This window comes from Mesorhizobium dulcispinae, from assembly GCF_033977345.1.
In the GTDB taxonomy this organism is placed as follows: Bacteria; Pseudomonadota; Alphaproteobacteria; order Rhizobiales; family Rhizobiaceae; genus Mesorhizobium; species Mesorhizobium dulcispinae.
In genome coordinates, this window is record NZ_JAVIIY010000003.1 from 57134 (window position 1) to 169922 (window position 112789).

112 protein-coding genes and 1 pseudogene (2 of these 113 cut by a window edge) are annotated in these 112789 nt (G+C 64.5%); 70 read left to right on the plus strand and 43 right to left on the minus strand.

Annotated features, from left to right (window positions below):
- The 9 genes from RFN30_RS08175 to RFN30_RS08215 all read right to left on the minus strand — a co-directional run.
- Positions 1-1265: the beginning of an AAA family ATPase gene (locus tag RFN30_RS08175; protein ID WP_320261595.1), read on the minus strand. 1822 nt of this gene lie to the left of the window's left edge; only the first 1265 of its 3087 coding nucleotides appear in the window; it begins with the start codon at positions 1263-1265; the stop codon falls past the left edge of the window.
- Positions 1262-1963, minus strand: a complete 702-nt coding sequence (locus RFN30_RS08180; protein WP_320261596.1) for an ABC-three component system middle component 1 — start codon at positions 1961-1963, stop codon at positions 1262-1264. Before RFN30_RS08180 ends, RFN30_RS08175 begins: the two co-directional genes overlap by 4 nt.
- On the minus strand, positions 1963-4473 hold the full coding sequence (locus RFN30_RS08185) for an ABC-three component system protein (protein ID WP_320261597.1): 2511 nt from the start codon (positions 4471-4473) through the stop codon (positions 1963-1965). Before RFN30_RS08185 ends, RFN30_RS08180 begins: the two co-directional genes overlap by 1 nt.
- Positions 4474-5373: 900 nt before the next feature.
- Complete coding sequence (locus RFN30_RS08190; RefSeq protein WP_320261598.1) at positions 5374-5793, minus strand: Ohr family peroxiredoxin; 420 nt, start codon at positions 5791-5793, stop codon at positions 5374-5376.
- A gap of 39 nt (positions 5794-5832) precedes the next feature.
- Positions 5833-6870 carry an alpha/beta fold hydrolase gene (locus tag RFN30_RS08195; protein WP_320262065.1) on the minus strand — a complete coding sequence of 346 codons (1038 nt, stop codon included), beginning with the start codon at positions 6868-6870 and terminating at the stop codon, positions 5833-5835.
- 43 nt (positions 6871-6913) lie between these two features.
- Entirely contained in the window at positions 6914-8032 is a 1119-nt protein-coding gene (locus RFN30_RS08200) for a redoxin domain-containing protein (protein WP_320261599.1), read from the minus strand.
- A 70-nt stretch (positions 8033-8102) separates the two neighbouring features.
- The gene (locus tag RFN30_RS08205) at positions 8103-8774 is read right to left on the minus strand and encodes a VOC family protein (protein ID WP_320261600.1); all 672 of its coding nucleotides are present in this window, start codon (positions 8772-8774) and stop codon (positions 8103-8105) included.
- Between the two features lie 277 nt (positions 8775-9051).
- Complete coding sequence (locus RFN30_RS08210) at positions 9052-9450, minus strand: DUF6130 family protein (RefSeq protein WP_320261601.1); 399 nt, start codon at positions 9448-9450, stop codon at positions 9052-9054.
- 86 nt (positions 9451-9536) lie between these two features.
- On the minus strand, positions 9537-10898 hold the full coding sequence (locus RFN30_RS08215) for an epoxide hydrolase family protein (RefSeq protein ID WP_320261602.1): 1362 nt from the start codon (positions 10896-10898) through the stop codon (positions 9537-9539).
- 222 nt (positions 10899-11120) lie between these two features.
- On the opposite strand from RFN30_RS08215, the gene RFN30_RS08220 reads away from it, so the two are divergent.
- A complete protein-coding gene (locus tag RFN30_RS08220; RefSeq protein ID WP_320261603.1) occupies positions 11121-13976 on the plus strand; it encodes an ATP-binding protein in 2856 nt (951 codons plus the stop codon).
- Between the two features lie 769 nt (positions 13977-14745).
- On the opposite strand, the gene RFN30_RS08225 is transcribed toward RFN30_RS08220, so the two are convergent.
- From RFN30_RS08225 to RFN30_RS08235, 3 genes are read right to left on the minus strand one after another with little or no spacing between them, the layout of a single operon-like run.
- Positions 14746-15246 carry an acetylxylan esterase gene (locus tag RFN30_RS08225; RefSeq protein ID WP_320261604.1) on the minus strand — a complete coding sequence of 167 codons (501 nt, stop codon included), beginning with the start codon at positions 15244-15246 and terminating at the stop codon, positions 14746-14748.
- A 40-nt stretch (positions 15247-15286) separates the two neighbouring features.
- Positions 15287-16531 (minus strand): ATP-binding protein, encoded by a 1245-nt coding sequence (locus RFN30_RS08230; protein WP_320261605.1) that lies wholly within the window; start codon positions 16529-16531, stop codon positions 15287-15289.
- Positions 16528-17253 (minus strand): response regulator, encoded by a 726-nt coding sequence (locus RFN30_RS08235; RefSeq protein WP_287098643.1) that lies wholly within the window; start codon positions 17251-17253, stop codon positions 16528-16530. Before RFN30_RS08235 ends, RFN30_RS08230 begins: the two co-directional genes overlap by 4 nt.
- A gap of 212 nt (positions 17254-17465) precedes the next feature.
- Between RFN30_RS08235 and RFN30_RS08240 the strand changes: the two genes are divergently transcribed.
- The 7 genes from RFN30_RS08240 (at position 17466) to RFN30_RS08270 (ending at position 28672) form a co-directional block, all read left to right on the plus strand.
- The gene (locus RFN30_RS08240; protein ID WP_320261606.1) at positions 17466-18179 is read left to right on the plus strand and encodes a hypothetical protein; all 714 of its coding nucleotides are present in this window, start codon (positions 17466-17468) and stop codon (positions 18177-18179) included.
- 87 nt (positions 18180-18266) lie between these two features.
- Complete coding sequence (locus tag RFN30_RS08245; protein WP_320261607.1) at positions 18267-18461, plus strand: hypothetical protein; 195 nt, start codon at positions 18267-18269, stop codon at positions 18459-18461.
- Positions 18454-19593: an efflux RND transporter periplasmic adaptor subunit gene (locus RFN30_RS08250; protein ID WP_320261608.1), complete on the plus strand. Its 1140-nt coding sequence runs from the start codon at positions 18454-18456 to the stop codon at positions 19591-19593. Before RFN30_RS08245 ends, RFN30_RS08250 begins: the two co-directional genes overlap by 8 nt.
- Positions 19590-22736, plus strand: a complete 3147-nt coding sequence (locus RFN30_RS08255) for an efflux RND transporter permease subunit (RefSeq protein WP_320261609.1) — start codon at positions 19590-19592, stop codon at positions 22734-22736. Before RFN30_RS08250 ends, RFN30_RS08255 begins: the two co-directional genes overlap by 4 nt.
- Positions 22720-24012, plus strand: coding sequence for an efflux RND transporter periplasmic adaptor subunit (locus tag RFN30_RS08260; protein ID WP_320261610.1), 1293 nt, complete (start codon positions 22720-22722; stop codon positions 24010-24012). Before RFN30_RS08255 ends, RFN30_RS08260 begins: the two co-directional genes overlap by 17 nt.
- Positions 24013-24016: 4 nt before the next feature.
- On the plus strand, positions 24017-27160 hold the full coding sequence (locus tag RFN30_RS08265) for an efflux RND transporter permease subunit (protein WP_320261611.1): 3144 nt from the start codon (positions 24017-24019) through the stop codon (positions 27158-27160).
- Positions 27161-27172: 12 nt separating this feature from the next.
- On the plus strand, positions 27173-28672 hold the full coding sequence (locus tag RFN30_RS08270; RefSeq protein ID WP_320261612.1) for an efflux transporter outer membrane subunit: 1500 nt from the start codon (positions 27173-27175) through the stop codon (positions 28670-28672).
- A 630-nt stretch (positions 28673-29302) separates the two neighbouring features.
- Here RFN30_RS08270 and RFN30_RS08275 read toward each other — a convergent pair.
- The 3 genes from RFN30_RS08275 to RFN30_RS08285 form a co-directional block, all read right to left on the minus strand.
- Positions 29303-29437, minus strand: a complete 135-nt coding sequence (locus RFN30_RS08275; protein ID WP_320261613.1) for a hypothetical protein — start codon at positions 29435-29437, stop codon at positions 29303-29305.
- 691 nt (positions 29438-30128) lie between these two features.
- Positions 30129-31190, minus strand: coding sequence for a maleylacetate reductase (locus RFN30_RS08280; RefSeq protein WP_320261614.1), 1062 nt, complete (start codon positions 31188-31190; stop codon positions 30129-30131).
- 110 nt (positions 31191-31300) lie between these two features.
- Complete coding sequence (locus RFN30_RS08285) at positions 31301-32341, minus strand: proline racemase family protein (protein WP_320261615.1); 1041 nt, start codon at positions 32339-32341, stop codon at positions 31301-31303.
- A 95-nt stretch (positions 32342-32436) separates the two neighbouring features.
- Here RFN30_RS08285 and RFN30_RS08290 point away from each other — a divergent pair, with 95 nt between their 5' ends.
- Positions 32437-33396, plus strand: coding sequence for a dihydrodipicolinate synthase family protein (locus tag RFN30_RS08290; protein ID WP_320261616.1), 960 nt, complete (start codon positions 32437-32439; stop codon positions 33394-33396).
- A gap of 75 nt (positions 33397-33471) precedes the next feature.
- Here the strand turns inward: RFN30_RS08290 and RFN30_RS08295 are convergent, their stop codons facing one another.
- Positions 33472-34650, minus strand: a complete 1179-nt coding sequence (locus RFN30_RS08295) for an SGNH/GDSL hydrolase family protein (RefSeq protein WP_320261617.1) — start codon at positions 34648-34650, stop codon at positions 33472-33474.
- 170 nt (positions 34651-34820) lie between these two features.
- Between RFN30_RS08295 and RFN30_RS08300 the strand changes: the two genes are divergently transcribed.
- The 5 genes from RFN30_RS08300 (at position 34821) to RFN30_RS08320 (ending at position 40187) form a co-directional block, all read left to right on the plus strand.
- On the plus strand, positions 34821-35573 hold the full coding sequence (locus RFN30_RS08300; RefSeq protein WP_347349918.1) for an ABC transporter permease: 753 nt from the start codon (positions 34821-34823) through the stop codon (positions 35571-35573).
- A 174-nt stretch (positions 35574-35747) separates the two neighbouring features.
- Positions 35748-36632: a helix-turn-helix domain-containing protein gene (locus RFN30_RS08305; RefSeq protein WP_320261619.1), complete on the plus strand. Its 885-nt coding sequence runs from the start codon at positions 35748-35750 to the stop codon at positions 36630-36632.
- Between the two features lie 64 nt (positions 36633-36696).
- On the plus strand, positions 36697-38304 hold the full coding sequence (locus RFN30_RS08310) for an FGGY-family carbohydrate kinase (protein WP_320261620.1): 1608 nt from the start codon (positions 36697-36699) through the stop codon (positions 38302-38304).
- 141 nt (positions 38305-38445) lie between these two features.
- On the plus strand, positions 38446-38826 hold the full coding sequence (locus tag RFN30_RS08315; RefSeq protein WP_320261621.1) for a hypothetical protein: 381 nt from the start codon (positions 38446-38448) through the stop codon (positions 38824-38826).
- 170 nt (positions 38827-38996) lie between these two features.
- A complete protein-coding gene (locus RFN30_RS08320) occupies positions 38997-40187 on the plus strand; it encodes an NADH-quinone oxidoreductase subunit D (RefSeq protein ID WP_320261622.1) in 1191 nt (396 codons plus the stop codon).
- Between the two features lie 220 nt (positions 40188-40407).
- Here RFN30_RS08320 and RFN30_RS08325 read toward each other — a convergent pair whose 3' ends face one another.
- On the minus strand, positions 40408-40842 hold the full coding sequence (locus tag RFN30_RS08325; RefSeq protein WP_320261623.1) for a hypothetical protein: 435 nt from the start codon (positions 40840-40842) through the stop codon (positions 40408-40410).
- 317 nt (positions 40843-41159) lie between these two features.
- On the opposite strand from RFN30_RS08325, the gene RFN30_RS08330 reads away from it, so the two are divergent.
- Positions 41160-41342 (plus strand): hypothetical protein, encoded by a 183-nt coding sequence (locus RFN30_RS08330; RefSeq protein WP_320261624.1) that lies wholly within the window; start codon positions 41160-41162, stop codon positions 41340-41342.
- 43 nt (positions 41343-41385) lie between these two features.
- Here RFN30_RS08330 and RFN30_RS08335 read toward each other — a convergent pair whose 3' ends face one another.
- A complete protein-coding gene (locus tag RFN30_RS08335; RefSeq protein WP_320261625.1) occupies positions 41386-42045 on the minus strand; it encodes a class I SAM-dependent methyltransferase in 660 nt (219 codons plus the stop codon).
- Positions 42046-42274: 229 nt separating this feature from the next.
- Here RFN30_RS08335 and RFN30_RS08340 point away from each other — a divergent pair, with 229 nt between their 5' ends.
- The gene (locus tag RFN30_RS08340; RefSeq protein WP_320261626.1) at positions 42275-42901 is read left to right on the plus strand and encodes a TetR/AcrR family transcriptional regulator; all 627 of its coding nucleotides are present in this window, start codon (positions 42275-42277) and stop codon (positions 42899-42901) included.
- A 27-nt stretch (positions 42902-42928) separates the two neighbouring features.
- On the opposite strand, the gene RFN30_RS08345 is transcribed toward RFN30_RS08340, so the two are convergent.
- Entirely contained in the window at positions 42929-44113 is a 1185-nt protein-coding gene (locus RFN30_RS08345; protein ID WP_320261627.1) for a Gfo/Idh/MocA family protein, read from the minus strand.
- Between the two features lie 497 nt (positions 44114-44610).
- Between RFN30_RS08345 and RFN30_RS08350 the strand changes: the two genes are divergently transcribed.
- The 9 genes from RFN30_RS08350 (at position 44611) to RFN30_RS08390 (ending at position 54498) form a co-directional block, all read left to right on the plus strand.
- Positions 44611-45510: a MurR/RpiR family transcriptional regulator gene (locus RFN30_RS08350; RefSeq protein ID WP_320261628.1), complete on the plus strand. Its 900-nt coding sequence runs from the start codon at positions 44611-44613 to the stop codon at positions 45508-45510.
- 66 nt (positions 45511-45576) lie between these two features.
- Entirely contained in the window at positions 45577-46359 is a 783-nt protein-coding gene (locus tag RFN30_RS08355) for an SDR family oxidoreductase (RefSeq protein WP_320261629.1), read from the plus strand.
- Positions 46356-47885, plus strand: coding sequence for a mannitol dehydrogenase family protein (locus RFN30_RS08360; protein ID WP_320261630.1), 1530 nt, complete (start codon positions 46356-46358; stop codon positions 47883-47885). Before RFN30_RS08355 ends, RFN30_RS08360 begins: the two co-directional genes overlap by 4 nt.
- An 18-nt stretch (positions 47886-47903) precedes the next feature.
- Positions 47904-48815 carry a sugar phosphate isomerase/epimerase family protein gene (locus RFN30_RS08365; RefSeq protein WP_320261631.1) on the plus strand — a complete coding sequence of 304 codons (912 nt, stop codon included), beginning with the start codon at positions 47904-47906 and terminating at the stop codon, positions 48813-48815.
- A 75-nt stretch (positions 48816-48890) separates the two neighbouring features.
- On the plus strand, positions 48891-49925 hold the full coding sequence (locus RFN30_RS08370; protein ID WP_320261632.1) for an ABC transporter substrate-binding protein: 1035 nt from the start codon (positions 48891-48893) through the stop codon (positions 49923-49925).
- A 248-nt stretch (positions 49926-50173) separates the two neighbouring features.
- Positions 50174-51721 carry a sugar ABC transporter ATP-binding protein gene (locus RFN30_RS08375; RefSeq protein ID WP_320261633.1) on the plus strand — a complete coding sequence of 516 codons (1548 nt, stop codon included), beginning with the start codon at positions 50174-50176 and terminating at the stop codon, positions 51719-51721.
- The gene (locus tag RFN30_RS08380) at positions 51718-52704 is read left to right on the plus strand and encodes an ABC transporter permease (protein WP_320261634.1); all 987 of its coding nucleotides are present in this window, start codon (positions 51718-51720) and stop codon (positions 52702-52704) included. The genes RFN30_RS08375 and RFN30_RS08380 overlap by 4 nt, the downstream gene beginning before the upstream one ends.
- Positions 52701-53687 (plus strand): ABC transporter permease, encoded by a 987-nt coding sequence (locus tag RFN30_RS08385; RefSeq protein WP_320261635.1) that lies wholly within the window; start codon positions 52701-52703, stop codon positions 53685-53687. Before RFN30_RS08380 ends, RFN30_RS08385 begins: the two co-directional genes overlap by 4 nt.
- An 85-nt stretch (positions 53688-53772) precedes the next feature.
- Positions 53773-54498 (plus strand): Crp/Fnr family transcriptional regulator, encoded by a 726-nt coding sequence (locus RFN30_RS08390; protein ID WP_320262066.1) that lies wholly within the window; start codon positions 53773-53775, stop codon positions 54496-54498.
- A 45-nt stretch (positions 54499-54543) separates the two neighbouring features.
- On the opposite strand, the pseudogene RFN30_RS08395 reads toward RFN30_RS08390, so the two are convergent.
- From RFN30_RS08395 to RFN30_RS08410, 4 genes and pseudogenes are all read right to left on the minus strand, one after another.
- Positions 54544-54957: pseudogene (locus RFN30_RS08395) on the minus strand (hemerythrin domain-containing protein); the annotation flags it as partial.
- A gap of 20 nt (positions 54958-54977) precedes the next feature.
- Complete coding sequence (gene cydX, locus RFN30_RS08400; RefSeq protein WP_320261636.1) at positions 54978-55109, minus strand: cytochrome bd-I oxidase subunit CydX; 132 nt, start codon at positions 55107-55109, stop codon at positions 54978-54980.
- A gap of 20 nt (positions 55110-55129) precedes the next feature.
- Positions 55130-56284, minus strand: coding sequence for a cytochrome d ubiquinol oxidase subunit II (gene cydB / locus RFN30_RS08405; RefSeq protein WP_320261637.1), 1155 nt, complete (start codon positions 56282-56284; stop codon positions 55130-55132).
- A 14-nt stretch (positions 56285-56298) separates the two neighbouring features.
- Positions 56299-57870: a cytochrome ubiquinol oxidase subunit I gene (locus tag RFN30_RS08410; RefSeq protein WP_320261638.1), complete on the minus strand. Its 1572-nt coding sequence runs from the start codon at positions 57868-57870 to the stop codon at positions 56299-56301.
- Between the two features lie 98 nt (positions 57871-57968).
- Here RFN30_RS08410 and RFN30_RS08415 point away from each other — a divergent pair, with 98 nt between their 5' ends.
- Positions 57969-59570: an ATP-binding cassette domain-containing protein gene (locus RFN30_RS08415; protein ID WP_320261639.1), complete on the plus strand. Its 1602-nt coding sequence runs from the start codon at positions 57969-57971 to the stop codon at positions 59568-59570.
- Positions 59567-61162, plus strand: coding sequence for an ATP-binding cassette domain-containing protein (locus RFN30_RS08420; RefSeq protein WP_320261640.1), 1596 nt, complete (start codon positions 59567-59569; stop codon positions 61160-61162). Before RFN30_RS08415 ends, RFN30_RS08420 begins: the two co-directional genes overlap by 4 nt.
- Here the strand turns inward: RFN30_RS08420 and RFN30_RS08425 are convergent, their stop codons facing one another.
- A complete protein-coding gene (locus RFN30_RS08425) occupies positions 61163-62656 on the minus strand; it encodes a helicase HerA domain-containing protein (protein ID WP_320261641.1) in 1494 nt (497 codons plus the stop codon).
- Between the two features lie 319 nt (positions 62657-62975).
- Here RFN30_RS08425 and RFN30_RS08430 point away from each other — a divergent pair, with 319 nt between their 5' ends.
- Positions 62976-63230: a hypothetical protein gene (locus RFN30_RS08430; RefSeq protein ID WP_320261642.1), complete on the plus strand. Its 255-nt coding sequence runs from the start codon at positions 62976-62978 to the stop codon at positions 63228-63230.
- Positions 63231-63245: 15 nt separating this feature from the next.
- On the opposite strand, the gene RFN30_RS08435 is transcribed toward RFN30_RS08430, so the two are convergent.
- Positions 63246-63731, minus strand: a complete 486-nt coding sequence (locus RFN30_RS08435; RefSeq protein ID WP_095766686.1) for a hypothetical protein — start codon at positions 63729-63731, stop codon at positions 63246-63248.
- Positions 63732-63922: 191 nt separating this feature from the next.
- Between RFN30_RS08435 and RFN30_RS08440 the strand changes: the two genes are divergently transcribed.
- Both RFN30_RS08440 and RFN30_RS08445 read left to right on the plus strand, forming a co-directional pair.
- A complete protein-coding gene (locus RFN30_RS08440) occupies positions 63923-64288 on the plus strand; it encodes a RidA family protein (protein ID WP_320261643.1) in 366 nt (121 codons plus the stop codon).
- 88 nt (positions 64289-64376) lie between these two features.
- Positions 64377-65600 carry an amidohydrolase/deacetylase family metallohydrolase gene (locus RFN30_RS08445; protein WP_320261644.1) on the plus strand — a complete coding sequence of 408 codons (1224 nt, stop codon included), beginning with the start codon at positions 64377-64379 and terminating at the stop codon, positions 65598-65600.
- 193 nt (positions 65601-65793) lie between these two features.
- Here RFN30_RS08445 and RFN30_RS08450 read toward each other — a convergent pair whose 3' ends face one another.
- Positions 65794-67584 carry an NAD(P)-binding domain-containing protein gene (locus RFN30_RS08450; protein ID WP_320261645.1) on the minus strand — a complete coding sequence of 597 codons (1791 nt, stop codon included), beginning with the start codon at positions 67582-67584 and terminating at the stop codon, positions 65794-65796.
- Between the two features lie 448 nt (positions 67585-68032).
- On the opposite strand from RFN30_RS08450, the gene RFN30_RS08455 reads away from it, so the two are divergent.
- From RFN30_RS08455 to RFN30_RS08530, 16 genes are all read left to right on the plus strand, one after another.
- Positions 68033-68122 (plus strand): K(+)-transporting ATPase subunit F, encoded by a 90-nt coding sequence (locus RFN30_RS08455; RefSeq protein ID WP_036257910.1) that lies wholly within the window; start codon positions 68033-68035, stop codon positions 68120-68122.
- Positions 68123-68143: 21 nt separating this feature from the next.
- A complete protein-coding gene (gene kdpA, locus RFN30_RS08460; protein ID WP_320261646.1) occupies positions 68144-69847 on the plus strand; it encodes a potassium-transporting ATPase subunit KdpA in 1704 nt (567 codons plus the stop codon).
- A gap of 1 nt (position 69848) precedes the next feature.
- Entirely contained in the window at positions 69849-70070 is a 222-nt protein-coding gene (locus RFN30_RS08465; protein WP_320261647.1) for a hypothetical protein, read from the plus strand.
- On the plus strand, positions 70067-72163 hold the full coding sequence (gene kdpB, locus RFN30_RS08470) for a potassium-transporting ATPase subunit KdpB (protein WP_320261648.1): 2097 nt from the start codon (positions 70067-70069) through the stop codon (positions 72161-72163). The genes RFN30_RS08465 and kdpB overlap by 4 nt, the downstream gene beginning before the upstream one ends.
- Positions 72164-72175: 12 nt before the next feature.
- Positions 72176-72739, plus strand: coding sequence for a potassium-transporting ATPase subunit KdpC (kdpC, locus tag RFN30_RS08475; RefSeq protein ID WP_320261649.1), 564 nt, complete (start codon positions 72176-72178; stop codon positions 72737-72739).
- Positions 72740-72793: 54 nt separating this feature from the next.
- A complete protein-coding gene (locus RFN30_RS08480) occupies positions 72794-75517 on the plus strand; it encodes a DUF4118 domain-containing protein (RefSeq protein ID WP_320262067.1) in 2724 nt (907 codons plus the stop codon).
- Positions 75514-76206, plus strand: a complete 693-nt coding sequence (locus tag RFN30_RS08485) for a response regulator transcription factor (RefSeq protein WP_320261650.1) — start codon at positions 75514-75516, stop codon at positions 76204-76206. Before RFN30_RS08480 ends, RFN30_RS08485 begins: the two co-directional genes overlap by 4 nt.
- A 121-nt stretch (positions 76207-76327) precedes the next feature.
- Complete coding sequence (locus RFN30_RS08490; RefSeq protein WP_320261651.1) at positions 76328-76633, plus strand: hypothetical protein; 306 nt, start codon at positions 76328-76330, stop codon at positions 76631-76633.
- Between the two features lie 144 nt (positions 76634-76777).
- Complete coding sequence (locus tag RFN30_RS08495; RefSeq protein ID WP_320261652.1) at positions 76778-77245, plus strand: NUDIX hydrolase; 468 nt, start codon at positions 76778-76780, stop codon at positions 77243-77245.
- Positions 77246-77447: 202 nt separating this feature from the next.
- Entirely contained in the window at positions 77448-77918 is a 471-nt protein-coding gene (locus RFN30_RS08500) for a nucleoside deaminase (protein WP_320261653.1), read from the plus strand.
- 150 nt (positions 77919-78068) lie between these two features.
- Positions 78069-78392, plus strand: a complete 324-nt coding sequence (locus RFN30_RS08505; RefSeq protein WP_320261654.1) for an ArsR/SmtB family transcription factor — start codon at positions 78069-78071, stop codon at positions 78390-78392.
- Positions 78389-78799, plus strand: a complete 411-nt coding sequence (locus tag RFN30_RS08510; RefSeq protein WP_320261655.1) for an SRPBCC family protein — start codon at positions 78389-78391, stop codon at positions 78797-78799. The genes RFN30_RS08505 and RFN30_RS08510 overlap by 4 nt, the downstream gene beginning before the upstream one ends.
- Before the next feature lie 78 nt (positions 78800-78877).
- Positions 78878-79270: a VOC family protein gene (locus RFN30_RS08515; protein WP_320261656.1), complete on the plus strand. Its 393-nt coding sequence runs from the start codon at positions 78878-78880 to the stop codon at positions 79268-79270.
- A 35-nt stretch (positions 79271-79305) separates the two neighbouring features.
- A complete protein-coding gene (locus RFN30_RS08520) occupies positions 79306-79533 on the plus strand; it encodes a hypothetical protein (RefSeq protein ID WP_320261657.1) in 228 nt (75 codons plus the stop codon).
- Positions 79533-79982 (plus strand): DUF1801 domain-containing protein, encoded by a 450-nt coding sequence (locus RFN30_RS08525; RefSeq protein ID WP_320261658.1) that lies wholly within the window; start codon positions 79533-79535, stop codon positions 79980-79982. The genes RFN30_RS08520 and RFN30_RS08525 overlap by 1 nt, the downstream gene beginning before the upstream one ends.
- A 78-nt stretch (positions 79983-80060) precedes the next feature.
- Complete coding sequence (locus tag RFN30_RS08530) at positions 80061-80444, plus strand: DUF1801 domain-containing protein (RefSeq protein WP_320261659.1); 384 nt, start codon at positions 80061-80063, stop codon at positions 80442-80444.
- On the opposite strand, the gene RFN30_RS08535 is transcribed toward RFN30_RS08530, so the two are convergent.
- Positions 80445-80999, minus strand: coding sequence for a GNAT family N-acetyltransferase (locus RFN30_RS08535; RefSeq protein ID WP_320261660.1), 555 nt, complete (start codon positions 80997-80999; stop codon positions 80445-80447). It lies immediately after the preceding gene.
- A 126-nt stretch (positions 81000-81125) separates the two neighbouring features.
- Positions 81126-81356 carry a YdeI/OmpD-associated family protein gene (locus tag RFN30_RS08540; protein WP_320261661.1) on the minus strand — a complete coding sequence of 77 codons (231 nt, stop codon included), beginning with the start codon at positions 81354-81356 and terminating at the stop codon, positions 81126-81128.
- Between the two features lie 142 nt (positions 81357-81498).
- Between RFN30_RS08540 and RFN30_RS08545 the strand changes: the two genes are divergently transcribed.
- On the plus strand, positions 81499-81954 hold the full coding sequence (locus RFN30_RS08545) for a DUF2214 family protein (protein ID WP_320261662.1): 456 nt from the start codon (positions 81499-81501) through the stop codon (positions 81952-81954).
- On the opposite strand, the gene nth is transcribed toward RFN30_RS08545, so the two are convergent.
- Complete coding sequence (gene nth / locus RFN30_RS08550; RefSeq protein WP_320261663.1) at positions 81951-82751, minus strand: endonuclease III; 801 nt, start codon at positions 82749-82751, stop codon at positions 81951-81953. The two genes, RFN30_RS08545 and nth, sit on opposite strands and share 4 nt — an antisense overlap.
- A gap of 22 nt (positions 82752-82773) precedes the next feature.
- On the opposite strand from nth, the gene RFN30_RS08555 reads away from it, so the two are divergent.
- From RFN30_RS08555 to RFN30_RS08600, 10 genes are all read left to right on the plus strand, one after another.
- Positions 82774-83268 (plus strand): DUF2244 domain-containing protein, encoded by a 495-nt coding sequence (locus RFN30_RS08555; RefSeq protein WP_320261664.1) that lies wholly within the window; start codon positions 82774-82776, stop codon positions 83266-83268.
- 170 nt (positions 83269-83438) lie between these two features.
- Entirely contained in the window at positions 83439-84344 is a 906-nt protein-coding gene (locus RFN30_RS08560) for a methylated-DNA--[protein]-cysteine S-methyltransferase (RefSeq protein WP_320261665.1), read from the plus strand.
- Positions 84345-84579: 235 nt separating this feature from the next.
- Positions 84580-85050: a hypothetical protein gene (locus tag RFN30_RS08565; protein WP_320261666.1), complete on the plus strand. Its 471-nt coding sequence runs from the start codon at positions 84580-84582 to the stop codon at positions 85048-85050.
- 38 nt (positions 85051-85088) lie between these two features.
- Positions 85089-85466, plus strand: a complete 378-nt coding sequence (locus tag RFN30_RS08570) for a PDZ domain-containing protein (protein ID WP_320262068.1) — start codon at positions 85089-85091, stop codon at positions 85464-85466.
- Positions 85433-85960, plus strand: coding sequence for a hypothetical protein (locus RFN30_RS08575; protein ID WP_320261667.1), 528 nt, complete (start codon positions 85433-85435; stop codon positions 85958-85960). The genes RFN30_RS08570 and RFN30_RS08575 overlap by 34 nt, the downstream gene beginning before the upstream one ends.
- Positions 85938-86432 (plus strand): hypothetical protein, encoded by a 495-nt coding sequence (locus RFN30_RS08580; protein ID WP_320261668.1) that lies wholly within the window; start codon positions 85938-85940, stop codon positions 86430-86432. The genes RFN30_RS08575 and RFN30_RS08580 overlap by 23 nt, the downstream gene beginning before the upstream one ends.
- A 151-nt stretch (positions 86433-86583) precedes the next feature.
- On the plus strand, positions 86584-87486 hold the full coding sequence (locus RFN30_RS08585; protein WP_320261669.1) for a ribokinase: 903 nt from the start codon (positions 86584-86586) through the stop codon (positions 87484-87486).
- 5 nt (positions 87487-87491) lie between these two features.
- Positions 87492-88943: an amidase gene (locus RFN30_RS08590; RefSeq protein ID WP_320261670.1), complete on the plus strand. Its 1452-nt coding sequence runs from the start codon at positions 87492-87494 to the stop codon at positions 88941-88943.
- Positions 88944-89037: 94 nt separating this feature from the next.
- Complete coding sequence (locus RFN30_RS08595) at positions 89038-89652, plus strand: LysE family translocator (RefSeq protein ID WP_320261671.1); 615 nt, start codon at positions 89038-89040, stop codon at positions 89650-89652.
- A gap of 106 nt (positions 89653-89758) precedes the next feature.
- Entirely contained in the window at positions 89759-90073 is a 315-nt protein-coding gene (locus RFN30_RS08600) for a hypothetical protein (RefSeq protein WP_320261672.1), read from the plus strand.
- A gap of 152 nt (positions 90074-90225) precedes the next feature.
- On the opposite strand, the gene RFN30_RS08605 is transcribed toward RFN30_RS08600, so the two are convergent.
- Positions 90226-91170 (minus strand): nucleoside hydrolase, encoded by a 945-nt coding sequence (locus RFN30_RS08605; protein ID WP_320261673.1) that lies wholly within the window; start codon positions 91168-91170, stop codon positions 90226-90228.
- 142 nt (positions 91171-91312) lie between these two features.
- Between RFN30_RS08605 and RFN30_RS08610 the strand changes: the two genes are divergently transcribed.
- Positions 91313-91738 carry an Hsp20 family protein gene (locus tag RFN30_RS08610; RefSeq protein ID WP_320261674.1) on the plus strand — a complete coding sequence of 142 codons (426 nt, stop codon included), beginning with the start codon at positions 91313-91315 and terminating at the stop codon, positions 91736-91738.
- Between the two features lie 64 nt (positions 91739-91802).
- Positions 91803-92060, plus strand: coding sequence for a BQ00720 family protein (locus RFN30_RS08615; protein ID WP_320261675.1), 258 nt, complete (start codon positions 91803-91805; stop codon positions 92058-92060).
- A gap of 75 nt (positions 92061-92135) precedes the next feature.
- Here the strand turns inward: RFN30_RS08615 and ptsN are convergent, their stop codons facing one another.
- The 6 genes from ptsN to lptC form a co-directional block, all read right to left on the minus strand.
- Positions 92136-92600, minus strand: coding sequence for a PTS IIA-like nitrogen regulatory protein PtsN (gene ptsN / locus RFN30_RS08620; RefSeq protein ID WP_042641064.1), 465 nt, complete (start codon positions 92598-92600; stop codon positions 92136-92138).
- A gap of 61 nt (positions 92601-92661) precedes the next feature.
- Positions 92662-93249: a ribosome hibernation-promoting factor, HPF/YfiA family gene (hpf, locus tag RFN30_RS08625; protein ID WP_320261676.1), complete on the minus strand. Its 588-nt coding sequence runs from the start codon at positions 93247-93249 to the stop codon at positions 92662-92664.
- 315 nt (positions 93250-93564) lie between these two features.
- Positions 93565-95094, minus strand: a complete 1530-nt coding sequence (rpoN, locus tag RFN30_RS08630; protein WP_320261677.1) for an RNA polymerase factor sigma-54 — start codon at positions 95092-95094, stop codon at positions 93565-93567.
- Positions 95095-95426: 332 nt separating this feature from the next.
- Positions 95427-96245: an LPS export ABC transporter ATP-binding protein gene (lptB, locus tag RFN30_RS08635; RefSeq protein WP_278206690.1), complete on the minus strand. Its 819-nt coding sequence runs from the start codon at positions 96243-96245 to the stop codon at positions 95427-95429.
- Positions 96245-96847, minus strand: coding sequence for an LptA/OstA family protein (locus tag RFN30_RS08640; RefSeq protein ID WP_320261678.1), 603 nt, complete (start codon positions 96845-96847; stop codon positions 96245-96247). The genes lptB and RFN30_RS08640 overlap by 1 nt, the downstream gene beginning before the upstream one ends.
- Entirely contained in the window at positions 96834-97547 is a 714-nt protein-coding gene (gene lptC, locus RFN30_RS08645) for an LPS export ABC transporter periplasmic protein LptC (protein ID WP_320261679.1), read from the minus strand. The genes RFN30_RS08640 and lptC overlap by 14 nt, the downstream gene beginning before the upstream one ends.
- Positions 97548-97848: 301 nt before the next feature.
- Between lptC and sppA the strand changes: the two genes are divergently transcribed.
- From sppA to lhpI, 4 genes are all read left to right on the plus strand, one after another.
- Entirely contained in the window at positions 97849-98802 is a 954-nt protein-coding gene (gene sppA / locus RFN30_RS08650) for a signal peptide peptidase SppA (RefSeq protein WP_320261680.1), read from the plus strand.
- 77 nt (positions 98803-98879) lie between these two features.
- Positions 98880-99164 carry an integration host factor subunit beta gene (locus tag RFN30_RS08655; protein WP_027165368.1) on the plus strand — a complete coding sequence of 95 codons (285 nt, stop codon included), beginning with the start codon at positions 98880-98882 and terminating at the stop codon, positions 99162-99164.
- A 117-nt stretch (positions 99165-99281) separates the two neighbouring features.
- The gene (locus tag RFN30_RS08660; protein ID WP_320261681.1) at positions 99282-99614 is read left to right on the plus strand and encodes a LapA family protein; all 333 of its coding nucleotides are present in this window, start codon (positions 99282-99284) and stop codon (positions 99612-99614) included.
- A 25-nt stretch (positions 99615-99639) separates the two neighbouring features.
- Entirely contained in the window at positions 99640-100611 is a 972-nt protein-coding gene (gene lhpI, locus RFN30_RS08665; RefSeq protein WP_320261682.1) for a bifunctional Delta(1)-pyrroline-2-carboxylate/Delta(1)-piperideine-2-carboxylate reductase, read from the plus strand.
- A gap of 75 nt (positions 100612-100686) precedes the next feature.
- Here lhpI and RFN30_RS08670 read toward each other — a convergent pair whose 3' ends face one another.
- Both RFN30_RS08670 and RFN30_RS08675 read right to left on the minus strand, forming a co-directional pair.
- Positions 100687-101055 carry a VOC family protein gene (locus tag RFN30_RS08670; RefSeq protein WP_320261683.1) on the minus strand — a complete coding sequence of 123 codons (369 nt, stop codon included), beginning with the start codon at positions 101053-101055 and terminating at the stop codon, positions 100687-100689.
- A 71-nt stretch (positions 101056-101126) separates the two neighbouring features.
- Positions 101127-101837 (minus strand): helix-turn-helix transcriptional regulator, encoded by a 711-nt coding sequence (locus tag RFN30_RS08675; protein ID WP_320261684.1) that lies wholly within the window; start codon positions 101835-101837, stop codon positions 101127-101129.
- 521 nt (positions 101838-102358) lie between these two features.
- Between RFN30_RS08675 and RFN30_RS08680 the strand changes: the two genes are divergently transcribed.
- The 6 genes from RFN30_RS08680 (at position 102359) to olsB (ending at position 109200) form a co-directional block, all read left to right on the plus strand.
- On the plus strand, positions 102359-103276 hold the full coding sequence (locus tag RFN30_RS08680) for an RsmD family RNA methyltransferase (protein WP_430694664.1): 918 nt from the start codon (positions 102359-102361) through the stop codon (positions 103274-103276).
- A 1-nt stretch (position 103277) separates the two neighbouring features.
- Positions 103278-104138, plus strand: a complete 861-nt coding sequence (locus RFN30_RS08685; RefSeq protein ID WP_320261686.1) for a TrmH family RNA methyltransferase — start codon at positions 103278-103280, stop codon at positions 104136-104138.
- A 14-nt stretch (positions 104139-104152) separates the two neighbouring features.
- Positions 104153-104632, plus strand: a complete 480-nt coding sequence (gene lspA, locus RFN30_RS08690; RefSeq protein WP_320261687.1) for a signal peptidase II — start codon at positions 104153-104155, stop codon at positions 104630-104632.
- Between the two features lie 84 nt (positions 104633-104716).
- Positions 104717-105706 carry an acrylyl-CoA reductase (NADPH) gene (gene acuI, locus RFN30_RS08695; protein ID WP_320261688.1) on the plus strand — a complete coding sequence of 330 codons (990 nt, stop codon included), beginning with the start codon at positions 104717-104719 and terminating at the stop codon, positions 105704-105706.
- Between the two features lie 143 nt (positions 105707-105849).
- Positions 105850-108129 carry an ATP-binding protein gene (locus tag RFN30_RS08700; protein ID WP_320261689.1) on the plus strand — a complete coding sequence of 760 codons (2280 nt, stop codon included), beginning with the start codon at positions 105850-105852 and terminating at the stop codon, positions 108127-108129.
- A gap of 186 nt (positions 108130-108315) precedes the next feature.
- On the plus strand, positions 108316-109200 hold the full coding sequence (gene olsB / locus RFN30_RS08705) for a l-ornithine N(alpha)-acyltransferase (protein WP_430694661.1): 885 nt from the start codon (positions 108316-108318) through the stop codon (positions 109198-109200).
- A 105-nt stretch (positions 109201-109305) separates the two neighbouring features.
- Here olsB and RFN30_RS08710 read toward each other — a convergent pair whose 3' ends face one another.
- The gene (locus RFN30_RS08710) at positions 109306-109938 is read right to left on the minus strand and encodes a trimeric intracellular cation channel family protein (protein ID WP_320262070.1); all 633 of its coding nucleotides are present in this window, start codon (positions 109936-109938) and stop codon (positions 109306-109308) included.
- A gap of 129 nt (positions 109939-110067) precedes the next feature.
- The gene (grpE, locus tag RFN30_RS08715; RefSeq protein WP_320261690.1) at positions 110068-110718 is read right to left on the minus strand and encodes a nucleotide exchange factor GrpE; all 651 of its coding nucleotides are present in this window, start codon (positions 110716-110718) and stop codon (positions 110068-110070) included.
- Between the two features lie 218 nt (positions 110719-110936).
- Between grpE and RFN30_RS08720 the strand changes: the two genes are divergently transcribed.
- Positions 110937-111137: a hypothetical protein gene (locus tag RFN30_RS08720; protein ID WP_320261691.1), complete on the plus strand. Its 201-nt coding sequence runs from the start codon at positions 110937-110939 to the stop codon at positions 111135-111137.
- Between the two features lie 49 nt (positions 111138-111186).
- Here RFN30_RS08720 and RFN30_RS08725 read toward each other — a convergent pair whose 3' ends face one another.
- The 3 genes from RFN30_RS08725 to RFN30_RS08735 form a co-directional block, all read right to left on the minus strand.
- Complete coding sequence (locus RFN30_RS08725) at positions 111187-111807, minus strand: DJ-1/PfpI family protein (RefSeq protein WP_320261692.1); 621 nt, start codon at positions 111805-111807, stop codon at positions 111187-111189.
- A 244-nt stretch (positions 111808-112051) separates the two neighbouring features.
- Positions 112052-112585 (minus strand): DUF934 domain-containing protein, encoded by a 534-nt coding sequence (locus RFN30_RS08730; RefSeq protein WP_320261693.1) that lies wholly within the window; start codon positions 112583-112585, stop codon positions 112052-112054.
- 171 nt (positions 112586-112756) lie between these two features.
- Positions 112757-112789, minus strand: partial view of a phosphoadenylyl-sulfate reductase gene (locus RFN30_RS08735; RefSeq protein WP_320261694.1) — the final stretch only. It continues 732 nt past the right edge of the window; the window shows 33 of its 765 coding nt (coding positions 733-765); its start codon lies off the right edge, out of view — the gene reads right to left on this strand; the stop codon is at positions 112757-112759.

The window sequence follows — 112789 nt, forward strand, 5'->3', positions numbered from 1 at the left end:
TTGCGCGCGGCCATATCCTGTGCCTGCAACGCTGTGACACGCGAGGACCAGAGCTGGAGCGTTGCCTGCTCGTTGTCCAACTGGCTGAGCGTCGCTTGTGCCTCATGCGCGCGGGCAAGGTCACCCTGCGCTGTGGCTACGTCCTGGCGGCAAGCGTCGCGCTCGGCTTGGAGCGCCGCCTCGGACGCCTGGGCGGTCTGTCGCTCGGCATCGAGTATCGCAAATTCGGCGATCGCAGCTCGTACGCGGATCCGCTCGCCACGGTCGGATTCGGCGCGGGCGACGGCCTGCGACTGCTCGGCTGCAGCCTGTTCTGCCGCGCTCGCTGCAAGCATCGCTGCGCTTAGCTGGCTGGTCGCTGCTGCGACGGCTTCATTGGTGGCCGCTGCGCGCGCGCCGTCGTTATCCGTCAGTGCGGATGCCTCGCTGAAGCGCGCGAGAATACCGTGCAAGCCGTCGAGCGCGGCGCGGTCCTGCGCGACCTGGCGTTGTTCTGTCGCAATCGCTAGGCGGACCTTCGACAGCCGCTCGGCAAAGCCTTCGGCCTGGTGATCGCTCGCCTGTATCGCGCGTTCGACAATCGCAAGGCGTCCATCGAGCGTCGCCTCTGACACAGCACCGGCCGCCGAGCCACGGGTGCGGAGCTCGGTCAGCCTTGCGACATGTCCCTGCCATTCCTCCAGCGCCCGTGCCGCGATATCGACCGCCGCCTGTTCGCGCTCGGCGCGCCGCCGAAAAGCAAGCATGGTGCTCCGGCCACGCAAGGCGGTCCGGATCGATTCTAACCGGTCGATGCCACTCGGTCCCTTGAGCGCCTGCCATTGGTCGGTATGGTCACGACTGGTGAAGCGTTGCTGTGAGGCTTGTCCAAGAAAATGGGTGAAGCCGAGGTAGGCGGCGATGTCCTTAATCTCGGTCCACTGGGGACTCTTGAGTAAGCCAAACAACGCGGCCGCAGCGGGTTTCTCGCGCAACGCGCGCGTCAAAGGCTCGCCCTCCGAAAAGGTCAAGCTTACCCGGTGCGTACCCGGATTCGCATCGCGCCGTGTAAGGTAATCGCTCTCCTTGAAGCGGCCGACATAATCCTGGAAGCGCCGAATTCTTCCTGTCAGGCACCATTCGATACCGTCGAAAAAGTTGCTCTTGCCAAGTCCATTGGTCCCGACGAGCAATGTGAGCCCCGGACCCGGCGCCACTGGCAGCGTGAACGTGCCAAACGTCCTGAAGTTATGAAGATGGACCTGGCGAAGGAAGGTGTAGCTCATCGTGCGCTCCGCCGCTGCCAAGAGGCCACCAATTGCTCCACCAGGCGATCGGGATCGATGTCGGACCCGCTCGCCAGGCGGATCCACTCGCCGGCCGTGTCGCGAGGGACATCGCCGAACGCTGTCGCGCGATTTACATTGTCGAGGGGTGCCATCGAAAAGATCTCGTCGGTGATCCATGGTCGGGCGAGGAAGCTGCGCTTGACGAAGTCGGCGAAGCTATCCTCGTCGGCGTTCGCGTCGAGCGGGCGCAACCACACGAGCTTGCGGGCTACGCGTTCGTCGCGTTCGGCGATGAGCGCCAGGGCGCGCCATCGGTCGATGCCTTCGCTGCCGCGCGGGCCAAGCAGAATGGCATGCAGGTCGAGCGCCGATGGCGCGCTTAGGTAGGAGCGGGCCACGACGCATTGATTGCGAACGCGGCGCACGAGGTCGCTCATGCCCTCCTCGTTGGGAGCTTCGGGCAGTAGGGTCAACAACACGGCGTAGCGGCCGATCTGCAGTCCCCGAACATGGTTTGGCAGGTCGCTCGGTTCGAGCCGCGCCGATGGCGTGTCACTCCCGCCGGCAAAGGTTCGGCCGGCATAGTTGGGCTTGGATCCAATTGACAGGCCAAGTTCAGACGCACGGCGAATGAGCAGCCGCTCACCCGTTTCGAGGGCAATTTGTGCAGGCGAGGCTGACGGGGTCTCGCTCATTATGCTGGGGCTCCTGCGGTTTCGATTGCAACTTTCAACCGGGCAAAATGATCCTCCTCGATGCCGAGCAGCAATGTAGTCAGCGCTGCCGCGCTGGTTTGGGCTGCCGCGCGAAATTGCGCATCGACCGTCAGCATCAGCTTTGCATCCGCGCTTGGCTGGCCGAGAAGGAGTATGCCATCGTCGGTCTTGCTTAGCGAGCTGTTGGCGCCCGCGATAAATGCCGCTGGGACCGACTGCATCGGCAACAGGACGAATTCCGTCGTCCAAGCGTGGCGCAGCGCAACCAGCGCCATTTCCTCGCTGTCGATCAAGGCTGCCGCGCAGGTGTGGCCGGTGCGCTCAGTCCCATTTGCTTGCCGTCCGAGATTGCCCGGAGGAGCGCCGCGTGGCGCTGTGACCTGCCAGGCGGTCGCGACGGCCAGGGCAACCGCGCAGGCTCGGATCACCGGCGACAGCAGCCGCCGCCCGGCCAGCACCGAGGCCTCACCGGCGATAGCCGCATCGTCTTTCGCGCATACGGCAAGCCCGAGGAAGCGCGCCAGCAGAGTTGGCTCCGCGCGAAAGTGCTCGACCCAGCTTTGCCAGATCGGCTGCATTTGCTGGCGAAGATCAGCGGCTGCCACGAACGATACCGCGTGTCCCGGATCCTCGCCCTGTCCTACATAGCGAGTGAGGTGGTGATCGACAGCGTCGAGCAGCCAGTGATCGAGTCGTCGGTTGATTGTCGCTGCGAGGTCGTCAGGCCCCATTGTAACCGGATTAAGGATCGAAGGATTGCCACTCAGCGCTTTGAGTGGCGGCAGCCGCAGCCCACCCGCGCTGGGCGATTCGCTCGACAGCGCGGCGAGGAAGGGGCGCCAACGCGCCACGTTCAGGAGCAGGTCGACGCGCAAAGCGTGGATAGCCAGACGCGCGACCGCATATGCGAGGCGGGTGCCCAGTTGGTCGGGCGCGTCGATAACCGTGAGCTCAAGCGGTGACGTGTCATCGGACCAAAGCGTGGCGACGTCCGCGAGCGCAATATCCCCACTCCACCGGGCATCGCCTCCGATTAGCCACAGCTTGGTGCTGCGCGGCATCGCGGCGAGCAGCGCATCGAGATGATACCGCGGTGGCGGCAGTTTCGCCTGCCCAGCAAGCCGCTTGAAATGAGCAAAAGTCGCGGGATGGAGTTTGGGTGCGATACTGTCGATTGGGAAAGTGTGCACCCATGCAGCATGCTCGGCTTCATACCCGGCGAGTAGGTCTGCGAAGGGATGCCGAATGGTATCGCGCCCGGGGCCGCGCCGGGCGATCACCCAATCGGCGACGACGATCGTGCCGCCGCACGCGAAGCGTCGCGACCCTTCCGCGTCGCCGGGCTCGGATGCAATCTGTTGGACGTCGTCACAGACAATGTGCGTAAAGGACTCTGCCCCTGGCCGTCTGCAAGCCTTGACCAGCAGATAGACCGCGAGACGATTCAGGCGCGCGGTCCTGATCGACAGTAGCTCCGGCTCACGCGTCTGTAGGATGAGTTGAACGCCGTGGCGCAATTGTCCCTGCATTTGGTCGACTAAGCCAAGGGTTTCGACCTGGGCACCAATGGCGTTATCGTAGGCCGTGATAAAATCAAATCCTTGTCCGGCCGCTTCGGCGGCGAGCGCGTCGGTGTCGGTTGCCAACAACGTGCCGCGAAGGGCCTGCACGCCCGGACGTTGAGCGATGCCACGAACTATGTCGTTGTGCCGAAAGGTGGCGCTGGCGGCCGCAATCAGGTCGATCAAGCCGCCATCGCCATTGCCGCTTACGAGAAAGGTAGGTCGCGCGTTACCCGCGATCTCCGCCCCTGGCACGCCTGCATCGTGCCAATAGCTCGGCGTTTCGGTCCCTTGGAGCGCGAAGCGATTCTCGATTCCGAAGCCGACTGCGAGCACGACGATATCGAACTCCTGGCTCGCCGCTTCGCGGCCGCCGGCAACGGCCTCGCGCTCGAAAGTCACCATAAAGCGGCCGGCTTGGGGGGTGATTGCAGTGATCTGGTGTCGTTCGCGCACCGTGAGCCGGCCCTCGGTCGCCGATCGGACTTCTCCAAACTCCCGCAGCACCGCGTCCCGGACGTCTTTGGCGGGTGCCGAGCGCCAGTCGAGCAACGGGAGCTCTGCGAGTTCGTGATCGGCATCGGGATTGGGCCAATCATAAATGTGCGGATCGAGACGGCGCCGTTGCGTATCGCCTTGCAGCGGTAGCAGGCGCTCCGCCTTTTCGAACAGGTGGACGTCGGTCCCACCTTGCAGGGCCAGGCCAGCGGCTAAGGTGATGCCAGCGGCGCCACCGCCGATCACCGCGACGCGGGCATTTCCCGGCAGCAGGTGCTCGTGCCACAGCGCATGGGCCAATTCGAGCGCGCGGACCTGCTGCGAATAGAAGGTGATGCGCGTGTCGTAGAATCCGAGCACATAAACGCCCGGATGTGCGGCGATGCGTGCGCCTGCAATGATGTCCGCAGGGCTCAGCACGACGCGCACCCCCCTCGACCGGCGGTAGCGGCTCGGACGCGCGGTGAACCATTGCGCATGCGCGGGCCAAGATAAACGACCCTATCCAGCATTATGTCCATAACGGACGCAATCAGCAGCTAGCGCGTGCCTGATCAGCGCGTGGCGCCGTCATCGAATAGCAGAGTACCCGCACAATCCCCTCCCGGCACGGCATTTGATCGCTTGGTTAATTGCACGCCGCGACGTGTATTGCCAGCATTGAATATGTGTATGGCGCACAGCGTCATTGCCCATCCACCGTGCTCTATTGATCTCAAAGCCTAGCGGCGGATGCAGATGCTCTGAGGGCGCGAGGTGAACCGTACGCCTGAACTGGTGGCGGCTTTTGGTGCGATCCAGGCGGGGCGTGAATGACAATCTAGAGGCGCTTAGCCGTCATTCGTGATTGAGCTCGTTTGGAGACTTAACTTTAATCAGAGCGGCCCTTGAGAATGCTGACGCTCTTAAGTCGCCGATCGCCCAACTTCAACTCTGCTTGGCCCGCCTTTTAATTTTGGCAGCCGTGTAACAAACTGCGTAACAAGAGAAGAGAAAATAGTAATGTTTTCAATGACATAAAGCGAGAATCGAAAGACGCTCTCTCCGCCATAAGCTTTCCTAATAAATCAATGATTTCAATCACTTAGCTGGTCACAGAAGCGCTTCAAGGTCGAAGCGTCCCCAATCTGTGTAACAAACTGTCAGGAATCCGCTTGGTCCGCCATGGCGTCGCTCAACGTCGAGGTGGTCATCGTCCTGTTTGGGGCCGGAAGCGGACTTGCAGCTTTCGGACATTCGCGTCGACGTGGGCATGATCATAACCTGACCCAGAACAGACCGGGAGCGAGGTGCCAAAAGCATCAACGTCGACGGGCGACTTAGGTCAGATCAGACGATCCTCGCTATGACATCGATGTTGCCCCGTGTCGCTTTGGAGTAAGGACAAGTTTCGTGCGCTTCATCCACCAGAGTTTGTACGACATCACGCTCCAGATCCGGCACCGCAATATCCAGTTGGATGCTGAGAAAGTGGCCGTTTTCTCCGCAGTTCAGATTCACCTCGGCCTCTATGCTCACCCCTGCAGGCAGCGCGATTTTTCGATCGTGGGCCGCTGATGCGATTGCGCTTGCGAAGCTGGCCGACCAGCCGGCCGCGAGCAACTGCTCCGGATTGGTGCCTATGCGCGCCGATCCGGGCGCCGAAAGCCAGATGTCCAGAAGGCCGTCGGAGCTGCGCGAGGCGCCATTTTCGCGGCCGCCCATAGTTGAGGTCCTGGCCGTGTAGACAACCCTCGCGATGCGGCTCATGGGCATTCTTTTGCTGGCAGCGGTAACCGCCGGGGGCGGCTACCGCGAACTCGATCGGGCGTCGACCTCGACAACGGCATCAACGAAGGCCTGCGGCGCTTCCTGGGGTAGGTTGTGCCCGATGCCTCCGGTGACAACCCGATGCGCGTATTTCCCTGAGAACATCTTAGCGTATGCGCTGGCGTTCGGATGCGGCGCCCCATTGGCGTCGCCCTCGAGCGTGACCGTCGGCACGCCGATGAACGGTGCCTGCGCGAGTCTCTGCTCAAACGCGTCGTATTGCTGCTCGCCGGCGGCTAGGCCGAGCCGCCAGCGATAGTTATGGACCACAATGGCCACGTGATCGGGATTGTCCAAGGCCGCGGCGCTGCGCTCGAACGTGGCATCGTCGAAGTTCCACTGGGGGGACGCGAGTTGCCAGATCAGCCTGGCGAAATCTCGTGTGTATTTCTCGTAGCCAGCGCGGCCGCGATCAGTGGCGAAGTAATATTGATACCACCATTGCAACTCGTCCTTGGGTGGCAGCGGCAGCTTGCCGGCTTGCTGGTTGCCGATGAGGTAGCCGCTCACCGAGACCATCGCCTTGCAGCGTTCAGGCCATAGCGCGGCAATGATGTTCGCGGTGCGGGCGCCCCAGTCGCAGCCGCCAATCGTCGCCTTTTCGATGCCCAGCGCGTCCATCAGGGCGACGATGTCGGCGGCGATCGCCGACTGCTGGCCGTTGCGCATCGAATCGTGCGACAGGAAACGCGTTGGCCCGTATCCGCGCAGGTACGGCACGATCACGCGGTGGCCTTTCGCCGCCAGCGGAGGCGCGACATTGGCATAGGTGTGGATGTCATAGGGCCAGCCATGCAGCAGGATGACGGGTGGGCCGTCGGCGGGTCCAAGCTCGGCATAGCCGACGCTCAGCACGCCGGCGTCGATCTGCTTCAAGGGCCCGAAGGACGCCGCCACGGGCTCTCCCGTCGCCTGTTGCGCTTGTGCCGGGCCCATCAGGCCGAACTGGGTGGCGGCGAAAGCCATCGCGGTGGCGCCAAAGAACCGTCGGCGTTCTTGGTCGATCTCATCCGGGATATTGAGCGAATGCATTTGAGAACCTCTGTCGTTGTCCGGACGATCAGCCAAACGTGAAGGCAAAGACCTCCACGCCCGAGTCGAGAAACTCGATCTCGAACTGGCGATCGACGATGGGTTTCGATTGTCGAACAAGCTGGTACAGGCGCTGCTCAGTCACTGCCCCTTCGCCCTTTTCATTGACGTCGATGCCGTAAGCCGTGCCTGGTGGCTGTCCGTCGATCAGCACGCGAAATCTCACGGACGTTCCCGGCGATGCCGGACCCATGACCAGATGAAGGTCGCGTGCGTGGAAACGGTAGACGATGCGGCCGTCGGACATGTTCAGTACGACGTTCTCTTTCCTTACGGTCCAATCGCCAGACAACCCCCACTCATTCAGGCGTAATCGCGCCGGCAATTCGTAGGCATGAGGCTCGTCCAAGACTAGCTCGCCACTGGACACAAAATTCTGGGTGCGTTCATATCCGGAATAGTTTTCCGGAGACTTGAGGGTCTCCCAATCGGCCGCCGCTTCGATGCCGCGGGCATCTACCGACACAGGCTCACGATCGAATCCACCAGCGCCAGCCTCAGTCAGCAATTCCTGGATGACCATTTCCGATTGTTGGTATGAACCCTCGCCAAAATGATGATACCGGACACGTCCCCGCGAATCGATGAAATAGAGTGCCGGCCAATACTGGTTGCTGAAGGCCCGCCATAAGAGATGGTCGTTGTCGACGGCGATCGGATAATCGATCCGCAGGTCTTTCGCCGCCCGGTGCACGTTGTTCGGGTCTTTCTCGAATGAGAACTCCGGCGCGTGGATTCCGATCACCACCAAACCATGCTTCCGGTATTTCTCGTCCCAGGCCTGAACGTAGGGAAGCGTGCGCAGCCAGTTGATGCAGGTGTAAGTCCAGAAATTGATGAGGACGACCTTGCCATGCAAAACCGACGCCGACAGCGGCGGTGAATTTATCCACTCGTGCGCCACTTCGAGCGAAGCAAGCTCCGATTTTTCCTCAAGCCGGTAGGTAGACAGTTCGTTAAGAAACGGAACCCGCAACGGTATGGAGGTTATGGACTGCGCCACATTCGTGCCCCTTAGAAAACCGGCAATCGGAGCCCCGATTGCCATTACGAGCGCCACGGCGACCAGCAGCTTGGTTGCTTTCATCAATGACGCCTTTTAGTTCGATCGATGTTGTCGCGCGAACGGTTCGAATGCGCACTGCGCGCCCAACCCTTCAGAGCGGAAGCTCGTTGCCAGCCTGCTCCGCCACAATGTACTCGGCGTACCAGTCCGGCCAGTTCTCATCACGCTGGCCGCCTGTCCGCTGCTCGTGCTCGCCATGAGCCACAGATGCACGCCGAAGCGCGGTGGCGAGCTCGGCCGACGAGACAAATGTGGCCCCGTCGGCGTCGACGCGCCCTGGCGCTCGCGCAGTGACCTCCTGCAAGAGCCAGTTGTTTCCCGCCGGATCGCTGAAGGCAGCCCACGAGGAGTAGCTGCGTCTTTCCGGATCGGGCCCGCTGACGCGCCCTTTATCGCCGGCATAATGGTACACTTCGCTTACGTCGAGCCCGCGATCGGCGAGTTCTGCGCGTGCTGCCTCGATGTCCGACACGACGAGTTCACCAGCGGTTTCGAGAATGTCGAGCTCGATACGAGCATAAGGGCCCGGTGCAACGCCTGAGCCGAAGACAACCGAACAGTTGGAGCCAGGAGGCGTAAACTGGACGATATGAAATTCGTCGCCTATGAGGTCGGCGTCCAGCCGCCAACCCAAGCCTGTATAGAACAGCTTGGCGCGGTCGACATCAGAAACTGGAATGACTACGACCTCAAGCTTCATGTCGTGGGATCGCGGTTTTTGCGTCTCGACTACGGTGTTGCTGCGGGTAGTGGCAATCGTCATGTCTGCCTCCTGCGTTAGTCTGATGGGGATGCTTCTTTGTGCCCTCCGATTGACGGTTAGCCTAATCCTCGCGAGCTGAATGCCCCGCGACTGGTCATTGACGATCTCCCGGTCGGGTCACCGGTTTCTGCCAAGCCACCGCGAAGAATCTTCGAGCTCCGCTCGCGGCACCTGAACTTTGAACGCCTGGATCGAGTGATCCTCGACCGAATTTGCGAAGGCGGGGACAGAGAGGGCGCAAAGTCCGAACGCGAGCGAGCCGCCAGTTGGTGGAGCCTCATGGTTGCACCTTCTTGTCCGGAGTGTGGAACGTCATTGTTTGTTTGGTGAAGACATTGCCTTCGGGGTCCACCACCTCGATCAAGACCTGGTGCTGGCCGCCGGGCATGCCCACCAAGATGATGGTGTTGTTCTGACCGTAATCCGCCCACGCCCAAGGCAGGTCGTCGACGGTGACGTGAAGATGCCCAACACGCGGAGACACGTTACGTGCCGCCGACCCACCCACAGGCAGGATGCGCAAATTCTCCACCCGGTACGGGATGAACACGACGCCGCCGGCCATTGGACCTGGAAGCGGCGGCTCCACGATCAGCTTGGGCGCTGGCTCGTTTTCGATGGGAACGACCGTGCTCTGGGCCGCAACTGCGGCAAGCGTATTGATGAGGGGGTTCATTGCAATCGCTCCCTTCGAGGTTCGCTACGCAGCTATAGCAAGGCGGAAGATGACCCGCGTCCGGCGCGCGATCCCCCGCCAACACGTCAGGTCAGCAACGTCTTGAATGTTGCACGCACCTCATCGGTGAAGATCTTCGGCTGTTCCCAGGCCGCGAAATGGCAGCCCCTGTTTGTACGGCCGTAATGCAGAAGCTTCGGGAACGCGCGTTCAGTCCAGCTCTTCGGCGCTGTATAGATTTCACTGGGGTTCGCAGTAGCGCCGACAGGAATTGTGATGCCCTTGGCGTCGAAGAAGCCGGCCTTCGCAGTTTGCGTGTGTTCCCAATAGAGACGTGCCGACGAGATCGCCGTGTTCGTCAGCCAGTAGAACGTGATGTTGTCGAGGATGTCGTCGCGGGTAAGGCCCTCCGGCTCTCCGTCGAAGGAGCGGGCGATCAGCGCATAGCTATCCGCATCGTGATCGAGGATCCACGCCGCCAGGCCGGCCGGTGAATCGACGATCCCGTAGAGCGTTTGCGGACGAAGCGCCATTTCGTTGGCGTAGCCCAGGCCGTTCTTATAAAAAAACGCGACCTGCTCGTAGGCGCGCTTCTCGTCGGGGCCGAGATCGGCAGGGGGCGGGCCGCCAGAGGCAAGCGCCTTCACGATCTCGGGCGGAATGGTCCCCGGCATGTTCGTGTGGATGGCTATCAGTTCGGGAGGTGCGATCAGAGCCATCTGTTCGGTGATAAGTGCTCCCCAATCGCCGCCCTGCGCGACGTACCGGTCGTAGCCGAGGCGCTTCATCAGCACGATCCACGCCCGCGCGATGCGCGGTGGATCCCAACCGGTTTCGGTGGGCTTGCCGGAAAAGCCGTAGCCCGGCATCGACGGGATCACCACGTCGAACGCGTCGCCCTCGGTACCGCCGTGCGCAGTGGGGTTGGTGAACGGATCGATGATCTTCAGGAGTTCGATGACCGAACCGGGCCAGCCATGCGTGATGATGACAGGCAGGGCGCCCTTATGCTTGGATTTCACGTGGATGAAGTGGATATCGAGGCCGTCGATCTCGGTGACGAAATTCGGCAGCGCCTTCAACTGCGCCTCGCGTTTGCTCCAATCATATTCTGTTCCCCAGTACTGCATGAGCTTCTGCATCGTGGCGAGTTGCACACCCTGCGTTGGCCCTGCCGTCGCCGGGGTCGACCAGATCCGCCGTGAGGCCTCGTCGGATACGAGCTCGCGCTCGGGCCAGCGCGTAGCGATGATGCGCCGGCGAAGCTCGGTGAGCTCTTCCTGCGGGAAGCTAACGGTGAAGGGACGAATGCCATCGCTGGTTGATGCGGCGGCCTTTTGTGACGGGAGCAGGCTCGCGGCGCCTGCGGCGGCGATGCCGACCGCGGCAGTGCCCAAAAGTCGCCGGCGATCCTGGTCGATTGGTTCGGAGGTTCTGGTTGTGTTCATGGGACTCTCCTGGGGTTGATGGATGCGATCTGCCTCCTTGACGTACCCCCGGGAGATGGGATTAGCCCGTTATGCGTCGTGAGCCCTTGTTAGTCGCTGCCCGCCTGCCGCTTTTTTGAGCAGATAGGAGGCGCCAGACAGTGGGACTCCCTATGGTGCGGGAGCGCTCCTTGACCTAAGCTGAGACGCTGGGTGCAGGCGGCTCCCAAAAGAAGAGACGCCATGACGATAACGGCAAGTCAGGCCAAAGACGGATTGTCGTTCGGCCCTTTCTGTTTGGCTGCGGGTGAAAGGCTCCTGACAAGAGAAGGCGCTCCCGTAGAGCTTGGCTCGCGCGCCCTTGAAATTCTCATCGTTCTGACTTCCGCGCCGAATGAAGTCGTCAGCAAGAAGGATCTGATGTCGCGGGTCTGGCCCGATGTGGTTGTCGAGGAAGGCAGCCTGCGGTTCCACATGACCGGACTGCGCAAGGCGTTGGGCGATGGAAAGGATGGCGCGCGTTACATCGCGACACTTCCGGGGCGCGGCTATTGCTTCGTTGCACCGGTTTCGCGATCAAGCAGCCCACACGACGAAGCCCCATTCATCGCCGCAGGGTTTCGGCATGCGAATCTTCCAAACCGCTTGAGCAGAATGGTCGGGCGGGATGAGGATGTTCTCAAGCTGTCGGCGCAACTGAACGCTTCGCGGTTCGTCACCATCGTTGGCGCCGGCGGTGTCGGCAAAACCACCGTCGCGATCGCAGTCGGGCATCATCTGATCGACGCATTTTATGGGGCAGTGCTGTTCGTCGATCTGGGAATGATCGGTGATCCCGGTCTGGTGACGACAGCCGTCGCCTCGATGCTTGGGCTAACCGTTCAAACAGAAGATGCCACGCCCAACCTGATCGCTTACTTGCGCAACAAGCGGATTCTCTTGATCCTCGATACCTGTGAGCATCTCTTGGATGCGGTGGCGCCTTTGGCAGCAAGCATCGTCGATGCGGCGTCGCAGGTCCACATTCTGGCGACGAGCCGCGAGGCGCTTCGGGTCGAGGGCGAGCATATCTATCGATTGGATGCGCTTGCCTATCCGCCCGACGAACCTGGACTAACGGCGGCCATTGTCCAAACCTTCCCGGCCACCCAACTGTTCGTCGAACGAGCGGTGGCAGGCGGCGCTCGTTTGGACGTCAGCGATGCGGAAGCCCTGCTCATCGCAAGCATCTGTCGAAAGCTCGACGGAGTGGCGCTCTCCATCGAACTAGCGGCCAGGCGCGTCGAATCCTATGGCCTGCAACAGACCGCCGCGCTTCTTGATCAACGCTTGACACTGCTGTGGCTCGGTTCGCGGATCGCGCCGCCGCGTCAGCAAACTCTGCAGGCGACGCTGGACTGGAGCTTTGGACTCCTGTCCGACCTTGAGCGCGTGGTGTTGCGTAGGCTCGCTGTATTCGTCGGTCATTTCACGCTCGATGCGGCATTGGAGGTGGTGACGAGCGCGACCCTCGATCGATCGACCGTCCTAGGCGCCATGGACAGTCTCGTCGCCAAATCGATGGTAGCGACGCGTCCGGTCGGAGCGATGATGCGCTACCGGCTGCTCGATACCACGCGCGCCTACGTTCTCGATATCCGGATCGATGACGCCGAGGCTGCCGATCTGGCGGTGCGCCACGCTGCGTACTTTCGAAGATGGCTGGGCCAGACAGGAATGGAGTGGCCGAGACTGGCAACCGGTGAGGAACGGGCTCCTCATTTCGCCGCCATCGACAATGTCCGGGCTGCCCTGCTGTGGTGCTTCAGCGACCGCGGAAACGCCGACATCGGCATCGGACTGGTCACCGCTGCCGCGCCGGTTTTTCTGGCGATGTCATTGTTGCCGGAATGTCACCGCTGGTCCGAACGCGCGATATTGGCTTTCGACAATGCAGCTCTTGGCGGACTTGACGAGATGCATCTCCAGGCAGCCCTGGGCGTGTCTTTCATGTTCATGCGAGGAGGACGCCACAGGGCGCGCGCAGCCCTGGAGAGAAGTCTGGCGATTGCCGAGCAGCGCGGCGATCCGCTGGATCGAGTGCGTCTGTTGGGTCCGCTTAACATGTTCCATCTGCGGACGGGCAATTTCGTAACCGCCCTCGAATTTGCAAGACGTTGTTCAGCCACAGCCGCCGGTCTGGAGGATTCGGTCGCGATCGCGCTTGCACACTCGATCCTGGGTATCTCGCTCCACTTGCGAGGTGACCTCGCGGAGGCGCGCGCAGAGCTGGAGGCGGCGCTCGACCGTGGGCCGCGTTCTCAGCGGACCACGACGATCTATCTGGGCTTCGAAGGCAAAATCCTGGCCAGGGCGATTCTGGCGAGGAACCTTTGGTTGCAAGGCCATCCGGATCAAGCCACGGCACATGCCCGGCAGGCCGTCGAAGAGGCTGCCGCCATGGATCACTCTTTAACGCTGGCGATCGCGTTGATCTGGGCGATATCGGTCTTCCTGTGGACGGGCGACCTGAAGAGCGCCGAGGCCTACATCGACATGCTCATCGCCCGCGCGGAATCCCATTCCATGACTCCTTACTTACTGGTCGGTCGGGGATTCAAAAGCGAAGTCGCGATCCGTCAAGGCGATGCAAAAGGCGGTGTCGAGGGCCTGCAGACTTCTATTCAGAACCTGCACGCCGCACCTTACGAATTGCTCACGACTCCGCTCAACCTCTCGCTGGTCAGGGGATTGTCTTCAATCGGTCAGGTCGATGAAGCAAGTGCGCTGATCGACGAGTCGCTTGACCTCGTCGAAAAGAACGGCGACCAATTGTACCTCCCGGAGTTGCTGCGGATGAAGGGAAGCCTCCTTCTTCAGTCGCAACGCAGCCGCGACGAAGCTGCCGCATACCTCATGCAAGCGCTGGAGTTGAGCCGCAGTCAGCACGCGCGGGCATGGGAGTTGCGAACCGCAATCGACATGACGGCGCTGATGGCAGGGCGCGGGGAGATCAATAGCGCTCGCGAGCTCTTGCAACCGGTTGCGGCGCATTTTGTGGAGGGCCTGAATACGGCGGATGTTAAGGCTGCCGAACACCTGCTGGCGACACTCAGGTAGAGCCTTCAATGCCACCCACCGCCCCCACTGGTGTCGTCAGCTAGCTGTCGGTGCGTTCAACGGCAGGGCGCTATCAATGTCAGCTTCGAGAGGGGAGGCATGGGCTGGCTGAATGGCCGACTTTAGGGCGCAAAGCTGACATTCCTTGCGCGCGTGACTCTCCGATGTCCCCCAAAATGGGTGGACGGCCTCGGAGCAGCGAGCTCATAGAAACCGTGACCTGTCGCGCCGGTCGTGTAACAAACTGCGTAACAAAATAAACAAAAAAGCTCAATATTTTCAACGTTATAGGTCTAAGATCGAAAGACGCTCGGTCCGCCACCCCATTCGCCGCGGGAAGATCCCGCTAGCAGGACCGAATCTATGCGCCGCACACTCCAAAACTGGGAGCTTAGCCTGCCACGATTCTCTCCTTTGGCCAAACACCACCGACCAGCCATCGCCTCCTTGGCTACCATCACGAATGGCTGGAATGGGGCCCGCTTGCTGCCTGTCCGGTCCTCGGGCAGAGGACTGAGTAAGCTGACACCGAGCAGGGGAGCCGATGCCATCCAAACCCACGCGGGCTCGGCCAAGGCGGCTGTTAAAGCTGCTTCAGCATCGTTGAGCGGCTAGGTTGGGCAGGCCCTCGAAGCGTATGCCGGGGTGCTGCTGCAGAATGGAAGTGCGTAGAGCAACAGGGGCGGTTGATAGCCCGTTGGAGCTTAGATTGCGCGGCCGAGCTGAGACGCGCTGCGAAGGTGAAACGCCTAGTGCTGGGCCGCTCGCGTCAGCCGACACCGAACAGCCCGCTCACCCACGCCATCTGTTCGCGCTCCTGATAGCCCTGCCCGCCTTCATGGTTGTTGAATTCGTACTCTACGATGGTCTTTTCGCCATCGTAGGCATTGAACGCGCCATAAACGGTAGAGGGCGGGCAGACTTCGTCCATCAGGGCCACCGAAAACAGCGCCGCTGCCTTGCACTGCCGGGCGAAGTTGACGCAGTCGAAATAGGAGAGCGTTTCAAAGACCTTCGCCTTCTTCTCGCGATACGACTGTCCATTACTACACAAAATGTCTGGAAAGGACGCATGGGCGGAGAAATACTGCGGGCAAATTGCGGCTTCAGCGAAGACTTCACTTCCGAGACGAGCAGAGCCCCACGTTCTTGCACAGATAGGCGCGCCAGCTCTGCCACCGCCGGCGCGCGCGAGACCTGGCTGGAACGTGGCGCGTAAGTCGCGCCTTTTCCCTGTCGACAGATCGAGCCCGGGATGACGTGACATCATATGTTTATCGAGGGAGCCGATGGTATCGTTGGCTCGTGTTCTACTCCCGGGAAAAGATGATTGTCTGCACCAGCCCACCCCCCTGCCTGTTCTCAAGCCTTATCGATCCGCCATAACGCTCGATGATCTCCTTGGCGATCGCCAGCCCCAGCCCGGCGCCGGGAATGAACTGCATGCGCGCCGGGTCGACCCGGAAGAACGGCTCGAAGGCTTTGTTCAAGAGGTCCGGCGGAATGCCGGGGCCGCGGTCGGCGATGGTGAGAACCGCTCGGTTGCCTTGCCCGGATAGCGAGACCGTGCAGTTCTTGCCATGCGTGGCGGCGTTGACAATCAGGTTGCGCAGCGCCCGGCGCAAGCCAAGCGCGCCGGCTTTGACCGACACATGGTCGAGATGCTCGATCGTCACTGCATGACCGAGCGAGACCATCTCGACTTCGATATCGCGAACCAGCGTGTCCAGGGCCACCGGCTCAACCGCGTCCTGGTTGACCTCCTCGCGCACCAGGCGGATGGCGCTGTCGGCGATGCGGTCAAGCTCGTCGAGGTCGCTCAGCCACTTCTCGCGGTCCTCTTCGAGGAACTCGGCGCGGAGCCGCATCCTGGTCATTGGGGTCCTGAGATCGTGGCCGGCGGCGGCCACCAGCCGCATGCGGCTTTCCATCGCCGTTCTCAATCTTGCCGACAGTTCGTTGAGCGCATGGGCGGTGGCCCTCACCTCGACCGGGCCTTTTTCCGGCAAGGTCGCCAGCACCCCGTCCGAGCCGATCTTGCTGACGGCGGCTTCGAGCATTTCGAGCGGCCGCACCAGCACGCCGGTGAAATAGATCGACACCGGCGTCGCGCCGAGCACGATCAGCGCCATCCAGCCGGCGAAAACATACCAGACATCGCGCGGCGGGCCCAAGTCGGGGACATTGACGATCATAAAGCGATGATCGGGCAGCGCGACCGAGGCGACCATCCCAGGTTGCCCGGCATTGCGGCTGACGACCGCCGAAACATCGAGGCCGTTCTGGCGCAGCATGTCGTTCAGCACCCGCGTGTGCTTGCGGTCCTCGAAACCCGGCGCCGGACGATCGCTGATCGTCACCGGCGCATCGCCGCTGTCCGGCACATGGCCGGGAACCAGCTGCACCATGTACTGTATCTGGTGCGCCAGCGGACCCATGGTCAGCTCCGGCGACGGCCCACCGAGCACCTTGACGGCGACGAAGGTAGCGAGCCCGACCACGCCGAGGATCGAAACGACGAGAAGGATGATCAGCCGCCGGCGCAGCGAAGTCACGCTTCGGTCTCCGCCGTCTCGACGCGCGCGGTCAGTTGATAGCCGCCATTGCGCACCGTCTTGAACAAGGCCTCCTCGCCCGCCTCGGCGAACTTCCGCCGCAGCCGGCTCATCAGCACATCGACGGAACGGTCGAGCGGCTCGCGCTCGCGCCCTTGCGTCAGGTCGAGCAGCTGGTCGCGCGACAAAAGCCGCCCCGGCCGGTCGAGAAAGACCTGAAGCAGGTCGAACTCCGCGCCGGTAAGGTCGATCAGCGCGCCGTCGGCATCCACCAACTTTCGCGTGTCCGGCTCCAGCCGGTAACCGGCGAAATGATAGACACGAACCTTGGGCGGGGCGGCTTCGTCCGGCGCCGAACGCCTGAGCACGGCGCGGATGCGGGCCGTAAGCTCGCGCGGATTGAACGGCTTGCCGAGATAATCGTCGGCGCCGAGCTCCAGCCCAATGATGCGGTCGACATCCTCCTTCAGCGCGGTCAGCAGGATGACCGGGATATGCGGTTTGCGGTCCCGCAGGCTCCGGCAGATGTCGAGACCGGAGCCGTCAGGCAGCATGACGTCGAGCACGATGAGATCGAACTGGCCGGAGCCAAGCTTCTGCTCGCATTCGCGCCGGTCCGCCGCTACCGAAACGCGAAACCCTTGGCCGTCGAGATAGCGCCCGAGCAGCGTCCTGATCTCGCGGTCGTCGTCCACGACGAGGATATGGGATTGTGCCTGCATTCTTCGCCCGCTTGCCTTTTCGTCCCTGATTATAGGGAGCGACGCCGCCAAGCGGCACGGAAAATTGCAACGGAACGTTTCTGCAAGGCCGCCGGAAACATTCGGAAACAAATCTCCCTTTTTCGGAAACCTTCGGCAATACGCCGAAGCAAAGCGGCAAAAGACACCTCCTATCCTCCAGCCATCCGAAGCATGTAGCAAAGGATCACGTCATGCGAACCAAACTCTTGGCGCTCGGCCTCTTCTCGGCCGCGGCCATCCATCCCGTGCTGGCCGCTCAGCCCGATCCCGGCGCCGCACCGGGCGACGAGCCGCCGGCCATCAATCAGCAGGACGACACGGGCCCGGGGCCGATGCCCTGGCCCCGCCCGCATGGGCCGATGTGGCAAGAGCCGCAAGGGCCGGAAGGCTTCGGCTTTCGCCGCATGGGGCCGCCGCCTCCGGAAATGCTTGCCGCACGGCTCTCGGCCCTCGAGACCCGCATCGGCATCCGGTCCGAGCAACTCGATGCCTGGCGCGACTACACCAGTGCGCTGCAGGCGGTGCTGGCGCCGCCACGCTTCGACCACGGCCCAGGCGCTCCTGGCGATCCTGAAACAGGCGGAGCGGGCGCTCCCGGCCGCCCCGACCAGGCGCAACGCGATCCCTTCGCCTTCCAGGAGCGGCTGGCCGACGAGGTCACCAAGCGCGCGGCTTCGGCAGCGAAGCTTAAGGACGCGATTGCCGTGCTGCGCGCCAAGCTGACGCCCGAACAGCTCGAAATCCTCGCTTCGGCGGATCGGCCTCATGGCCACCCCCCGGTCCATGGGGCAATCCGCCGGATGCAGCCGGTCCCGGGGGTCTGCCTGATCGCGGCGGACAGCTCCCTCCACCGCTACCCCGGAGTGGAGAGCAATTCTGACCGGCTGCGCCGGCCGGCCCCCTGACCCACCCGTTCAAGGGCCGGCCGGTTTTCTTCTTGCAACTTCAGATGCCTCGCACCGCCGCTGGCTGCGCGAGGCGAGGAGAGCACCGTGTGGGAAGCGCTGATGATGCTGCGCCTGATCGTGTCGGTCGCTCCGGGCTTGCCGGTCGGCCGGCGCGCCGCGCAGCCGGCGACAGCGCCGATCCCGGCCGGGGACGCGATCCGATTAAAGTTCGCGGCATATCGGCTGTCGCTCCCCATTGCCTCGCCCGATATCGAAAACGAAGACCGACAAATTGCGTAAACGACATCTTCTTCTGCTGGCTCTGCTTGTCGTGGTGGCCGCTGCCGCCGCGCTCAAAGCCTATGGCCGCGCCTCGCCCGAACCGGTGGCACAGACGCCCGCGCCGACGGCGACACTCGCGGTTTCGGTGGAGAAGGTGGTCCCTCAGACGGTGACATCCTCGGTCAGCGCGACCGGCACGGTGGCTGCTTGGCAGGAAGCGACGATCGGCGCGGAAGAGAGCGGCCTGCGCCTGACCGAGGTTCTGGTGGCCGAGGGCGATCATGTGAAGGCCGGCGATGTCGTCGCGCGGTTGGACGACTTGCTCCTCAAGGCGCAGCTCGCCGAGCAGAAGGCAGCTGTCGCGCAAGCTCAGGCAACCCTCGATTCCGCGCTGTCGGCCGCGGCCCGCGCCAACAAGCTGCTCGCCAGCAACGCCGTCAGCGCTGAAACCGCCGAGGACAAGGCGACCGCCGTCAAGACCGGCAAGGCCGGGGTCGATCAGGCGGCAGCCGCCACCGAACGGCTGCAGGCCCAACTCGATAGGACGACGATCCGTGCCCCGTTCGACGGCATCGTCTCCAGCAAGCCGGCTGTGACAGGCTCCATCGTCCAGGCCGGTACCGAGCTGATGAAGATCGTCCGCGACGGCAGGCTGGAGGTCGGCGTGCTTGTCCCTGAAAAGGTCCTGACGGCAATCTCGGCCGGTCAGCCGGCGAACATCGTCGATGCATCCGGCCGCGCCTTTTCCGGCAGCGTTTCCCAGGTAGCCGAGACAGTCAACGCGACCACCCGGCTCGCCACCGTCTATGTCGCCGTCGGCGAAGGCTCGGGCCTTAAGCCCGGCATGTTCGCCCGCGTCACGATCGAGACGGCTGCGTCCCGGCAGCTGACCGTCGCCGAAACGGCCTTGGTCTGGCATGCCGGCAAACCGGCTGTGTTCGTCGTCGGCGATGACGGCAAGGTCACCGAGCGTCCAGTCGTCACGGGCACGCGCCAGAACGGCCGCGTCGCCATCGAAAGCGGCTTGTCGGAAGGCGACCACGTCGTTGTTGCCGGGGCCGGCTTTCTCAACGACGGCAACCTCGTGCGTGTCGCCGCCGACGAGACGAAGGCGGCCGATGCCGCGAGCACGGCGGAGCCGGCGCAATGAACGCCATCTCCTCCTGGTCGATCCGCAATCCGGTTCCGACCATCGTGCTATTCCTGTCGCTCAGCGTTGCCGGCGTCTACGGCTTCATGCAGCTGCGCACCAACAACATGCCCGATATCGACCTGCCGACCGTCACGGTCACCGTGGCGCAGCCGGGAGCGGCGCCGAGCGAAATGGAAGTCCAGGTGGCGCGCGTCATCGAGAACGCGGTCGCGACCCTTGAAGGCGTCGACGACGTCTCGACCTCGATCAGCGAGGGCTCGTCCGTCACCACGGTCGAATTCACCCTCGGCACGGATCCCGAGACCGCGACCAACGATGTCCGCAACGCCGTCTCCGGCGTGCAGTCCAGCCTGCCGGCCGCGGCCCAGACGCCGGTCGTGGCGAAGGTCAACGCCGCGGGCAATTCGGTGCTGACCTTCGTCGTCGAGGCGCCGACCATGTCGCCCGACGCGCTGAGCTGGTACATCGACAACGACGTCGCCAAGGTCCTGCTCGGCGTCGACGGCGTCTCCAAGATCACCCGTTCCGGCGGCGTCGACCGCGTCATCCGCGTCGAGCTCGATCCCGACCGGCTTGCGGCGCTGGGCACCAGCGCCGGCGATGTCAGCCAGACGCTGGCCTCCAACAACGTCAACCAGCCGGGCGGCCGCGCCAATATCGGTGGCCAGGAGCAGTCGGTGCGCACGCTCGCCAGCGCCACGACCATCGAGGCGCTAGCCGACACCCGCATCGCGCTGAGCGGCGCCGGCAACGTCAAGCTCTCCGACCTCGGTACCGTCGTCGACAGCTGGGAAAAGCCGCGCCAGGCGGCCTATCTCGACGGCCGACAGGTCGTCGCCTTCAATGTCTACAGATCGGTCGGCTCGAGCGAGATCGACGTCGTCAAGGCCGCCCGAGCCGCGATCGCCGACATGGGCGCCAAGACCACGGCGGCAAAATTCACGGAAGTCACCTCCTCGTCCGGCTTTGTCCAGGAAAGCTACGACGCCGCCTTCGAAGCCTTGTGGCTCGGCGCCCTGCTCGCCATTGGCGTGGTCTGGCTGTTCCTGCGCGATATCAGGGCAACGCTGGTCTCGGCTGTGGCGATGCCGCTGTCGCTGATCCCGACCTTCGCGGTGATGGCGGCCTTCGACATCTCGCTCAACAACATCACCTTGCTGGCGCTGTCGCTGGTCGTCGGCATCCTTGTCGACGATGCCATCGTCGAGATCGAGAACATCGTGCGCCACATGCGCCAGACCGGCGTCAGCGCCTACCAGGCGGCAATCGAAGCGGCGGACGAGATTGGCCTCGCCGTTGTGGCGACCACCGCGACCATCGTCGCCGTGTTCCTGCCCGTCGCCTTCATGCCCGGCATTCCCGGCAAGTTCTTCTTCTCGTTCGCAGTCGCCGTCTGCGTTTCGGTGCTGTTCTCGCTCTTGGTGGCGCGCATGCTCACCCCGCTGATGGGCGCCTGTCTGGTGCGCGCCGGCGGCCATGACGAGGATGATTTGCCTGCCTGGGTGCCGACCTATCTGTGGCTGCTGCGCAAGGCGCTCCATTACCGCTGGATCACATTGCTGGCCGGGATTGCCTTCTTCGCCGGTTCGATGCTGCTGGCGACCCGGCTGCCGACAGAGTTCATGGCGGCGGCCGACCGCGGCCGCTCGATGATCTCGGTCGAGCTGCAGCCCGGTTCGACCATCGAGCAGACCACGGCGGTGGTGCAGGACATCACCAGACGGCTGCAGAAGGAGCCGGCAGTCGACAGCGTGTTTGCCACCATTGGCACGGCTGCGTCTTCGGGCGGCGGACCCAACCAAAGCTCGAGCTCGGCCGACGTGCGGACGGCGACCGTCACGGTCAACCTGAAGCCGCACGCCGAGCGGACGATGAGCCAGCAGCAATTCGAGGCCGAGGCCTCGCCGAAGCTAAACGGCATTCCCGGCGCCCGCATCCAGTTCGGCGCCGACGGCTTCGCCGGCGCCAAGGTGTCGATCACGCTGGTCGGCGACGATGGCGCGGCCCTCGAGAGGGCGAGCAACGCGCTGATCGACGGCATGAAATCGGTTCGCGGGCTAATCAATCCGACCTCGACCGTGGCCACCACCAAGCCTGAGCTGATCGTGCGGCCCGACAGCGCCAAGGCGGCCGAGCTTGGCGTCACGCCGACCGAGATCGCCGCGACGGTGAAGATCGCCACCATCGGCGACACCGACACCAGCCTGGCGAAATACAATCTCGGCGACCGCCAGGTGTCGATCGTCGTCACCTTGCCCGACGGTGCCATCGATGATCCGGCAAAGCTCGCCATGCTGCCGCTGATCGGCAACATGGGCACGGTGCCGCTTGGCGCCGTCGCCGATATCGGCTTCAACGCCGGCCCGAACAGCATCACGCGTGTCGACAGAAGCCGCAGCGCCACGGTCGAGGCGGATCTTTCCGGCCTGACGCTCGGTCAGGCGGCCGAAGCCATCCGCGCCCTGCCCGCGATGAAAAGCCTGCCGCAGGGCGTGCATGAGCTGGCGCGCGGCGATGTCCAACGCATGCGGGAGCTGTTTTCCGGCTTCGCGACCGCGATCGGCGCCGGCATCATCCTGGTGTACCTGACGCTGGTGCTGCTCTTCCGCAGCTTTATGCAGCCGGTCACCATCCTGGTCGCGCTGCCGCTGTCGGTCGGCGGCGCGCTTGGCTTCCTGCTCATTACCGGCAAGGCGCTTGGGATCTCGCCGTTGATCGGCATACTGATGCTGATGGGCATCGCGGCCAAGAACTCGATCCTGCTCGTCGAATATGCTCTGATCGCCGAGAAGGAGCATGGCATGAGCCGCTTCGAGGCACTGCTCGACGCCGCCCGCAAGCGGGCCCGGCCCATCGTCATGACATCGATCGCCATGGGCGCCGGCATGCTGCCGATCGCGCTCGGCATCGGCGCCGACGCGGAGAGCCGGGCGCCGATGGCGATCGCCGTCATCGGCGGGCTCATCTCCTCGACCGTGCTCAGTCTCGTGTATGTGCCGGTGGTCTACACCTTCATGGACGACCTCCAGCGTTTCCTCGCCCGTCACCTCGGCAAGCTGCTGGTCGAAGCGCCCGGCGCAGCCGAAAAGGCGAGGACCGCAATTCCAGCGAAAGATTCAGCCAATGCATATCCAGCCTAATCGTTCTCTTTCGCCGGCGAGGTCGCGCCGGCTGTCGCCCTGGGCCGGAATGCTATGCGCCGCCCTTGTTCTTGCTGCGTGCTCCCAGGAAAAGAGCCAGGTGCCGGCCGGCATGGGGGGTGCTGGGCGGCCCGAGGTCGGCGTCGTCACCCTGCATCCGCAATCGGTCGCGATCACCGCCGAGCTGCCGGGCCGGACGGCTGCCTCGCTCATCGCCGAGGTGCGCCCGCAGGTCGACGGTATCGTCCGGCAGCGGCTGTTCCAGGAAGGCGCCGAGGTGGTGGCGGGGCAGCCGCTCTACCTCATCGAGCCGGCGAGCTATCAGGCCGCCTATGACAGCGCCGTCGCGACGCAGCAGAAGGCTGAAGCCGCGGTGCCCACCGCCCAGGCCAAGTTCGACCGCTATGCCGGGCTGCTGAAGCAGAACGTCGTCTCGAAGCAGGATTACGATGATGCCGCCGCGACGCTGGCGCAGGCGCAGGCCGACGTCGCAGCCGCCAAGGCCAGCGTCGAAACCGCCAAGATCAGCCTCGATCGCACTTCGATCACCGCGCCGATCGCCGGCCGTATCGACAAATCGACATTGACGCCGGGAGCATTGGTCATCGCCAACCAGGAAACGGTGCTGACCACCATTCGCTCGCTCGATCCGATCAATGTCGACGTCACGCAGTCCAGCACCAACCTGCTCAATCTGCGCCAGGCGATCAACGAAGGCCGGCTGAAATTCAGCGGGACCAATGTCAGCGTCAAGCTGAAGCTCGACAACGGCACCATCTACGCGCAGAACGGCAAGCTGGAATTCGCCGGCGCCAATGTCGACCAGTCGACCGGCACCTTCGCGCTCAGAGCCCAGTTCCCCAATCCCGACCGGCTGCTCTTGCCCGGCATGTATGTGCGCGCCATCGTCGAGGAAGGCGTCGCCCAAAACAGCTTCCTGGTGCCGCAGCGCGGCGTCACCCGCGACCCCAAGGGCCAGGCGACGGCCATGGTCGTCAATGCCGAGGGCAAGGTCGAGCAGCGTGTGCTCGGCGTGCGCAACAGCGTCGGCAACAATTGGCTGGTGGATTCCGGCGTCGGCGACGGCGACCGCGTCATCGTCGAGGGCCTGCAGCTGGTGCGCGCCGGAGGCGACGCGACAGCGGTCGAAGTGACGATCGACGAAACGACCGGCGAGATCAAGGACCGCGAGCAGAGCTCCGCCTCGGCGACCGCCACCGGCGGCAATGCCGCCGGTGCCGCCAAGCAGCCGGCCTCTGGCGCAACCAGGAACTGAAGCGATGTCGGGATTCTTCATCAACCGGCCGATCTTCGCCTGGGTGATCGCCATCGTGATCATGCTGGGCGGCCTCTTGGCGCTGCAGTCGCTGCCGATCTCGCAATACCCGCAGATCGCTCCCCCCACCGTCAACATCAGCGCCACCTACCCCGGCGCCGACGCCCAGACCGTCGAGAACTCGGTGACCAAGGTCATCGAACAGGGCATGACCGGTATCGACAATCTCGACTATATGACGGCGACGTCGACCTCGACCGGACAGGCCTCGATCACACTGACCTTCACCAGCGGCGCCAACGCGGACACCGCCCAGGTGCAGACGCAGAACAAGCTGCAGCTCGTGCAGTCGCAGCTGCCGCAGGTCGTTCAGAACAACGGCATCACCGTCTCCAAATCCTCGACCGGCTTCCTGATGGTCATCGGCTTCGTCTCCAGCGACGGCAAGATGAACTCGACCGACCTCGCGGACTATGTCGACTCAACCGTCAACGACACGCTGAAGCGTGTCGAAGGCGTCGGCTCGACGCAGCTTTTCGGCTCCGGCTATGCCATGCGCATCTGGCTCGACCCGGACAAACTAGCGCAATACGCGCTGATGCCGAGCGATGTCGCCACGGCCGTCGAGGCGCAGAACACGCAGGTCTCGGCCGGCCAGCTCGGCGGGCTCCCGGCGCGCAAGGGCCAACAGCTCAACGCCACGGTGACGGCGAAGAGCCGGCTGCAGACCGCCGAGCAGTTCCGCAACATCATCCTGAAGAGCAATACCGACGGCTCGCTGGTGCGGCTGAACGATGTCGCCAAGGTCGAGATCGGCGCCGAAAGCTACACCACCCAAGCCCATTACAACGGCAAGCCGGCCGCCGGCGTCGCCGTCAGCCTGGCGACCGGCGCCAACGCGATCAACACGGCGGAAGCTGTACGCACGACGATCAATCGCCTGAGCTCGACCTTCCCGCAAGGCGTTGAGGTCGTCTACCCGTATGACACTTCACCCTTCGTGCGGCTTTCGATCGAGGAAGTGGTGAAGACGCTCGCCGAAGCGATCGTGCTGGTGTTCCTGGTGATGTTGCTTTTCCTGCAGAACCTGCGCGCTACCATCATTCCGACGATCGCCGTGCCGGTGGTGCTGCTCGGCACATTCGGCGTGCTCTCCTTCTTCGGCTATTCAATCAACACGCTCACCATGTTCGCCATGGTTTTGGCCATCGGCCTGCTCGTCGACGACGCCATCGTGGTGGTCGAGAATGTCGAGCGCGTCATGCACGAGGAAGGCCTGCCGCCGAAGGAGGCGACGCGCAAATCGATGAACGAGATCACCGGCGCGCTGATCGGCATCGCCACCGTGCTGTCGGCCGTGTTCGTGCCGATGGCCTTCTTCGGCGGATCCACCGGCATCATCTACCGGCAGTTCTCGGTCACCATCGTCTCGGCGATGGTGCTCTCGGTGCTGGTGGCACTGGTGCTAACGCCGGCGCTCTGCGCCACCATCCTGCGCCCGGCCAAGGACCATGCGACGCAAAGGGGTCCGTTCGGCTGGTTCAACCGCATGTTCGATCGCGGCACCATCGCCTACCGCGACGGCTCGCACGGCATCATCAACCGGTCGTGGCGCTTCCTTGCCGTGTTCCTCGCCATCGTCGTTGCCATGGGCTGGATGTTCGCCCGTCTGCCGAGCTCGTTCCTGCCGGATGAGGATCAGGGCATCCTGATCACCAGCGCTTCACTGCCGGCCGGCGCGACGCAGGACCGCACCCAGCGCGTGCTGGCTCAGGTGACCGACCACTATCTCAACGAGGAGAAGGACGCGGTCAAAGGCGTGTTCACGGCTTCCGGCTTCGGCTTCGGCGGCTCCGGGCAGAATGTCGGCATCGCCTTCGTGCGGCTGAAGGATTTCGACCTGCGTAAGTCGCCGGCCTTGGCAGCGCCTGCGGTCGCCGGCCGCGTCATGGGCGCCTTCAGGGCGATCAGGGACGCGCAGGTGTTCGCGCTTGCCCCTCCGGCAATCCAGGGCTTCGGCAACACGAACGGCTTCGATTTCTATTTGCAGGACGTCAACGGCGCCGGCCATGACGCGCTGATCCAGACGCGCAACCAGCTTCTGGGTCTGGCCGCAAAGAGCAAGCTGCTTGCCAACACACGCCCGAACGGTCAGGAGGACCAGCCGCAATTCTCGGTCGACATCGACCAGGAAAAGGCGAGCGCGCTCGGCATCAGCCTCGCCGACATCAACAACACGCTGTCGAGCGCCTGGGGCAGCGACTACGTCAACGACTTTATCGATCGGGGACGGGTCAAGCCGGTCTATCTGCAGTCGGACGCGGATTTCCGTATGCAACCGGAAGATCTCGACAAATGGCAGGTCCGCAACTCCGGCGGCGCCATGGTGCCGTTCTCGGCCTTCGCCTCCAGCCACTGGACCTACGGATCGCCCCGCCTCGAACGCTACAACGGCTCGGCGGCGGTCGAGATCCAGGGCGCCGCGGCCGCCGGCCAAAGCTCAGGCGCGGCGATGGACGAGATCGACAGGCTGGTCGCGCAACTGCCCGCCGGATATTCGCATGAATGGACCGGCCTGTCGCATCAGGAGAAGCTTTCCGGCAACCAGGCGATGTCGCTCTACGCGATTTCGGCGCTTGTCGTGTTCCTGTGCCTTGCCGCGCTTTACGAAAGCTGGTCGATCCCCTTCGCGGTGATGCTGTCGGTGCCGATCGGCATCTTCGGTGCGCTGGCGGCGGCCACCCTCTTTGGCCAGACCAACGACGTCTATTTCAAGGTCGGCCTGCTCACCACGATCGGCCTTGCCTCGAAGAACGCCATCCTCATCGTCGAGTTCGCCATTGAGCGGCAGGCGGCAGGCATGGGCCTGGTCGAAGCAACGCTCGAAGCGGCGCGACAGCGCCTGAGGCCCATCCTGATGACGTCGCTGGCCTTCATCCTCGGCGTCACACCTCTGGCGATCGCCAGCGGCGCGGGCTCGGGCGCGCAGAACTCGGTCGGCATCGGCGTGATGGGCGGCATGATCGCGGCGACCGTGATCGGCGTCTTCCTGGTGCCGCTTCTCTTGGTCACGGTGCGCCGCATCTTCAAGGGCAAGGCAGCCAACGAGAATTCGGACGGGACCCCAGCCACAGCCACTCAAGAATAGAGGTTTCTTTCCATGCCAGGTTTTGAACGCGGTCTCGCGACCGCGAAGGGGCTTCTTTTGCCCGCGTTTGCCGCTGCCCTGCTCTCGGGATGCGTCGTCGGTCCGGATTACCAGAAGCCTCTTCTGGCAATGCCGGCGAGTTGGAGCGGGCAGAAGGCGGTGAAGCCGGCTAAGCCGGCGCAGCTGTCGCAATGGTGGCAGCGCCTGCGCGATCCCGAGTTGAACGCGCTCGTGGAGGAAGCGGTCGCCGGCAATCTCGATGTCGCGACCGCCAAGGCCAAAATCCGCGAGGCGCGGGCAAGCTACCGCCAGTCGGTGGGCAAGTTGCTACCATCCGCCGAGGGTTCGGCCTCGGCCACCCGCAATAGGACCGCAGCAACCAGCTCGGGCACGGCAACCAGCACAGCCTATGACCAGTACGAGGCAGGCTTCGATGCCAGCTGGGAACTCGACCTCTTCGGCGCCAACCGCCGCAGCGTCGAGGCCGCCAGCTACGGCTTGGACGCTTCCGAGGAAAGCCTGCGCTCGACCCTGCTGACCTTGGTCGGCGATGTCGCCTCCAACTATATCCAGGCGCGTGGCTATCAGACCCGCATCGCGCTGGCCCGGCGCTCGGCTGCGTCACAAAGGCAGACCGCCGAGCTTACCCGCACGATGGCCCTGGCCGGCACCGCGACGGCGGCAGATGTCGCCAAGGCCATGGGACAGGCAAGCAGCACGGAAGCGGAGATTCCGACGCTGGAAGCAAGCTACGCGGAAGCCGTGCACCGGCTTTCGGTGCTGACTGGCCGGCCGCCGGCGGCCCTAACCCAGCGGCTGAAGCGCGCCAAGCCGATCCCAGCGCCCCGCCTGCCGATCCCGACCGGCATCCCGGCCGACATCCTGCTCATCCGTCCGGACGTGCGCATGGCCGAGCGGCAATATGCACAGTCCACCGCCAAGATCGGCCAGGCCGAGGCGGCGCGCTATCCGAGCGTCAGCCTGACCGGCGACATCAGCACCACATCCCTCAAGCTCGGCGATCTCGGCAAGAACTCCACCATCGGCTGGTCGTTCGGTCCGTCGCTCAGCGTGCCGCTGTTTAACGGCGGCCAGTTGCGGGCGGCCGTCGACGTCGCCAAAGCCCAGCGCGACCAGTACTTCGTTGCATACAAGGCCGCCGTGCTGACCGCGCTGGAAGACGTGGAGAACTCCACGGTTTCACTATCGCAGGAGCGCATCAGAAACGGCAGGCTCGCCTCTTCCGCGAAATCCTATGGCGAAGCCGCGCGGCTGGAAAGGACGCTCTACAAGGCGGGCGAGACGAGCCTTCTCGATGTGCTGGATGCCGAGCGATCGGCCTACTCAGCCGATGACACTCTGCTCCAAAGCCGAGTGTCGATCGCCACCGACTATATAGCATTGAACAAGGCGCTCGGCGGCGGCTGGGACGGCGTCGTCGACAGCACGACACCCGAGATCATCGATGTCACGACTGGGCCACGCTTCGCGTCGAGAGCCGTGGCGCAGTGAACAAGATGCACGGTCAATCAGAGGAGAGAGAAATGACCGACGACGCCTCGAAAGATGCAATTTTGGAACTCATGGCAGACGTGATTTCCGCATATGTTTCGAACAACGTTGTTCCCGCAGGCGAAAACGGTCGGTACGAATAGCTGGATCGGAGGGTATCGCGGACCAGAAGCTTCGCCGCGGCGCGAAATGGCGAGCGCCTGCCTTAATCGGGCTGCGGCAGACGATCGTCCAAGTCGCAGGCCTACCGAGTATGGTATCAGGATCACTTGCACGTCGTGGCGCCACCGTGGATTGTCTAGCGCGACCCCCAATCAGATGTCGGCTTATAGGCAACTGCAGTCAACATCGTTGCGGCCGACATTGGGCGCAAAGCGGTCACTCGCGGCTGCGTAACAAACTGCGTAACAAGCGCGGAGAAAATTCCAATAATTACAACACCTTAAGCGCAAATTCGAAAGACGCTCTCTCCGCCATTTCATAGAGCGAAACTGCATAGAGCGAAACGACGGGCGGGGTGCCGTCACGTCGCAGCCTTCCCGCTGCCCTCTTCCCGTTGCCCTTGAACAAGGGGCTGCCGATAGCCAGGAGAGGCCATCACTTCCTAGTCAGGTCTGGTCTCGTCGCGCTTCAGGACCGCGGCCGTTCGCCGGCATAGGCCCGGGCGATCAGGTCCATCAGAGCACCGCGCTCCAGAGGGCGCGGGTTCCAGTAAGGGTTGGACAGCGCCCTGTCCGTCGCAAGCTCGATGCCGCTTTCGGGCATGTGATGTCCGCGAGTGCGCGCCGCGCGCCGACCCGCCCTACAAGATCGTAGAGCGCCATGGCCGGATCGTCCGTGCCGAGCACGTCTCGCAGCCTCACCATCACGTCGGGCACCGCCGGTGCGTTGTAGGCAAGCGGTTCGGCGCACCGGCCTGCCTGCCGCCAGAAGCAAAACCCGCCGGGCCGGGGAACCCCAACCGTCTCTCCTAGCCCGGCGGGCTGACTGGCTGGCGGGTACTAGGGAACAAAAAGCCCGCCACGCAAAAACCTCGCGGTTTGCATCCAGGCTCAGGCCGGATGAACTGCCCCCGAAAAAGAAAGGCCCACGTACATCTGAGCGGCATCACCTGTTGTCGAACTCTGTCGCTGTCGATCTGACCAGCCCGCATTCAATCAATACGGGGCTATATGTTTCGTTTACTCGGACCAATGCGTTTGGAAGCATGGACCTCCGTCGATTGCCGGCTCGCAGGCAAATCAGACACTCTCCCGATCGCGCCGACTGATAAACCACCCCAAGCCCCCCGGCCATCAATCGGCGCATAGCCCGGCTTGCGAACCTCAATCCCACCCCAAAAGCAAGCCGGGCGCCCCATCTAGTCGGAAACGCGATGGACGGTCTATCACGTCGATTTCGGAGCAAGCGGCAACAGCCTCGGCTTTGCCCATCCTCCTCCAGATGTCGCCGCGCTTCAGGAGCGCGGCCGTTCGCCGGCGTAGGCCCGGGCGATCAGTCCCCTCAGAGGATCGTGCTCCAGAGGGCGCGGGTTCCAGTAAGGGTTGGATAGCGCCCTGTCCGTCGCAAGCTCGATGCCGCTTTCGGGCATGCCGATGTCCGCGAGCGCACGCCGCGCGCCGACCCGCCCTGCGAGATCGTAGAGCTCCACGGCCGGATCGTCCGTGCCGAGCACGTCTCGCAGCCTCATCATCACGTCGGGCACTGCCGGCGCGTTGTAGGCAAGCGCGTGCGGCAGGACGATCGCATGCGTTTCGGCATGCGGCAGGTCGAAGCTGCCGCCGAGTGTATGGCAGAGCTTGTGGTGCAATGCCATGCCGACCGAGCCCAGGCAGATGCCGCAAAGCCAGGCGCCGTAGAGTGCCTTGCCGCGCGCATCCCGATCACCGGGGTCGATGGCGATCACAGGCAGGGCGGCGGCGAGCGCGCCTATCGCTTCCGTCGCCATCAGGCTGATGACGGGATTGCGCTCTCTGGCATAAAGAGCTTCGACCGCATGCGCGATCGCATTCAGGCCGCTGGCGCCGGATATCGCGGCAGGCAGCGACAGGGTGAGGTCGATGTCGTAGACCACGACCTCCGGGAGCACTTTTGGGCTCGACTGGGTGGTTTTCACGCCATCCCTAGTTTCCCCGAGGATCGGCGTCATTTCCGAGCCCGCATAAGTGGTCGGGACCACGACCTGCGGCAGGTCGGTGCGCAGCGCAATGGCTTTGGCGAGGCCGGTCGTCGACCCACCGCCCACGGCGACGAGCCCGTCCGCCTTGAGGTCCAGGACGACGCGCACTGCGTCCTCCGTGATCTCCACGGGCGTGTGCATCGTCGCCCGCGCATAGACGCCGGCGGCGCGGTCGCCGAGCCGTTCGGCAAGGCGTCGCGCTTCTGGCTCCCGCGGCGGCGTTGCCAGAACAACGACCCGCGTCAAACCCAGCCGGTCCAGTTCCTCGGGCAGTTGCCGGATGGTGCCGGATCCGAAAATGACGCGGGCCGGCTGGCCGTTATAGACGAAGGGTTCCATCGATTCGCCCGGGCTTTCGAGGCTTGGCAAAAGGCGACAGGCTGAACATTAGCCCGAAATGTGGACGCATGGCTCCATGTTTTGCCGGCCCCTCGGCATCGCCGGTCGCGCTACTGCATCACCGAGGTCGACGTACCCCACGTGTCCGACAGCACATAGCCCTGCGGATAAGGATCCGTCGGATCGAGATAGTAGTTGTGCTCGCCCGTGATCCAGGCGCGGCCGGTGATCTGCGGCACGATCGCCTTGCGGCCGGCGATTTCGGTCAGATCGACAATTCTGCCGGTGAAGCGGGAGCCGATGATCGATTCATGGATGAGCACATCGCCGGCCTTCATCAGGCCCCTTGCCTGCAGCACGGCCATGCGGGCCGATGTGCCGGTTCCCGTCGGGCTGCGGTCGGAGCGTCCGGGCGAGACGATGCAGGTGTTGCGCGTGACGTTGCCCGGGCCCTGGAACGGCATGGCGAACTGGACAATCGACACACCACGCACATTGTCGAATTCCGGATGCACGACATCGAGCTGCTCGCGCGCTGCGTGGCGGACCTTCTCGCCGATGACGGCCAGCTCGCGCGCCTCGTCGGGCGTGACCGAAAAGCCGAGCGCGGCTGCATCGACAATGGCGTAGAACATCCCGCCATAGGCGATATCGACCTTCAGCGTTCCCAGCCCCTCGACCTCGATATTGGCGTCGAGGCGTTCGGCGAAGGCAGGGGCGTTGCGGAAAGTGATCGACAGGCATTTGCCGTCGCGGCATTCGGCGCGCACCTCGATGACGCCGCCAGGCATATCGAGCTTGAAGCGCGTCTCGGGCTCGTTCATCGGCACCATGCCGGTCTCGAGCAGTACGGTGGCGACGCAGATCGTGTTGGAGCCGGACATCGGCGGGTATTCCGTCGGCTCCATGATGATGGCGCCGGCGACGCAATCCTCGCGCGTCGAGGGGACCAGGAGATTGACGTGCCGGGCAACGCTGCCGCGTGGCTCGCAGATCAGCATGCGCCTGATGTGGTCGTGATCGCGTTCCATCGTGATCATCTTTTCCATCATCGTGCGGCCGGCCGGCGGCAGCACGCCGCCAACGATGACATCGCCGACCTCACCCTCGGCATGGCAACCGACGACGCGAATGCTGAATCTGGTACGCATTGTTTCTCCCTGTCGACCACGACTATCCGCTTGGCAAGCGGTATCACTCCGGGACAAACTGACCAATCTGCGCGCCAGCCTCAAGGAGAATCCGAATGAACGCCAATGTCTTTTCCGGCTGCATGCCGGCGCTGATGACGCCTTGCACGAATGATCGCCTTCCCGACTTCGAAGCGCTCGTGCGCAAGGGCCGCGAGCTGATCGCCGCCGGAATGTCGGCGGTCGTCTATTGCGGCTCCATGGGCGACTGGCCCTTGCTGAGCGACGCGCAGCGCATGGAAGGCGTCGAGCGGCTGGTGAAAGCCGGCGTGCCGGTGATCGTCGGCACCGGCGCGGTCAACACCGCCAGTGCCGTGGCCCACGCCGCGCATGCGCAGAAGGTCGGCGCTCGCGGCCTGATGGTGATCCCGCGCGTCTTGTCGCGCGGACCGTCGGTGACGGCGCAGCGCCACCACTTCAAGGCGATCCTTGCCGCCGCCCCCGACCTGCCGGCTGTCATCTACAACAGCCCCTATTACGGCTTTGCCACGCGCGCCGATCTGTTCTTCGCGTTGCGGGCCGAACATCTGAACCTGGTTGGCTTCAAGGAGTTCGGCGGTCCGGCGGATTTGCGCTATGCGGCGGAAAACATCACCAGCCGCGACGACGAGGTTGCGCTGATGATCGGCGTCGACACCGCCGTCTTCCACGGTTTCGTCAATTGCGGCGCCTCGGGCGCCATCACCGGCATCGGCAACGTGCTGCCCAAGGAAGTGCTGCATCTCGTCGGTCTCAGCCAGGCGGCGGCGAAGGGCGATGCCGAAGCGCGCCGGCTGGCGCTGGAGCTGGACGCCGCTCTTGGTGTGCTCTCCTCGTTCGACGAGGGTCCGGACCTGGTGCTCTATTTCAAGCACATGATGGTGCTGAAGGGTAACCCGGAGTACCGGCTGCACTTCAACGAGACGGACGCGCTGAGCGACAGCCAGCGCGGTTATGCCGAGCAGCAACTCAAGCTGTTCGACGCCTGGTATGCCCAGTGGTCGAGGCAACCCGTTATGGCGAAATACGCGGCCTGATCGGCCGGCATGGCGGCGGGAGCTTGCCGAACCAAAAGCTCCCTCCGCCCATCAATTCGGAGCTAAGTTGGTCCGCTAGCTCGCAACCAGACCCTCGAAAGCGCTCTCGAACATCTTGGCCATCTCGGCATAGCCATCGTCGGACGGATGCAGGCCGTCGCCGCAATCGAAGGCGGCGAGCAGCTTGGACGGATTGGCGGGATCGGTCAGCGCGCGCTCGAAATCGACGACTGCGTCGGCTTCGCCCGATGTCCTGATCCAGGCGTTCACCGCCTGGCGGTCGCGTTCCTTGGAGGCAGAGTAGAAGGTCTTCAGCGGCTGGCCCTCGAACGCGCCGCCGAAGGGCGGCAGCGTGCCGAGCAAAACCTTGATGCCGTTGAGGCGGGCGCGCGCGATCAACTGCCGGTAGGCCGCGATCAGGCTTTCGACAGCGACGGCCTCTTGGCCCCCGGCAAGCATGGTTTCCGGCCAGCCGATATCGTTGATGCCTTCCAGCACTGAAATCCACCGGACGTTGGGAAAGCTCAGCACGTCGCGGTCGAAGCGGGCGAGCGCGTTGGCGCCGCGGGCGCGGCTGGCAAGCACGCGGTTGCCGCCGATCCCCTGGTTGAGGACGCCGATGCCTGACAGCCGGCCGCCCGTCGCAAGCCGCTCCGCCAACCGGTCCGGCCAGCGCGCATTGCCGTCGACGGTCGAGCCGAAGCCATCGGTGATGGAATCGCCGAGACAAACCAGCGAGCCGCTGCCCGGCCCGCTCTCGACCAGGACGGCGCTCAGGAAATAGCGGCTGGTCGAGGTCTGCTGCACAGGCAGTTCGGGCGCTTCGGCGAAATCGCCGAACTCGGAGATATAGGCGGTCTGCTGCGCCTCGTAGTGGTAGGTCTCGATCGGCGCGAAATCGGGGAAATAGAGGCTGACGGCAATCTGCCCGAGATCGGCAACCGCGAGGTCCACAACATCGCTGAGCAGCGGCGCGCCGGGCGCCAGATCGGTCTGCTTCTCGCCGCCGAATGTCACTTGCCGGATGCTGGCGGCCTCGACCGCGCCGCCTTTCGCGGCAACGGCCACGGTGGCGGCGCCGATACGAATCGGCGAGGCGCCATATTCGTTGGAAAGCCTCAATCGCAACCTCTCGCCGCCCCTGCTGAGGCGCAACACCTGGCGCACGGTCTGCCGGTGGAAGCCGTAGAGCACGGCGTCTCCCGGCCAGACATTCATCGGGCTTGCGCTCCAGGTTCCGATCCAGTGTTGCATTTCTTTCCATCCCTTCGATTTCGGCGCGCAGCCTGTCGCGAACACAGATAGCCGCAGCGCGCGGCGTGGGCTACCGGTCGCGCTTTCGGCGACGCATACATTTTTGACTCCGCGTGCCGCGAACCGGCAGTCCAACCCTTGCTTCCCGGGAACGATGGCGCAGCCGCTAGATCGGCAATCTCGTCTTCTCGAGCATGGTCGGCGCCTATGCCATGCAGCAATTCGGCGTCCACTGGACGCTCGCCGTGCTCGTCACCATCGCCGCCGGTGTCCTCGTCGGCCTGCTCAACGGCTACTTCGTCGCCTATCTGCGCATGAATTCGCTGATCGCCACGCTGGCGATGGGGCTTTTCCTACAGGGCGCGGTGCTCGGCGCCACGCAGGCGCGCACCATGGTCGTCACCGACGAAGGCTGCAGCTACATAGGCAGCGCCACCGTCGGCAACTGGCCGGTGATGCCGATCGCGCTTTTCGTCGCCTATCTGCTCGCCCATGTCGTACTTGCCTATTCGGCCTGGGGCCGCAACCTCTATGCCACCGGCGGCAACCGCCGGGCGGCGAACGCCGCGGGCATCAACGTCAGGCGCGCGAGGCTCGGCGCCTTCACCGCTTCCGGTTTCCTGGCCGGTCTCGCCGGCTTCCTCTACACCTCCTATCTCGGCGGCGTCAGCGTCACCGTCGGCAGCACGACGCTGCTCTATGCCGTGGCAGCACCCGTCATCGGCGGCGTTTCGCTCTTCGGCGGCCGCGGCCGCGTCATCGGCATGCTTGGCGGCACGCTGCTCATCACCGTCATCCAGACCGGCCTGCAGCTCATCAATGTCTCGGCCTATTACATCCAGATGATCGGCGGCGCGATGATCCTGCTCGCGATCGCCGTCGATGCCTTCCGCATCAGAAGCGAGGAGCGCGGCGGCGTTTGAAGGAACCAGCAGCAATCGTAGAGGCTCAGAATAGTCAAAAAAGTACCAATGATGCGACGGGAACAGGGTGGCGCCAGGTTCGTCGGCTCAGTAGTTTGGCTGGCACGAGGCCGATGGGAGAAGGCGCGTCGTAGAGGGGATGCGTCTTGAGGCTTCGATAGTGGAGGAACAGCGATGAAACCTGATCTCGAGGTTGTGCAGATCAGGCCGGGCGAATCTTTCACCGCCTGGTCGCACGGCTATCCGTTCCGCACGGTGCGCTGGCATTTCCATCCGGAATACGAACTGCATCTCATCGTCGCAACGCGCGGCCGCTATTTCGTCGGCGACTTCATCGGCGAGTTCGAACCGGGCAATCTGGTGCTGACGGGCCCCAACCTGCCACACAACTGGGTGAGCGACGTGCCGAAGGATGCGACGGTGCCGCTGCGCTGCCGCATCATCCAGTTCAACGAGGGCTTCATCGACGGGGCCATCAACACCTTCCCGGAACTTGGCGCGCTGACGCCGGTGCTCGAAGCCTCGCGCCGCGGCGTGCTGTTCAGCCGGCAGACCAGCCGGCAGCTTGGCCCCCTGATGGAAGAGATCATGAATTCGCAAGGCGTGCGCCGCATCGAGCTGTTCATGATGATGATGGGCCTGCTCAGCCGCGCGGAAGGCGCGCGGATGCTCGCCAGCGCAAGTTATTTGCCCGACCCGTCGGGCTACATGTCGGCCGGCATCAACAAGGCGCTCGCCTATCTGCGCGAGAACCTGACCCAGCCCTTCAGCGAGACGGATCTGGCAGCCATCGCCGGCCAGTCGCCCAGCGTCTTTTCCCGCTCCTTCCGCCAGCACACCGGCATGACGCTGGTGCAGTATGTGAAGCGGCTGCGCATCAATCTGGCCTGCCAGATGCTGATGAGCGACGAGCAAGCCTCGATCACCAACATCTGCTTCGAGGTCGGCTACAACACCCTTTCGAACTTCAACCGGCAGTTCCTCGCCGAAAAGGGCATGACGCCCTCGCATTTCCGGCGGTTGACACTGCACAACATCAGCCTGGCGAAAGCGGCTTAGCTGGCTCAGCAGACAGCGGCATCGAAACGATGGAAACCGGCGCAACCAGCCGCGGAGTTGAGTGATGAGCACCCATTTCATCGGCATCGACATCGGAACTGGAAGCGCCCGCGCGGGCGTCTTTGACGAAGCGGGCGCCATGCTTGCATCCGCCAAGGCCGACATCGCCGTCTGGCATGCCGAAGGCCATATCGTCGAGCAATCGAGCAACGACATCTGGCGCGCCGTTGCGGCCACCGTCCGCGAGGCCGTGGCGCTCGCAGGCATCTCGGCGCAATCGGTGCAGGGCATCGGCTTCGACGCCACCTGTTCGCTTGTCGTTCTGGGACCAGGCGGCGCGCCGCTGACGGTCAGCCCGTCTGGCGATCCGGAGCGCAACATCATCGTCTGGATGGATCATCGCGCTACCGAGCAGGCGCGCAGGATCAACGACACCGGCGAGGACGTGCTGCGCTATGTCGGCGGCACCATCTCGCCCGAGATGGAGACGCCGAAGCTCTTATGGCTCGCCGAGAACATGCCGCGGACCTTCGTCGCGGCATGGCAGTTCATGGACCTCGCCGATTTCCTCACCTGGCGGGCGACCGGCAGCCTGGCGCGCTCAACCTGCACGGTAACCTGCAAATGGACCTATCTGGCGCATGAGGCGCGCTGGGATGACGCCTATTTCCGTAAAATTGGCCTGGGCGCGCTTGCGGACGAAAGATTCGCGCGGATCGGCACAGAGATCGTGGCGCCCGGGAGCCCGCTCTCCAGCGGCTTGACGAAGGAGGCTGCGGCCGAGCTTGGCCTTTTGCCTGGAACGCCGGTGGCCGCCGGCATGATCGACGCCCATGCCGGCGGCATCGGCTCGGTCGGCGCGCGCGGCGGCGCCGGCGGTGTGACGACACGCATGGCCTATGTCTTCGGGACCTCCGCCTGCACCATGACGACGACCGAGCAGCCGGCCTTCGTGCCGGGGGTATGGGGTCCTTACTTCTCCGCCATGGTGCCGGGCCTATGGCTGAACGAAGGCGGCCAGTCGGCCGCGGGCGCCGCCATCGATCGCCTGGTCGGCATGCACCCCGCCGCCGTCGAGCTTGCCGGGGTCGCGGCGCGCGGCGGTCAAAGCCTCAGCCAGTGGCTGGCGCAGGAGGCGGAGCGGCATGGCGGCGCCGCCAAGGCGGACAGGTTGATCGGCGGCCTGCATGTCGTTCCCGAATTTCTCGGCAACCGTGCCCCCTTGGCCAACCCCGACGCGCGCGGGCTGATCGCCGGATTGGATATGGCGACCGGCGCCGACAGCCTCGTCGCGCTCTATCTCGCCGGCCTCAGCGGCCTCGGCTATGGCGCGCGGCAGATCGTCGAGGCCATGCGCGCCTGCGGCATCAGGATCGACACGATCGCCATCAGCGGCGGCGCGGGGCAGAGCCCGCTGGTGCGGCAGCTCATTGCCGACGCGACCGGCAAGGTGGTCTACGCGCCGACCTCTCCCGAGCCGGTCCTGCTCGGTTCGGCGATGCTCGGTGCAGTCGCCGCCGGCCGCCATCCCGACCTTCCGGCGGCCATGTCGGCGATGTCGGAGGTAGGCGAGGTCTACCCGCCCAATCCCTCGCTTGCCGCCTGGCACGACAGGCGCTTTGAAGCGTTCGAACGCCTGCAGGCCGCGGCGCTGTCGGTGCTGGCCGTCTGATCTTTGGTTGGCGGTGAATGGAGGCTCTGAACGGCCGGCCTGCACCGCCAACTCAGGCCTGCCGCCGGGAACCATCGTCCCGTGGAGGGGTTGTGTCGTCAGACTTCGAGACATGGAGGAAAGACGATGCGGACATTGACGATGATCCTCACGCTTTCGGCCCTGGCACTGGCTCAGCCGGTTTGCGCTCAACGTGCGGATCCGCAGCCGCCGCAGGCCTTGCCTCCGGCACAGCAGCCTTCGCCCGGCCAAGCGCAACCCGATCCGGAAAATCCCGGTCAGCGCTTTACCAACGTTGTGGTGGTGGCGATGGAGGATCTGCCCGCTGAAGTGAAGACACAGGCGGAAGCCGTGGTCACCAGGACGACCGCGAAGGACTTGGCGAAGCTGCAGAAGTCGATCGACGACTCGCCCGAGGCGGTATCGGTCCTGCGCGCGAACGGCTTGAATTCATCGCAGGTCGTCGCCGCCAATATCGATGGCGACGGTACGCTGACGCTGATCATCCAGACGACGACGTGACCGGCGCCGCGCAGAGCGGTTCAGCGTTTGATAGGCTCGCAGGCCCGCTCTAAGCATTTGTTTTTACGCAATTCCGGACGGAAAACCGCCGCGCACTTTTCCTGGAATTGCTCTGGCGCGCTCGACCGGACGGGCCGGCAAAACAAACCAGAGTCCGCGAAAGGGCCGCCATGGCCGAAACCGCAGTCCGCAACTTCACGCTCAACTTCGGGCCGCAGCACCCGTCGGCGCACGGCGTGCTGCGGCTGGTGCTGGAGCTCGACGGCGAGGTCGTCGACCGCGCCGATCCGCATATCGGCCTACTCCACCGCGGCACAGAGAAGCTGATCGAATACAAGAACTACCTGCAGGCCCTGCCCTATTTCGACCGGCTCGACTATGTGGCGCCGATGAACCAGGAGCATGCCTTCTGCCTCGCCGCCGAGAAGCTGCTCGAACTGTCGGTTCCCCGGCGCGGGCAGCTCATCCGCGTCCTGTTTTGCGAGATCGGCCGGCTGCTGTCGCATCTGCTCAACGTCACCACGCAGGCCATGGATATCGGCGCGCTGACGCCGCCGCTCTGGGGCTTCGCCGAGCGCGAGAAGCTGATGGTGTTCTATGAGCGCGCATCCGGCGCCCGCATGCATGCCAACTATTTCAGGGTCGGCGGCGTGCATCAGGATCTGCCGGGAGCGTTGCTCGACGACATCTGGGCCTTCTGCGACCCGTTCCTCAAGGTCTGCGACAATCTCGAGGACCTTCTCACCGACAATCGCATCTTCAAGCAGCGCAACGCGGATGTCGGCTTCATCTCTCTCGATGACGCCTGGGCGTGGGGTTTCTCCGGCCCCATGCTGCGCGGTTCGGGCGCCGCCTGGGATTTGCGCAAGGCGCAGCCTTATGAGTGCTACCCCGAGATGGATTTCGACATTCCGGTCGGCAAGAACGGCGACTGCTACGACCGCTATCTCGTGCGCATGGAGGAGATGCGCCAGTCGGTGCGGATCATGAGGCAGTGCCTGGAAAAACTGCGCTCGCCCGACGGTGCGGGACCGGTCGCCGCGCCCAACCCGAAGATCACGCCGCCGCGGCGCGCCACCATGAAGCGCTCGATGGAGGCGACGATCCAGCATTTCAAACTCTACACCGAAGGGCACCGCGTGCCACGCGGCGAGGTCTATGCCGCGGTGGAAGCGCCGAAAGGGGAATTCGGCGTCTATCTGGTCTCGGACGGCAGCAACGTTCCGTACCGCTGCAAGATACGCGCGCCGTCTTTCGCTCATCTCCAGGCGATGGACTATCTGTCGCGCGGACACATGATCGCCGACGTTGCGGCCATCATAGGATCGCTCGATATCGTGTTCGGCGAGATCGATCGCTGACTGGTGGCACGGGCCGCCAAGCCTGGAGCTATCCCAGGCAAAGCGTGAAACGGTTCCCTACGAAGTTGCGTGAAAACAAAGAGATAGAGCGGTTCGGCGTTCCGTGAAACTCTGAACCGCTCCAGCTGCCGATGGGCGGGGAGAGCAGGAAACTCCCCTCCGTCCTAGGCAAGTCAGGTATTGAACGACAGCCGCGGTTCCACGAACCGCGGCAATCGCTTCAGTGCATGAACACCGATCTCAACCAGGCAAGGATGCCCGAGCCGGGAGTGATGGCCGCGCGGACGCGGGACGCCGCCCAGCGTGCCGGCAGATTGGCGCCGACATGGCAATGGCAGACGACCTCATGCAACTGCCAGTCGCTGAGCTCGAAGAAGCGCTTCGCTTCGCCGTAAGTGTCGTCTTGCAAGCCCTGGGCCCGAAAGATCGGGTCCTCGAAAGCGACAGTGATCGGCGATCCGGTGGAACGCATCTTTTCACGCACCTCCGGAGTGGCGTATTCGGTGCCCGCAAGCGCCATGAGGCGCCGGCCGGGATCCTGCTCGAGAAGTTGCGCCCAGCGTTCGAGGCGTTGGCCCCGACTGGCGATGAGAACCGCTGCTTCAGCATGAACGTCGGCAACGGCATTGAGTTGGTCTACGGTTTGGTGCTTCAAGGCCGCCTCCTATGTCGGCAGATGATCACCCGCCCCGCAACGGAACTAAGGCGCTGCATGGCTCCGGCAAGGGCGAAATGGACGACGGGAAATCATTTGATCGTCATTCATGCCCGGCGCCGCCGAAACGCGGCGCGATCAATGTGGAACCATCCCCGGTCGTGACCGTTCTGCCAAGCGTCAGCCGCCGGCCAATCAGGTTTCGATGAAGCGCCGGATGCGGAGGTCAATCCATCATGTTCTGGTCGGGCAGATATCCGGTTGCCGGAAACCGCATCGCGCCGACGGCTCGCCAGCGCAACGAGGGAAATCACTTTATGGCCATTCTCCCCAATCCCGACCCGACGCCGACGCCGGTCCCCACGCCGCCGCCGTTTCCCGACCCGAAGCCGATGCGCGAACCGGATCCGGAGAGGCTGCCGGACGAGGAACCCGTCCCCAATCCGGATGAGAACGACGTGCCGCCCAAGCACTCGAGGGTAGGCCCGCTTCGGCGCTAGTCCGAGAGGCCGGAGGCGTTGGTGGGAGACGTCACCGCAATCGTCACACCCTGACGGCGCGCAGGTAGTGCAGGCCGAGCCAGTTGAGCGGGCCGCCTTCGATACGCTCGAAGCCGGCAGCGGCCAGCGGTTCGCGAAGGCGATGCAGGTCGAACTGGCCATGCAGGCCGTGTTTTGCCGACATGTGTCCGCGCTCGCTTACTGGGCCCGCGTAGTCGATCAGCAACAGCCGTCCGCCGGGCGGCAGGACGCGCGACGCCTCGCGCAGGCAAAGGCTGCGCCGCGCCTCCGGCACCATGTGCAGCACCGTCGTGAAAGTGACTGCGTCGAAGCACCCATCCGCGAACGGCAGCGCGGCCGCATCGGCATGATGAAACGCGATATCGAGGCCGGCCCGGCTCGCCTTGCGGCGAGCCGCGGCAAGCATCTTTTCGGAGACGTCGACGCCAATCACCGATCCACCGGGCTGCACTCGGCGCCAGGCCGAAATCGCCTGGGTGCCGGTGCCGCATCCGACGTCCAGCAGGTGGAAGCCGGGCGCCAGGCCGGCAAGATCGAGCAGAGCCTCGCGGTAGGCCCGGTCCCGCCCGCGGGTCAGCATGAGGACCAGCAGGTCATAGAGGCGCGGAAAGCCGATACCCTTGTTGGCGTCCGGGCCGATAGCAGCCCCAACGGTACGCACTTCGCTTCGCATATCATGCATGTTCGTCACGTCCTTTCTTCGGGAGCGCCAGGGCTGCGAACGCCGGCATAGCGACTGCCGACTGGCGATGCTTCGAAACAGTTCGTATGATAATGGACACCTTGTCCGGAATTTTCGACGGACGATGCAGGCAGAACGTCCATTAGTGGACAGTCCCGGTCTGACGTCCCGGAAAAGGTTCCAGGACAGGCGCTTCAGGAGAGCGGACCGGAAAACGGAGGAGCGATCCATGCCGCGTGAGATCGATCGGCGAGCCGCCCGTACCCGCAAAGCCCTTCATCAGGCGCTGATGACACTCATGCTGCGCAAGGGCTACGAGGCCTTGTCCGTGCAGGACATCATCGATGAGGCCGACATCGGCCGCTCGACATTCTATGCCCACTACACCGGCAAGGAGGACCTGCTCCGCAGCGGGTTCCAGATGCTCCGGCAGGAACTCAAGGAGGCGCAGTCGGCGGTGCGGGCGGAAGCCGAAGCATCACACGACGATCCGCTTGGCTTCAGCACGGCCATGTTCGAGCATGCGGCCCGCTATGCCGACCACTATCGGACGATGATCGGTGGGCGAGGCGGCGCCGTGACGCAGAACGAAATTCGCCTGATCCTGTCGGAGGTGGTGCGGCAGGAACTGTCTTCCACCCTCCACAGCGACGCTATTCCGCGCGACTTCGTCGTGCAGTTCATCGTCGGCGCTTTCCTGACGACCCTGAACTGGTGGTTCGAGCGGAAGCCGAAACTGTCGCCGTCCGAGGTCGACTCCGTGTTTCGCAGCCTGGTGCTCGACGGGCTTTCATCGTTGGTCGGCGACGAGCGCGTGCCGGTCGAGGGCCCCGCCCCAAGTCGCGCAGCAGATTGATTTCAAAGAACGCAGGACTGGGAGCGCTTATCCGAACCGCGCCGCCGTCCACGCGCCGCCTGCCGCGTTCGACTCCACAGCCGCCGCGACGAACTTCACGCCGCGCGCGCCGTCGACCACGTCCGGCACCTGCGCCACGCGCGCGGCATCGACGGTTCCGCCCGAGCGATGCGCCCGGATGATGTCAGCGGCGTCGCGGTAGAAATTGGCGAAGGCCTCGATATAGCCCTCGGGATGCGCGGCCGGCATGCGTGACACGCGCCGGGCTTCAGCCGTTGAGCCATGGCCGCCGCGCACCAACGTCCGCGTCTCTTCGCCATAAGGCGAGAAGCGCAGTTCCTCCGGCCGTGTGCCCGACCATTCGAGCCCCGCCTTGTCGCCGTAGATGCGCACGGAGAGGTCGTTGTAATGGCCTGGCGAGGTCTGGCTGGCGAGGATGGTGCCGCGCGCCCCACCCGTCCAGCGCACCAGCACATGCGCATTGTCGTCGAGCCGCCGTCCGGGCACCGCGGTGAAGAGGTCCGCCGAAACCGCCTCGGCCTCGAAGCCCGAGATGAAGCTCGCCAGGTTGAAGGCATGCACGCCAATGTCGGCCAGCACCGCCGATTGCCCGGCGCGCGCCGGGTCGGTGCGCCATTCGGCCTGCTTCTGCCCCTGCGCGTCGATCGGCTGCGTCAGCCAGTCCTGGATATAGGCGCCATGCAGCGAGACGATGCGGCCGAGCGCGCCGGCTGCAACCATCTCGCGCGCCTGTCGCACCATGGCGTAGCCGGTGTTGTTGAGCGTGACGACGAAGCGGCGCTTGTTCGCCCTCGTCAGCGCCACCAGCGCTTCGGCCTCGGCAAGCGTCGTCGACAGCGGCTTGTCGCAGATGACGTCGATGCCGGCCTCGAGGAAGGCGGTGGCGATCGGCGCATGCAGGTGGTTGGGCGTGACGATGACGACGGCCTCGATGCCGTCCGGCCGCGCCGCTTCCGCCTTTGCCATGACGCGATAGTCGGCATAGCTGCGCTCGGGCGCGATGCCGATCTCGGCGGCTGAGGCCGCTGCATTTTCGGGATCGGAGGAAAGGGCTCCCGCGACCAGCGAAATCTGGTCGTCGAGCCGCATGGCGAGGCGATGTACAGCGCCGATGAAGGCGTTGCGGCCGCCGCCGACCATGCCGACCATCAGGCGTTTGCGCGAGGTTCCGTCAGCGGTTGCATAGACCATGTTTCGATTCCTCCCGGATGCTGTCGTTGGCAGCGCAGGACTATAGGGGCCTCCCCGCCAACTTCGAACAACCTTTCCAAATTTTGTTTTGTAAAACGATCGTGCCGCACTAGCCTTACGCAAAAACCGTGGAGGAGGGTTCGGGTAATGAAGCGTCGCATGGCTGCCGGCCGGCTCATCAAGGCGATGGAAGCACGCCAATCGCTTCAGGTTTTGAGTTCGCCCTTTTTTCCGGGCGTTAGCGCTGCCCCTCACCTGCCTGCCGGCACCCTCTCCCCGTATAGTGACGGGGAGAGGGACGCTTCCATCGCCGGTTTCGCCAATCGCCAGCATTGCAGGAAAGGCGCCGAGGCTGCGACCAGTCTTCTTCTCCCCGTCACTATACGGGGAGAAGGTGCCGGCAGGCGGATGAGGGGCGGCGCCGACTTTGACAATTGGTGGTCTCCACCAAAGGTTGGGACCCCCTCATACGCGATAGCTTCAACCCGGCCCATCCGATGAGCGGCGCGCGAACCTCATCCGGCCGGGCCGGCGCCGGCGAAAGCGCTCCTCGCAGGCAGAGCCGCTCGCTGGTGGCACTTGGTTACACGAAACCACAAACCTATGAGGAGCTGCGCGCCGTGCTCTCCTCCGGCACCGTGCATTTCCCGAAAAGGCTGCGCCAGGTCGCCATCTTCCTATGGCAGCATCCGAGCGACGTTGCGCTTGGCACCATCGCCCAGGTGGCGGACCAGGCCGGCGTGCAGCCCTCGACGCTGGTGCGCTTCGCGCAGGTCTTCGGTTATGCCGGCTTTTCCGATTTCCAGACCCTGTTCAAGGACCACATGAAAGGGTCCTGGCCGGAGGGTCGCCAGAAGGGCAGTCAGGAGCCGGCCAAGGAGCCGAACGCCAGCCTGCATTTCCTCGCCGGCATGGTCGGCGCCTCGCAGGCCTCGCTAAGCCGCATCGGCAGCGGCTTCGACACCGACCGCTTCGAGACCATGATCGACCTGCTTGCAGGAGCCGAGCTGATCTATGTCATCGGCAGCAAGCGTGCCTTCCCCGTCACCACCTATGTTTCGCTGACGCTGTCGCAACAGGGCGTGCGCAACGTGCTGGTCGACAATGTCGGCTCGACCGCGTTCGACCAGGTCGGCTGCATAAGCCAGCGCGACGCGGTGCTCGCCGTTTCCTTCAGCCCCTACAATTCGATCACGCCCGACCTGGTCGCCGTCGCGCATGAGCGTGGGGCGCACATCGTCACCATAACCGACAGCACCTTCTCGCCGCTGGTGAAACTCTCCGACGCCTGGCTGGAGGTGGTGGAACAGGATTTCGCCGGCTTCCGTTCGCTTGCCGCTTCGCTGGCCGTCGGCATGGCTTTGGTCCACGGCGTCGTCGCACGCCGGGCAGGCTGATCGGTTGACTATAGGGAACTGCTGTTCCATATTTGAATAAATAGAAACTTTGTTCCGGGAGGAGGAATGGAGGTTCGGCTCGACGGCAAGGTGGTGCTGGTCACCGGATCGACGCAAGGCCTGGGCCGTGCGATCGCCGAGACGGCTGCGCGCTCCGGCGCCGCAGGTCTGCTGATCACCGGCCGTAACAGGCAGCGCGGCGACGCTGTCGCGGCCGAACTGTCGGCCCTGGGCACGCCTACCGCTTTCGTTGCCGCCGACCTCGGCGACCCGGAGACTCCGGCGCTGCTCGCCGGAGCATGCATCGAGCGCTTCGGCCGCATCGACGGCCTGGTCAACGCAGGGGCTCTGACCGACCGCGCTTCCTTCGTCGATGCCGGCCTCGACGACTGGGAACCATTGTTCGCCGTCAACGCCCGCGCGCCTTTCTTCCTGATGCAGGCTGCGATCGCCGACATGAAGAAGCGCGGTAAAGGCGGCGCCATCGTCAACATCCTGTCGATCAACGCGCATTGCGGCGCGCCGGAGCTTGCCGTCTATTCCGCCACCAAGGGCGCGCTGGCGACATTGACCAAGAACGCCGCCAACGCGCATCGCTTCGACCGCATCCGCGTCAACGGCATCAATGTCGGCTGGACGGACACGCCGGCCGAACGCGTCATGCAAGCCGAAACGCTCGGCCAGGGTCCAGGCTGGCTCGATGCCGCCAACGCCTCGCAACCCTTCGGCCGGCTGTTCTCGGTGAACGACATCGCCAACCTCGCCGTCTTCCTGCTCTCCGACGCGACCGGCCCGATGACCGGCGCGTTGATCGACCAGGAGCAATGGGTGGTCGGAGCGAACCGGTGAGCGCCGCCGGGCGCCTCGGCCCCGCCTTGCTCGGCCGCTTGCCATCCGAAATAAGCAAGCCGGCTTACGATCGTGCCGCGCTCAAGCCGGGCATCGCGCATATCGGCGTCGGCGCCTTCCACCGCTGCCACCAGGCCGAATACACCGACGACCTTCTGGCGAAGGATTTCGACCGCTGGGGACTTGTCGGCATCAACATCCGGCCTCCCCTGCTTGCAGAGACGCTTGGCCGGCAGGGCGGCCTCTACACGCGACTGATCCGCCAGAACGATGAGGTCGAAGCCCGCGTCGTCGGCAGCATCGTGCGTGTCGTCGACAGCCAGGAAAGTGCAGCGCCGGCGCTCGAGGTGCTTTCCTCGCCTGAGATCGAGATGGTCACCATGACGGTGACCGAGAAGGGCTATTGCCACATCCCATCGAACGGCGCGCTCGACCTCGGCCACCCCGACATCGTCCACGATCTCGCTAACCCGCAAGCGCCGCGCAGCGTGCCCGGCATGCTAGCACGGGCGCTCGAGCTGCGCATGGCCTCGCATGGCCGGCTGGTGACGCTGCTATCCTGCGACAACATCCCGGCCAACGGTACCATTCTCGGCTGTGTCGTGCGGACATTCGCCGAACGGCGCGGCGGCGGACTCGCAGCCTGGATCGATGCCAATGTCGCCTTCCCCTCCGCCATGGTCGACCGCATCGCGCCGGCGACGACCGAGGCCGATATCGATACCTTGGAAGGGCGCTTCGGCTATCGCGACAGCGCCGTCGTCGTCGGCGAGCGCTTCCGCCAGTGGGTGATCGAAAACCGCTTTGCCGGCCGCGTGCCGCGCTGGGACCTCGTCGGCGCCACCTTCGTCGACGACGTCACCCCGTTCGAGCATCTCAAGATGCGGGTGCTGAACGGCGCCCAGACCACGCTCAGCTATCTCGGCGTGCTCGGCGGCTTCGAGCACACATCGGACGCGATGGACGATCCCGTTCTTGCCACCTTCGTCCGCCGCATGCTGAGCGAAGAGACGCTGCCGACGCTGATGCCGGTCCCCGGCATCTCGCCGCCGGCCTATCTGGAGCAGAGCCTGTCGCGGCTTGCCAACACCGCGATCCGCCACCGCAACCACCAGATCGCCACGGACGGCTCGCAGAAGATCGTGCAGCGCCTGCTCAACCCGATCCGCGACCGCCTGGCGAAGGGTGAAAGCATCGCGCTTTTGTCGGTGCCCATCGCCGGCTGGATGGCCTATCTGGTCAAGGCGTCAGCGCGCTTCGGCCGAGCCTGGCGGGTGTCCGATCCCTTTGCCGAGAGGATCGCGGCCATCGCCGACCGCATCGGTTCGGACAGCAAGGCGCTCGCCGATGCAATCCTGGCTATCGACGCCATCTTCGACCCGTCACTCGCCGCCAGCGACATGTTCCGCGCAAATGTCGCTGCCGGCCTCGATGGCCTGCTCTCAGACGATCCGATGGCCTTTGTCAGACATGTCTACGCTGAACCAACAGATGCGCGGTTGAAGCGACCAGCACGATCTGCATAGTACAAAGTGGGAGGCATCATGAAACTTGGACTGCTCACGGCGCCATTTCCGGATACTGCCCTCGGCGAGGTTGCCGACTGGGCGCGCTCGGTCGGTTTCGAGGCACTGGAGATCGCCTGCTGGCCGAGGGCGTCAGGCGCCAGCCGCCGCTACGCCGGCACCAGCCATATCGATGCCGGCATCTCCGCGTCGGAAGCGAAGGACATTGCCGCCGAACTTGCCGGCAAGGACCTGACGATCTCCGGCCTCGGCTTCTACCCCAATCCCCTGCATCCCGATCAGGCGCATCGCGAGGCCGTGATCGATCACCTGAAGAAGGTGATCGAGCTGGCGAGCCGCATGGGCGTTTCTCTGGTCAACACCTTCTGCGGCGGCGACGCCTCGAAGACTGTCGACGCCAATTGGGAGGCAGCGCAAAAGGTCTGGCCTTCGATCATTGCCCACGCACGCGAGCACGGCGTGAAACTCGCCTTCGAGAACTGCCCGATGATCTTCAGCTATGACGAATGGCCGGGCGGGCACAACATCGCCTACTCGCCTTATGTCTGGCGCCGCATCCTGGAGGCCTGGGGCGGCGATGTCGGCATGAATTTCGACCCCTCGCATCTCGTCTGGCAGATGATCGACAAGGAGCGCTTCATCCGCGAGTTCGGCCCGCACATGCTGCATGTGCATGCCAAGGACCTGATGATTGATCATGATGGTTTGTACGAGCGCGGAATCCTTTCGGCCGGCATAGGCTGGCAGGTGCCGCGCATGCCGGGGCTGGGCGATATCAACTGGAGCACCATCTTTTCGGGCCTCTATAGGGCCGGATATGACGGGCCGGTTATCATCGAGCATGAGGACCGCCGGTTCGAGGGGAGCGACGACAAGGTGAAGCGCGGTTTCCTGCTGGCCCGCGACGTGCTGCGTCCCTTCGTCAAATGAAGGAACAACAGCTTGGCTCCGATCGCATCGGAGCCCTGGAACTGCAACTGACAGTCAATGTGGAGGAGTAGTGAAATGAAGAAATACCTGACCATGGGCCCGCTGCTCGCAGGTGCTGCCCTGCTTGCCTCGGTGGGCGTCTCGTCCGCCGAAGGCACGTACACGATCGGCATTTCCAACACCGTGCAGGGCAATGGCTGGCGCGAGGAGATGATCTGCGCGATGAAGGCGCAGGCGCTCGCTTCGGGCGAAGTGGCGAAGCTCAACATCGCCCACCGCAACACCGACGCCGCCGGCCAGCTCGAGGACATCCGCAACCTCATCAGCGCCAAGGTCAACGCCATCGTCGTCAACCCGGCCGACCCGGCCGGCATCAAGGCCGGCCTCGAGGAAGCCACCAAGGCCGGCATCGTCGTCGTCGCCGTCGACCAGGCCGTGACCGAGCCGTCCGCCTACATCATCTCCAATAACCAGGAACAATATGCCTATCTCGGCGCCAAGTGGCTGTTCCAGCAGATGGGCGGCAAGGGCGAGGTGCTCTACATGCGCGGCGCCGCCGGCGCCTCTGCCGACAGCGACCGCGACAAAGGCTTCAAGAAGGCCCTCGCCGAATTCCCCGACGTGAAGGTGGCGCAGGAGGTCTTCACCGGCTGGCAGCAGGATCAGGGCAAGCAGCAGATCCTCTCCTTCCTCGCCACAGGAGCGCCGATCAACGGCATCTGGACTTCCGGCATCGACAACGTCATCGTCGACGCTCTGGTCGAGCAGCAGGCGCCGATGGTGCCGGTTGTCGGTGCCGACAATGCCGGCTTCGTCGGCCAGTTGAACTCGGTCAAGGGTCTGGTCGGTGCTGCGGTCACCAACCCAGGTTCGATCGGCGGCGCCGGCATCACGCTGGCACTGCAGATCCTCGACGGCAAGAAGCCGGCGCAGCAGACCGTCCTGGTCGAGCCGCAGCTCTGGGAAAACGCCACCGACGAAGGCAAGGCCAAGCTGAAGGCGGCCGCCGACCCGTCGCTCAGCCCCGAATGGCCGGTCTCGATCTCGATTCCGGACTGGACCACCTACACCAAGGACCAGATCGTCGCCTGCAAGGGCCCGGGCGAGTAAGTCCGGCTTCTTCCTTCCCCCTTGTGGGGGAAGGTGGATCGGCGCGCAGCGCCGAGACGGATGAGGGGTGCTGGAAGGAATGAGGCGTTGGTGTTTTCTGGAACACCCATCATCCGACCTCGCTTCGCGAGGCCACCTTCTCCCACAACAAGGGGAGAAGGGAAAGTCGCCGCTCCGCAGTACGCCGCGCGCAAGCGTGGCGTGCTGTTGTATTAGAACAGGCCACACATGATCGAGACCCGCGCGCTTTGACCACCAACCATCTCCTCGAGGCCACCGGCGTGGCGAAGAACTACGGCGCGGTTGCCGCGCTGCGCAACGCATCATTGTCGGTGCTGCCGGGCGAAGTCCATGCGCTGATGGGCGCCAATGGCGCTGGCAAGTCGACGCTGGTGAAGATCCTGACCGGCGCCATCCCGGCCGACGCCGGCCGCGTCCTGATCCGCGGCGAAGTCCGTGACGTGCGCTCGCCCGCTGCCGCGCGTCGTGCTGGGCTGCTGCCGGTCTACCAAGAGCCGGCGCTGATCCCCGATCTCGATGTGCTTTCCAATCTACGGCTGACCGGCACGCCGGTCGAGCCGTTCCGCGCCTGGGTGCGTGAGCTCGGCATACCGAACCTCGACATGCGCGAGACCGCGCGTCACATTCCGCTGGCCGTGCTGCGCGTGCTCGATTTGGCGCGCGCGCTCGCCGTCGAACCCGACGTGCTGCTGCTCGACGAGATGACGGCGGCTCTTCCCGCCAACCTCGCCGAAAAGGTGTTGGAAGTCGTGCGCCGCCAGGGCAACAGCGGCCGCTCCGTCATCTTCATCTCGCATCGTTTCGTCGAGATCTCCGCGCTCTGCGACCGCGCCACGGTGCTGCGCGACGGCGCCACCGTCGGCGTCGTCGACATCGAGCCAGGCATCGAGGAAAAGATCGTCGAGATGATGCTTGGCGCCCGCATCGAAAAGACCAGCGTCGCCGCGGCGCGTACCGCAAGCGAGGCGCCGGTCGTGACGGACAGCCACCCTCGGCTTGTCGTGCGCAACCTGCAACTCGGCACCAAGCTGCACGACGTCTCCTTCGATCTCGCCAATGGCGAAGTGGCCGGCGTCGTCGCGCTGGAGGGCCAGGGCCAGGACGAGCTCTTCGCCGCGCTTGCCGGCTCGATCCGGCCTGCCGGCGGCACGATCGCCGTCGATGGCGCGCCGGTAAAATTCTCGCATCCGAGCGATGCCATCCGCGCCGGCATCGCCTATGTGCCGGGCGACCGCACCGAGGCTTTAGCCATGCAGCGCTCGGTGCGCGAGAACATCGCGCTGCCCTTCAGCGCGGCACCGCGCAAATGGGGGCCGATCAAGGCACGCCGGGAGCGCATGGTGGTTTCCAGCGCCATTGGCCGGCTGCAGATCGATACCCGCGCGCAAGGCGAGGTGCAGCGCCTTTCCGGCGGCAATCAGCAGAAGGTGACCATCGCCCGCTGGATTGCGGCCGATGCCCGCACCATCCTCTGCTTCGATCCGACACGCGGCATCGACGTCGGCACCAAGCAGGAGATCTACAAATTGCTGCGCGAACTCGCCGGCCTCGGCAAGTCGGTGCTGTTCTACACATCCGAGCTGGAGGAGGTGCAGCGTGTCTGCGATCGCGTCATCGTCATCTTCGGCGGCCGCGTCGTCGACACTTTCCCGGTCGAGCTTGCCAACGAGCCGACGCTGATGCGGGCGGCCTACGGCCTGCCGCGCGGCGCCAGGGAGGATGTCGGGATCCTTGCCGACGTCAGGCCCGCTTCCGATGCGGAGGCCGCGCCATGACACGCTTCCTGCGCCGCCAGGGCTGGGTCGCCGGCCTGCTCGCCCTGCTCATATTCCTGTTCGTCATCACCAAGCTGATCCAGCCGGGCTACGGCAGCGGCGACTTCGGCTCGCTGGCGCGGGCAGTTCTGCCTTACGCTTTTGCAGTGGCGGCGCAGACCGTCGTCGTCATCGCCGGCGGCATCGATCTCTCGGTCGCCGCCATGATGGCGCTGACCAGCGTCACCGCCGCCTCGATGATGAACGGCGCCAGCGAAGAATACGCGTTCTTCGTCGTGCCCTTCGTGCTGGCGATGGGGCTCGTGCTCGGCGCGCTGAACGGCCTCCTTATCGTCGTCACCCGCGTGCCGGATATCGTCGTGACCTTGGCCACTTTGTTCGTGCTGCAGGGCGCGGCGCTGCTCGTGCTCGACGCGCCCGGCGGCGCCGCCGCCGAGTGGCTGAAGGCGACCGTCATCGGCACCATGCCGATCCCCGGCCTGCCGGATTGGGCCGATGCCTGGGTTCCAAAGGCGCTGGTGCTGCTCGTCGTCTGCATTTTCGTCATCTGGATCCCGCTCCGGCGCTCGCGCCTCGGCCTTTCCATCTACGCCATCGGCAGCAACGAACTCGCCGCCTTCCGCAGCGGTGTGCCGGTGGCGCGCACCAGGATCGTCGCCTACGCGCTCTCCGGCCTGTTCGGCGCGCTCGGCGGCCTTTCGCTCACCATCAGCACCGGCATCGGCGCGCCGATCCCCGGTCCCTATCTGCTCGCCAGCGTCGCGGCAGTGGTGCTGGGCGGCGTCGCGCTCGGCGGCGGCAAGGGCGGACTGCTCGGCCCGATCATCGCCGTCTTCGTGCTCAGGCTGGTGCGCACCGACCTGACGCTGCTTGCCATCGATCCCAATGTCACTGCCATCATCGAGGGCGCCATCATGGTCGCCGTCGTGATGTTCGGCGCTTTCATCACCATCCGGGGCCGCCCGGCAGGAGCAACGTCATGAGCTCAAGCGCGACTATGCCTCGGCCGGCCTCCTTCGGCCGCCGCCTGAAGCGCTTCATGGCGGACCGTCCGCTCATTCCGCTGATCATCCTGCTCGTGATCCTGGTGGTGATCCTGCAGATCCTGCGCCCCGGCATCGTCAACGAGCGCTGGATCGCCAACACGGCGAAGTTCGCCATTCCGCTGGCGATCCTCGCCGGCTGCCAGACCATGACCATGTTGACCGGCGGTATCGACCTCTCGGTCGGCACGGTGGCGACGATGAGCGCCTTCATCATGGCGACCCAGATCGTCAACCAGGATCCGACGGTGGCGTTCGTCCTCGCCATGCTGCCGGCAGTGCTGATCGGCCTCGTCAACGGCATCGGTGTCGGCGTCTTCCGCGTCCATCCGCTGATCATGACGCTCGGCACCAGCCTGATCGGCACCGGCTTCCTGCAAGTCTACCAGCGCACAGTGATCGCCTCCGGCGCCAGGATCCCGGATTTCCTCAACTGGCTGGGCACCGGTCTCACCTACGGCTTCCCCAACGCGCTCTTCCTGTTCGTGCCGGTGGCGGTGCTGATCGTCTTCACGCTCAATCGCACCGGCTTCGGCCGCCTGCTTTATGCGGTCGGCGACAATGAGCGCGCGGCACGTTTGTCCGGCGTCCACTACTGGCAGGTGATTACCGCGCTCTACGTCATCTCCAGCCTGCTCGCCGGCATCACCGGCCTGCTCTATATCGGCCTGATCAAGGCGCCCTCGCTGTCGCTCGCCGAGCCGCTGGTGCTGCCCTCGGTGGCGGCGGCCGTGATCGGCGGCACCTCGATCTTCGGTGGCCGCGGCGGCTATATGGGCACCATTATCGGCGCGCTGATCCTGACCGTGCTGACGACGCTGCTCACCATCCTGCACATGCCCGAAGGCGGCCGCCGCATCCTCTTCGGCTTCATCGTGCTGTTCGTGACCGCGGCGTATTTGCGGATCATCGAGGACCGGTAGGAAGTCCGGAGGCGGACGCTGGCTGCGACGCTATCGCGCCCTGCCACGCGTTGCTGGCGGGCAGCGGGAACACTATAGGTGTTCCATCGTGCGCGAAGACATTCACACGAAGGGCATCCCGGTCCTCTGCGTTTCATGCGAAGCGCGGCATCACGGCATATGCGGCGCGCTCAATCCAGACCAATTGGTGACGCTTTCCAGGTCGACGAAGCGGCACAAGGCCGAGACGGGCAAGGAACTGATGAGCGATGTGGGAAGCGTCGATCGCTTCTCCAACGTGCTTTCAGGCGTCGTAAAGCTGACCAAGACGCTTTCCGATGGCCGCCAGCAGATCGTCGGCCTCCAGTTCGCCCCCGATTTCCTCGGCAGGCCGTTCCAGGCCGAGAGCACTCTGACCGCCGAGGCAGCGACCGACGTCGAACTGTGCTCGTTCCCGCGCCAGGCGCTGGAGCGCATGATGAAGGAGCAGCCGGACCTCGAGCATCGCCTGCTCGAACAAAAGCTGCGCGAGCTCGACCAGGCGCGCGAATGGATGGTGGCGCTCGGCCGCAAAACCGCCGCCGAGAAGATCGCGAGCTTCCTTCTGATGATCGCGCGCAACATCGATCCCGCCGCGGGTCCCGAGCGCCGCGGCGCTGCTTTCGACCTGCCGCTGTCGCGCGCGGAAATCGCGGATTTTCTGGGGCTCACCGTGGAGACCGTGAGCCGGCAAATCACCCGCCTGCGCGGCGAGAAGGTGATCCGCGTCGAGAACAACCGTCACGTCATGGTCGACGACGTCCAGCGCCTCGCGGCACGCGCCGGCGATTGATCGCCGGCACCATGCCTTATCGGTGGCCCAGAACCTCGGCAGCACATGGTCGCGTTCGAAGGCGATGTGGCGGCGCATCGATTCGAACAGCGCCCGCAGCATGTAGCCGAAGGCCTCCGGGTTCTCGATCGGCCGCCCATGGCCGTAGGCAAGCAGCGCCTCGCTGAGGTCCGCCGCCGCGCAGTCGTCCTCCATGTGCTCGAGCTTGAGCCGCGCCACGGTCTCCTCGCCGCCCGTTTGCCGCGCGAAGGCTGGAAAGACGACGTCTTCCTCGAAGCGGTGGCACTCGCGCAGCAGCGGCAACAGGTCCGCCGCCACCGCCAGACACTGCAGGCGGTCGACGCGCGACGGCAGGTCATCGGCGATGCCTTCCAGCATGTGGCAGAGCGCAAGCATCTGCATATGCGCCCGCTTCATGTCGGCCGGATTGCGGAACGGCTCCGGCTTTGCGCCCGTCATGGTGGCTCCTCCGTCCAGGCTCAAGGCGTGGGCAGGGCGACGGTGTCTTCGATCGGCTCTTCGCGCACGGTGCGCAGCTCGTACCAGAGCGCGTTGAGGATGCCGACGGAGGCGGCCAGTCCGAGGCCGAGGACCCAGGCGAAATACCACATGGCAAGAACTCCGGTTTCTATCAGTAGGCCGACGAGCCGGCCTTCTCGACGCTCTTTTCGCCGACCTTGCCCCACAGCACGCGGTAGACCCAGCCGGTATAGGCAAGGATCAGCGGCAGGAAGATCACCGTGGCGAGCAGCATGTTACGCAGCGTGACGCGGCTCGACGAGGCGTCGAAGACCGCCAGCGAATGGCTGGGATTGCTGCTGGACGGCAGCAGGATCGGGAACATGGCGAGCCCGACCGTGGCGATGATCATCGCCACGCCGAGCTTCGAGGCGAGGAAAGTCCAGCCTTCGAGCCCGGCACGGAAGCCGATCGCTGCAAGCAGCGGCGCGGCGATGCCGAGCGCGGGCACGATCCAGAGCAGCGGGTGGGCATGGAAATTCGCAAGCCATGCGCCGCCGTCGACCACCACCATCTTGATCAGCGGATTGGACGGCCCGTCCCAGGTGACCGGTGACGTCACGCGGTAGCCGCCGAGCAGGCCGAGCCAGACGAGCACGCCGCCGCCGGCAAACAGTAGCGACGTGACGACCGCCGACCTGGCGCCGATCGTGCGCGCGCGGTCGGCCACCGTGCCTTCCGCCTTGAAGGTGAGCCATGCCGCGCCGTGGGTTACCAGCATGGCGAGCGAGACCAGGCCGCAATAGAGCGCCAGCGGGTTGAGCAGCCCGAAGAGGCTGCCTTCATAGATTGGGCGCAGGTCGGGCGTGAAGTGGAACGGAACGCCTTGGAGCGTGTTGCCGACGGCGACGCCGAAGATCAGCACCGGCACCGCGCTGCCCACGAAGAGCGCCCGGTCCCAGCCAGTGCGCCAGGCCGGATCCGGCCGCTTCGAGCGGTACTTGAAGGCCACCGGGCGCATGATCATCGCCAAGAGCACCAGGAACATGGCGAGGTAAAAGCCGGAGAAGCTTAGCGCGTAAAGTGCCGGCCATGCCGCGAAGATGGCGCCGCCGCCGAGGATGAACCACACCTGGTTGCCTTCCCAGACCGGGCCGATGGTGTTGATCGCCACGCGGCGCTCGGCGTCCGTCCTGGCGACGAAGGGCAAGAGCGCGCCGACGCCCATGTCGAACCCGTCGGTCGCGGCGAAGCCGATCAGGAGCACGCCAAGCAGGATCCACCAGATCACGCGCAGCGTTTCATAGTCGAAGAGAAATTCGATCATCGTCGTGATCCTGTTCACTCTGCGGGTTGCATTGCGGGGTCGGCGCTCGGCCGCAGGTCGTCGATGACGTTCGCGACCTCCGGCCCCTTGCGGATGGCCGCCAGCATCAGCCTGACCTCGATGACGGCGAGCACGCCGTAGACGAGCGTGAAGCCGGCGATGGTGAGGAGGAGGTCGGTGACGCCGAGCTCCGACGTGGCGAGAAAGGTCGGCAGCACGCCGTCGATGATCCAGGGCTGGCGGCCGAACTCCGCCACGAACCAGCCGACCTCGATGGCGATCCAGGGCAGCGGCATGGCGATGAGCGCGGCGCGGAACAGCCAGCGGGGCGCCCCAGTCTCGCGCGTCGTGTGCCACAGCGAGACCGCAAACAGCGCGGCGAGCACGAAGCCGCAGGCCACCATCAGGCGGAAGCTGAAGAAGAGCAGCGGCACGTAAGGCACGGTCGACCAGGCGGCATCCTTGATCTGCTGTTCGCTGGCCTGCCTCGGATCGGCCAGGTACCGCTTGAGCAGCAGCGCGTAGCCGAGATCCCTGGAGCTGGCGTCGAAGACCGCGCGGGCGCCGGTGTCTTTGCGATCCGCCTTGATCTTCTCCAGCGCGTCATAGGCGACGATGCCGTTGCGGATGCGTGCTTCGGCGTGGGCAACGAGCTCGTCGATGCCGGCGATCGGCCTGTCGACCGAGCGGGTACCGATGAGGCCCATCACCCATGGGATGCGGATGGCGAAATGTGTCTCGCGGTCGCTCTGGCTTGGGATGCCGAACGCCGTGAACGATGCCGGCGCCGGTTCGGTCTCCCACATGGCCTCGATGGCGGCGAGCTTCATTTTCTGGTTGTCGGTGAGAGCGTAGCCGCTCTCGTCGCCGAGCACGATGACCGACAGCGCCGATGCCAGGCCGAAGGCTGAAGCGATCACGAAGGAGCGCTTGGCGAGCTGGACGTGACGTCCCCTGAGCAGATACCAGGCCGAGACGCCGAGCACAAAAGTGGCGGCGCAGACATAGCCGGCCGAAACCGTGTGCACGAACTTCGCCTGCGCGACCGGGTTGAAGATCACCGCCATGAAATCGGTCACCTCCATGCGCATCGTGTCCGGATTGAAGGCCGAGCCGACCGGGTTCTGCATCCAGCCATTGGCGATCAGGATCCAGAGCGCCGAGAAATTAGTGCCGAGCGCCATCAGCCAGGTCACGGTCATATGCGCGCGGGGCGAAAGTCTTTCCCAGCCGAAGAAGAACAGTCCGACGAAGGTGGCTTCGAGGAAGAAGGCCATCAGGCCCTCGATAGCCAAAGGCGCCCCGAACACGTCGCCGACATAGTGCGAGTAATAGGCCCAGTTCATGCCGAACTGGAATTCCATGGTTATGCCGGTGGCGACGCCGAGGGCGAAGTTGATGCCGAACAGCACGCCCCAGAATTTGGTCATGTCGCGCCAGATGATGCGGCGGGTCATCACGTAGACCGTCTCCATCATGGCGATCAGGATGGAGAGGCCGAGCGTCAGGGGCACGAACAGGAAATGGTAGAGGGCCGTCAGCGCGAACTGCAGCCGCGACAGGTCGACGAGAAGAAAGTCGGACATGGAGCATCCTTTCTGGATACCGCTCTTAGCGCCGGCCGGGCTCTCGCGAGTTGATCTGGATCAATTCCTTTCATCTCGGCGCATGCGAAAACCGGGCCATGAAACCGCCAGCCGCTTCCGCACCAGTCCCGGACCCCGCTGCCGCGGCGTCGGGCCGCTTCCAGTCGCTCGCCGCTGCCGGGAAACTGGCAAAGTCGGGATTGCGCCGCCTGCTTGCCGCGCAGATTGCGCGCACCGCGCTGCGGCTCGGCTTCGCCGCGACCGCCGCAATGTCAGCCGGGCCGCTGGTGATGCACGAGCCTGTCGATCCGTGGCTCGTCGCGGCGACGATTGCGCTTCTCTCGGCCGCCTGCATCGCGGGCTTTGCCGCCGACAGGGCACAGGCCTCGGCCGAGACAGCCGTCTCGACCGGCTTGCGCGAATTGGCGGCCAGGCGGCTGGACGAAATGCCGGCGCGGCAGCTGCAGTCACTTTCGGTCGGCAGCCTCATCGTCTCGATGCAGCGTCATCCCGAAGCAGTTGCCGCCCTTGTCGTCGACCATCGCGCGGCGAGCGCCATGATGGCGGCGGGGCCGCTGCTCGCGGCGACGGCGCTGTTCCTCGTTTCCTGGCAAGCGGCGCTGCTGGTCATCTGCCTGACGCCGGTGATGATCCTGTTCTTCGCGCTGGTGGGCGACGCCATCCGCCGCCGCGCCGACGCGCAGGAACGCGCCTTCGGCCGGCTGGCCGGCCAGTTCGCCGACCGCATCCGCACGCTGCCCACGATCCTCGCCAACCATGCGACGGAAACGGAAGAGGCCAAGCTTGCCCGGCGCCTGGAAGCTTATGCCGGCAACACGATGGGCGTGCTGCGCATCGCCTTCGTCAACGCCGGCATCATCGACTTCTTCGCCTCGCTCTCGATCGCCATCCTCGCCGTCTTCCTCGGCCTCGGTCATCTGAAGCTGGCGATGATTCCCGGTTTCTCCGACCTGGCGCTCTGGCAGAGCCTGTTCATCCTGATGATCGCGCCGGAATATTTCGCGCCCTTCCGGCGCTTTTCGGAACAGTACCATGCCAAGGCGGAAGGGCTGGCGGCGGCCGCGGCGCTGGACCGGCTGCTCGGCGCTGAGCCGGCTGCGGCGATGACCTTGCCGGCGCTCGACCGCCTGCGTCTGACGCTGCCGGCGAAAGGCCTCGTCGCCATTGTCGGCCCGAGCGGCTCGGGCAAGTCGACCTTGCTGCGCCGCCTCGCTGGGCTCGAACCGCGCGGATGCGCCTCTCAGTTCGCCGATCGGATCGCCTGGGTCTCGACCGACAGCTATGTGCCGGAAGGAACACTTGCCGAAGCCATTGTATGGAACACCGGCGCCGTAGGCCGGTGCCGCCTGGAAGAGGCTGCGGGCGCCATTGGGCTGCTCGACGACACGCTGCTGCCGGGCGGTCTCGAGGCGAGGCTCGACAAGGGTGGCGCCAATCTTTCCGGCGGACAGCGGCTGCGCATCGCCGTCGCCCGCGCGCAGCTTTCCGGACGTGCCGTGCTGGCGGACGAGCCGACGGCAAAGCTCGACCGCGAGACGGCCGAGGCCGTACGGCGCATGCTGCTCACGATCTCGCGGTCGCGGCTGGTCGTTGCGGCGACGCATGACCGGGATCTCGCCGACGCCGCCGACCTGACGGTCGACCTCACCCCTGGCGATGCCATCGAGGTGGCGGCATGAACGCGGCACTTCAATCCGCGAGCCGGAGGTCCTGGCGGCTGGCGACGGGCTTTGCCTTCGCCGCGCTTTTCTGTGGCATATTGCTTGGCGGCGTTTCCGCCTGGCTGCTGGGTTCGGTGGCGATCGCCGGCCTTTCCGCCGCCGCCTTCACCTTCAACTTCCACATCCCGGCGGCTTTCATCAGGCTGTTCGCCATCGGCCGCACCGCGGCGCGTTACGGCGAACGCCTTGCGGGCCATAAGGCGGCGCTCGCCGATCAGGTCACGCATCGCGCCGAGCTTTTCGCCGCGATGGCCGCCGCGCCCGCCGTGCGCCGGGCAGGATGGCAGCTCGGCGACGACGCCCGGCTCGCCGACTATCTCGACGACGTCGAGGACCTCGACTACGCCCGCCTTCGCGCCGGCCTTCCGGCACTTACGCTCGTCGCCGGCCTTGCCGTGCTGACCACGGCGTCAGCGATCCTCGCGCCCTTGTCCCTCTTGCCGATCATCCTCTTCTTGCTCGCCATCCTGTTCGCGGGGAACCGGGTTGCCAAGGCTGGCGCCATGGCATGGGAGCGCGCCAGGTCGCTGCGCCGCGGGGGCGCGAGCCGGCTTGGCGCGGCTCTGGCGTCGGCCGTGCCGCTGAAGGCCGAGGGCGCGTGGAGCCATGAGTGCGCCGACGCGCTTGCCGCGCTCTCCCGCGCCGACGGCGAGTTGCTTGCGCTCCGCCGCCTCCAGGCCCGGCTCGACATGATCGGCGCGGCCTTCGGTCCGGTCGCCGGCATCGGCGTGATGGCCGCCGCCTGGCATGCGGGGCGGCAAGGGACGGGCCTTCTTCTACCCATGCTGCTCGCCTTCTCCTGGCTGGCGCTGGGCGAGGCCATGAATGGCGGCTCGCGCATGCTGGTTGCCGTGCTTCGTCGCAACGCCGCCCTGGCCGAGATCGGACAATGGACGCAAGCCGCCGCGGCTGGCAGGCGCGAATCCGCACCAGGCGACGTCGAACCTCGCGCGCTGCGCCATGGGGCCCTGCAGCGCCGCGCGCCCGATGGTCGGGCCATCGGCACGCCCATCTCCGTGCTCCTCGCAAGGGGCCAGCCGACAGTACTGGTCGGAGCGAGTGGTTCGGGCAAGACCAGCCTGTTGAAGCAGATTGCCGGCTGGATCGGCGATGATGCTTTCGCCGCCGGCGACCGCATCTTGTCGGCAACGGACCGTCGGGCACAGGCGGCACTCGTCCTGCATGACGCGGTCATCCTCGAAGACACAGTCCGCGCCAACCTCTTCGCCGGCAATGTCCCGGACGCGGCGCTCTGGCACGCACTGGGAGCCGTCGAGATGGACGAGCGCATCCGTGAGGCCGGCGGCCTGGATGCCTGGATCAGGCAGGGCGGGTTCTCGCTCGGCGAGGTGCAGCGCATCAATCTCGCGCGCGCCTGGCTGTCGACGAAGCCACTGATGTTGCTCGACGAGCCGACGGAGCATCTCGACGACGAACAGGGTGGGCGCATCCTCGAGCGGCTGATGGGTCATCTCAGCGACCGGATCATCGTCATCTCCTCTCACCGCGCGTCGTCGCTTCGCGACCGCACGATCGAGCTGCAGCCGTGATCACGCCGCTGAGCTGTCCTGCTCTTCTGCATTCGGATCGCCCGGCGCCGTCGCCCAGGCGAGTTCGACCAGCGTCACCGTTCGCCTGCCGGTGCCGTCGATCTGGCAGACGATGAGGCCTTGCTCCTCGATATAGTCGAGCAGCCGCCGCGCGCGGCGCAGCGAGTGCGAGCCATAGGCCCGCGCAATCGCCGCGTCGCTTGGGCAGGGCCAGCCTTCCTTGGCGGCCCTCGCGATCATCATGAACACGCCCTGCATGTCCTCGGGCAGAAGCGACGCCCGCACCGAAACGTCCCGCCACGCATCGTCCTCGGCCATGTCGGAGCCGACACCGGCGCGGGCGCGCGTCAGTATGCGGCGGAACTCCGAAAGGTCGGGCACCACCGAGGCAAGCCCCTCGATGCGGCAGCGGACCACGAACTCCTGGTAGAGCACGCCGATGACGCGGAAGCCGGCATCGGGCTCGGCCAGGATGGCGCGCAGGATGCGGTCCATCCGCTCGCGCCGCTCGGCGAGGTCTTCGGCGCTGGGCTGCGGCTCGGCCGGCTCCGGTCGGATGTCCAGCGGCGCGGCCTTGGCCGCCATCAGCTGATCGAGCAGATCCGGCGAAGGCCGGCGCTGCGGCCGCACCGTCTCCGGCGGCGGCGCCGCCAGGATGATCGAGCGCGCATCCTCAAGCGCCGCTTCCGGTAGCGGCATCAGCCGCGGCGTGCCGTTGCGTGGGCTCGTTTCCGTCGAGCCGATCCGCAGGCTTAGCGGGCGGCGCGACAATGCGGGCCCGAGCGCCATGAAATGCCCCCGCTCCAGGTCGCGAAACGCTTCCGCCTGCCGACGCTCCATGCCGAGCAGGTCGGCCGCGCGCGCCATGTCGATGTCGAGGAAAGTCCGGCCCATCAGGAAGTTGGAGGCTTCCGCCGCGACGTTCTTGGCGAGCTTCGCCAGCCGTTGCGTGGCGATGATGCCGGCAAGCCCGCGCTTGCGTCCGCGGCACATCAGATTGGTCATGGCGCCGAGCGAAAGCTTGCGCGCCTCGTCGGAAACCTCGCCGGCGGCGGCCGGCGCGAAGAGCTGCGCCTCGTCGACAACCACCAGCATCGGGTACCAATGGTCGCGCGCGACTTCGAACAGGCCGCCGAGAAAAGCGGCGGCGCGCCGCATCTGGTTTTCGGCATCGAGCCCTTCGAGGTTGAGCACCGTCGAGACGCGGTGGATGCGGGCACGTTCGCCGGCCGCCTGCAGGCCGCGCTCGGTATGTTCCTCAGCATCGATCACCAGGTGGCCGTAGCGCTCGCCGAGCGAGACGAAGTCGCCTTCGGGGTCGATGATGGTCTGCTGCACCCAGGGCGCGCTCTGCTCCAGCAAACGGCGCAGCAGATGCGACTTGCCCGAGCCCGAATTGCCTTGCACCAGCAGGCGCGTCGCCAGCAGCTCCTCAAGGTCGAGGGCCGCCGGCGCGCCTGCCGACGTCTGCCCCATCTCGATTGCAACCGTCATTTTTCGACTCGGCCAGTCTCCCTATGCGGGAGCGGGCTTACCAACCGGAGCGCGATGCGTCGAGCATGGCCAGGACCATCGGTGCGGTGTTCCACACTTAACGCATGTCGCCCAAAACTGCGCAGCGGTTTTGGGAAAATGACATGCGCAAATACAAAGACTTAAAGCGCGCCGCCTGAATCCATGTCAGCGCGACTCGCTTTAATGGAAATGGCGGCAGGCTGTCGCCAGTCGCTCTGGTCGGACCACCATTTCGCTGGCGCAATCCCACCATTGGCGTATCATCCTTTCGGTGAGGGTTCATGGCAGGAGGAGGCCGATGAACGTCGCTTCGGAAGTGCTCGTCATGGATCCGACGGTGCAAGACCTTGTTTCGTTTGCCCTTTCGAAATTTCGCGCCGGCGACACCATCTCGACCCGCGCGATGCTCGACGCCATCCGCCAATCGGACCCCGCCTGCGAAGACAGCGACGACCATCTGGTCGAGCTGATCGTCATGGCCGCCGTTGGTAAGACCATGGGCGTCGTCTTCGACCACCGCTCGCCCGACGAGCGGCTGCAACGCTTGTCCTAGGAAGCCTATCCGGCCCTAGCTTCCCAGCGGATGCGGCATATAGCCGACGAAGCCGGCAATCTTCCAGCGGCCGCCGACCTTGCGGCAGAAATAGAGCGTCTGCCATTTGAGCCTGTCGACACCGCCATCGGCCTTGGCGACCGAGCCGTCGAATTTCTTGTGCAGCACCGCGCGGTCGCCGTCGACGTCGATGTCGCGCATGTTGGTGACGCGGAACAGCGCCTCGCGCAGCGGCTCGGCGAACTTCGTCGCGGCGGTTTCCTTGGCCTGCCGCAGCCATTCGTCGCGATAGACTTCCAGCCTCGGGAACTGCAGCCGCCAGGCGTCCGCATTGGCAAGGAAATGCGCATGCATGCCGAAGAAGCTCTCGGCGATGAAGTCGTCCTCGACCATCGACCAGTCCTGGCCGAGGAAGGCATCGATGTCGCGCCGCACCAGCATTTCCCACAGCGCGTGGCGATCGGCATCGCCCTCCGGGAACGGGTTCTTGTCGAAGGTCATGCTGGATCTCCCCACATGTGTGCTTTGCCGGCCGGAAGCGGCTTCGTGGCGCAAGATGCTCAGGCTTTTGTAATAAAGCAACATGGATTTTCGGAAAAATGTTGCTTTCCGACATTGCCTCTAGGAGGATCACGCCGACAAGCGTAGACAGCCATAAGAAAGGCCAATCCAGTCGACAACAGGAGGCTCACTTGCCCAAGCAGTGCTTTGGAAAATCGCATGTCCCGCTCTCGCCGGCGGTGCGCGCCGGCGATTTCGTCTATATTTCCGGCCAGGTGCCGGTGGGCAGCGACGGCCTGGTGGTCAAGGGCGGCATCGCTGAGCAAGCCGAGCAGGTATTGCAGAACGTCAAAGCCGCGCTGGCGCTTGCCGGCTGCACCATGGATGATGTGGTCAAGACCACCGTCTGGCTGGAGGACGCGCGCGATTTCGGCACCTTCAACACGGTCTATGCCAGGCATTTCCCGAATGACCCGCCGGCGCGCACCACGGTGGAGTCCCGCCTGATGATCGACATCAAGATCGAGGTCGAAGCGGTCGCTTACCGGCCGGTCTGATCGCTAAAAGCAATTCCAGGAAAAGTGTATAGCGGTTTTCCGTTCGGAATTGCGTAAAAACAAACAGTTAGACGCCAGGGAGGCGCCGATGCAGTTCGATCTGCTGATCAAGGGCGGCCGCGTGATCGACCCGGCCTCCGGGTTGGATGCGTCGCGCGACGTCGCCATCGTTGATGGCCGCGTCGCCGCGATCGAGGCGGCCATCGATGCCTCGACCGCCGGTGAGGTCGTCGACGCAAGGGACTGCATCGTCACGCCCGGCCTCGTCGACCTGCACAGCCATGTCTACTGGGGCGGCACCTCGCTCGGCGTCGATGCCGACCGGCTCGCCGCCAAGAGCGGCACCACCACATTCATCGACGCCGGCAGCGCCGGCGCCGGCAATTTCCTGGGCTTCCGCCGCCACGTCATCGAGCGCTCGAAGGTCCGCATCCTCGCCTACGTCAACATCTCCTTCGCCGGCATATTCGGCTTTGCGAAAACCGTGTCGGTCGGCGAATGCAGCGATCTCAGGCTCTGCGAGCCGCGCGAGACGGTGGCGGCGGTGCGCGAGCACGCCGACGTCGTCGTCGGCGTCAAGGTGCGTTCCGGCAAGCATGCCAGCGGAACCAGCGGTATCGCGCCCGTAGACCTGGCGCTCGAAGCCGCCGACAAGGTCGGCCTGCCGCTGATGGCGCATATCGACGAACCGCCGCCCGGCCGCTCGGAAGTGCTGCCGAGGCTGCGCCGCGGCGACATCCTCACCCACTGTTTCCGTCCCTTCCCCAACGCGCCGGTCTTCGCGTCCGGCGCAGTGCGGCCGGACATGCGTCTGGCGCGCGAGCGCGGCGTCATCTTCGACATCGGCCACGGCATGGGCTCCTTCGACTTCGAGGTCGCCAAGGCCATGCTTGCCGAAGGCTTGGCGCCAGACGTCATATCGAGCGACGTGCATCTCTACTGTGTCGACGGCCCCGCCTTCGACATCCTCGTCTGTATGTCGAAGCTGATGGCGCTCGGCATGCCGCTCGTCGAGGTGCTGCGCGCGGCGACACAGCGCCCGGCTGAGGCGATCGCGAGGCGTGAGCTCGGCACGCTCAAAGTCGGTGGCATCGGCGATGTCGCGGTGCTCAAATTGCAGCCCGGACGCTTCACCTTCGTCGACGCGGTTGGCGCCTCACTGGTCGCGGACCAGCGGCTGGTCTCCAACGGCATCGTCATCGGCGGCAAATGGTGGCCGAACGAAACGCCCGACCACAACGAGACGGAGCGTTTTGAGCCGCATACGCATCATACGCATGTGGACGTTGCGGCCAGGCATTTTGGCCGATGATTGGCCAATCTCCCCCCTCGTGGGGGAGATGCCCGGCAGGGCAGAGGGGGGCGCGAAGGAACGCCAACCTTTATCGTCTTGCGACGGACCAAGAACCAACTGACGACGCAATTGCAATCCATCGAGAGGCCGGCGGGACAGCGCCCCCCTCTGGCCTGCCGGCCATCTCCCCCACAAGGGGGGAGATCGAACGTCACCGTTTCGCGTTACTCGGCTCGCCGTAAACCGGCGTCGCAATCCCTTCCATGCGCGCCTTGAGCTGCAGCGCCACGAACTTCGAATAGAAGCGCGACAGCGCGAGGTTGCCGCCGTGGAACCACAGCGCGTCCTGTGCCGTCGGCTTCCACATGTTGCGCAGCTCGCCTTGCCACGGGCCCGGGTCGCCCTTGACGCCGGAACCGAGGCCCCAGCATGGACCGACCTTGTCGGCGACCTCGCGCGAAACGATTGTCGCCACCGTCTCGTTCATCGACTGGTAGCCGGTGCAGCAGAGGATCGCGTCGACGGCGAGCTCGCTGCCGTCCTCGAACTGGATACCAATCGGCGTCAGCGACTTGATGCCGACGCCGCTCTTCACCGCGATCTCGCCATTCAGGATCAGCTCGCAGGCGCCGACATCGATGTAAAAGCCCGAGCCTGTGCGATAGGCCTTCATCAACAGCCCGGTCTCGTCCTCGCCGAAGTCGATGGCAAAGCCGCTGTCGCTCAAGCGCTTGTAGAACTCCGCGTCGCGCTCGCGGATGACGTCGTAGAGCGCGCGCTGGCCTTTCGGCACCAGCGCGAACGGCGTCGAGGCGACGATCATGTCGGCCTTGTCGGTGGTGATGCCGCGCGCCAGCGCCTTTTCGGAAAAGATCTCGAAGCCGACCTCCATCAGCGTGTCGGACTTCACCACCGTCGTCGGCGAGCGCTGCACCATCGTGACCTTGGCGCCGGCCTCCCAGAGGTCGACGCTGACGTCGTGGCCTGAGCTTGCCGCGCCGATCACCGCGACGCGTTTGCCGCGGAATTTCTCGCCGGTGGAATACTGGCTGGAATGCAGGAGTTCGCCCTTGAAAGCATCGGCGCCCGGCAGCGCGATCTGCCGGGGCGGTCCGTAGGCGCCGGTGGCGAAGACGATGTGCTTCGGCTTCAGTGTGATGCGTTGGCCGACGCGGTCGACGACCACCGTCCAGACTTTTTCGGTCTCGTCATAGGCGGCGCTGACGCATCTGGTGGCGACCCAGTAGTTCAGCTCCATGACGCGGGCATACATTTCCAGCCAGTCGCCCATCTTATCCTTGGGCGTGAAGACCGGCCAGTTTTCCGGGAACGGGATGTAAGGCAGATGGTCGTACCAGACCGGATCGTGCAGCACGAGCGAGCGATAACGGTTGCGCCAGGAATCGCCGGCACGCGCGTTCTTCTCGATGATGACGGTTGGCACGCCGAGCTGCCGCAGCCGGGCGCCCAGCATGATGCCGCCTTGACCGCCGCCGATCACCAGGCAGTAGGGCTGCTCATGCACGCCGAGGTCGCGCGCCTCGCGCGCCCTTTTCTCCGCCCAGGTCTCGCGCTCAGGATCGGCCTTGTGGCGGATGCCGAGCGGCCGGGCCGGTCCCTTCTGCTCCTCGAAGCCCTTGAGCTCGTTCATCGCCGTGAACAGCGTCCGGCAGCGGCCATCCTTGAGCCGCAAAATGCCTTCGCCGCGTGCCGCGGCCGTCTCGAAGCTGAACCAGGCTTCTATCGTGCCTTCGTCGACGCTCGCTTCGCCGGACAAGCGCCAATGGGAGGGCTGCGTCGTCGACAGCGTGCCCTTGAGCATTTCGCGGATAGCCGGCTGCCCTTCCATGGTTTTTATGTTCCAAGTGAAGGTCAGCAGATCGCGCCAGTAGCAATCCTCGGCGAACAGACTGGTTGCCGCCTCGATGTCACCCGCTTCGAGCGCCCGGTCGAACGAGCCAAGCCAGGTGGCCGCCTGTTGCGATGGTGCGATGTCGAGCATTTGTGTCCTTCCGGTGGCCGCGCACGGCTGCAGCCTTTGTTCAGCGTCCCCGGGTTTAGCATATTGGCGATTGCCGGCTGCTGGCCATAGGCAATCGCCGATGACCGGCGGTGCCTCTGCAACAAGCGTGCTGATGGCGCCGGAAGAGCAGCCGGACCCCAGCCGAGATCTTTATAGAATTCCTATATCTTTGCCGTTCGCCTCGTCTCGAACCTTTATGGCGATCGGGTCCATATCTTCCTTCGAAAATCGCTTTGATCGCCGTCACCGCCAAGGTGATGCGCGGTCGCGTGAAGTTTTGAGCCTGCCAGCGCGGGCCGCAAACAAAAGTGAAAACAAGGAATGTCTGCAATGGACCTTATTGTTCTCGGGATCGGGATTTTGTTCTTCGTCCTGTCCTTCGCCTATGCCAAAGCCTGCGACAGCATCTGAGCGGAAGGGCCGGATCATGCTTTTCGATTACATACTCGGCGGCGCGGTGACCTTGTTCCTGCTTGCCTACCTCACCTACGCGCTCATTCGCCCAGAGCGTTTCTGACCGGCAGGCGGAGAGCTCATCATGACTATAAATGGCTGGATACAGATCCTCGTCTATTGCGGGATCCTGCTTTTGCTCGTGAAGCCGCTCGGCGGCTACATGTACCGCGTCTTCAGCGGTGACCGCACCTTTCCGTCGCCGGTGCTCGTCCCCATCGAGCGCGGGCTCTATCGCCTCGCGGGCACGAGCGAAAAGGAAGAACAGCATTGGGCCGTCTACGCGACAGGCATGCTGCTCTTCAATCTCGCCGGCTTCCTGGTTCTTTACGCGCTGCAGCGGCTGCAGGGCGCCCTGCCCTATAATCCCGCGGGCATGAGCGCGGTCGAGCCCGGCCTCGCCTTCAACACCGCCGTCAGCTTCGTCACCAACACCAACTGGCAGAACTACGGCGGCGAAAGCACGATGTCCTACCTCGTGCAGATGGCCGGCCTCAACGTCCAGAACTTCGTCTCGGCCGCCACCGGCATTGCCATCGCGATTGCCCTGATCCGCGGTTTCGCCCGCGCCTCGGGCAGGTCGATCGGCAATTTCTGGGTCGATCTCACCCGCTGTACGCTCTATGTGCTCCTGCCGCTCTGTATCGTGCTGACGCTCGCCTATGTGTGGCTCGGCATCCCGCAGACGCTTGGGCCTTATGTCGAAGCGACCACACTGGAGGGCGCCAAGCAGACCATCGCGCTCGGGCCGGTCGCCTCGCAGGTCGCCGTCAAGATGCTCGGCACCAATGGCGGCGGCTTCTTCAACGCCAACGCCGCGCATCCGTTCGAGAATCCGGACGCGATCTCCAACCTGATCCAGATGCTGTCGATTTTCGCGATCGGCGCTGCGCTCACCAATGTCTTCGGCCGCATGGTCGGCAGTGAGCGCCAGGGCTGGGCGATCCTGGCCTCGATGGGCGTGCTGTTCCTCGTCGGCGTTACCGTCTGCTACTGGGCTGAAGCCGCCGGCAACCCGCTGGTCCATGCGCTGGGCATCGACGGCGGCAACATGGAAGGCAAGGAGACGCGCTTCGGCATCGCCATGTCGGCGCTGTTCGCGGTCATCACCACGGCCGCCTCCTGCGGCGCCGTCAACGCCATGCATGATAGCTTCACCGCGCTCGGCGGCATGATCCCGCTCATCAACATGCAACTCGGCGAGGTCATCGTCGGCGGCGTCGGCGCCGGTTTCTACGGCATCCTGATGTTCGTCGTCGTCGCCGTCTTCGTCGCCGGCCTGATGGTCGGCCGCACGCCGGAATATCTCGGCAAGAAGATCGAGGCCAAGGAGGTCAAGATGGCAATGCTCGCCATCCTCTGTCTGCCGCTGGCGATGCTGATCTTCACGGCCATCGCCGTGGTGCTGCCAAGCGCCGTGGCTTCGATGGCCAATGGCGGTCCGCACGGCTTCTCGGAAGTGCTCTATGCCTATACCTCGGCAGCCGCGAACAACGGCTCGGCCTTCGGCGGCCTCTCCGGCAACACGCCCTGGTACAACATCACGCTGGGTCTCGGCATGCTGATGGGCCGCTTCCTGGTCATCATCCCGGCTTTAGCCATCGCCGGCTCGCTGGCCGCGAAGAAGACAGTGCCCGCCTCCGCCGGCACCTTCCCGACCGACGGCACGCTGTTCGTCGGCCTGCTGGTCGGCGTCATTATCATCGTCGGCGGCCTCACCTTCTTCCCCTCGCTCGCCGTTGGTCCGATCGTCGAGCACCTTGCGATGATCCACGGACAGACCTTCTGAGATGACCATGCCCTGGTTCAACATCAGACGCCGGAATGACCGGCAACCTCCCGATGACGGAGAGGACGAGAGTCCTCGTCCCTTTCCGACCCTGTCGACCTTCCTGGCGATAGCGGCCGTGCTCTTCGTCATCTGGCTGCTGGCGTCCGCCCTTCCGCACCTGTTCCCGAAGACCGAGCACCCGGCGCCGTCCAACATCACCGACACTGGAGCCCCGAAATGAGCCAGTCCAAATCCGCGAGCATCCTGGATGCCCGCATCCTGGTGCCCGCCATCGGCGGCGCCGTTCGCAAGCTCGATCCGCGCACATTGATCCGCAATCCGGTGATGTTCGTTGTCGCAGTCGTCTCGCTGCTCACCACCGTGCTTTTCATGCGCGACCTGGTCACCGGCGGCGGCGATCTCGGCTTTACGCTGCAGATCATCATCTGGCTGTGGTTCACCGTTTTGTTTGCCAACTTCGCCGAAGCCGTGGCCGAAGGCCGCGGCAAGGCGCAGGCCGACTCGCTGCGCAAGGCGCGCACCGAAACCCAGGCCAAGCTGCTCATCAACGGCGAGGACCGCTCGAAGTTCAAGCTGGTGCCCGGCACCAGCCTGAAGGTCGGCGACATCGTGCTGGTCGAGGCCGGCGACATCATCCCGTCCGACGGCGAGGTGATCGAAGGCGTGGCCTCCGTCAACGAGGCCGCGATCACCGGCGAATCCGCGCCCGTCATCCGCGAGTCCGGCGGCGACCGCTCGGCCGTCACCGGCGGCACGCAGGTGCTGTCCGACTGGATCCGCGTGCGCATTTCCGCCGCCTCCGGCCAGACCTTCCTCGATCGCATGATCTCGCTCGTCGAGGGCGCGGAACGCCAGAAGACTCCGAACGAGATCGCGCTCAACATCCTGCTCGTCGGCATGACGCTGATCTTCGTCCTGGCGACCGCGACCATCCCGAGCTTCGCCTCCTACTCCGGCGGCTACATCTCGGTGACGATCCTCGTCGCCCTGTTCGTGACGCTGATCCCGACCACGATCGGCGCGCTGCTCTCAGCCATCGGCATCGCCGGCATGGACCGCCTGGTGCGCTTCAACGTGCTCGCCATGTCCGGCCGCGCCGTCGAGGCCGCCGGCGATGTCGACACGCTGCTCCTCGACAAGACCGGCACCATCACGCTCGGCAACCGCCAGGCGACCGAGTTCCGTCCGGTCAAGGGCGTCACCGAGCAGGAGCTGGCGGATGCGGCGCAGCTTGCTTCGCTAGCGGATGAAACGCCGGAAGGCCGCTCGATCGTCGTGCTCGCCAAGGAAAAATACGGCATCCGCGCCCGCGACATGGCGACCTTGCATGCAGCCTTCGTACCCTTCACCGCGCAGACCCGCATGAGCGGCGTCGACGTCGACGGCTCGTCGGTACGCAAGGGCGCTGTCGATGCGGTGCTCGCCCACGTCAACCAGGCAACGGTCGCGGCCCATGGCACGCGTCCGACGAGCGAGACGATCCGCGACCTGCAGGCCATTGCCGCCGAGATCGCCAAGGCCGGCGGCACGCCGCTGGCGGTCGAGCGCGACGGGCGCCTGCTCGGCATCGTCCACCTCAAGGACATCGTCAAGGGCGGCATCCGCGAGCGTTTCGCCGAGCTGCGCAAGATGGGCATCCGCACGGTGATGATCACCGGCGACAACCCGCTGACCGCGGCGGCGATCGCGGCGGAAGCCGGCGTCGACGACTTCCTCGCGCAGGCGACGCCCGAGAACAAGCTGTCGCTGATCCGCGAGGAACAGTCCAAGGGCAAGCTGGTCGCCATGTGCGGCGACGGCACCAACGACGCCCCGGCGCTTGCCCAGGCCGATGTCGGCGTCGCCATGAACACCGGCACGATCGCCGCGCGCGAGGCCGGCAACATGGTCGACCTCGACAGCGACCCGACCAAGCTGATCGAGATCGTCGAGATCGGCAAGGCGTTGCTGATGACCCGCGGTTCGTTGACCACCTTCTCGATCGCCAACGACGTGGCCAAGTATTTCGCCATCATCCCGGCTATGTTCGCGGTCTTCTACGTCGCGCCCGGCCAGTCCGCCGGGCCGCTGCAGGCGCTCAACATCATGCATCTGGCGACGCCGCAGAGCGCCATCCTGTCGGCCATCATCTTCAACGCGCTGATCATCATCGCACTGATCCCGCTGTCGCTGAAGGGCGTGAAATACCGCGCCATCGGCGCCGGCGCGCTGCTCACCCGCAACCTGCTCGTCTACGGCCTCGGCGGCATCATCGTGCCGTTCGTCGGCATCAAGGCGATCGACCTGATCGTCGCGGCCCTCGGCCTCGCATAAGGATTTGCTCCGATGTTCAAGCAACTCAGACCCGCGATCGTCATGATCGTCTTCTTCACGGTGCTCACCGGCCTCGTCTATCCGATCGGCATGACCGGCATCGCCCAGGCGCTGTTTCCCAGGCAAGCCAACGGCAGCCTGATCGAGAAGGATGGCAAGGTCATCGGCTCCGAGCTGATCGGCCAGGCCTTCGCCAACGACCGCTATTTCCATGGCCGGCCGTCGGCCGCCGGTGACGGCTATAACGCCGCCTCCTCCAGCGGCGCCAATCTCGGCCCGACCAATCCGAAGCTGATCGAACGCATCAAGGGCGATGCCGAGAAGCTGAAGGCTGAGAACCCGAACGCGCCGGTGCCGATGGACCTCGTCACGACGTCCGGCAGCGGCCTCGACCCCGACATCAGCCCCGAGGCTGCCTATTTCCAGATTCCGCGGGTTGCCAAGGCCCGCGGCATCGACGAGGCCAAGGTGAAGTCGCTTGTCGACAGCCATGTCGAGGAGCGCGAGCTGGGCCTCATGGGTGAGCCGGTGGTCAACGTGCTCGCCCTCAATCTCGCGCTGGACGACCTGAAATAGCCAGCACCTCGCCGGGGATCGACACGATCGCCGGCGCAATCCATGATTGGACTGATGCCCGACGACAGGACGAACCACGAAACCAGACCCTCTCCCGACGCGCTGCTGGAGCATGCCGAGCGGGAGGGCCGCGGTCGGCTGCGGATTTTCCTCGGCGCTGCTCCCGGGGTCGGTAAGACCTACGAGATGCTGATGGCAGGCCGCGCCCGGCTGGCCGACGGCCTTGACGTTGTGATCGGCGTCGTCGAAACGCACGGCCGCAGGGAAACCCAGGCGCTGGTCGACGGCTATGAGGTGATCCCGCGCCGCGAGGTCGAATACAGGGGCCGCACCCTCGACGAGATGGATATCGACGCCATCCTGAAACGGCGCCCGGCGCTGGTTCTGGTTGACGAGCTCGCCCACACCAACGCGCCCGGCAGCCGCCATCCCAAACGCTACCTCGATGTGCAGGAAATCCGGTCGCAAGGCATCGACGTCTACACCACGCTCAACATCCAGCATGTCGAAAGCCTGAACGATGTCGTGGCGCAGATCACCCGCGTCCGGGTACGCGAGACGGTTCCCGATTCCATCATCGACGAGGCCGACGATATCGAGGTCATCGACCTCACTCCCGACGACCTGATCAAGCGGCTGCATGAGGGCAAGGTCTATTTCCCCCAAACCGCCCAGCGCGCGATCGAGAACTATTTCTCGCCGGGCAATTTGACGGCGCTGCGCGAGCTGGCGCTGAGACGCACCGCCCAGCGCGTCGACGAGCAGCTTCTCAACCACATGCAGTCGCACGCCATTCCCGGGCCTTGGGCCGCCGGCGAACGGGTCCTGGTCTGCGTCGATCAGCGTCCGGGCGGCGCCGCCCGCATCCGCTACGCGCGCCGGCTCGCCGATCGGCTGCGGGCGCCGTGGACGGCGCTGCATGTCGACACGCCTCGCCTTGCCGGCATGTCCGAGGAGGACAAAGACCGGCTGGCAACGAACCTGCGCCTTGCCGAGCAACTCGGCGCCGAGGTGACGACCATCCCCGGCCAGAACGTCGCCCAGGATATCGTGCGCCACGCGACCACGAACAACTTCACCCACATCGTCATCGGCCGGCCGACCCGCTCGCGCTGGCGCGAGCTGATTGAAGGTTCGCTCACTTACGATCTGATCCGCAATGCCGGCGACATCAGCGTCCATGTCATTTCGGGCGCCGAGCGAGATACCGAGGCCGCCTCACCGAGGGTCAAGGCCGCGGCCGAGCAGAAGCCCTTTCAGATTTGGCCGTATCTGTTCTCCACCGCCTATGTCGCCGGCGCGCTGGCCGTCAGCTCGATCCTCGATCAGTTCCTCGATGTCCGCAATCTCGCCAGCGTCCTGCTGCTGGCGGTGCTGACATCGGCGGTGACGTTTGGGCTCTGGCCGGCGCTCTATGCCTGCTTCCTGAGCGCGCTTGCCTTCAACTTCTTCTTCCTCGAGCCGCGCTACACGCTGACGATCAGGGACCCCGAAAGCATCGTCGCCTTCGCAGTCTTCCTCGTTGTCGCCGTCATCGCCAGCAATCTGACAGCGCGCGTGCAGCGCCAGGCGGTCGCCGCCCGTTCTCGCGCGCGTGCCACCGAAGACATCTATTCTTTCTCGAAAAAGCTCGCCGGCGCCGGCACGCTCGACGACGTGCTGTGGGCAACGGCCTTCCAGATCGCCTCCATGCTGAAGGTGCGCGTGGTGCTGCTTCTGCCCGAAAACGGCACCATCACTGTCAAGGCCGGCTATCCCCCCGACGACACGCTTGCCGAGGCCGATATCGCAGCCGCCCGCTGGGCCTGGGAGCACGACCGCCCGGCCGGGCGCGGCGCCGACACGCTGCCGGGCGCCAAGCGCCTTTACCTGCCCCTGCGCACGGGGCGCACGGCCGTCGGCGTCGTCGGCCTCGACAACGACAAGCAGGGGCCGTTGCTGACGCCCGAGCAGCAGCGTCTTCTCGACGCGCTTGCCGATCAGGCGGCGGTCGCCATCGAGCGCATCCAGCTTGTCGCCGATGTCGATCGCGCCAGGCTGGCGGCGGAAGCGGACCGGCTGCGCACGGCGCTGCTCACCTCGATCTCGCATGACCTCAAGACGCCGCTTGCCGCCATCATGGGCGCCGCAGGCACGCTGCGGGAATATGCGGCCGCCCTGCCCGAAAAGGACCGCGCGGACCTTCTGTCGACCGTGGTCGACGAATCGGAGCGGCTGAACCGCTTCATTGCCAACCTGCTCGACATGACCAAGATCGAGTCGGGCGCCATGGAGCCGAATTACGCTTTCCACTTTGTCGGCGACATCGTCGGCTCGGCGCTCGATCGAGCCCGAAAGATCACCGGCGAGCACCGGATCGACACCGACATCCCGCTGGACCTGCCGATGCTGCGCCTCGACCCTGTCCTTTTCGAGCAGGTGCTGTTCAATCTTCTCGACAACGCCGCGAAATATGCGCCGCCCGGCTCGGCCATCCGCCTGCAAGGCTGGGTCGACAACGGCTCCGTCATCCTGCAGGTCATGGACGAGGGACCGGGCATTCCGCCCGACGACCTCGAGCGGATCTTCGACACCTTCTACCGCGTGCGCAAGCGCGACCAGGTCCGCGCCGGCACGGGTCTCGGCCTGTCGATCAGCCGCGGCTTCGTCGAGGCCATGGGCGGCACGATCTCAGCGGCGAACCGCACCGACCGTCCGGGCGCGATCTTCACCATCCGCATCCCGGTGCCGGAGGAAATTCCGGATCTGGCTGTCGCCAAAACGGATGACGCAGCATGACCAGTCAGACCGTCAGCATCCTGGTCGTCGACGACGAGCCGCCGATCCGTAAGCTGCTTCGCGTCGGCCTTGGCAGCCAGGGCTATACGGTATCCGAGGCGCCGAGTGCCAAGGCGGCGATCGAGCTCATGCAGGCGGAGCGGCCCGACCTGATCCTGCTCGACCTTGGCCTGCCCGGCATGACCGGCCTCGAGCTGCTCGGCAAATGGCGCAGCGACGGCCTCGATATTCCGGTCGTCATCCTGTCGAGCCGCACCGATGAAGCCGGCATCGTCCAGGCGCTCGAGCTCGGCGCCGACGACTACGTGACGAAACCCTTCGGCATGAACGAGCTCGTCGCCCGCATCCGCGTGGCGCTGCGCCACAAATTCCAGCAGCCGGGCGAGAAGCCGGTTTTTCAGACCGGCGATCTCAGCGTCGACCTCGTCAAACGCATCGTCAAGGTCGAGGGCAAGGACGTAAAACTGTCGCCGAAAGAATACGACATCCTGCGCATGCTCGTGCAGTATGCCGGCAAGGTGCTCACCCACCAGTTCTTGATGAAGCAACTCTGGAACGACTCGACCGACGTGCAATATCTGAGGGTCTATGTCCGCCAGTTGAGGCAGAAGATCGAGAAGACGCCGGACCAGCCGCGCTACATCATCACCGAGACCGGCGTCGGCTACCGTTTGCGCGACGTGGATTGAAGGGAAAACGAGCGGCCGACGGCAGGCGACGATGCCGCGAGATCAGTCCCTTAAACCATGGTACATCCGGGCAAATGCCCTACATTATGGGCAGGTTCTGTTTTCATGCGGGAAGGAAGCGATGTCGCATCCTCACTTATCGGCGGTTTTGCTTTCGGCGGCTCTGTCTGCAGCCGCCCTTTTTGGCGCGGCTTCATACGCTTCGGCTCAGGTTGTCATCCCGACAAACCGCAACACCCTGATCGAGCAGAACGAACTGCAGACGCTCCGGAACCAGCTGCAGCGGCAGCAGTTCCAGCAACAGCAGCAGTTCTACCGCGAGCAGGACCGGCAGATCGTGCCGAAGGCTCGCCCCGAAGTGCCGATCGTCAAGCAGAATTGTCAGTCTCAGGTGATTGGCACCACCATTTCGCGGGTCTGCCGCTGACATTTTTCTTTTTTCGGTTTATTTAGCCGACTTAACGTCGACAAAAGTCCGATTGAAAGGACGGCGATTTTGGGGTTTGCAAGAGCGGAATTTTTGCCGTGCGGATAACGTAGGGCAGCAATGCCGCTCTCATCGGATTTTGGGATGGCAACAGCCAAGAAGAAAGCAGTACGCAGGGCAAGGAAAGGAGAGCGTATCCGCCAGGTGGCGGCTATCCCCTTTCGTCTGCGCGGAGACGGCCAGCTTGAAGTGTTGTTGGTCACCTCGCGCACGACCAGGCGCTTCATTGTGCCCAAGGGCTGGCCGATGAAGGGCAAGGGCGGGCGCAAGGCGGCCGCGATCGAGGCCCAGGAAGAGGCGGGCGTGCTGGGCAAGGCGCTGAAGCAGCCTGCCGGTGGCTACTCTTATTGGAAGCGGATGGCCAGCCGTTTTGTCCGTGTCGACGTGGTGGTCTATCTGCTGGAGGTCACCGAGGAGATGGCCGACTGGCAGGAAGCCGCCAACCGCCAGCGGGCTTGGCTGCCGGCGGCCGACGCGGCTCTGCTGATCGACGAACCGGAGCTTTCGACGCTGCTCCGGGATTTGACGATCCACGCGACCGTTCCGGCCTGACAGGACCTTCCTACCCGGCATCGCCGGGAAACGGCCGTGCAGAGGCGGTCTCGGAGTAGACCGAATTGGAATTTCCGGCATGCCAAATGCCGATGTCGCCGCGCCTGGAGCAGGTGGACGATCAAGCGACGGTTAGCTCTTGCCAATCGCCTTCCTTGGCAGCAATCTCGCCTCAAACAGCCGGCGCGATAGGGGTTTTGCCATGATCCGCGATCAGATGCTCGCCCACCTTCGATCCGCCGACGCCGTTGCGCGCGAGGCGGCGGCGCATGGGCATCATCCGTTCGGCGCGGTGCTGGTCGGGCCTGACGATCGCGTGCTGATGCGGCAGGGCAATCTCGACACGGTGCGCCATGCCGAAACCGAGCTCGCCCGGCGCGCCGCGGCGGCCTACGAGCCGGAGTTCCTGTGGCAATGCACGCTTGTCACCACCGGCGAGCCCTGCGCGATGTGCACAGGAACGCTCTACTGGGCGAATATCGGCCGGCTGGTCTACGGCTTCGAGGAGACCGAGCTTCTCGCGCTCACCGGGGATCACGCAGCGAATCCGACGATGAGCTTGTCTTCGCGCACCGTACTCGGCTCCGGCCAGAAAAAGATCGAGGTCTTTGGCCCCTTTCCCGAAATCGCGGACGAGCTGCTCGCACCGCACCGCGATTTCTGGAAGCGCTGACGCGGGGACTGCGGCAAGGGACGGTCCGCGACGATGCCGTGATGGGATCGTCCTGCCGCTCGATGCTTCCGCCCGCGCAACTCTTCGGCTTGACTCACACATATCTCAATGGTTATACGTCAATCAATAGCCGCTGAGTTATCGATCCCTATGTCGAACGCGCATGATACGCTCTTCCGGACGCTTGCCGATCCGACAAGACGCGCCATTTTTGAGCGTCTGTGCCGTCAAGGCGAGCAGACGGTCGGCGCGCTGACGGCGCAGGCCGGAGTGTCGCAGCCGGCGGTGTCGAAGCATCTCGGCCTTCTCAAGGAAGCCGGGCTGGTGCGCGATCGCCACGAGGGCCGGCAGACCCACTACAGCGCGCAGCTTGGTGCGCTGGCGCCGCTGATGGACTGGACACGTGAGATGGCGGGCTTCTGGGAGAGCCGGTTCGATGATCTCGAGGATCTGCTGAAGAGGATGGATCAATGAACGATATGCCGGCCGGAACGCGCTCCGTCGTCGTCGAGCGCGAGATTCCCTATCCGCCGGAAAAGATCTGGCGGGCGCTGACCCAACCGCATCTCATCGAGGAGTGGCTGATGAAGAACAACTTCAAGCCGGTCGTGGACCACCGTTTCGAACTGAGCGCGGACTGGGGCGGCGTCGAGTGCCAGGTCCAGACCGTCGAGCCCAACAAGACGCTGTCCTACACCTGGGACACCAAGGATCTGGAGAGCGTCGTCACCTGGACCCTCACCCCGACGGGCACGGGAACCCATCTGCGCATGGAACAGACGGGCTTCCGCGCGGATCAGCAGTCCTACTACCGGGGCGCCACCGTCGGCTGGCAGAGGTTCCTTACAGCCCTGGAAGAGGTGCTGGCGCGGATCGACTGAGGTCCCGCCGAAGGGGTTCAAAAAAGCGGAAGCTGTTGGCGGGTGGCAACCTGCAGGCGCAAGCAATGGAGGCATGCGATGAAGATCAAGCTGACGAGCATCTATGTCGACGACCAGGAGAAGGCTCTTGGCTTCTATACGGACGTGCTGGGCTTCACCAAGAAAGCCGATTTCACCAACGGGCCGTTCCGCTGGCTGACAGTCGCCTCGCCCGAAGACCCGGACGGCACCGAGCTGCAGCTGGCGCTGAACGACAATCCGGCTGCCAGGACCTACCAGCAGGCCATCTTCAAGCAGGGCCAGCCGGCGCTGATGCTGTTCACCGACGACATCAAGGGCGACCACGAGCGCATCACGGCAAATGGCGGCAGCTTCGCCATGGCGCCGACCGAGGTGACCGGCTCGACCATCGCGCAGCTCAACGACACCTGTGGCAATCTCATCCAGATCACCCAGCTGGCGCGCTGGTAAGCCGACGTTCATTCATTCTTTCAGAGGAGGCAGCATTGGACTGGAGCAAATGGATCAGGCAGTTGCATCGCTGGCTGTCGATCATCTTTACCGTGACCGTCATCGCCAACTTCGTCGCCATGGCATTGGGCGAGCCTCCCGCCTGGGTGGTCTATTCGCCGCTCCCGCCGCTCTTCCTGCTGCTGTTCAGCGGCCTCTATATGTTCGTGCTGCCCTATGCCGCAAGACGGCATGGCGAGCGCGAGCAGGTGGAGTCGGCCTAATGGCGAAGGCGAAATCGCCGAAGGTTGCCGCCGGCGCCTCGAGCGCGAAGCCCATGCTGCTTTCGGGCGGCAACCCGCAGATCGCCAAGGGCTATGGCGACGCGCCCGTGCAGGCCTATATCGCGGCGATGCCGGGCTGGAAGAGCGAGGTCGGCCGCAGGCTCGACCAGCTCATCATGCGGGCCGTTCCCGAGGCGCAGAGGGCCGTCAAATGGAACTCGCCGTTTTACGGGATGGAAGGCGAAGGCTGGTTTCTCGGCATTCACTGCTTCGCCAAATACATCAAGGTGGCCTTCTTTCGCGGCATATCGCTGAAGCCGGTGCCGCCCGTCGAATCCAAGAGCAAAGACACGCGCTATTTCCACATCCATGAGGACGACCAGCTCGATGAAGCGCAATTCGTCTCCTGGGTGAAACAGGCAAGTCAATTGCCTGGCGAACGAATGTAGGCGCATTATCCATCAAGCAGGGCTCGCCTGAGGAGGCATCATGGCGATCCATTCATCCAGAACACGGAGAAAAGCGGCGTGCAGGAAAGCAAATCTCCTTCCGAGCTGATCGATGGGCGTATCGCGGAATTGGGCGACTGGCGAGGCGAGATGCTTGGCCGGCTGCGCGCCCTGATCAAGCAGGCCGATCCCGACGTCAGCGAGGCATGGAAGTGGCGCGGCGTGCCGGTCTGGGAGGACGCCGGGATGATCTGCACCGGCGAGACCTACAAGGCGGTCGTCAAGCTGACCTTCGCCAAGGGCGCGGCGCTGCCCGATCCCTCAGGCCTCTTCAACTCCAGCCTCGAGGGCAACACAAGGCGCGCCATCGACTTTCGCGAGGGCGAGGAGATAGACGAGGGAGCGTTCAAGGCTCTCGTCCGTGCAGCCGTGGCCCTGAACAATCTGAAAGCCAAGCGCTGATCAACCGAGATTGCCTCCGGCCGGCCTCCCCAGCAGAATCGTCGGCATGTCGTGATAGGTGGTCCGCAGGATTTCGCGATAGCCGTTCTTCTCCGCCACCTTGAGCGAAGCGCCATTGTCGGGATCGATGATGCAGACGGTCCTGCCTCGCCCGAACACCGCGTCCCCCCAGGCGACGATGCGCCCGACGACTTCGCTCGCAAGTCCCTGGCCATGCGCGGTCGACGCCAGCGCCCAGCCGGCCTCCGGCACACCTTCGATCGACGGCTCGATCTCGCGCTTGAGATCATGGAACCCGGCCTCGCCGATGAACCGGCCTGTCGCCTTGTCCTCGATCGCCCAGAATCCATAGCCGAGCAGCGACCAGAGCCCGGCATGCCGCAGGAAGCGCATCCAGCTTTCCTCGCGGGTGCGCGGCTTGCCGCCAATGAAACGGGTGACGCCGGGGTCCGCCCACATCGCGACATAGGTCTCGAAATCATCGAGCCTGTGGAACCGCAGGACGGTCCGCGCCGTTTCCAGGATCGGCACGCCGGCTTCCCTTCCAATGCTCATGGCATTCACCTCTGTTGAGGCGGAAGCCTTAGCAAACCAGCATGTTCGAACAAGGGCCAGGATGGCCGGAGCCATCTTCCAGAGGCAAGCAAGGTGACCGGCAGGCAAAACTCCGGAGGACCGGCTTCAGCCGCGCCAGGCCATGTTCATATAGACGCTGCCGAGCGCCAGTTCGTAGAGCATCTGGTTAAGCCGCTTCTGCCTCGTTTCAGGGCGTTTGGCGCGGGCGATCCAGCCGAGATAGTCGTTCCGCTGATAGTCCGGCCGCGCATCATAGGCGGCCATCAGTCCCCGCTCCGCGAGTACAGCTCGAACGTCTTCAGGCATCGGATTGAGGGCACGTTTCAGTCGGCTCATGGTTTCAAGCAATAGACTGCCGGCAGGTGGCGTCAACGACGCTTATGGTTAGCTTGCGCATATGGGATTTTGCCTCGCGATGCTACTCTGCAACCGCCGAGAACTGATTCAACACTCGCGCTCTTCGATCGAAGGAAGAAACATGGACACCACCGACCTTTTGCTGGCGATCGCCCATCATCTTCTGGTGTTCTCGCTGGCCGGCATCATCGGCGCCGAATTCGTGCTGGTGCGCGGCGAGTTGGGGGCGGCGACGCTCAAGCGCCTTGCCGGCATCGACCGCCACTACGGCATCATCGCTGCGCTGATCGTCGTCGTCGGCATCTGCCGGGTGTTCTTCGGGCTGAAAGGCTGGGAATTCTACGTCTACAACTGGGTGTTCTGGGCAAAGATGGCGACCTTCATCATCGTCGGCCTGCTGTCGATCGTCCCGACAATGCGCTTCATCTCCTGGAACAGGCAGGCGAGCGGCAATCCCGCTTTCTCGGTGCCGGCGGCGGAACTCGCCTCGGTGAAGAACTATGTCCGCGCCGAGGGCCTGATCTTCCTGCTGATCCCGGTCTTTGCCGCGGCGATGGCGCGCGGCTACGGCTACTAAACCTCTGCGGGAAAAGCCTCTTTCAAGGGCGCGATCGACACCAGCGGCGCCGGCACGTCGGTGGTCTTTTCCTTGGATTTGCAGATGTCGGCAATCACGCAGGCCGGGCAGTCCGGCTTGCGCGCCTTGCAGACATAGCGGCCGTGCAGGATCAGCCAGTGATGCGCGTGGCGCATATATTCAGCCGGGATGACCTTCAAGAGCCCCTGCTCAACCTGTTCCGGCGTCTTGCCGGGCGCCAGCCCGATCCGGTTGCCGATGCGGAAGATATGCGTGTCGACCGCCATCGTATGCTGGCCGAAGGCGACGTTGAGCACCACATTGGCGGTCTTGCGTCCTACGCCCGGCAGCTTGACCAGTTCGTCCCGGTCCTCCGGCACCTTGCCGGCAAAGTCGTCGATCAGCGCCTTTGAGAGCGCAATCACGTTCTTGGCCTTGTTGCGCCACAGCCCGATGGTGCGGATGTAGTCGCCGACCTTGGCCTCGCCGAGCGCCAGCATCTTCTGCGGCGTGTCGGCCACCGCAAACAGCTGCTTCGTCGCCTTGTTGACGCCAGCATCGGTCGCCTGCGCCGACAGCACCACCGCGATCAGCAGCGTGAAGGGATTGACGTAGTCGAGTTCGCCCTTCGGCTCGGGCCGCTGCACCGAAAACCGTCGGAAAATCTCGTGCACCTCGGCGGGTGTGTAGAGCGAGCGCGATCCGCCCTTCCGCGATGGCGTTTTCGCACTACCGCCTGTGGCGGAGGCTGATGGCTTTTTGACGGATAGGGAATTTTTGGACTTGGGGAGCGCCATTCCCTTCCTATAATATTTCACTATGAGCGACACAAACGCCTCGTTCGAAGCCGACAAGCCATTTTTCCACGCCCTGCTGACGCCGCATCGTTCCCTCGGCCGCACCGGCTTTCTGATATTGATGGGCGCGCTGATGTTCGGCTGGGCGGTCACCGGCGCGATCTTCCTGGCGCATGGCGCATGGCCGGTCTTCGGCTTCTTCGGTCTGGACGTGGCCGCCGTCTACATCGCCTTCCGCGTCAACTATCGGGCGGCCCGGGCGCGTGAGGAAATATCGGTCTCGCGCACCAGCCTCGACATCCGCAAGACGGCGCCCTCTGGCCGCTTCGAGGATCATCGCTTCAACCCGTTCTGGACGCGGTTTTCGATCGCCCGCCATGCCGAGATCGGCATCACCAAAATGGCCGTCGAGGCGCAAGGCAGAAGCGTTTCGATCGGGTCTTTCCTGGACCCCGACTCCCGCGAAAGTTTTGCGACTGCCTTTTCGCGCGCGCTGGCGACCGCCAAGGCGCGCTGAGGGTCTCCCTCGCCCCCGTCAGACTTACCTTTTCGCCGGCCATGATTGTCCCTTCGGTTCGAGCCAGCTCTATCTGGGTATGGGCAAGGGAAGGCAAGTTTCGGGTGGTGGCAAAGAGGGGGAAGACCGATATTCGCGGTCAAGAAGATATTGCCATGGGAGATATTGCCATGAACGCTCAGATGACCATGAATACCCTGATGAAACCGACAGCGATCCTGCAGAACGACATCACGCCTGAAGGCAGCGACTACGAAGTCGTGCGCCGCGCCATCGAGAAGATCAGCCTCGATTATCGCGACCAGCCCTCGCTGGAGGTCCTGGCCGAAGCCGTCGGCGAGACGCCGACCGGCCTGCAGAAACTGTTCACGCGCTGGGCCGGCCTGTCGCCCAAGGCCTTCCTGCAGGCGGTGACGCTGGATCATGCTCGCAGGCTGCTCGATTCCGGCATGCCGCTACTGGAAACCTCGTTCGAGCTCGGCATGTCAGGCCCCGGCCGGCTGCACGACCTCTTCGTCACCCACGAGGCGATGTCGCCCGGCGACTACAAGACCCGCGGCGCTGGCCTCACCATCCGCTACGGCTACCATATCTCGCCCTTCGGCATCGCGCTCATCATGGTCACCGACCGCGGACTGGCCGGCCTCGCCTTCTGCGATGCCGGCGGCGAGCGGGCCGCCTTCGCCGACATGTCCGGCCGCTGGCCGAACGCGACTTACGTCGAGGACATGTCGGCCACCCAGCCCTATGCCGCGCGCGTCTTCGATCCGACGCTCTGGCGTGCCGACCAGCCGCTGCGCGTGGTGATGATCGGCACGGACTTCCAGCTGCGTGTCTGGGAAGCGCTGCTGCGCATCCCGATGGGCAAGGCCTGCACCTATTCCTCGATCGCGGCGAGCATCGGCGCGCCGAACGCAAGCCGTGCGGTGGGCGCGGCGGTCGGCGCCAATCCGATGTCCTTCGTGGTTCCTTGCCATCGTGCGCTCGGCAAGTCCGGTGCCCTCACCGGCTACCACTGGGGCCTGACGCGCAAGCGCGCCATCCTCGGCTGGGAAGCGGGCCAGGTGGCGTCCTGAACCTCGATTTTTCTGCACAGCATTGCGAAAAACCGTGGGTCGCAATATAAGCAAGTATAATCGAAACAAAATATCCCGACTATCCGGGCAATGCAACCGGCAGCAACCTCTGGTTTCGCCGGTTGTATTTGGAGTTGCTTGCCGTTTCTATTTCAGTTAACGCTAAATTAACCACGATAAAGGGATGATACCCCTTACATTGAGCCGCACTGTCCGGCTCGAAAGAGGGGTCTCAATGAAGCTTTTTCGCGCCGCAATGGCCGCGAGCCTGCTGGTCGCCTGTGCTGGCCAGACTGCCTTGGCGGCCACCGGAAACGTGCTGTTCAACGGCACCATCACCGCCACCTGCACGGTCACGATCAACTCCAACGGCACGATGACCGTCAGCAGCAATCTTCAGTCGCTGAGCTCTCACAATGCCGGCGGTTCGGCCGGCAGCGCCCAGGTCGATACCACCGGGGGCGTCACGCTCAGCGTCGATCCGGTCACCACCACCACCGTCCCGGCCTCGGACACCACAGCCACGACATGGACCCCGACCTTCGCCACCTCCGGTGCACAGACCATTGCCGAAACCGGCACCGCGACGGCGCTGACGGTACCGGGCACATCGACGGTCGCGGTCAATCTTGCCGGCACCAAGAGCGGTACGAACCGTTTCTCCGCCGGCAACTACCAGGCAACCGTGACACTGCGCTGCGAATAGCCCTCTCGCGAAAGGAGCGGTCCTTGAGAACGATTGCAATGCTGGCGGCGGGGCTGACCGCCATGCTGTCTCCCATTGCCGCAACGGGCCAGTCGATGACGCCGATGCGGGGAGAGGTGAGGTCTTTCACCGATGCTTTCGCGGTCCGGGTCTTTCCCGGTAACCCGTACGACCAGCGCATACGCGTCGAAATCCATGTCTATGATCAGGATTTCCAGCCTATCGACGCCAAGGTCACGCCGAGCACCTTTCTTCTGGCCGGCCAGGCGTCGCGTCCGGTCCTGGTGGTGGTGCCATTCGACGGCGCGAACGAGCGTAAAGTGCGTATCTGTACCGAGAGTATCCCCTTTCCAAGCGAGCAGACGCAGATAAGGGCGCAGATATGCGGAAAGTTCTTCGGGCATCGCAGGTTCTGACCCTCTCCCTGCTGCCCGCCTTGGCGGTCGCAAGCCAGGGGTTTGCCGAGGATATCCTGAACCTGAACCAGAACCAGACGGGTTTCACCTTGCCCGGCGTCACCCTGCCCCAAGGCCAGGACGAGGTTCATGCCAGCGACGGCACGACCTGCCGCTCGGCCGTTTCAGGCAGCGGCGCCTATCTGGATGTCGGCGTCATCCGCGGCAACAGCAACAGCCAGTCGAACAGCGACATCGCCACTTACGGCCGCGTGGTGGTCCCGATCGGGCGGACGCCGAAGCGCGTCGATTGCAGCCGCCTCTATGAACTCGAGGTCGAGCGCCTGCAGCTTGAATTGAAGCTTCTCAAGATGGGCCTCGGCGCCGACGGCCAGACGGGGAGCGTGGCTGCTCCAGCTCCCGCAACCGCCCCCGCCCCCGCATCAACCGCATGGGCCAATGAAGGCTGGAGCATCAGAGGCACAACCGGCAATGGCAAGAAAAAGAAGAAGTAGTAGTAGTAGTAGTAGTCGCGCGCCGCTCGCGATAGCGTTGCTTGCCGGCTTCTCCCTGCCAGCCCAGGCGGCGATTGTCGGCACCTGCACTATTGTAATCGGCGCCTCGGGGACGATGAAATCGAACCCTGCCATCAACATATTCGGTTCCAAGCAGGCGGGCGGGTCGAGCGCCGGCGCTACCATCACCGCAAGCTCGCTGCTCTGCACTATCCTCAACCTGCTCGACTGCTATTCCGTCTCCGCGCCGGCGCCCATCGCCTTCACGTCCGCGCCGAGCGGTGGCGACACCAACGTCACCTTCGACACCGTCTTCCGCCTCGATGACTCCGGACTCGATGTTCCAGGCAGTTCGCCGCAGCGCGTCACCAATGGAACCCACTCCATCCAGGTCGATCTCACAGCGACGAAATCGTCCGGCATCTTCCCGGCGGGCAGTTATCAGGGCACTGTCACGGTGCGCTGCGAATGATGCTGTGGGCCGGCGAAGCGCACAACCGGCTTGATCTGGCAATAGGCGATCTTTGCGGCTAGCCTCCCGCGCAATCAATTGCGTAAAAGCAAGGACTTGGAGCGCATCGGCCTTCGATCGAAGGCTGGCCCGCTCCGGCAGGAGGCGTTTCTTGATCATCATCGTCGGCTCGATCAACCTCGACCTGATCGCCAATGTCGACCGCTTGCCGGAGCCCGGCGAGACGGTCCGCGGCTCGGGCTTCGCTACCGCTCCCGGAGGCAAGGGCGCCAACCAGGCGCTGGCCGCCGCCCGCGCCGGCGCCAAGGTGCGCATGGTGGGCGCCGTCGGCAAGGATAGCTTTGCCGCCGAAGCGCTGGCGCTGCTGAAAGCCGGCAATGTCGATCTTTCCGGCGTCGGCGAGAGCTTCGCCTCCACCGGCACGGCGCTGATCCTGGTCGGCGCCGACGGCGAGAACGTGATCGCCGTCGTGCCGGGCGCCAACGATTCGGTGCTTCCGGCCGACATCGCCAAGGCGTATCTGAAGAAGGGCGACGTCGTACTCCTGCAGCACGAGATCCCGCTGCCGACGGTGGACGCGGCGCTCGATGCAACCCGCTCGGCAGGCGCCGTCAGCGTGCTCAACACCGCGCCTTTCCGCGCCGATGCCGCCGGCTTTCTCGGCAAGGCCGACTACGCCGTTGCCAACGAGACCGAGTTCGACCTCTATGGCGAAGCGCTGGCGCTCTCCGGCCCAGACCGGCAGGCGCGGATGCGCGACTATGCCCAAAAGACCGGCCGCGCCATCGTTGTCACGCTTGGCGGCGACGGCGTGCTGGCCGCCACGCCCGACCAGTTCCTCACCGTTCCGGCGCTGAAGATCGCCCCGGTGGACACGGTCGGCGCCGGCGACACCTTTTGCGGCTATTTTGGTGCCGGCCTGTCGTCCGGCCTTTCGCTCGAAGAGGCGCTCACGCGCGCCGCGGCCGCGGGTTCGCTTGCCTGCCTGAAGCCTGGCGCGCAGCCGGCCATCCCGCTGGCGAAGGATGTCGACGCCGCCTTGGCCGCGCGGTGACGGCGATGCGTCCTGTAACCAAGCATGCCGTACCGACGGCCGCCGACATCTGCCGCCTGTCCGCCGTGGAGCTTGCCGACAAGATCAGGCAGCGGCAACTGTCGGTGCGCGAAGTCGTCAGCGCCTTTCTCGACCGCATCGAGGCCGTGAACCCGCTGGTCAATGCCATTGTCTCGCTGCGCGAGCGCGCCGACATCCTCGCCGAAGCCGACAGGGCCGATGCCCATCTGGCGAAGGGCGGCGCGGCCGGATCGCTGTTCGGCCTGCCGATCGCGATCAAGGACCTGGCCTTGACCAAGGGCCAGAGGACGACCTTCGGCTCGCCGATCTTCGCCGATTTCATCCCGCAAGAGGACGACTTCTTCGTCGAGCGCGTCCGCAAGGCCGGCGCCATCATCATCGGCAAAACCAACGTTCCGGAATTCGGGCTGGGTTCCAACACTTACAATCCCGTCTTCGGTCCGACGCTCAACGCCTTCGATCCGGCGCTCACCGCCGGCGGCTCGAGCGGCGGCGCGGCGGTGGCGCTGGCGCTCGACATGGTGCCTGTAGCCGACGGCAGCGACTTCGGCGGCTCGCTGCGCAATCCGGCGGCCTACAGCAACGTCTACGGCTTCCGGCCCTCGCAGGGTCTGGTGCCGGCCGGCCCCGACATCGATGTCTTCCACGCCCAGATGGGCGTCGAAGGGCCGATGGGCCGGAACGTCGCCGACATCGCGCTGCTGCTCGACGAGCAGGCCGGCTACCATCCGCACGCGCCATTGTCGCATGACAAGCAGGGCTCGTTCCTCGAAGGCTTGGGGACGAAAGCTACCGGCGGCCGCATCGCCTGGCTCGGCGATCTCGGCGGCCACCTGCCGATGGAGCACGGAATCCTCGAACTTTGCGAAAGCGCGCTGGCCCGCTTTGCCGAGGCATCCTTCGTCAGCGAAGCGCTGGTGCCGGATGTCGATTTCGAGGCGCTGTGGCAGGCCTTCGCGACGCTGCGCCAGGCAAGCAGCGGCTGCGGGCTGAAGGCGCACTATGACGATCCGGAAAAACGCAAACTTTTGAAACCTGAAGCGGTTTGGGAAATCGAGCAGGCGATGCGTCTCACCGCGCCGCAGATCCATGCCGCCTCGGTCCGGCGCTCCTCGTGGCACAAGACGCTGCTGTCGCTGTTCGAGCGCTTCGACCTCGTCGTCCTGCCGACGGCGCAGGTCTTCCCGTTCGACGTCGCCACGCATTGGCCGCGCGAGGTCGCCGGCCGGACGATGGACAGCTATCACCGCTGGATGCAGGTCTCGGCCTTCGCCACCTTGGGCGGCTGCCCGGCGCTCAACGTGCCGGTCGGCTTCGACAAAAGGGGCCGACCGATGGGCATGCAATTGATCGGCCGGCCGCGCGGCGACCTCGCCGTGCTCAGAGCCGGCACCGCCTATGAGGCGACGCTGCCCTGGCCGGCGGGCGCTGCCTGACGGACTGCGCTGCGCGGCCAGCTTGCGCCGGCGCTAACTCCGTGCATTGATCGCGCTCCGCCCAAGTCGGCGCGATCCTGTTCGAGGGAAGGTCATGTCGCTGGAACTTTACGCCACCTATGTCGTCGCCTGCATCGTCATCGTCCTGGTGCCGGGCCCGACGGTCACACTGATCATCGCCAACAGCATGCGCCACGGCTCGCGCGCCGGGCTTGCCAATGTCGCCGGCACGCAAGCCGGCCTCGCCGTCATGATCGCCATCGTCGGCATCGGCCTCAACACGCTGATCGCCGGCATGGGCCATTGGTTCGAGTGGGTGCGGCTGCTCGGCGCCGCCTATCTGATCTGGATGGGCGTGCAGATGTTTCGTTCGAAAGGCGCGCTGAATCCCGACGGTTCCGCGAGAAAGCCCCGGGGCGGCTTCTTCCTCCAGGGTTTCCTAGTAGCGATCAGCAACCCGAAGACGCTTGTCTTCTTCGGCGCCTTCTTCCCGCAATTCATCGCGCCGCAGGGCAATTACACGCTGCAGATCGTCGTCATGGGCCTGACCGCGATGATCTTCGCCGCCATGTCGGACTCGACCTACGCCCTTGCCGCGGGCCGTGCCGGCCGCCTGCTGTCGGCCAGCCGCGTCAGGCTGATGTCGCGCATCAGCGGCAGCTTCCTGGTCGGCGGCGGGCTGTGGCTGGCGTTCTCGAAGGCGAAGTAAAGGCCACCGCGAATCAAGACGTTGAAAGCACCTTGCTGCAACAGGAAGGCCATTGAAAGTCGACCTTCCTGTCACCACGTGACTGGTAAGAAAGGGGTTCAAACTGGTGTCGTTGTCTTATGCGGATTTGAAAAGGAACGCTCTTGGCGTTATCCTTTTCCTTGCCGCGTTCGCGGTGATGTTTTCCTTGGCCGCCAATAAATGGGCCAATGATGCCAGCCCGATCCGGTCAATCGATTCGTTCAAAGCAACGGTCAAGAGTGTCCAAATGGATCACGGCCATGGAATCTATGTCGTCTCTATCGAAAATGGTGGATCTGCTCTGATCGACGACGAGCGCCCGCACCTTCTGGGCTCTCGCCTGAATATTGAACGCGTCACACGCGACAACGGCTTCGTTTTCTACCGGTTCGCGGAATGAGCCGTATAGCAAACATAAGACCGCTGCTCGACTTCGACAGGCCGCTGGCCATGGGTTCTCGAGTTTCGGTGGAACGACAGCATCGCAGAAACGGCGTCGACACCTACCGATTGCTCAACGGATGACGACGCGCGCTTGATGATTTCAAGCGGTCAGTTCAGCCGCCCGAGCCTCTCCACCAACAGCGCGAAAAACGCGTCGTGGTCGATGTCGCGCATCACCATGGCGTTCTTCTCGCGCTTGGTGACGCCCCACCAGTCGATCACCGTCATGCCCATGGTGAGCTCGGAGGTCGTCTCGACGCTGACGTTGCAGCGGCGGCCCCGGAACAGCTCCGGCTTGATGAGATAGGCGATCACGCACGGATCGTGCAGCGGCCCGCCGTCGGTGCCGTATTTCTCCTCGTCGAAGCGCTCGAAGAATTCCAGCATCTCGGCGGTCGCGGTGCCGACCCTGGTGCCCAGCTCGCGGAAAGCCTTGGTACGCTTGGCCGTGGTCAGCGCCTTGTGGGTGACGTCGAGCGGCATCATCACGATCGGAATGCCGGACTTGAACACCACGTCGGCCGCCTGTGGGTCGACATAGATGTTGAATTCGGCGGCCGGCCTGACGTTGCCGCCCTCGAAGAAGCCGCCGCCCATCAGCACGATCTCCTTGATGCGTGGCGCGATCCTGGGCTCGCGGATCAGCGCCAGCGCGATGTTGGTAAGCGGTCCGAGCGGGCAGAGCGTGATCGTGCCGCTTTCCTCGCGCATCAGCGTCTCGACGATGAAATCGACGGCGTACTGTTCCTGCAACGGCATGGTCGGCTCGGGCAGCTGCGGGCCGTTCAGCCCGGTCTTGCCGTGCACTTCCTCGGCGGTGACGAGTTCGCGCGCCAGCGGGCGGATGGCGCCGGCATAGACCTTGATGTCGGGCCGGCCGGCGAGCTCGCAGATCTTGCGAGCGTTCTTCTCGGTGAGCTTCAGCGGCACGTTGCCTGCAACGGCGGTGATGCCGACGATCTCGAGCTCCGAGCTGCCGAGCGCCAGCAATATGGCGACGGCATCGTCCTGGCCGGGATCCGTGTCGATGATGATCTTTCGTGACTGGGGCATTTCAATTCCTTTTTGGGGAGTCTTTTTGGGCGGGGTTTTGACGGCTTGAACTTGTTCGCGCGGCGGACCATATCAAGACCATCGGGAAAAATGCCATCCGGGTTTTTCCAGTTTGTGTCGCTCTTAAGAGGACAGTGTAACAATGAGTCGAATGACGCCCTTCTCCAGCCCGCTTCTTCTGGGTTTCGACGCCATGGAAAAGACGCTCGAACGTCTGGCGAAGTCGGGCGACAGTTATCCACCCTACAACATCGAGCGCCTGGGCGCCTCGGACGGCAAGGCCGAAAGGCTGCGCATAACGCTTGCCGTGGCGGGTTTCGCCGAGAGCGACCTCGATGTCACCACGGAAGAAAACCAGCTGATCGTGCGCGGCCGTCAGACCGACGACACCGAGCGCGAATTCCTCCACCGCGGCATCGCCGCGCGCCAGTTCCAGCGCTGCTTCGTGCTGGCCGACGGCATGCGGGTGATCGGCGCGGAATTGAAGAACGGCCTTTTGTCGATCGATCTCGACCGTCCGGAGGCCGAGCGGCTGGTACGGAAAATAAACATATCGGTGAAAGACTGATCTTTGCCGATGGCTCTAATGCGGGACGGCCGGAAGTGGCGTCCTCGCGCCAAGGAGGCTTGAAATGCCCAGAACTGACGAAACCCTGACCATGACCAGCGGCGAGCTCGCCCATCTCGGCGAAGGTTCGGTCGCTTATCTGAGGAAAGTTTCGAGCGACGATCTGCGCGGCCGCTTCCCCGGCCTCGGCGAAATCGCGCCCGGCCTGGAGCTGTGGGCGCTGTTTGCCGCCAACGGCCAGCCGATCCTGCTTTCCGATGCCCGTGACCGGGCGCTGGCCGGCGCGCTGGAGAACGACCTGACCACGGTCGCCATTCACTAAGGCGACTGCTGGCCGTCCGGAATGGAAAGGGCCGCTCGCGGCGGCCCTTTGAAGGTTTTACCCCCGAGAAAAGCTTCAGGCCGCGTGCGAGGCCTGCGTATCCGACAAAAGCGCGTGGATAGCCACGGCGTCGCGCGTCCCCCTGATCTTGGCCACCGTATCGGCGTCGCGCAGCACGCGCGCGATGCGCGACAGCGCCTTGAGATGGTCGGCGCCGGCGCCCTCGGGCGCAAGCAGCAGGAACACCAGATCGACCGGCTGGTCGTCGAGCGCCTCGAAATCCACCGGCGTCTCCAGCCGGGCGAAGACGCCGGCGATCCGCTTGACCCCTGCGAGCTTGCCATGCGGAATGGCGATGCCGTTGCCGACGCCGGTGGACCCCAGCCGCTCGCGCTGCAGGATGGTGTCGAAGACTTCCCGCTCCGGAATCCCTGAAATCGCCGCCGCCCTCTCCGACAGCAATTGCAGAAGCTGCTTTTTGGAATTCGCCTTCAACGCCGGCATGATAGCCGGAACGCTGATGAGATCGCTAAGATCCATGCTTGAAAAATCCCTTGCTCGCCTGCCGCGCCCGGTCGTCCCCCTCGCGCGGCCGGCTTTCTTATCCCTGCGCGACTTTGGTCGTCGACGGATCGATCCAGCCGATGTTCCCATCCGGCCGGCGGTAGACGATGTTGAGATGGTCGTTTCCGGCGTTGCGGAAGACGAAAACCGGGCTATCCTTGGTATCGAGCTCGATGACGGCCGATGCCACCGACATGGTGCGAAGCGTCATGGTCGATTCGGCGACGATGACCGGGGCGAAGTCCTCCGGAATGTCTTCTTCATCGTCGGCGAGCGGCGCCATCACCGTATAGGCGATGTCGGTAGGCTCCTCGCCATTGCCGTTACCGACGCTGCGCGACTTCAGCCGGCGCTTGTAGCGCCTCAGCCGCGTTTCGAGGCGATCGGCGGCCGCCTCGAAGGCAAGCGTGGGGTCCTGGGCGTCGCCGGTCGCCTGCAGCGAGGCGCCGGAATCGAGCCGGATCATGCAATCGGCCGAGAAGCGCGACCCCGCCTTGATGACCGTGACATGTCCTGAAAAACCCCGATCGAAATACTTCTCGATCGCTTCGTTGACACGATCGTTGATGCGCGTACGGAACGCGTCGCCGATGTCCATGTGTTTTCCCGAAATGCGCAGATTCATCTGAAAACTGACCTTCCTTGCTCAGGCTTCAAACTGTCCCGAGTTTATACCCGTGGTGCGCGCGCACAAGCTTTGCGGCGGCACGCGCGCCGATTTTAGACCCGAACTTTCCGGTTGATCACAAGTCGCCTTCTTGGCCGTCCGAGGCCTTCGCTTTGACGAACCCATTCGCGAGCGGCCATCACGGCCCGGCTCATGCGGGCGGGCTTCTAGACACTTCGTTGCAGCTTGTCAATGAAGCACGAAAACTGTGGAAATCAGCCGTTCCTCGAAGACCGCACCAACTAGGTCAGGCCGGCTGATTGTCAACGGCCCTCAGCGTCCGGCGTTGGCCAACGCCCGCTTTTCGCGGCGGCGCTGCACCGATGAAGGGATGTTCATGCCTTCGCGGTACTTGGCAACCGTACGGCGCGCAATGTCGACGCCGCTTTCCCGCAGCATATCGACGATGGCGTCGTCGGAAAGCACGTCGGCGGGCTTTTCCTCGTCGATCAGCTGCTTGATGCGGTCGCGCACGGCTTCGGAGGAATGGGCTTCGCCGCCTTCCGCCGAGGCGATCGAAGCGGTGAAGAAATAGCGCAATTCGAAGACGCCGCGCGGCGTCAGCATGTATTTGTTGGCGGTGACGCGGCTGACCGTCGATTCATGCATGCCGATCGCGTCGGCCACCGTGCGCAGGTTGAGCGGCTTAAGATGCCGCACGCCGTGGACGAGGAAAGCATCCTGCTGGCGCACGATCTCCGAGGCCACCTTCAAGATCGTCTTCGCCCGCTGGTCGAGGCTGCGCGTCAGCCAGTTGGCGTTCTGCAGGCATTCGGCGAGAAACTCCTTTTCCGCCTGGTCCCTGGCATGGCTTGAGACGCGGGCAAAGTAGACATTGTCGACCAGGACGCGCGGCAGCGTGTCGGCGTTGAGCTCCACCGCCCAGCTGCCGTCGGCGGCCGCCCGCACCTCGACATCGGCGACGATCGCGTCGCTCGCCCCGCCCGAAAACGCAGTGCCGGGGCGCGGATCGAGCGCCCGGATCTCGGCCAGCATGTCGAGTAGGTCTTCCTCGTCGACGCCACAGATGCGTTTCAGCGCCTGGAAGTCCCGCCGCGCCAGAAGTTCGAGATTGGCCACCAGGGCCTTCATCGCCGGATCGAGACGGTCGCGGACGGCAAGCTGCAGCGACAGGCATTCGGCGAGGTCGCGGGCAAACAGGCCTGGGGGCTCAAAGGTCTGGCAGATCTCCAGCACGCGCGCTACGGCCGCATTGTCCGCGCCCAGCCGCGCGGTTATCTCTTCCAGATCGGCGCGCAGATAGCCCGCCTCGTCGAGGCTGTCGGCGAGTTCGCCGGCGATCAGGCGTTCGGCAGGATTGGGAAAGGCCAGCGCTATCTGTTCGCCGACATGTTCGCGCAGCGTCACAACGGTCGCGGCCATCTCGCCGACATCGAAGCCTTCCGACGAAGCGCCCCCGGCGCTGTTCCCGGATGCCGACTTCCATTGCGCGGTGAGGTCCGGCCCCAGCCTTTCGCTTGTGCCGGGATCGTCGGGAAACAGGTTCTCCAGTGAAGAGTCGAGCTTTTCCGAGATCGCCTCGGCGCTCCACTCCGTCTCGCTTTCGAACCAGTCGTCCCGGGCCGAGGGTTCAGGCGATGCTTCGCTCTTCTGCGGCTGGTCGCCGACGGTCTCATCCTGCGGCTCGGCCCGCTCCAAGAGCGGATTGCGCTCGATCTCCTCGTCGATGAAGCGTTCGAGCTCGACATGGGTAAGCTGCAGCAGCCGGATCGACTGCATCAGCTGGGGCGTCATCACCAGCGACTGGGACTGTCTGAGCTGCAGTTTGGCCGCCAGCGCCATGGTAAGATTCAAACGCCTCGTCTACGCATCGGACAATGATTTTTCGGTCGGGCATAGAAACTGGCCCGGCTTTTGCTTGTCAAGGCAAACGCTAGCAGCGACGGCTTACCGGAGCGTTATCCGGGGCGGAAGTGGCCGGAAATCGGAAAAAATCAGCGAGAAATTGCGGCAGAACCGGAATTTCGCGTCTAAGGCGTGTTGAGATTCAGGTCAGGCCGAGTCGAAAATGGCGGACTCCGAGAACCGGAGCGGAGCGTACATAAAGTACGTGAGCACCGGAAGCGCAGGAGACCGGCATTTGCAGGCCGGCATCACCTGAATATCGACACGCCTTAGAGCGTGAAGCCCTCGCCGAGATAGAGCCGCCGCACATCGGCGTTGGCGACGATCTCGTCGGCCCGGCCATGCGTCAGCACCTGGCCGGCATGGATGATATAGGCGCGGTCGATCAGGCCGAGCGTCTCGCGCACATTGTGGTCGGTGATCAGCACGCCGATGCCGCGCGCGGTCAGGTGGCGAACGAGCTGCTGGATGTCGGCGACCGCGATCGGATCGATACCGGCAAAGGGCTCGTCGAGCAGCATATAGGCCGGCCGCGTCGCCAGCGCCCGCGCGATCTCGAGGCGGCGGCGTTCACCGCCCGACAGCGACATCGACGGCGCTTTGCGCAGATGGCTGATGTGGAACTCCTCGAGCAGCTCGTCGAGCGTGCGCTCGCGCTCCTTGCGACTCTTTTCCACCACTTCCAGGACGGCGCGAATGTTCTGCTCGACGTTGAGGCCGCGGAAGATCGAGGCTTCCTGCGGCAGATAGCCGATGCCGAGACGGGCGCGGCGGTACATCGGCATCGAGGTGACGTCGAAACCGTCGATCTCGATCGTGCCTTCATCCACCGGCACGAGACCGGTGACCATGTAGAAACAGGTGGTCTTGCCGGCGCCGTTGGGGCCGAGCAGGCCGACGGCCTCGCCGGCGCGCACGCCGAGCGTCACGCCGCTGACGACCTTGCGGCCTTTGTAGCTCTTGGTCAGGCCCTTGGCGATCAGGGTGCCCTTGAACTTCGCCTTGTCGGCACCGACCGTTGCCGGCGCAGACGGTTTTGCGGCCGCCCGCCCCGGGAGGCGGGCCAGCAGCGACGATACGCCGGCCATTAGTTGCTCGACGCTCCCTGCTGGGCCGTTCCCTGCTTCTGGGGAGTGATCGACATGATGACGCGACCGCCGGTACCGCAACCGTCGACATTGGCAAGACCGCTCTTCATCTGAACGGTGAGCTTGCAGCCCTTGAGCACATTGTCGCCCTGCGAGAGCACCACTTCGTTGCCGGAAAGGACGAGCACCTGGGTCTTCATGTCGAACGTGCCCTTGTCACCGGTGGCGATCTGGTCGTTCGATTTGATATAGACTTTGTTCTCGACCACGAGGTGGTCGATGTTGGCTGCACCGGTCATCGCCGATGCGCCGGCAGCCGCGCCCTTGGGGGCATTGGCATCCTTGACGTAATAGACCGTCATCTTGCCGGCCTTGAGTAGCGTCGGGCCTTGATTGACGGTGACGTTGCCGCTGAAGATCGCCGCGCTGTCGGCCTGACGGACCTCGAGCTTGTCGCTTTCGATCTGGATCGGCTGGTCGCCCGACAGTTTCAGGCCAGACATCTGGCTGGTGCCGCTGGACTGGGCAAGCGCGGGCGCCGCCCCGAGCGACATGACGAGAGAGGCCGCCGCTGCAAGCCCTGTCAAACTACTGCGACGCATTCTGCTCTCCGCTCTTTGCCTCTGCCGCCTTCAGACTTGCCGCGTCGATGTTGACGCGCACCCGGTTCTCGAAGACCACCACCTTGCCGTTCTCTTCCACCGACATCGAGTCGGCGGTGATGCGCGACCCGCCGCGGCTGACATCGACCGGATTGTCCGTCTTCATAGAGCCTTTGCCCATGTCTAGGAAGACCGATTTGAACTTGGCCTCCATGCCGTCGCTCGTCGTCACCAGGACATCGCTTGTGAGGTCCATCGTGTTGGCGTCGCGGTCGTAGATGCCGTGCGCGGCGTTGACCGCCACCACATTGTCGCTGGCGACCGGCAGTTTGGCGTTGATGCCTTCGAGGTCGATGATGCCCTGCTTGCCAACATCCTGCGTCGCCCGGGTCGCCGTCAGCGAATAAGGCAGTTTCTGCTTGGTGAAGCCGTTGAGCTTGGGATTGGCCATCACCAGCTTGCCGTTGGAAAAGGCGGTGCCGTCGGCCTGCACCGAGATCGACACCGGCGCGGCGAGATAGGAATAGACCGGAAAGGCGATCGCGATTGCCGCCGCCAGCAGCGGCACGGCGAATTTCAGAACCCGCACGCGGCGCGAATGCCGCTGCGCGCGGTCGAACGCGTCACCGCGCGTGCCGCTTTCGCCAGCGGCAGCCGACACCGTTTCGGCATCGCTCGTTTCGTCAGATCGCGCCAACATGACTGTTTTCTAATGAGCCCTTGCCCCGCCAAACACCGCCTATAGGTGGTATGCCGGTCCCCGCAAGCAAGCACAAGCGGAGGAAAACTGCAAAAATGTGACGGCTACTACCGCACGACTAGGACGAATTAGGCTGAACTGCCAGCCCTTCATAGCAGATAGGGGCCGGCTGCGTTAATTTTTCGTGAGGTCGCCGTGACCGCAACGTTGCGCCAAGACCTGTCAGGCCCCTCAGGAAACGGTAGCCCCGCGCGGGTGGTTGCTTTAAAAGCGTCCTTTCCCACCGATTGTGAGGCTGACGATGGCAATGAGAGCCGACGACTTGATCGACCGCCGCCGCTTGCGCCGCAAGCTGACCTTCTGGCGCGTGGCTGCGTTTGCGGTTCTGGCGGCAGCGCTGATCGCCTTTTCGGCATGGGTCTACAATGGCGATTTCGCCGGCCAGGCGGTCGACCACATCGCCAAGGTCAAGATCGAAGGCACCATCACCGAGGACGAGGAGCTGATCAAAAGGCTGGAGACGATCCGCAAATCGTCGACGGTGAAAGGCGTCATCCTGTCGATCGATTCGCCCGGAGGCACCACGGTCGGCGGCGAGTCGATCTATGAGGAAGTGCGCAAGCTTGCAGGCGACAAGCCGGTGGTGGCCGAGGTCGGCACGCTGGCGGCGTCCGCCGGCTACATGATCGCAAGCGCGGCCGACCACATCGTTGCCCGCAAGACATCGATCGTCGGCTCGATCGGCGTGCTGATCCAGTACCCCGACGTCAGCAGCCTGATGGACAAGCTCGGCATCAAGCTGGAAGAGGTGAAGTCGTCGCCGCTCAAGGCCTCGCCCTCGCCGTTCAAGCCGACCAATGACGACGAGCGCGCCATGGTGCGCAAGCTCATCCTCGACAGCTATGACTGGTTCGTCGGCATCGTCGCCGAGCGGCGCAAGATGACGCATGAGCAGGCGCTGGCGCTGGCAGACGGCTCGATCTTCACCGGGCGCCAGGCGCTTGGCAACCACCTGGTCGACGCGGTCGGCGGCGAGACCGAGGCGATCGACTGGCTGGCGACCAAGGGCGTCGACAGCAAACTCAAGGTCGTCGAATGGAAGGACACGGAGCGGCGCGGTTTCCCGTTTTCGAAAAGCATGACCAAAGCCGTCGCCAGCGCGCTCGGCCTGCCGGACGCCGGCGGCGACATCATTCACGAGCTTGGCGCCGACCGCTTGTTCCTTGACGGTCTCGTTTCGGTCTGGCACCCTTGACAACCGTTGGGATGAGCCAAATAAAGCAATAAAATCATCCTGATAATTGACCGCAGTGGTTTACGGGGAACGTTCTCATGATCAAATCCGAGCTTGTGCAGATCATTGCTGCACGCAACCCGCATCTTTTCCTGCGCGACGTCGAGAACATCGTCGGCGCGATCTTTGACGAAATCACCGACGCCCTTGCCGAGGGCAACAGGGTCGAGCTGCGCGGTTTCGGTGCCTTTTCGGTGAAAAACCGTCCTGCCCGCACCGGCCGCAACCCGCGCACCGGCGAATCCGTCGAGGTCGAGGAGAAGTGGGTGCCGTTCTTCAAGACCGGCAAGGAGTTGCGCGAAAGGCTGAACGGGGGCAAATAGGCGCCGCGCCGGCGGGTCGAAACGACGTCTCGGCGCTTCAAGCATGTCTCCCGAAAGTGGAGGCCGGTTTCGGGACAAAGACATGCGCGCTTTTAGACGCCTCTCCATGGAGATTTGATGTTCAATCGCGTCATGCTCGTCGTGGTCTTCGTGCCGCTGGCCGTCATCCTGATCGCGCTTGCCGTCGCCAACCGCGGACCGGTCGCCTTCACGCTCGACCCGTTCCATCCGGGCAATCCGGCGTTGACGCTGAATTTGCCGCTCTTCATCTTCCTGTTCCTGGCTTTGGCCATCGGCATGATCGTCGGCAGCCTGGCGACCTGGGTGAAGCAGGGCCGCTACCGCAAGCTCGCGCGCCAGCGCGGCATCGAGGCCGAGAACCTGCGCCAGGCGGTGAGCCGCGCACCCGCGGCGCCGAAAGGACCGGCGCTGCCCAAGCCGACGAACTGAACAGCGTACCGTTACGGAGCATTCCATGCTGACCATTTCGGCTGCCGAGGTCGACCGCGCGCTGACTTTCCCCGGGCTGGTAGAGACGCTGCGAAACGCCTTCCGCGACGGCGCCGTGCAGCCGGTGCGCCATCACCACGCGGTCGAACGGCCGGACGGCGCCGCCTCGACGCTGCTGTTGATGCCGGCCTGGACGGACTTCAACGCCGCCGGCACCTCGGCCGGCGGCCATATCGGCGTCAAGATCGTCACCGTCTCGCCCGACAACAACGCCATCGCCAAGCCGGCGGTCATGGGCCTCTATCTGCTCCTCGACGGCGTGACCGGCGAGCCCGAAGCGCTGATCGACGGCCAGCGGCTGACGCAGTGGCGGACCGCTTGCGCCTCGGCGCTCGCCGCATCCTACCTCGCCCGCGAGGACGCCACGCGGCTGCTGGTGATCGGCGCCGGCGCGCTGTCACCCTTCCTCGCCAAGGCGCATTCGGCGGTTCGGCCGATCAAGTCGATCCGCATCTGGAACCGCACGCCGACCAATGCCGAAAAGGTGGCAAGCGCACTGCGTGCCGAAGGCCTTCCCGCGAGCGTGGCCGGCGATCTAGACACCGAGCTTGGCGAAGCCGACATCGTCTCGTCGGCGACGATTTCGACCACGCCGCTGGTCAAGGGCGCGCTGCTGAAGCCGGGCGCCCATGTCGACCTGGTCGGCGGCTTCACGCCGCAAATGCGCGAAAGCGACGATGAGGCGATTTCGCGCGCCCGCGTCTACGTCGACACCCGCGCCGGCGCCACCAAGGAGGCCGGCGACATCGTTCAGCCGCTGGCTTCCGGCGTGCTGAAACCGGAAGCGATCGTCGCTGACCTGCATGAATTGGCGCGCGGCGAGAAAGGCGGCCGACGGGGCGACAGCGAGATCACGCTGTTCAAATCCGTCGGCGCCGCGCTCGAGGACCTCGCGGCAGGCATCGCCGTCTACGAGGCGCTCAGCGCAAGGCAGTAGGGATTAGGCAGGCAGTAAGGCAGTAGGGAAGCCTCACATCCTACTGCCTACTGCCTACTGCCTACTGCCTACTGCCTACTCATTCGGCCAGTAGACGCGCAGGCGATGACTGTCGGGATCGAGCGCGACGAATGTGCGGCCGAAATCCATGTCAGTCGGGGTCTGCAGGATTTTCAGGCCGCGCTTGGCCCAATCGGAATGCGTGGCGTCGACCGCAGCCGAATTCTCGACCGTAAGCACGAGTTCGCCGGCTCCGCCCGCCGCGGCGGCCGCCGGCTCCACGGTGTGACGCGACCAGAGGCCGAGCTTGAAGCCCTTGTCGAGCACGAACATGACGAAAGTCGGCGAGGCCTCGACCGGCTCGCGCCCAAGCAGCGAGGCGTAGAAGGCGCCGCTCTTCTCGGGGCTGTCGACGTAAAGGATGACGAAGTTGGGCGTGGTCATGTTTGATCTCCAAGATGTTTGAACCTTGGCGACCTTAGGCGGTACCACTGTCAGTTTCTGGCAGCAGCCTCTCAGATGGCGGGGTGTCCCGGCGCATTTTGGCCTGGCTTGTCGAGCGTCGCCCGCCACTCCTTGAGCATCACCTGGCGGCGGCGCGGATAGCGAATATCGGTGGTCATGAGGTGGGACATACGATCGGCGCGGAAATGCCGGAAATCCTTGCGCATCTCGCACCACGCCACCATCACCCGCACCTTGTCGAAGAAGCCGAGCGCGAACGGCCAGACCATGCGCTCCGATGCGGCGCCGCCGGCATCCCGGTAGAGGAAGCCGAGCTTACGCTCGTTGCGGATCGCCTGCCTGACAATGCCGAGATCGATCGCCTCGACGCTCGCGGAACCCGGCCCGACCAGCAGCGTCGTGGCGTCGAGATCCTCGCGCAGATCGTCCGGCAGCACCGCAGCGATCTTCGACAGCGCGTCCGTCGCCGCCGCGGCCAGCCGCTTGTCCGGCTGTTTCGCCACCCAGCGCGAACCGAGCACGATCGCCTCGATCTCCTCGTCGGTGAACATCAGCGGCGGCAGCATGAAGCCGGGCTTCAGCACATAACCCAGCCCCGCCTCGCCTTCGATCGGCGCGCCTTGCCCCTGCAGCGTCGCGATGTCGCGATAAAGCGTGCGGATAGAAACGCCCATGTCATCCGCGAGCATGCGACCGCTCACCGGCCGGCGGTGACGGCGCAGGATCTGGATCAGGTCGAGCAGGCGTTCGGAACGGGACATCGCTTTGCTGTTTGCGGCGACCGGACGATAGGTCCGCAACGCATACCGCGGCAAGGCGGCGTCGGAACGCCTGCGCTCCGACACCGTTGACCTCACTGGAGATGCGCGGATTCCTGTTATTTTGGTCGGTGCTTAGCGTGACCGTCGCGGCGTTTGCCTTGGACCGTCCTTTGCCCATCCCCTGGAATCGCTTCCCAAGTTGACAAGATGGTCGCCCACCTGTGGCGCGAGGGGCGACCGTTTTCGCTGTCGATCCGCCACGTCTGAGCCCTCGATGGCCGCAATGCACGCGCCTTTGTTGCGCCGGTGGGCATAGCTGTGGCAGAAGCGGGCCGAACCGCCGGAGATGCCCCTTCTTGAAATCCTTTCGCGACAAACGCCGCGACAGCCGGCCGCCCCCCGCCAGGACGGAGCCGGGCCGCCAGCGCGACGCGCTTGTTCCTGGACGCCCGCAGCCAAAGCATGCCGAGCGGCACGAATCGAAATCCACGGACCGCCAGGAGGCGAAACCCGCACCGCGCATTCTTTCGCGCCGCGAAGGCCCTCTGCCAGCCGAGCGCCTGCCGCTGATCCTCGAAGTCGCGCCCAACGCCGACTACGCGCTGCTGGACAGTGGCGCCGGCGAGAAACTGGAGCAGTACGGCCCATACCGCATCGTGCGCCCGGAAGGCCAGGCGATCTGGCAGCGGGCGCTTCCGGCGAAGGAATGGGAGCGTGCCGACGCCATCTTCACCGGTGACACCGACGAGGAAGGCATTGGCCGCTGGCGCTTCCCGAAAGCGCCGCTGGGCGAGACCTGGCCGATGAAGCATGACGGCATCGATTATCTCGGCCGCTTCACCTCGTTCCGCCATGTCGGCGTCTTTCCCGAGCAGGCCTCGCACTGGGATCACATGGCCGGGCTGATCGCCGCGGCCAGGCGCCCGGTCAAGGTGCTCAACCTCTTCGGCTATACCGGGCTTGCCTCGCTGGTCGCCGCGCGCGCGGGCGCCGAAGTCACTCATGTCGACGCCTCGAAGAAGGCGATCGGCTGGGCGCGCGAGAACCAGGAGATGGCCGGGCTGTCCGGCAAGCCGATCCGCTGGATCGTCGAGGACGCGGTGAAATTCGCCGAGCGCGAGGAACGCCGCGGCAGCCGCTACGACATTGTGCTCTTCGACCCGCCCGCCTATGGCCGCGGCCCGAAGGGCGAGGTATGGCAATTGTTCGAGGATCTGCCGGGCCTAACCGACCTCTGCCGCTCGATCCTGACGCCGAAACCGATCGCCGTGGTGCTCACCGCCTATTCGATCCGCGCCTCCTTCTTCGCCATCCATGCCCTGATGCGCGATACCTTCGCCGGCATGGGCGGCACGGTCGAATCCGGCGAGCTGATCATTCGCGAGAAATCCGCCGGCCGCGCGCTGTCGACCTCGCTGTTCTCGCGCTGGGTGGCTTGAAATGGTCGCGCATGACGGACACCGCCCGGTCGGCCAGGTCAAGGAAGTCACCAGCCTCGCCAATCCGCTGGTCAAGGACATCAAGGCACTGGCGCTCAAGAAATTCCGCGATCAGCAGAACGCCTTCATGGCCGAAGGCCTGAAGCTGGTCATCGACGCGCTCGACCTCGGCTGGTCGATCAGGACGCTGGTCTTCGCCAAGGCCGGGCGCGGCAACGCGGCGATAGAAAAAGTGGCGGCGCGCACGGTCGCCGCCGGCGGCACCGTGCTCGAAGTCTCGGAAAAGGTGCTGGCGGCAATCACCCGCCGCGAAAACCCGCAAATGGTCGTCGGCGTCTTCGCGCAGCAGACGCTGCCGCTAAAAGGTATCCGCGCCACGGACGGCGACGTCTGGGTCGCGCTCGACCGCGTGCGCGACCCCGGCAATCTCGGCACCGTCATCCGCACCGTCGATGCCGTCGGCGCCAAGGGCATCATCCTGGTCGGCGACACCACCGATCCGTTTTCGCTGGAAACGGTGCGCGCCACCATGGGCTCGATCTTTGCCGTGCCGGTCGCCAGGGCAACGGAGCAGGCCTTCCTCGCCTGGCGGCGCGACTTTCCGGGCCTCGTCGCCGGAACGCATCTGAAGGGCGCCGTAGACTATCGCTCGGTCGACTTCTCAAGAGGTCCGGTTCTGCTTCTGATGGGCAATGAGCAACAGGGCCTGCCCGACAGCCTCGCGGAGAGCTGCGACCGGCTGCTCAGGATCCCGCAAGCCGGCCGCGCCGATTCTCTCAATCTGGCGGTTGCCACCGGCGTGATGCTGTTCGAGATCCGGCGCGGTGCCTTGAAGCTCGACCCCGCTACAGACACGCGATGAGGACTACAAAAATCGTGAGATCCTGGTCTCCTTATGCCCTGCTGGTCGTGGTCGCTATCGCACTCGACCAGTGGATAAAACAGCTGGTGGAAAACGGCCTCGCCTTTCAGGAAAAGGTCGATCTCCTGCCTTTCCTGGCGCTGTTTCGCACCTACAACACCGGCATTGCTTTCTCGATGTTCTCCTCCTTCGGCGACACCGGCCTGGTGGTCATCGCCGCGCTCGTCGTCGCCTTCGTGCTCTATCTGGCGGTGCGCACTCCAGCCGGCCACGTCCTTGCCCGGATCGGCTTCGCCCTGATCGTCGGCGGCGCGCTCGGCAATCTGATCGACCGTGCGGTCTACGGCCACGTCATCGACTACGTCCTGTTCCACACGCCGGTCTGGTCCTTCGCGGTGTTCAACCTCGCCGACGCCTTCATTTCCGTGGGCGCGGCACTAGTTGTCTTCGACGAGTTGATCGGCTGGCGGCGAGAAACCAAGCCCCAGGACTGAGGCAATTGACCTCGCGCGGCCACCGCCTCAAAGTCGGCCCGCAGCAATTGCGCAAAAAAATCGCCAGAACCGAGGAGACAAAAAGTGCCCGATACCTTCAAAGCCATCCTCGTTTCGCGCGATGCCGAGAAGAAGCAGTCGGTCGAGGTCGTCGACCTCACCGAAGCCGATCTGATGGAAGGCGATGTCACCGTCGCCGTCGAGGCCACGACGGTGAACTACAAGGACGGGCTCGCCATCACCGGCAAGGCCCCGGTTGTGCGCCGCTGGCCGCTGGTGCCCGGCATCGATTTCGCCGGCACCGTCATCGACTCTTCGCATGCCGATTGGCGCAAGGGCGACAAGGTCATCCTCAACGGCTGGGGTGTTGGCGAGACGCATTACGGCGCCTATGCCGGGCGCGCCCGCGTCAAGGGCGACTGGCTGGTGCCGCTGCCCGACGGCATGAGCCCGCATGATGCGATGGCCGTCGGCACCGCCGGCTATACCGCAATGCTCGCCGTCATGGCGCTGGAGCGGCACGGCATCGTGCCCGATCGCGGGCCGGTGGTGGTGACGGGAGCCGCCGGCGGCGTCGGCTCGGTCGCCATCTCGATCCTCTCTACCCTCGGCTACCATGTGATCGCTTCCACCGGGCGCAATGCCGAAAGCCCCTATCTGATCGACCTCGGCGCGGCGGAAGTGATCTCGCGCGACGAGCTCAGCCAGCCGGCCAAGCCGCTCGCCAAGGAACGCTGGGCCGGCGGCGTCGACTCGGTCGGCTCCCATACGCTCGCCAATGTGCTTTCGATGACCACCTATGGCGGCGCGATCGCCGCTTGCGGTCTGGCCGGCGGCATGGACCTGCCCAGCAGCGTTGCCCCTTTCATCCTGCGCGGCGTCTCGCTGCTCGGCATCGATTCGGTCATGGCGCCGAAACCGGTCCGCCTCGAGGCATGGCGCCGCATCGGCACGGATCTCGATCTCAAGAAGCTGTCGACCCTGTCGCGCTCGATCGGCTTCGACGGCATCGTCGGCGCCGCGCGCGACATCGTCGACGGCAAGATCAGGGGTCGCGTGGTCGTCGATATGTAGGCGCAATCCCAGGAAAAGTGTTCGGCGGCTTCCCGTCCGGAATTGCACCAAACGAGCAGAAACCGCTCGAAATCGGCGTGAAGACTAAAATTCGAACGATCCGCCGCAATCTTCCATAATCTCTGTCTGGCAGGGTTTGCCGCATGTTCGCGGACTCCGACTTCAGACAGGACAAAAAGGCCGCCGGCGATGACGAGCCCGGCGCGGACGCGCCGAAGCGGCACGTGCTTGTCGCGCCGCCACTGGCTCCCGAACTGCCGACTGCCAGCCACGAAGGCCTGCCGTTCCTGACGATCGTCGCGATCGTCGTGCTGGCCGGGCTGACGCATCTCACCGGGGCGCCGACCTTCATCACCATCGGCCTCCTGGCGACGAGCCTGGGCGGCCTCGTGATGCATATGCGCAACCAGCGCATCGAGCGCCGCACCGTTGCGCTTCTCGACGAGACCGCCGCCCGCAGCCGCGCCGAGATCGAGACGCTCGCCGACCGCATGTGGGAGATGCAGGAGAGCGAGGAGCGTTTTCGCGGCCTGATCGATGCGCTCGGCGATCTCGTCGTCCATCGCGACCGCGACGGATACATCGTCTACGCCAACAAGGTCTTCGCCTCGCTCGTCGACACGGACCAGCGCGATCTCGCCGGCAAGACGCTTTCCGAGCTCGGCATAGACGTGGGCGTCGTGCCCGATGCCGCCTTCTCGGACCATGAATGCCTGAGCTCCACCGACGTCGCAATCCGCACGCCGAACGGGCCGCGCTGGTTCTCCTGGATCGAGCTCTCGGTGCGCGACAGGGATACAGGCGCTGTTTCGCACCGGGCGATCGCCCGCGACATCACCGCCCGCAAGCGTGCTGAATCCTCGCTGATCACCGCCCGCGAGCGGGCCGAATATGCCAGCCAGGCCAAGTCGCGCTTCCTTGCCACCGTCAGCCACGAGATCCGCACGCCGATGAACGGCATCATGGGTATGGCGAAGCTGCTTGCCGACACCGACCTCTCGCCCGAGCAGCGCACCTATGTCGGCGCCGTCTCGACTTCCGCGAGCTCGCTGCTCGCGCTGATCGAGGACCTGCTCGACTATTCCAAGATCGAGGCCGGCCGCTTCGATCCCGAACCGCAGCCGACGTCGCTGCGCGAGATCGCCGACAACATCATCGAGCTCCTGGCGGCGAAGGCCTTCTCCAAGAACATCGGCCTCGGCTGCCATGTCGAGCCCGACGTGCCGCAGATGATCACCGCCGACCCCGGCCGCGTACGCCAGGTGCTGCTCAATCTCATCGGCAATGCCGTCAAGTTCACCGACGCCGGCGGCGTGCTGCTTACCGTCGCGCGCGCCCGCACCGAGAGCACCGACCGCATCTGCTTCACCATCGCCGACACCGGTCCGGGGCTGCGCGAGGAGGACATGGAGCACATCTTCGAGGAGTTCGAGCAATCCGACGGCACTTCGACCAGGGTGCATGGCGGCGCGGGTCTCGGTCTTGCCATCTCCAAGCGGCTGGTGATCGCCATGGGCGGCACGATTTCGGTCTCGAGCCGGCTCGGCGAAGGATCCGAGTTCGTCTTCGACATCCCGGCGACCGCCGCAACCGAACCGCCGCAATATCGCCGGAGCATCCTCTCCGACCGGCGCGCGGTGATCGTATCCAGGAACGCCGTCGAGGCCGATGCCATAGCCCGCACCATCCGCGCGCATGGCGGTGCCGTCGAGATTGCCGCCACGCCGGACCAGGCCGCTGCCTTCGCCGCCGGCTGCAACGTGCTTCTGGTCGATGCCGCGCTCGAAAACAGCGACGGCCGCCTGCTGAAGCGGCTGCGTCAGGGCGGTTTTGTCGACTGCGAGGCCGTCACCCTGATTGCGCCCACCGATCGCGGCATGCTTGGCGAATTCCGCGCCAACGGCTACGCGACATTCCTCGCCCGGCCGGTGCGCGGCGAAACGCTGCTGCGCGTGCTGCTGACCAGCCATGTGCCGGCACCCGCCGCGCCGCGGCCGCAGCCGCGCGGCACCGCGTCCGTCCGCCGCCGCGACCAGGGCCTGTCCGTGCTGATCGCCGAGGACAATGACATAAATGCCATGCTTGCCCGCGCCACGCTTCTCAAGGCCGGACATCGCGTCAAGATCGTCGGCAACGGCAAGGCCGCGGTCGAAGCCGTCACCGACGCCGGCCTCAAGCATCGTTTCGACGTCGTCCTGATGGACCTGCACATGCCGGTGATGGACGGGTTGGACGCGATCGCCGCCATCCGCCGCCACGAGGAAGCGCTTGCCGTGCCGCCGATCCCGATCATGGTGCTTTCGGCCGACAGCCAGGAAAAGACGCGCCACACCGTGCTGGCCCACGGCGCCAGCGGCTTCGTTACCAAGCCTCTCGACCCCGATGCGCTCGTCCAGGCCGTCGAGAGCCAGGCTGCCGCGTAACGAATTTTTTAGACTTTCCCGAACGCCTTGGATTGCTTGGCTTTCGCAGCCATAAGATAGCCGGTTGAGGGTATTGCCCAGCCGACGAAGTATTGCCGGGCTCGCCGTATCACGGTACTGTCACAATCCTGTTGCACCTACACCGTATCCCCGTGCCAAGAGGGATGGCTCGAAGGAGAATCACTCGTGCATACAGTCATGCCTGAATGCGATACTCGGCCGAACGCCAGCGCCCTGCTCGGCGGGCGTGCTGTCGACGCCGTCGCAAGCGGCGCAACGCTGGGCCGTATCGGCAACCTCGAAGTGCGGCTTGCCCGCAACGAGGCCGAGATCGCCGCCGCCCAGGAAGTGCGCTATCGGGTATTCTATGACGAGCTTGGCGCGAGGAAGGATCTGTTCCAGGCGCAGGACCGGCGCGATGCCGACCGTTTCGACCCGCTCTGCGACCATCTCCTGGTTTTCGACACCTCGCTTCCCGGTCCCGAGCATCGCCGCATCGTCGGCACCTATCGCCTGCTGCGGCAGGAGATCGCCACGGCCGCGGGCGGCTTCTATTCCGAGGGCGAATTCGAGCTGACCAAGCTGGTCGCGCGCCATCCGGGCCAGCGCTTCCTCGAGCTCGGCCGCTCCTGCGTGCTGCCAGAATACCGCTCCAAGCGCACGATCGAGGCGCTCTGGCAAGGCATCTGGGCCTATATCAACCATTACGGCATCGGCGTGATGACCGGCTGCGCCTCGTTCCACGGCACCGTGCCGGCCGCGCATGCCGAGGCGCTCACCTATCTCGCCCATCATTGCCGCACCGACCAGGCCTGGGATGTCAGGGCGGTGGCCGGCCGCTACTGCTCGATGGACCTGATGCCGATCGAGGCGGTCAACGCCAAGGCGGCGATCGCCGCCATGCCGCCGCTGGTCAAGGGCTATCTGCGCGTTGGCGCTCGCATCGGCGACGGCTGCGTCATCGACCGCGAGTTTTCGACGGTCGACGTCTTCGTTGTCATGCCGGTCAAGGAAATCGGCGCCCGCTACGTCAACTACTATGGCGGTGAAGGGCAGCGTTTCGCCGCCTGACGCCAGCGAATAGCGAATAGCGAATAGCGAATAGCGAATGAAGTAAGCGATTGTGGGCTGGTCACAATAGCCCTATTCGCTACTCCCTATTCGCTATTCGCTTCGTCACGGAATATCCTCCGGCCTTCGCCCGGGCCGGCTCTTATAGGCCGGGAACGACCAGCCGAATTTGAGCGCTCCGCCGCGCACCAGGAAAGCCGCCGCGAAGCCGAGCAGGCTTGAGGCAAGCGCCGGCATGCCGACAAGGTCTGAGAGCGTGAAGAGCGCGGCACCCGCAAGCGCCGCCGTGACATAGATTTCGGGTCTCAGCAGCACCGAGGGCTCACCGGCGAGTAGATCGCGCAATATGCCGCCGAAGGTGGCGGTGAGCACCCCGGTGATGACAGACACCACCGGTGAGCCGGTGATCGCCAGGCCCTTTGCCGCTCCCATCACCGCGAAGGCGGCCAGTCCGATCGCATCGAGCCAGAGCAGCAGCTTGTAGCGGCTTTCGACGCGGTGTGCGCTGAAGAAGACGAGCACGGCGACAACGGCGCAGATCAGCACATAACCGTTGTTGGCGACCCAGAACACCGGCAGGTTGAGGATGACGTCGCGCAGCGTCCCGCCGCCGATGCCGGTGACGCTGGCCAAAAACAGGAAACCGATGATATCGAGCTCCTTGCGCGACGCGGCAAGCGCGCCCGTCGCCGCGAAGACCGCGACGCCGGCATAGTCGAGCAGCTCGATGGGATTCAAGGACATAAGGGAGTAGGGCAGTAAGGGAGTAGGTGAGTAGGGACTATAAATAGCACAAGCCGAATGAAATGTACGGCCGCTATCCCTACTGCCCTACTGCCCTATTGCCCTACTCCCTTACTCCCCTAATCAAGCATCCTTCTCGGCCTGCTCGTTCACCGGGCCCGGCTCGACCGGCGCCTCGGTTGCGGCAGCCTTCGGGCCGCCCTTTGAGACGCCGACCATCGCCGGCCGCAGCACGCGCTCGCCGATCGAGTAGCCGGGCTGCACGACCTGGACAACGGTGCCGGCCGGAACGTCGGCGTTGGGCACCTCGAACATCGCCTGGTGGAAGTTCGGGTCGAACTTCTCGCCTTCCGGCGCAAGCTTCTTCACGCCGTGCCGCTCCAGCGCCGACAGCATGGCGCGCTCGGTGAGGTCGACACCCTCGATCAGCGCCTTGAAGCCGGCATCGCCGGAGGCTTTGGCTTCGGCCGGAATGGTATCGAGCGCGCGGCGCAGATTATCCGACACCGACAGCATGTCGCGTGCGAAATTGGCCACCGCGTAAGTGCGCGCATCATGCACGTCGCGCGCGGTGCGGCGCCGCAGATTCTCCATTTCGGCAGCTACGCGAAGCGCGCGGTCCTTCAGCTCCTCGTTTTCCTTCAGCAGCCGCACAAGCGCTTCATAGTCGCCGTCGACGCCGCCTTCCGCACGTTCGCCGGGAGCCTGGGCGCCGGAAGCCTGGCTGGCCTCGATTTCCTCGGGCGCGCGTTCGTCTTTTGTCTGGTCGCTCATCGCCGTTTCCCGTCATTCGGATTGGTTTGGATTTGCGCCCGATATCGAGGTTTAAGGGTCAAAAATCAAGGGGCAAGCACCGGCTGCCGCCCTCCTCGGACCGCTCCAAATTAATTCAAACTTTACCGTACCGGGCGTCTTCGCTTGCCCTTGGGGACACGTACGGGAACCATTGCCGGCCTGGAGGAGTTTCGAAGCCGAGACAGGATTTTGGGATTATGAGCGGCAATGGTGGCGAAAGGCGAGCCAAACTCGCCAAGGATATCAGGCGTCAGCTTGGCACGGAGGCAACAAAGCGCTTTCTGCGCACGCTGCCGGCTTTTCGTCTGGAGAAAGAGATGCCCAAGCGGCTGACAGACCTGCTCGACCGCCTTGAAGGCGCCGAGGCGGACAAAATGGGCGGACAACGGCATCGCTAAGCAACGCTCAGCCATATGCCGCCCTTTGCGCAGCCCGCACTCTGTAGAGCTAGGCTGCCCTGCGCTCGTCGCGCATCAGCGCTTCGCCATGGCGGATCTCGGTCCCGAGCACCTTCAGGCACTCGCGCATGAAGGCGGCAAGGCCGGGCCATCCCTTCGCCGACACCAGATTACCGTCGACATGCGCACCGGTCGGCGCAACGTCGATATAGGTGCCGCCGGCGAGCGTCACCTCGGGCTCGCAATAGTGCAGCGCCGCTACTTCCTTGCCGCGCACCACGCCGTCGACGGCGATCAGGATCTGCACGCCGTGGCAGATTGTGAAGATCGGCTTGCCGGTTTCATGGAAATGCCTGACCAGCGCCTGCACGCGCTTGTCGATGCGGATATACTCCGGCCCGCGACCGCCCGCGGCGTAGACCGCGTCGTAATCCGCCGGATTCACCTCGGCGAAGGTCTTGTTGAGAATGTAGTCGTGGCCGAGCTTTTCGGTGTAGGTCTGATGGCCCTCGAAGTCATGCAGCGAGGTCTTTAGCACATCGCCGGCCTTCTTGTCCGGACAGACGACATGGACGGTGTGGCCGACCGCATGCATGGCCTGCTCAAAGACGAAAATCTCGTATTCCTCGCTGAACTCGCCAACGAGCATCAGTATCTTCTTGCCTGCCATGCCGTCTCCTCCCTTTGCTGGCTATTTATTTCGGATCGCGAAATAATGGCCCTATCCTAAAGGCAAGATGACGGAAGGGAAAGTGCAAATCGCATAAGTGGTCTGACCAGATTGCTGCAAAGAGGGCCTGCGGACCATTTCCACCCTTGAGTGACTGTCGAAAATGAGAGGCTTGGTCAGACCAAAGCTGCAGGCCGCTTCCTTTTTGTAGAGTGCCTTTCGACTGCGTTGTGGCGGCTGCCTCTCAGCCCGCACGCTTGCGCCGCCAGGAATATTTCGGGCCCTTGGCTTCCGGCTCCACCGCCGGCTGATAGTAGACCGGCAGGCCGCCGGTGCGTCCCTCCTCAAGCCGCTTCAGCAGCACTGGGTTGGAGACCTCGAATTCGTCGAAGCCGAGCCGCAACATATGCGGCAGCTGGTCGACTAGCACCTGGCCCGTGGCGCGGACCGCGCCCTTGAAGTTATGGCGGGCGCGCAGCAGCTCGCCCTTGGAAAAGGAGCGGCCGTCGTTGAATGCCGGGAAAGCGAGCGCCACTAGCGACAGCTGGTCGAGCAGGCCGACGATCTTGTCGAGCTCGTCGCCGGGCAGCAGGAGCACACCGATGCGCTGCTTGGCCGACTTGCGGGTGTCGTCATCGAGCGCAAGAAAAACCTGTAGCGGCAGGATGAAACGGCCATTGCCGGCAAGCGCCTCGGCGCTCTCTGCATGGGTCCATTCGTCCTCGCGGAAACCCTTCGGGGTCCAGAGGCGGGTTTCCGATTTGGTCGGTTCAGTCATCAAGCAATTCCTAAAGCTCAAAGAACGCCCAGGGTGTGTTGAGATTCAGGTCAGGCCGAGTCGAAAACGGTGGCTTCCGAGAACCGGAGCGCAGCGTACCAAAGTACGGGAGCACCGGAAGCGCAGGAAACCGCCGTTTGCAGGCCGGCCTCACCTGAATATCAACATACCCTATAGGGATGCGTCGGTCAGCGACTTCTCCAG

Excerpts from the sequence above, each read along its gene's own strand:
- RFN30_RS08180 (WP_320261596.1), bottom strand. The coding sequence starts at position 1,963 with ATGAGCGAGACCCCGTCAGCCTCGCCTGCACAAATTGCCCTCGAAACG.
- RFN30_RS08190 (WP_320261598.1), bottom strand. The coding sequence starts at position 5,793 with ATGAGCCGCATCGCGAGGGTTGTCTACACGGCCAGGACCTCAACTATG.
- RFN30_RS08200 (WP_320261599.1), bottom strand. The coding sequence starts at position 8,032 with ATGAAAGCAACCAAGCTGCTGGTCGCCGTGGCGCTCGTAATGGCAATC.
- RFN30_RS08205 (WP_320261600.1), bottom strand. The coding sequence starts at position 8,774 with ATGACGATTGCCACTACCCGCAGCAACACCGTAGTCGAGACGCAAAAA.
- RFN30_RS08210 (WP_320261601.1), bottom strand. The coding sequence starts at position 9,450 with ATGAACCCCCTCATCAATACGCTTGCCGCAGTTGCGGCCCAGAGCACG.
- RFN30_RS08215 (WP_320261602.1), bottom strand. The coding sequence starts at position 10,898 with ATGAACACAACCAGAACCTCCGAACCAATCGACCAGGATCGCCGGCGA.
- RFN30_RS08220 (WP_320261603.1), top strand. The coding sequence starts at position 11,121 with ATGACGATAACGGCAAGTCAGGCCAAAGACGGATTGTCGTTCGGCCCT.
- RFN30_RS08225 (WP_320261604.1), bottom strand. The coding sequence starts at position 15,246 with ATGATGTCACGTCATCCCGGGCTCGATCTGTCGACAGGGAAAAGGCGC.
- RFN30_RS08235 (WP_287098643.1), bottom strand. The coding sequence starts at position 17,253 with ATGCAGGCACAATCCCATATCCTCGTCGTGGACGACGACCGCGAGATC.
- RFN30_RS08240 (WP_320261606.1), top strand. The coding sequence starts at position 17,466 with ATGCGAACCAAACTCTTGGCGCTCGGCCTCTTCTCGGCCGCGGCCATC.
- RFN30_RS08255 (WP_320261609.1), top strand. The coding sequence starts at position 19,590 with ATGAACGCCATCTCCTCCTGGTCGATCCGCAATCCGGTTCCGACCATC.
- RFN30_RS08260 (WP_320261610.1), top strand. The coding sequence starts at position 22,720 with ATGCATATCCAGCCTAATCGTTCTCTTTCGCCGGCGAGGTCGCGCCGG.
- RFN30_RS08265 (WP_320261611.1), top strand. The coding sequence starts at position 24,017 with ATGTCGGGATTCTTCATCAACCGGCCGATCTTCGCCTGGGTGATCGCC.
- RFN30_RS08270 (WP_320261612.1), top strand. The coding sequence starts at position 27,173 with ATGCCAGGTTTTGAACGCGGTCTCGCGACCGCGAAGGGGCTTCTTTTG.
- RFN30_RS08275 (WP_320261613.1), bottom strand. The coding sequence starts at position 29,437 with ATGCCCGAAAGCGGCATCGAGCTTGCGACGGACAGGGCGCTGTCCAAC.
- RFN30_RS08280 (WP_320261614.1), bottom strand. The coding sequence starts at position 31,190 with ATGGAACCCTTCGTCTATAACGGCCAGCCGGCCCGCGTCATTTTCGGA.
- RFN30_RS08285 (WP_320261615.1), bottom strand. The coding sequence starts at position 32,341 with ATGCGTACCAGATTCAGCATTCGCGTCGTCGGTTGCCATGCCGAGGGT.
- RFN30_RS08290 (WP_320261616.1), top strand. The coding sequence starts at position 32,437 with ATGAACGCCAATGTCTTTTCCGGCTGCATGCCGGCGCTGATGACGCCT.
- RFN30_RS08295 (WP_320261617.1), bottom strand. The coding sequence starts at position 34,650 with ATGCAACACTGGATCGGAACCTGGAGCGCAAGCCCGATGAATGTCTGG.
- RFN30_RS08305 (WP_320261619.1), top strand. The coding sequence starts at position 35,748 with ATGAAACCTGATCTCGAGGTTGTGCAGATCAGGCCGGGCGAATCTTTC.
- RFN30_RS08310 (WP_320261620.1), top strand. The coding sequence starts at position 36,697 with ATGAGCACCCATTTCATCGGCATCGACATCGGAACTGGAAGCGCCCGC.
- RFN30_RS08315 (WP_320261621.1), top strand. The coding sequence starts at position 38,446 with ATGATCCTCACGCTTTCGGCCCTGGCACTGGCTCAGCCGGTTTGCGCT.
- RFN30_RS08320 (WP_320261622.1), top strand. The coding sequence starts at position 38,997 with ATGGCCGAAACCGCAGTCCGCAACTTCACGCTCAACTTCGGGCCGCAG.
- RFN30_RS08330 (WP_320261624.1), top strand. The coding sequence starts at position 41,160 with ATGGCCATTCTCCCCAATCCCGACCCGACGCCGACGCCGGTCCCCACG.
- RFN30_RS08335 (WP_320261625.1), bottom strand. The coding sequence starts at position 42,045 with ATGCATGATATGCGAAGCGAAGTGCGTACCGTTGGGGCTGCTATCGGC.
- RFN30_RS08340 (WP_320261626.1), top strand. The coding sequence starts at position 42,275 with ATGCCGCGTGAGATCGATCGGCGAGCCGCCCGTACCCGCAAAGCCCTT.
- RFN30_RS08345 (WP_320261627.1), bottom strand. The coding sequence starts at position 44,113 with ATGGTCTATGCAACCGCTGACGGAACCTCGCGCAAACGCCTGATGGTC.
- RFN30_RS08350 (WP_320261628.1), top strand. The coding sequence starts at position 44,611 with ATGAGCGGCGCGCGAACCTCATCCGGCCGGGCCGGCGCCGGCGAAAGC.
- RFN30_RS08355 (WP_320261629.1), top strand. The coding sequence starts at position 45,577 with ATGGAGGTTCGGCTCGACGGCAAGGTGGTGCTGGTCACCGGATCGACG.
- RFN30_RS08365 (WP_320261631.1), top strand. The coding sequence starts at position 47,904 with ATGAAACTTGGACTGCTCACGGCGCCATTTCCGGATACTGCCCTCGGC.
- RFN30_RS08370 (WP_320261632.1), top strand. The coding sequence starts at position 48,891 with ATGAAGAAATACCTGACCATGGGCCCGCTGCTCGCAGGTGCTGCCCTG.
- RFN30_RS08380 (WP_320261634.1), top strand. The coding sequence starts at position 51,718 with ATGACACGCTTCCTGCGCCGCCAGGGCTGGGTCGCCGGCCTGCTCGCC.
- RFN30_RS08385 (WP_320261635.1), top strand. The coding sequence starts at position 52,701 with ATGAGCTCAAGCGCGACTATGCCTCGGCCGGCCTCCTTCGGCCGCCGC.
- cydX (WP_320261636.1), bottom strand. The coding sequence starts at position 55,109 with ATGTGGTATTTCGCCTGGGTCCTCGGCCTCGGACTGGCCGCCTCCGTC.
- cydB (WP_320261637.1), bottom strand. The coding sequence starts at position 56,284 with ATGATCGAATTTCTCTTCGACTATGAAACGCTGCGCGTGATCTGGTGG.
- RFN30_RS08410 (WP_320261638.1), bottom strand. The coding sequence starts at position 57,870 with ATGTCCGACTTTCTTCTCGTCGACCTGTCGCGGCTGCAGTTCGCGCTG.
- RFN30_RS08415 (WP_320261639.1), top strand. The coding sequence starts at position 57,969 with ATGAAACCGCCAGCCGCTTCCGCACCAGTCCCGGACCCCGCTGCCGCG.
- RFN30_RS08420 (WP_320261640.1), top strand. The coding sequence starts at position 59,567 with ATGAACGCGGCACTTCAATCCGCGAGCCGGAGGTCCTGGCGGCTGGCG.
- RFN30_RS08425 (WP_320261641.1), bottom strand. The coding sequence starts at position 62,656 with ATGACGGTTGCAATCGAGATGGGGCAGACGTCGGCAGGCGCGCCGGCG.
- RFN30_RS08430 (WP_320261642.1), top strand. The coding sequence starts at position 62,976 with ATGAACGTCGCTTCGGAAGTGCTCGTCATGGATCCGACGGTGCAAGAC.
- RFN30_RS08435 (WP_095766686.1), bottom strand. The coding sequence starts at position 63,731 with ATGACCTTCGACAAGAACCCGTTCCCGGAGGGCGATGCCGATCGCCAC.
- RFN30_RS08445 (WP_320261644.1), top strand. The coding sequence starts at position 64,377 with ATGCAGTTCGATCTGCTGATCAAGGGCGGCCGCGTGATCGACCCGGCC.
- RFN30_RS08450 (WP_320261645.1), bottom strand. The coding sequence starts at position 67,584 with ATGCTCGACATCGCACCATCGCAACAGGCGGCCACCTGGCTTGGCTCG.
- RFN30_RS08455 (WP_036257910.1), top strand. The coding sequence starts at position 68,033 with ATGCTTTTCGATTACATACTCGGCGGCGCGGTGACCTTGTTCCTGCTT.
- kdpA (WP_320261646.1), top strand. The coding sequence starts at position 68,144 with ATGACTATAAATGGCTGGATACAGATCCTCGTCTATTGCGGGATCCTG.
- RFN30_RS08465 (WP_320261647.1), top strand. The coding sequence starts at position 69,849 with ATGACCATGCCCTGGTTCAACATCAGACGCCGGAATGACCGGCAACCT.
- kdpB (WP_320261648.1), top strand. The coding sequence starts at position 70,067 with ATGAGCCAGTCCAAATCCGCGAGCATCCTGGATGCCCGCATCCTGGTG.
- kdpC (WP_320261649.1), top strand. The coding sequence starts at position 72,176 with ATGTTCAAGCAACTCAGACCCGCGATCGTCATGATCGTCTTCTTCACG.
- RFN30_RS08480 (WP_320262067.1), top strand. The coding sequence starts at position 72,794 with ATGCCCGACGACAGGACGAACCACGAAACCAGACCCTCTCCCGACGCG.
- RFN30_RS08485 (WP_320261650.1), top strand. The coding sequence starts at position 75,514 with ATGACCAGTCAGACCGTCAGCATCCTGGTCGTCGACGACGAGCCGCCG.
- RFN30_RS08490 (WP_320261651.1), top strand. The coding sequence starts at position 76,328 with ATGTCGCATCCTCACTTATCGGCGGTTTTGCTTTCGGCGGCTCTGTCT.
- RFN30_RS08495 (WP_320261652.1), top strand. The coding sequence starts at position 76,778 with ATGGCAACAGCCAAGAAGAAAGCAGTACGCAGGGCAAGGAAAGGAGAG.
- RFN30_RS08500 (WP_320261653.1), top strand. The coding sequence starts at position 77,448 with ATGATCCGCGATCAGATGCTCGCCCACCTTCGATCCGCCGACGCCGTT.
- RFN30_RS08505 (WP_320261654.1), top strand. The coding sequence starts at position 78,069 with ATGTCGAACGCGCATGATACGCTCTTCCGGACGCTTGCCGATCCGACA.
- RFN30_RS08510 (WP_320261655.1), top strand. The coding sequence starts at position 78,389 with ATGAACGATATGCCGGCCGGAACGCGCTCCGTCGTCGTCGAGCGCGAG.
- RFN30_RS08515 (WP_320261656.1), top strand. The coding sequence starts at position 78,878 with ATGAAGATCAAGCTGACGAGCATCTATGTCGACGACCAGGAGAAGGCT.
- RFN30_RS08525 (WP_320261658.1), top strand. The coding sequence starts at position 79,533 with ATGGCGAAGGCGAAATCGCCGAAGGTTGCCGCCGGCGCCTCGAGCGCG.
- RFN30_RS08535 (WP_320261660.1), bottom strand. The coding sequence starts at position 80,999 with ATGAGCATTGGAAGGGAAGCCGGCGTGCCGATCCTGGAAACGGCGCGG.
- RFN30_RS08540 (WP_320261661.1), bottom strand. The coding sequence starts at position 81,356 with ATGAGCCGACTGAAACGTGCCCTCAATCCGATGCCTGAAGACGTTCGA.
- RFN30_RS08545 (WP_320261662.1), top strand. The coding sequence starts at position 81,499 with ATGGACACCACCGACCTTTTGCTGGCGATCGCCCATCATCTTCTGGTG.
- nth (WP_320261663.1), bottom strand. The coding sequence starts at position 82,751 with ATGGCGCTCCCCAAGTCCAAAAATTCCCTATCCGTCAAAAAGCCATCA.
- RFN30_RS08555 (WP_320261664.1), top strand. The coding sequence starts at position 82,774 with ATGAGCGACACAAACGCCTCGTTCGAAGCCGACAAGCCATTTTTCCAC.
- RFN30_RS08560 (WP_320261665.1), top strand. The coding sequence starts at position 83,439 with ATGAACGCTCAGATGACCATGAATACCCTGATGAAACCGACAGCGATC.
- RFN30_RS08565 (WP_320261666.1), top strand. The coding sequence starts at position 84,580 with ATGAAGCTTTTTCGCGCCGCAATGGCCGCGAGCCTGCTGGTCGCCTGT.
- RFN30_RS08570 (WP_320262068.1), top strand. The coding sequence starts at position 85,089 with ATGCTGGCGGCGGGGCTGACCGCCATGCTGTCTCCCATTGCCGCAACG.
- RFN30_RS08575 (WP_320261667.1), top strand. The coding sequence starts at position 85,433 with ATGCGGAAAGTTCTTCGGGCATCGCAGGTTCTGACCCTCTCCCTGCTG.
- RFN30_RS08580 (WP_320261668.1), top strand. The coding sequence starts at position 85,938 with ATGGCAAGAAAAAGAAGAAGTAGTAGTAGTAGTAGTAGTCGCGCGCCG.
- RFN30_RS08590 (WP_320261670.1), top strand. The coding sequence starts at position 87,492 with ATGCGTCCTGTAACCAAGCATGCCGTACCGACGGCCGCCGACATCTGC.
- RFN30_RS08595 (WP_320261671.1), top strand. The coding sequence starts at position 89,038 with ATGTCGCTGGAACTTTACGCCACCTATGTCGTCGCCTGCATCGTCATC.
- RFN30_RS08605 (WP_320261673.1), bottom strand. The coding sequence starts at position 91,170 with ATGCCCCAGTCACGAAAGATCATCATCGACACGGATCCCGGCCAGGAC.
- RFN30_RS08610 (WP_320261674.1), top strand. The coding sequence starts at position 91,313 with ATGAGTCGAATGACGCCCTTCTCCAGCCCGCTTCTTCTGGGTTTCGAC.
- RFN30_RS08615 (WP_320261675.1), top strand. The coding sequence starts at position 91,803 with ATGCCCAGAACTGACGAAACCCTGACCATGACCAGCGGCGAGCTCGCC.
- ptsN (WP_042641064.1), bottom strand. The coding sequence starts at position 92,600 with ATGGATCTTAGCGATCTCATCAGCGTTCCGGCTATCATGCCGGCGTTG.
- hpf (WP_320261676.1), bottom strand. The coding sequence starts at position 93,249 with ATGAATCTGCGCATTTCGGGAAAACACATGGACATCGGCGACGCGTTC.
- rpoN (WP_320261677.1), bottom strand. The coding sequence starts at position 95,094 with ATGGCGCTGGCGGCCAAACTGCAGCTCAGACAGTCCCAGTCGCTGGTG.
- lptB (WP_278206690.1), bottom strand. The coding sequence starts at position 96,245 with ATGGCCGGCGTATCGTCGCTGCTGGCCCGCCTCCCGGGGCGGGCGGCC.
- RFN30_RS08640 (WP_320261678.1), bottom strand. The coding sequence starts at position 96,847 with ATGCGTCGCAGTAGTTTGACAGGGCTTGCAGCGGCGGCCTCTCTCGTC.
- lptC (WP_320261679.1), bottom strand. The coding sequence starts at position 97,547 with ATGTTGGCGCGATCTGACGAAACGAGCGATGCCGAAACGGTGTCGGCT.
- sppA (WP_320261680.1), top strand. The coding sequence starts at position 97,849 with ATGGCAATGAGAGCCGACGACTTGATCGACCGCCGCCGCTTGCGCCGC.
- RFN30_RS08655 (WP_027165368.1), top strand. The coding sequence starts at position 98,880 with ATGATCAAATCCGAGCTTGTGCAGATCATTGCTGCACGCAACCCGCAT.
- RFN30_RS08660 (WP_320261681.1), top strand. The coding sequence starts at position 99,282 with ATGTTCAATCGCGTCATGCTCGTCGTGGTCTTCGTGCCGCTGGCCGTC.
- lhpI (WP_320261682.1), top strand. The coding sequence starts at position 99,640 with ATGCTGACCATTTCGGCTGCCGAGGTCGACCGCGCGCTGACTTTCCCC.
- RFN30_RS08670 (WP_320261683.1), bottom strand. The coding sequence starts at position 101,055 with ATGACCACGCCCAACTTCGTCATCCTTTACGTCGACAGCCCCGAGAAG.
- RFN30_RS08675 (WP_320261684.1), bottom strand. The coding sequence starts at position 101,837 with ATGTCCCGTTCCGAACGCCTGCTCGACCTGATCCAGATCCTGCGCCGT.
- RFN30_RS08685 (WP_320261686.1), top strand. The coding sequence starts at position 103,278 with ATGGTCGCGCATGACGGACACCGCCCGGTCGGCCAGGTCAAGGAAGTC.
- RFN30_RS08700 (WP_320261689.1), top strand. The coding sequence starts at position 105,850 with ATGTTCGCGGACTCCGACTTCAGACAGGACAAAAAGGCCGCCGGCGAT.
- grpE (WP_320261690.1), bottom strand. The coding sequence starts at position 110,718 with ATGAGCGACCAGACAAAAGACGAACGCGCGCCCGAGGAAATCGAGGCC.
- RFN30_RS08720 (WP_320261691.1), top strand. The coding sequence starts at position 110,937 with ATGAGCGGCAATGGTGGCGAAAGGCGAGCCAAACTCGCCAAGGATATC.
- RFN30_RS08725 (WP_320261692.1), bottom strand. The coding sequence starts at position 111,807 with ATGGCAGGCAAGAAGATACTGATGCTCGTTGGCGAGTTCAGCGAGGAA.
- RFN30_RS08730 (WP_320261693.1), bottom strand. The coding sequence starts at position 112,585 with ATGACTGAACCGACCAAATCGGAAACCCGCCTCTGGACCCCGAAGGGT.